The organism is Ensifer sp. (assembly GCF_031989085.1).
GTDB lineage: Bacteria > Pseudomonadota > Alphaproteobacteria > Rhizobiales > Rhizobiaceae > Ensifer.
The window spans coordinates 1-87,825 of the sequence record NZ_DALZXU010000014.1; the positions used below are offsets into that span (position 1 = coordinate 1).

At 63.2% G+C, this 87,825-nt stretch carries 77 protein-coding genes; 36 read left to right on the forward strand and 41 right to left on the reverse strand.

The window, feature by feature from the left end:
- Positions 1-192 precede the first annotated feature (192 nt).
- Positions 193-336, reverse strand: coding sequence for a LysR family transcriptional regulator (locus RTP54_RS29730; RefSeq protein WP_312367606.1), 144 nt, complete (start codon positions 334-336; stop codon positions 193-195).
- Positions 337-467: 131 nt separating this feature from the next.
- Here RTP54_RS29730 and RTP54_RS29735 point away from each other — a divergent pair, with 131 nt between their 5' ends.
- Positions 468-1,085 (forward strand): nitroreductase family protein, encoded by a 618-nt coding sequence (locus RTP54_RS29735; protein ID WP_312367608.1) that lies wholly within the window; start codon positions 468-470, stop codon positions 1,083-1,085.
- Positions 1,086-1,358: 273 nt separating this feature from the next.
- Here the strand turns inward: RTP54_RS29735 and RTP54_RS29740 are convergent, their stop codons facing one another.
- Positions 1,359-1,997: a TetR/AcrR family transcriptional regulator gene (locus RTP54_RS29740; RefSeq protein ID WP_312367610.1), complete on the reverse strand. Its 639-nt coding sequence runs from the start codon at positions 1,995-1,997 to the stop codon at positions 1,359-1,361.
- 277 nt (positions 1,998-2,274) lie between these two features.
- Here RTP54_RS29740 and RTP54_RS29745 point away from each other — a divergent pair, with 277 nt between their 5' ends.
- Both RTP54_RS29745 and RTP54_RS29750 read left to right on the forward strand, forming a co-directional pair.
- Positions 2,275-3,432 (forward strand): efflux RND transporter periplasmic adaptor subunit, encoded by a 1,158-nt coding sequence (locus tag RTP54_RS29745; RefSeq protein ID WP_312367612.1) that lies wholly within the window; start codon positions 2,275-2,277, stop codon positions 3,430-3,432.
- Complete coding sequence (locus tag RTP54_RS29750) at positions 3,429-6,527, forward strand: efflux RND transporter permease subunit (protein ID WP_312367614.1); 3,099 nt, start codon at positions 3,429-3,431, stop codon at positions 6,525-6,527. Before RTP54_RS29745 ends, RTP54_RS29750 begins: the two co-directional genes overlap by 4 nt.
- A gap of 10 nt (positions 6,528-6,537) precedes the next feature.
- Here RTP54_RS29750 and RTP54_RS29755 read toward each other — a convergent pair whose 3' ends face one another.
- The 3 genes from RTP54_RS29755 to RTP54_RS29765 are packed head-to-tail and all read right to left on the reverse strand — an operon-like array spanning position 6,538 to position 9,201.
- Positions 6,538-7,296: an ATP-binding cassette domain-containing protein gene (locus RTP54_RS29755; RefSeq protein ID WP_312367615.1), complete on the reverse strand. Its 759-nt coding sequence runs from the start codon at positions 7,294-7,296 to the stop codon at positions 6,538-6,540.
- Positions 7,293-8,261 carry an iron chelate uptake ABC transporter family permease subunit gene (locus RTP54_RS29760; protein ID WP_312367617.1) on the reverse strand — a complete coding sequence of 323 codons (969 nt, stop codon included), beginning with the start codon at positions 8,259-8,261 and terminating at the stop codon, positions 7,293-7,295. The genes RTP54_RS29755 and RTP54_RS29760 overlap by 4 nt, the downstream gene beginning before the upstream one ends.
- Positions 8,251-9,201 (reverse strand): ABC transporter permease, encoded by a 951-nt coding sequence (locus tag RTP54_RS29765; protein WP_312367619.1) that lies wholly within the window; start codon positions 9,199-9,201, stop codon positions 8,251-8,253. Before RTP54_RS29765 ends, RTP54_RS29760 begins: the two co-directional genes overlap by 11 nt.
- Before the next feature lie 375 nt (positions 9,202-9,576).
- Between RTP54_RS29765 and RTP54_RS29770 the strand changes: the two genes are divergently transcribed.
- Entirely contained in the window at positions 9,577-10,500 is a 924-nt protein-coding gene (locus tag RTP54_RS29770) for a siderophore ABC transporter substrate-binding protein (protein ID WP_312367621.1), read from the forward strand.
- Positions 10,501-10,620: 120 nt separating this feature from the next.
- Entirely contained in the window at positions 10,621-10,914 is a 294-nt protein-coding gene (locus tag RTP54_RS29775; protein ID WP_312367622.1) for a DUF2218 domain-containing protein, read from the forward strand.
- 77 nt (positions 10,915-10,991) lie between these two features.
- On the opposite strand, the gene RTP54_RS29780 is transcribed toward RTP54_RS29775, so the two are convergent.
- The 6 genes from RTP54_RS29780 to RTP54_RS29805 all read right to left on the reverse strand — a co-directional run bounded on the left by RTP54_RS29780 (position 10,992) and on the right by RTP54_RS29805 (position 20,774).
- Positions 10,992-12,761: a GNAT family N-acetyltransferase gene (locus RTP54_RS29780; protein WP_312367624.1), complete on the reverse strand. Its 1,770-nt coding sequence runs from the start codon at positions 12,759-12,761 to the stop codon at positions 10,992-10,994.
- A gap of 159 nt (positions 12,762-12,920) precedes the next feature.
- Positions 12,921-13,415, reverse strand: coding sequence for a hypothetical protein (locus RTP54_RS29785; RefSeq protein WP_112811974.1), 495 nt, complete (start codon positions 13,413-13,415; stop codon positions 12,921-12,923).
- Between the two features lie 169 nt (positions 13,416-13,584).
- A complete protein-coding gene (locus RTP54_RS29790; RefSeq protein WP_112811975.1) occupies positions 13,585-14,934 on the reverse strand; it encodes an HlyD family type I secretion periplasmic adaptor subunit in 1,350 nt (449 codons plus the stop codon).
- 2 nt (positions 14,935-14,936) lie between these two features.
- On the reverse strand, positions 14,937-17,432 hold the full coding sequence (locus tag RTP54_RS29795) for a type I secretion system permease/ATPase (RefSeq protein WP_312367627.1): 2,496 nt from the start codon (positions 17,430-17,432) through the stop codon (positions 14,937-14,939).
- Between the two features lie 32 nt (positions 17,433-17,464).
- Entirely contained in the window at positions 17,465-19,630 is a 2,166-nt protein-coding gene (locus RTP54_RS29800) for a hypothetical protein (protein WP_312367629.1), read from the reverse strand.
- 157 nt (positions 19,631-19,787) lie between these two features.
- Positions 19,788-20,774, reverse strand: a complete 987-nt coding sequence (locus RTP54_RS29805; protein ID WP_112811977.1) for a fibrinogen-binding protein — start codon at positions 20,772-20,774, stop codon at positions 19,788-19,790.
- A gap of 979 nt (positions 20,775-21,753) precedes the next feature.
- On the opposite strand from RTP54_RS29805, the gene RTP54_RS29810 reads away from it, so the two are divergent.
- The 6 genes from RTP54_RS29810 to RTP54_RS29835 all read left to right on the forward strand — a co-directional run bounded on the left by RTP54_RS29810 (position 21,754) and on the right by RTP54_RS29835 (position 28,733).
- A complete protein-coding gene (locus RTP54_RS29810) occupies positions 21,754-22,554 on the forward strand; it encodes a helix-turn-helix transcriptional regulator (protein WP_112811978.1) in 801 nt (266 codons plus the stop codon).
- Positions 22,555-23,199: 645 nt separating this feature from the next.
- Entirely contained in the window at positions 23,200-24,240 is a 1,041-nt protein-coding gene (locus tag RTP54_RS29815) for a UDP-glucuronic acid decarboxylase family protein (protein WP_312367631.1), read from the forward strand.
- A gap of 1 nt (position 24,241) precedes the next feature.
- On the forward strand, positions 24,242-25,225 hold the full coding sequence (gene galE / locus RTP54_RS29820; RefSeq protein WP_112833515.1) for a UDP-glucose 4-epimerase GalE: 984 nt from the start codon (positions 24,242-24,244) through the stop codon (positions 25,223-25,225).
- A gap of 44 nt (positions 25,226-25,269) precedes the next feature.
- Positions 25,270-27,171 (forward strand): glycosyltransferase family 2 protein, encoded by a 1,902-nt coding sequence (locus RTP54_RS29825; RefSeq protein WP_312367681.1) that lies wholly within the window; start codon positions 25,270-25,272, stop codon positions 27,169-27,171.
- A 67-nt stretch (positions 27,172-27,238) separates the two neighbouring features.
- On the forward strand, positions 27,239-27,763 hold the full coding sequence (locus RTP54_RS29830; RefSeq protein ID WP_112815994.1) for a DUF995 domain-containing protein: 525 nt from the start codon (positions 27,239-27,241) through the stop codon (positions 27,761-27,763).
- A gap of 1 nt (position 27,764) precedes the next feature.
- The gene (locus tag RTP54_RS29835; protein WP_312367633.1) at positions 27,765-28,733 is read left to right on the forward strand and encodes a glycosyl hydrolase; all 969 of its coding nucleotides are present in this window, start codon (positions 27,765-27,767) and stop codon (positions 28,731-28,733) included.
- Positions 28,734-28,836: 103 nt separating this feature from the next.
- On the opposite strand, the gene hppD is transcribed toward RTP54_RS29835, so the two are convergent.
- A complete protein-coding gene (gene hppD, locus RTP54_RS29840) occupies positions 28,837-29,949 on the reverse strand; it encodes a 4-hydroxyphenylpyruvate dioxygenase (protein WP_312367635.1) in 1,113 nt (370 codons plus the stop codon).
- 151 nt (positions 29,950-30,100) lie between these two features.
- Here hppD and RTP54_RS29845 point away from each other — a divergent pair, with 151 nt between their 5' ends.
- On the forward strand, positions 30,101-30,580 hold the full coding sequence (locus RTP54_RS29845) for an Lrp/AsnC family transcriptional regulator (RefSeq protein ID WP_077504887.1): 480 nt from the start codon (positions 30,101-30,103) through the stop codon (positions 30,578-30,580).
- Positions 30,581-30,583: 3 nt separating this feature from the next.
- Here RTP54_RS29845 and RTP54_RS29850 read toward each other — a convergent pair whose 3' ends face one another.
- Positions 30,584-31,051, reverse strand: coding sequence for a MarR family winged helix-turn-helix transcriptional regulator (locus RTP54_RS29850; protein ID WP_312367637.1), 468 nt, complete (start codon positions 31,049-31,051; stop codon positions 30,584-30,586).
- Between the two features lie 175 nt (positions 31,052-31,226).
- Between RTP54_RS29850 and hmgA the strand changes: the two genes are divergently transcribed.
- From hmgA to purU, 5 genes are all read left to right on the forward strand, one after another.
- Positions 31,227-32,594, forward strand: coding sequence for a homogentisate 1,2-dioxygenase (gene hmgA, locus RTP54_RS29855; RefSeq protein WP_312367639.1), 1,368 nt, complete (start codon positions 31,227-31,229; stop codon positions 32,592-32,594).
- Entirely contained in the window at positions 32,591-33,460 is an 870-nt protein-coding gene (locus RTP54_RS29860; RefSeq protein ID WP_312367682.1) for an MBL fold metallo-hydrolase, read from the forward strand. The genes hmgA and RTP54_RS29860 overlap by 4 nt, the downstream gene beginning before the upstream one ends.
- Before the next feature lie 12 nt (positions 33,461-33,472).
- Positions 33,473-34,489: a fumarylacetoacetate hydrolase family protein gene (locus RTP54_RS29865; RefSeq protein WP_112811985.1), complete on the forward strand. Its 1,017-nt coding sequence runs from the start codon at positions 33,473-33,475 to the stop codon at positions 34,487-34,489.
- Between the two features lie 33 nt (positions 34,490-34,522).
- Positions 34,523-35,161, forward strand: a complete 639-nt coding sequence (gene maiA, locus RTP54_RS29870; RefSeq protein WP_312367641.1) for a maleylacetoacetate isomerase — start codon at positions 34,523-34,525, stop codon at positions 35,159-35,161.
- Positions 35,162-35,326: 165 nt separating this feature from the next.
- Positions 35,327-36,211, forward strand: a complete 885-nt coding sequence (purU, locus tag RTP54_RS29875; RefSeq protein ID WP_112816000.1) for a formyltetrahydrofolate deformylase — start codon at positions 35,327-35,329, stop codon at positions 36,209-36,211.
- Positions 36,212-36,314: 103 nt separating this feature from the next.
- Here purU and RTP54_RS29880 read toward each other — a convergent pair whose 3' ends face one another.
- The 6 genes from RTP54_RS29880 to RTP54_RS29905 all read right to left on the reverse strand — a co-directional run bounded on the left by RTP54_RS29880 (position 36,315) and on the right by RTP54_RS29905 (position 44,226).
- Positions 36,315-37,496, reverse strand: coding sequence for an acetyl-CoA C-acyltransferase (locus RTP54_RS29880; RefSeq protein ID WP_312367643.1), 1,182 nt, complete (start codon positions 37,494-37,496; stop codon positions 36,315-36,317).
- A 128-nt stretch (positions 37,497-37,624) separates the two neighbouring features.
- A complete protein-coding gene (gene lpdA, locus RTP54_RS29885; protein WP_312367645.1) occupies positions 37,625-39,019 on the reverse strand; it encodes a dihydrolipoyl dehydrogenase in 1,395 nt (464 codons plus the stop codon).
- A gap of 7 nt (positions 39,020-39,026) precedes the next feature.
- The gene (locus tag RTP54_RS29890) at positions 39,027-40,316 is read right to left on the reverse strand and encodes a dihydrolipoamide acetyltransferase family protein (RefSeq protein ID WP_312367647.1); all 1,290 of its coding nucleotides are present in this window, start codon (positions 40,314-40,316) and stop codon (positions 39,027-39,029) included.
- A gap of 2 nt (positions 40,317-40,318) precedes the next feature.
- Positions 40,319-41,332: an alpha-ketoacid dehydrogenase subunit beta gene (locus RTP54_RS29895; protein WP_112816004.1), complete on the reverse strand. Its 1,014-nt coding sequence runs from the start codon at positions 41,330-41,332 to the stop codon at positions 40,319-40,321.
- A gap of 1 nt (position 41,333) precedes the next feature.
- The gene (locus tag RTP54_RS29900; protein ID WP_112816033.1) at positions 41,334-42,566 is read right to left on the reverse strand and encodes a 3-methyl-2-oxobutanoate dehydrogenase (2-methylpropanoyl-transferring) subunit alpha; all 1,233 of its coding nucleotides are present in this window, start codon (positions 42,564-42,566) and stop codon (positions 41,334-41,336) included.
- Positions 42,567-42,894: 328 nt separating this feature from the next.
- On the reverse strand, positions 42,895-44,226 hold the full coding sequence (locus tag RTP54_RS29905) for an FAD-binding oxidoreductase (protein WP_312367650.1): 1,332 nt from the start codon (positions 44,224-44,226) through the stop codon (positions 42,895-42,897).
- A 184-nt stretch (positions 44,227-44,410) separates the two neighbouring features.
- On the opposite strand from RTP54_RS29905, the gene RTP54_RS29910 reads away from it, so the two are divergent.
- The gene (locus tag RTP54_RS29910) at positions 44,411-44,803 is read left to right on the forward strand and encodes a winged helix-turn-helix domain-containing protein (protein WP_112816006.1); all 393 of its coding nucleotides are present in this window, start codon (positions 44,411-44,413) and stop codon (positions 44,801-44,803) included.
- Here the strand turns inward: RTP54_RS29910 and modC are convergent.
- From modC to modA, 3 genes are all read right to left on the reverse strand, one after another.
- Positions 44,778-45,851 carry a molybdenum ABC transporter ATP-binding protein gene (gene modC / locus RTP54_RS29915; RefSeq protein WP_112816007.1) on the reverse strand — a complete coding sequence of 358 codons (1,074 nt, stop codon included), beginning with the start codon at positions 45,849-45,851 and terminating at the stop codon, positions 44,778-44,780. The genes RTP54_RS29910 and modC overlap by 26 nt on opposite strands.
- Complete coding sequence (modB, locus tag RTP54_RS29920) at positions 45,848-46,549, reverse strand: molybdate ABC transporter permease subunit (RefSeq protein ID WP_112816008.1); 702 nt, start codon at positions 46,547-46,549, stop codon at positions 45,848-45,850. The genes modC and modB overlap by 4 nt, the downstream gene beginning before the upstream one ends.
- Before the next feature lie 100 nt (positions 46,550-46,649).
- Entirely contained in the window at positions 46,650-47,441 is a 792-nt protein-coding gene (modA, locus tag RTP54_RS29925) for a molybdate ABC transporter substrate-binding protein (RefSeq protein WP_409517235.1), read from the reverse strand.
- Between the two features lie 210 nt (positions 47,442-47,651).
- Here modA and ung point away from each other — a divergent pair, with 210 nt between their 5' ends.
- The 6 genes from ung (at position 47,652) to RTP54_RS29955 (ending at position 52,935) form a co-directional block, all read left to right on the forward strand.
- Positions 47,652-48,350, forward strand: coding sequence for a uracil-DNA glycosylase (gene ung, locus RTP54_RS29930; protein WP_112816009.1), 699 nt, complete (start codon positions 47,652-47,654; stop codon positions 48,348-48,350).
- A 157-nt stretch (positions 48,351-48,507) separates the two neighbouring features.
- A complete protein-coding gene (gene cobF / locus RTP54_RS29935; protein WP_312367653.1) occupies positions 48,508-49,278 on the forward strand; it encodes a precorrin-6A synthase (deacetylating) in 771 nt (256 codons plus the stop codon).
- A gap of 135 nt (positions 49,279-49,413) precedes the next feature.
- Positions 49,414-50,787: a precorrin-3B synthase gene (cobG, locus tag RTP54_RS29940; protein WP_312367655.1), complete on the forward strand. Its 1,374-nt coding sequence runs from the start codon at positions 49,414-49,416 to the stop codon at positions 50,785-50,787.
- A gap of 2 nt (positions 50,788-50,789) precedes the next feature.
- Positions 50,790-51,422, forward strand: a complete 633-nt coding sequence (locus RTP54_RS29945; RefSeq protein WP_112816012.1) for a precorrin-8X methylmutase — start codon at positions 50,790-50,792, stop codon at positions 51,420-51,422.
- Positions 51,419-52,174 (forward strand): precorrin-2 C(20)-methyltransferase, encoded by a 756-nt coding sequence (locus RTP54_RS29950; protein ID WP_112812000.1) that lies wholly within the window; start codon positions 51,419-51,421, stop codon positions 52,172-52,174. Before RTP54_RS29945 ends, RTP54_RS29950 begins: the two co-directional genes overlap by 4 nt.
- The gene (locus tag RTP54_RS29955) at positions 52,171-52,935 is read left to right on the forward strand and encodes a precorrin-3B C(17)-methyltransferase (RefSeq protein WP_312367656.1); all 765 of its coding nucleotides are present in this window, start codon (positions 52,171-52,173) and stop codon (positions 52,933-52,935) included. The genes RTP54_RS29950 and RTP54_RS29955 overlap by 4 nt, the downstream gene beginning before the upstream one ends.
- On the opposite strand, the gene RTP54_RS29960 is transcribed toward RTP54_RS29955, so the two are convergent.
- Positions 52,914-53,699: a cobalt-precorrin-6A reductase gene (locus RTP54_RS29960; protein WP_312367657.1), complete on the reverse strand. Its 786-nt coding sequence runs from the start codon at positions 53,697-53,699 to the stop codon at positions 52,914-52,916. The two genes, RTP54_RS29955 and RTP54_RS29960, sit on opposite strands and share 22 nt — an antisense overlap.
- Here RTP54_RS29960 and cbiE point away from each other — a divergent pair.
- Both cbiE and cobM read left to right on the forward strand, forming a co-directional pair.
- Entirely contained in the window at positions 53,668-54,909 is a 1,242-nt protein-coding gene (cbiE, locus tag RTP54_RS29965) for a precorrin-6y C5,15-methyltransferase (decarboxylating) subunit CbiE (protein WP_312367658.1), read from the forward strand. The two genes, RTP54_RS29960 and cbiE, sit on opposite strands and share 32 nt — an antisense overlap.
- A 90-nt stretch (positions 54,910-54,999) precedes the next feature.
- The gene (gene cobM / locus RTP54_RS29970) at positions 55,000-55,758 is read left to right on the forward strand and encodes a precorrin-4 C(11)-methyltransferase (protein WP_312367659.1); all 759 of its coding nucleotides are present in this window, start codon (positions 55,000-55,002) and stop codon (positions 55,756-55,758) included.
- A 2-nt stretch (positions 55,759-55,760) separates the two neighbouring features.
- Here the strand turns inward: cobM and mnhG are convergent, their stop codons facing one another.
- The 11 genes from mnhG to RTP54_RS30025 form a co-directional block, all read right to left on the reverse strand.
- On the reverse strand, positions 55,761-56,144 hold the full coding sequence (gene mnhG / locus RTP54_RS29975; RefSeq protein ID WP_112812004.1) for a monovalent cation/H(+) antiporter subunit G: 384 nt from the start codon (positions 56,142-56,144) through the stop codon (positions 55,761-55,763).
- Positions 56,141-56,422 carry a K+/H+ antiporter subunit F gene (locus tag RTP54_RS29980; RefSeq protein WP_112812005.1) on the reverse strand — a complete coding sequence of 94 codons (282 nt, stop codon included), beginning with the start codon at positions 56,420-56,422 and terminating at the stop codon, positions 56,141-56,143. Before RTP54_RS29980 ends, mnhG begins: the two co-directional genes overlap by 4 nt.
- On the reverse strand, positions 56,419-56,904 hold the full coding sequence (locus tag RTP54_RS29985; RefSeq protein ID WP_112812006.1) for a Na+/H+ antiporter subunit E: 486 nt from the start codon (positions 56,902-56,904) through the stop codon (positions 56,419-56,421). Before RTP54_RS29985 ends, RTP54_RS29980 begins: the two co-directional genes overlap by 4 nt.
- 3 nt (positions 56,905-56,907) lie before the next feature.
- A complete protein-coding gene (locus RTP54_RS29990) occupies positions 56,908-58,551 on the reverse strand; it encodes a monovalent cation/H+ antiporter subunit D (protein ID WP_162704221.1) in 1,644 nt (547 codons plus the stop codon).
- Positions 58,520-58,867 (reverse strand): Na+/H+ antiporter subunit C, encoded by a 348-nt coding sequence (locus RTP54_RS29995; RefSeq protein WP_112812008.1) that lies wholly within the window; start codon positions 58,865-58,867, stop codon positions 58,520-58,522. Before RTP54_RS29995 ends, RTP54_RS29990 begins: the two co-directional genes overlap by 32 nt.
- Positions 58,867-61,773 (reverse strand): monovalent cation/H+ antiporter subunit A, encoded by a 2,907-nt coding sequence (locus RTP54_RS30000; RefSeq protein WP_409517233.1) that lies wholly within the window; start codon positions 61,771-61,773, stop codon positions 58,867-58,869. Before RTP54_RS30000 ends, RTP54_RS29995 begins: the two co-directional genes overlap by 1 nt.
- Before the next feature lie 257 nt (positions 61,774-62,030).
- Entirely contained in the window at positions 62,031-64,700 is a 2,670-nt protein-coding gene (locus tag RTP54_RS30005) for an EAL domain-containing protein (protein ID WP_312367664.1), read from the reverse strand.
- Between the two features lie 103 nt (positions 64,701-64,803).
- Positions 64,804-64,992 (reverse strand): DUF3008 family protein, encoded by a 189-nt coding sequence (locus RTP54_RS30010; protein ID WP_112812011.1) that lies wholly within the window; start codon positions 64,990-64,992, stop codon positions 64,804-64,806.
- A 68-nt stretch (positions 64,993-65,060) separates the two neighbouring features.
- Positions 65,061-66,674 carry a cisplatin damage response ATP-dependent DNA ligase gene (locus RTP54_RS30015; protein ID WP_312367665.1) on the reverse strand — a complete coding sequence of 538 codons (1,614 nt, stop codon included), beginning with the start codon at positions 66,672-66,674 and terminating at the stop codon, positions 65,061-65,063.
- Between the two features lie 3 nt (positions 66,675-66,677).
- Positions 66,678-67,688, reverse strand: a complete 1,011-nt coding sequence (locus tag RTP54_RS30020; protein ID WP_312367667.1) for a ligase-associated DNA damage response exonuclease — start codon at positions 67,686-67,688, stop codon at positions 66,678-66,680.
- A gap of 91 nt (positions 67,689-67,779) precedes the next feature.
- The gene (locus tag RTP54_RS30025; RefSeq protein WP_112812014.1) at positions 67,780-68,733 is read right to left on the reverse strand and encodes a nucleoside hydrolase; all 954 of its coding nucleotides are present in this window, start codon (positions 68,731-68,733) and stop codon (positions 67,780-67,782) included.
- Between the two features lie 251 nt (positions 68,734-68,984).
- Between RTP54_RS30025 and RTP54_RS30030 the strand changes: the two genes are divergently transcribed.
- A complete protein-coding gene (locus tag RTP54_RS30030; protein ID WP_312367669.1) occupies positions 68,985-69,638 on the forward strand; it encodes a hypothetical protein in 654 nt (217 codons plus the stop codon).
- A gap of 91 nt (positions 69,639-69,729) precedes the next feature.
- Here the strand turns inward: RTP54_RS30030 and lysS are convergent, their stop codons facing one another.
- Positions 69,730-71,226 carry a lysine--tRNA ligase gene (lysS, locus tag RTP54_RS30035; protein WP_312367671.1) on the reverse strand — a complete coding sequence of 499 codons (1,497 nt, stop codon included), beginning with the start codon at positions 71,224-71,226 and terminating at the stop codon, positions 69,730-69,732.
- A gap of 10 nt (positions 71,227-71,236) precedes the next feature.
- Positions 71,237-72,694, reverse strand: coding sequence for a glutamate--tRNA ligase (gltX, locus tag RTP54_RS30040; protein WP_112812016.1), 1,458 nt, complete (start codon positions 72,692-72,694; stop codon positions 71,237-71,239).
- A gap of 256 nt (positions 72,695-72,950) precedes the next feature.
- Here gltX and RTP54_RS30045 point away from each other — a divergent pair, with 256 nt between their 5' ends.
- Both RTP54_RS30045 and RTP54_RS30050 read left to right on the forward strand, forming a co-directional pair.
- Positions 72,951-73,298, forward strand: a complete 348-nt coding sequence (locus RTP54_RS30045; protein WP_112812017.1) for an ArsR/SmtB family transcription factor — start codon at positions 72,951-72,953, stop codon at positions 73,296-73,298.
- A gap of 236 nt (positions 73,299-73,534) precedes the next feature.
- Positions 73,535-73,915, forward strand: a complete 381-nt coding sequence (locus tag RTP54_RS30050) for a VOC family protein (protein WP_112816022.1) — start codon at positions 73,535-73,537, stop codon at positions 73,913-73,915.
- 323 nt (positions 73,916-74,238) lie between these two features.
- On the opposite strand, the gene RTP54_RS30055 is transcribed toward RTP54_RS30050, so the two are convergent.
- From RTP54_RS30055 to RTP54_RS30065, 3 genes are all read right to left on the reverse strand, one after another.
- Entirely contained in the window at positions 74,239-74,994 is a 756-nt protein-coding gene (locus tag RTP54_RS30055) for a TerC family protein (protein WP_112812019.1), read from the reverse strand.
- Positions 74,995-75,108: 114 nt separating this feature from the next.
- Positions 75,109-75,948 (reverse strand): AraC family transcriptional regulator, encoded by an 840-nt coding sequence (locus RTP54_RS30060; protein ID WP_312367673.1) that lies wholly within the window; start codon positions 75,946-75,948, stop codon positions 75,109-75,111.
- Between the two features lie 110 nt (positions 75,949-76,058).
- A complete protein-coding gene (locus tag RTP54_RS30065; protein ID WP_312367685.1) occupies positions 76,059-76,715 on the reverse strand; it encodes a TetR/AcrR family transcriptional regulator in 657 nt (218 codons plus the stop codon).
- Positions 76,716-76,923: 208 nt separating this feature from the next.
- Here RTP54_RS30065 and RTP54_RS30070 point away from each other — a divergent pair, with 208 nt between their 5' ends.
- The 5 genes from RTP54_RS30070 (at position 76,924) to xylB (ending at position 83,692) form a co-directional block, all read left to right on the forward strand.
- On the forward strand, positions 76,924-78,141 hold the full coding sequence (locus RTP54_RS30070) for an HlyD family secretion protein (protein ID WP_112812022.1): 1,218 nt from the start codon (positions 76,924-76,926) through the stop codon (positions 78,139-78,141).
- A gap of 70 nt (positions 78,142-78,211) precedes the next feature.
- The gene (locus tag RTP54_RS30075) at positions 78,212-79,801 is read left to right on the forward strand and encodes a DHA2 family efflux MFS transporter permease subunit (RefSeq protein WP_112812023.1); all 1,590 of its coding nucleotides are present in this window, start codon (positions 78,212-78,214) and stop codon (positions 79,799-79,801) included.
- 121 nt (positions 79,802-79,922) lie between these two features.
- The gene (locus RTP54_RS30080; RefSeq protein ID WP_409517234.1) at positions 79,923-81,038 is read left to right on the forward strand and encodes a metallophosphoesterase; all 1,116 of its coding nucleotides are present in this window, start codon (positions 79,923-79,925) and stop codon (positions 81,036-81,038) included.
- An 88-nt stretch (positions 81,039-81,126) separates the two neighbouring features.
- The gene (locus tag RTP54_RS30085; protein WP_312367674.1) at positions 81,127-82,164 is read left to right on the forward strand and encodes a LacI family DNA-binding transcriptional regulator; all 1,038 of its coding nucleotides are present in this window, start codon (positions 81,127-81,129) and stop codon (positions 82,162-82,164) included.
- Between the two features lie 73 nt (positions 82,165-82,237).
- Positions 82,238-83,692: a xylulokinase gene (gene xylB, locus RTP54_RS30090; protein ID WP_312367675.1), complete on the forward strand. Its 1,455-nt coding sequence runs from the start codon at positions 82,238-82,240 to the stop codon at positions 83,690-83,692.
- A 38-nt stretch (positions 83,693-83,730) separates the two neighbouring features.
- On the opposite strand, the gene RTP54_RS30095 is transcribed toward xylB, so the two are convergent.
- A complete protein-coding gene (locus RTP54_RS30095; RefSeq protein WP_112812027.1) occupies positions 83,731-84,090 on the reverse strand; it encodes a nuclear transport factor 2 family protein in 360 nt (119 codons plus the stop codon).
- Positions 84,091-84,227: 137 nt separating this feature from the next.
- On the opposite strand from RTP54_RS30095, the gene xylA reads away from it, so the two are divergent.
- Together xylA and RTP54_RS30105 are read left to right on the forward strand one after the other, a co-directional pair.
- Positions 84,228-85,538 carry a xylose isomerase gene (gene xylA, locus RTP54_RS30100; RefSeq protein ID WP_312367677.1) on the forward strand — a complete coding sequence of 437 codons (1,311 nt, stop codon included), beginning with the start codon at positions 84,228-84,230 and terminating at the stop codon, positions 85,536-85,538.
- Positions 85,539-85,911: 373 nt separating this feature from the next.
- Entirely contained in the window at positions 85,912-87,423 is a 1,512-nt protein-coding gene (locus RTP54_RS30105) for a globin-coupled sensor protein (RefSeq protein WP_312367679.1), read from the forward strand.
- Here the strand turns inward: RTP54_RS30105 and RTP54_RS30110 are convergent.
- A partial coding sequence (locus tag RTP54_RS30110) for a hypothetical protein (protein WP_312367687.1) occupies positions 87,414-87,825 on the reverse strand: 412 nt, incomplete at its 5' end. The genes RTP54_RS30105 and RTP54_RS30110 overlap by 10 nt on opposite strands.

An 87,825-nucleotide genomic window follows, 5' to 3' on the forward strand; every position in this document is an offset into this window, starting at 1 on the left:
AAAATACATACCTAAAAGCCCGCTGGACAATAACGTCCGCGGGCTTTTTGCGTTTGCGGCTCGACATCAAACGTCGACGGCAGAAGCAGCAAACACGCCGGGCACAAAATCAAGAAAAACATGCATCTGCACCACCTGGCGAAAAAGATCCGCCCTCGTCGGTCAGTGACAGGCGTCTGGTGGTGCGGTGGATCAAACGGCAGGAGGGGGCTGCTCGAGTTCGGCGATGTTCTTGCTGGCCGTCGCCGGAGACAGAACGAGCCGCTGGCCAGCCACAGCAAAGCTTTGCAGTTCGGAGACGTTGCGGAACACCCCAAGCGCCGTCCATCTGTTCATTATTCTTCACCAAAAGTAAACAATATGCTGCGCAATCCGCGCATTACCGCCTCTCAGTAAATCGACTAGCTTCATCTCACAGCCAAGCGCGGGCCGTCCCGGCCGTGCGAGTGACCAAAGGAGATCAAGCCATGACCATGCACTTCGTCGACATGATCGAAAACCGGGTATCAACGAACGCCTTCGATTCGAAGAAGGACGTTCCGGCGGATCAGATCCAGCAACTGGTGCGGTTGGCGACGCATGCGCCGACGGCCTACAACCTGCAGAACTGGCGCTTCGTCGCCGTTCATTCGCAGGAGGCCAGGGCGCGGTTGCGGGCCGTTGCCAATGACCAGCCAAAGATCACCGACGCGGCAGTGACATTCATCATCGCCGGTTCGTTGCCCGACCACGCAGATGTGGCTCCAAGGTTGCGGCCCGCAGTCGAAGCAGGCTTCATGCCGCAACGCATGGCGGACGGATGGGTGGATGCCGTCAGGCAGGCCTATGAGCACCATCCCGGTCGGCAGCGGGACGAAGCCTTTCGGACTGCGACCTTTGCCGGTGCGACGCTGATGTTCGCCGCGCAGGCCTTCGGCCTCGCATCATGCCCGATGGGTGGTTTCGATCCGGATGGGGTCGCGCGGGCGTTCGGCCTTGCGCCGAACGAGATCCCGGTCATGCTGCTGGCTGTTGGACATGCCGCCGAGGGCAACTGGCCGGCAAAGCCGCGGCGCCCGGTGGCCGAAGTGCTCAGCCTTGTCTGAAGCAAGCATTTGTCATCAGGGACCGCTCCAACAATTTCGTCGACCCACGCGTATCCGTTCGAACGCGCGTGGGTCGATCGACGATCCCGGACCAGGCGGCACGATTGCGACCCCGCAACCAAACGGTGCTCGGTGGTCACGACTTCGAATGCAGGGGCTGATTCGTGAAAACGGCCCGGCCAGGTGCAATGCCAACAACCCCGCCACGGCGGAAAGATCCGCAGCTTTCTCCGCATGGAGCGGTGCTGCCGGGAATTTTCGGGACGGCAGGGGCTAGCCTATTTCCGCAGCGTCACTTGAGGCGGAAGCGGCGTTGCGCGGTGGACGGAGAAAACGGGTCAGCAACAGGTGCATCGTCGCGCCTTCCTGGTCCGGCTTGAAGCCGGGATCGACGGCGATCCGGCCAAAAATGCCGTCGATCAGCGCTGCAATCCACCGGGCGCCCGCTTCCGGATCGATCGCCGTGTCGATCTGTCCACGCGCGTGCGCAGCCCTGATCAGGGCGGAAAGGGCGGCGCGCATTTCCGCGTCATTGGCGGCAACCAGTGCGCCGATGCGCTCGTCGCGCATGGCCTCGGCGGCGATTTCCAGCGCAAGGCTGGAGTAGACCGGATCGGCCGCCAACCCCATCACAGCGTCCATGAATCCCAACAGGGCTGCAAAAAGGTCCGGCGCTTCATGAAGCTCGCGGAAAAAGTCCGCCGTTTCTTGACGCTCCTCCTCCACGATCGCGGCGATGATAGCGTGCTTGGTCGGAAAATAATGAAAGAGATTGCCCGGGCTCATTCCTGCCTCGGCGCAGATTTCCGCGGTCGACGTGCCGTGAAAACCCTTGCGGGCAAAACAGGCGATGGCAGCATCGAGGATCACCTGCCGCCTTGCAGCATGTTTCTCCGGGTCGATCTTGCGCATCGTGCTTCTCCCAAACCGCTTGGCTCTTTAATAGACTGATTGATCGATATGCGATGCCGGGAGATGCGGAGTCAAGAGAAGAGGGTGCTATCGGGCCCTTCGCCATGCTCCCGCAATGATTGCATGCGATTGCCACGCTCTTGACGCGTTCATCGGATGTAATTATTAGATTGACTACTCTAACAAACAAATAAACGTCGAATACAAACAGGGACCGCGACTGCGGCCAGCGTCCAATTGGTCCGCGCCGTGGTCCCGCCAGCGAAAGCCAACCAGAATGAGACGTTCTCCAATCCTGAACGCCGCCATCGTCGCCACCTTCGCGCTTGCCGCCACCGCGGGCCAGGTTCGCGCCAACGAGGCGGCCGCGTCGGTCGATACCGGTGCGGCGGCAAGCCGCACCGTTTCGACGCTTGTCACCGACAGGCAACCGCAGACATGGCTGCGCTCCTTTGCCGGCATCTTCGTGGCGCGCGAAGAGATCGCGGTCGGTACGACATTGACCGAGCAGCGGATCGCCGAAGTCAACGTCGAAATCGGCGACAGGGTGGCCGCTGGCCAGGTTCTCGCCCGGCTCGAAACCGAGATGCTGGAGAACCTGCTGCGGGAAGCCGAAGGCCGTGTCGCGCGCGCCAGCGCAGCGGTCGCCCAGCAGGAAGAAACGGTCCGGCAAGAACAAAAGAAGCTCGATCGTGCCCGCCAGCTGCGCCATCTGAAAGCAGAAACGTTTCTCGAAGAACGGGTCTCGGCCGTGGCCATTGCGCTGGAGGCGGTGAAGGTCGCACGCGCCGACGACGCCCAGGCGCAGGCGCTCCTGGCCGAGGCGCGCCGCAAGTTCGAGCGCGCGGTGATCGTTGCGCCGGCCGCCGGCATCGTTTCGGAGCGCCTGGCTCGCGCCGGTGCGCTCGCCGGTTCGGAGCCGCTGATGCGGCTGATCCGTGACGGCGAGATCGAGCTTGCTGCCGAAGTGCCCGAGAGCGAGCTTCCGCTCCTTGCCGTCGGCCAGAAGGTGAAGGTCAGGCTCTCCGGCCGCCCGGATACGATCGATGGCCATGTCAGGGTGATCAACCCGAAGATCGACAGCGAGACACGACTGGGCACGGTCAAGATCGCGCTGAACACGAACAGGCCGCCCTATGCAGGAACGTTCGGACGCGCGCAAATCGTTGTCGCCGAACGCGCAGCGATCATGATCGACGACTCAGCGCTGCTTTACGGCACGCCGGACGGAAAACCGTCGGTGTTCATCGTCGAGGACGGCGCGGTCAAGCGCAAGACGGTCGAGGCCGGCATGCGCCAGAATGGCAAGGTGGAGATCGTGTCGGGCCTCGGTGAAGGCGAGCGCGTGGTTGCCAAGGCTGGCGTGTCGCTGCGTGAAGGCGAAGCGGTTGCCACCAAGGATGTCGAACCCGTTCGGACAGGCGCCACGAAATGACCAGCAACATATCTGCCTGGGCGATCAGAAAGCCCGTCCCGACGATTGTGCTGTTCGTCGTTTTGACCCTCGTCGGCATCGCGTCGTTCATGCGGCTGCCGGTCAATGCCAATCCGAGCGTTTCGTTTCCCGTGGTCACGGTGACGATCACCCAGCCGAGCGCGCAGCCGGCGGAAATGGAAACGCAGGTGACCCGCCGGGTAGAAGGGGTGGCGGCCGGCCTGGTTGCCGTCAACCATATTCGCTCGACGGTCGCCAACGGCATCTCGACGACGACGGTCGAGTTCAAGATCGGCACCGATCCGGATCGCGCCGCCAACGACGTGCGTGAAGCCGTCGCTCAGATCCGCTCCGATCTGCCGCAATCGATCCAGGATCCGGTGGTGTCGCGCGTCGACGTCGACGGCAGCGCCATCGTCTATTACACGGTGCGCGCGCCGAACATGTCCGCGGTCGAGCTCTCCTGGTTCGTGGACGACACGTTAAACGGTGAGCTTCTGACGCTTCCCGGCGTCCAGAAGGTTCAGCGCCTCGGTGGCGTCAACCGCGAGGTTCGCGTTTCGCTCGATCCGGAACGCCTTCTGGCGCTCGGCGTCACCGCCGACCAGGTCAACACGGCGATGCGCGAACTCAACACCAACGTCCCGAGCGGGCGCGGCGAGATCGGTGGGCGGGAGCAGTCGATCCGCACGATCGGTAGCGCCACCTCCGTCGAAGAGCTTTCACGGCTGTCGATCCCGATTTCCGGCGGCCGCTGGGTCCAGCTTTCCGATCTGGCAAAGATCGAGGACACCTCGTCCGAACCTCGCAATTTTGCCCGGCTCGACGGCGAGCAGGTGGTCAGCTTCTCGATCTCGCGCAGCAAGGGGGCGAGCGACACGGTGGTTGCCGACCGCGTCGCGGCCCGTCTCGCCGAGATCCAGGCGCGCACGCCGGGTGTCGAGATCAAGGAAATGATCTCGCTGGTCGAATACACCAAGGACAGCTACGACGCGGCGGTGACGGCGCTGCTCGAAGGGGCGGGGCTCACCATCGTGGTCGTCTTCGCGTTTCTGCGGAACTGGCGTGCGACACTGATCTCGGCGCTGGCCATGCCCCTATCGATCCTGCCGACCTTCATGGTCATGGATCTTCTCGGCTTCACCTTGAACAGCATCAGTCTGCTGGCACTGACGCTTGTCATCGGCATCCTCGTCGACGACGCGATCGTCGAGATCGAGAATATCGAGCGGCACGTGGACATGGGCAAGCGGCCGTACCTGGCTGCGATCGATGCTGCCGATGCGATCGGCCTTGCTATCGTTGCCACGACACTGACGATCGTTGCGGTGTTCGCGCCCGTCAGCTTCATCGGCGGCGCCGTCGGGCAATATTTCAAACAGTTCGGCCTGACGGTCGCCATCGCCGTGCTGTTTTCGCTGGCGGTGGCGCGCCTGCTGACGCCGCTGATGGCCGCCTATCTGCTTCGCCCGCGGGCCGGGCATGGCCATGAGGCCAGGCGCTCGCGCATCGGCGATGTTTATGTCCGGATGCTCGGCTGGACGCTCGATCATCGCAAGACGGCGCTGTCCATCGTCGCTCTGATCTTTGTCGGTTCACTCGCGCTGCTGACGATGCTGCCCACCGGTTTCCTGCCGGCGGGCGACAGCAACCTCTCCACCCTGAAAGTCACGCTGCCGCCGGGAACCCGGCTCGAGGAAACGGCCCGGATCTCGGATGAGCTGAGCCGCAAGATCAAGGAGCGATCGGAGGTCGACAGCGTGCTTGCCACCGCCGACAATCTCAACCGCGTCGACCTGCTGATCAAGCTTCGCCCACGCAAGGAGCGCGAGATCAGCCGCAAGGAATTCGAGTTGTCCCTGCGCCCGTTGCTTGCGGAAACACCGGATATTCAGGCGACCTTCGCATCCGAACAGGGCGCCAAGGATCTGTCGATCTATCTGACCAGCGATGATGCCGAGGCTTTGACCCGCGCGGTGCGACAGCTGGAAAAGGAGATGCGGGCGATGCCGGGCCTCGTCAACGTGCAATCGACGGAGCCGCTGCTGTCGCCGGAGCTGCTGGTCAGACCACGCCTCGATGAGGCGGCGCGTCTCGGTGTCTCGGTGACGTCGATCGGAACTGTGGCGCGCATCGCCACCATGGGTGACAGCGAAAGCAATTCGGCGCGCTTCAATCTCGGCAACCGGCAAGTGCCGATCCGGGTGATGCTGGCTGAGACGGCCCGGGCCGATTTCGACACGCTGCGCAACCTTCGGGTCGGCACCAATTCGGGAAAGCTGGTGCCGCTGACGTCGGTTGCCGACATCTCCTTCGGCGCGGAGGAGGGCAGCGTCGAGCGTCTTAACCGCAAGCGCCTGATGGCAGTCGAGGCCAACCTCAACGGCATCACGCTCGGCACGGCATTCGATGCGGTCTCGGCGTTGCCCGCGATGACCGACATGCCGGCAGGCGTGTCACAGGCAAATTACGGCGAAGCTGAGTACATGTCGGAAATGTTCCGCAACTTCGCACTTGCCTTGCTCGCCGGCATCCTGATGGTCTCAGCGGTGCTGGTGCTGCTGTTCAAGGACTTTCTGCAGCCGATTACCATCCTGATCGCCCTGCCGTTGTCGATCGGGGGCGCGGCATTGGCGCTCATCCTCTTTGGCGCGGCGCTCGACCTCTCATCGACCATTGGCATCCTGATGCTGATGGGCATCGTCTGCAAGAACTCGATCCTGCTGGTCGATCATGCGATCGTCTGCCGCAACGAGGGGGCGGACCGGCGCACCGCGCTCCTGACTGCGGGTACCACCCGCGCGCGGCCGATCATCATGACGACGATCGCCATGGTTGCCGGCATGGTGCCGGCGGCGATCGGCGTCGGCGCGGATGCAGCCTTCCGCGCACCGATGGCGATTGCCGTCATCGGCGGATTGATCACCTCGACGATGCTGAGCCTCGTCTTCGTGCCGGTGATGTTCACGGTGATGGATGATGTCAGCATTCGCCTCGGGCGCCGCCTGAAGCGCCTGTCATCGGTGACCGACGAGGACAAGGCAACGGATGCCGCGCGCAGCGGCAACCCGGTCCTGTCCGGAACATCCCACTGATGGGACGCGACTATTCGAAATAGTTGACAAGCCGCGTGTCGCCAACGGCGTGCACGCGGCAGTCGACGTCGAAGATCGCCTGCAGGCGCGACGGCTCGATCATGTCGCTAGGTACGCCCTCGAAGGCAAGCCTGCCATCGCGCATGGCGACGATATGGTCGGAATAGGCGGAGGCGAAGTTGATGTCGTGCAGCACGACCACGACCGTCTTTCCGAAATCGTCGGCCAGCCGCCGCAGCAGCTTCATTGTTTCCACCGCATGCTTCATGTCGAGATTGTTGAGCGGCTCGTCGAACAGCATGTAGTCGGTGTCCTGGCAGAGCACCATGGCGATGAAGGCGCGCTGGCGCTGGCCGCCCGAGAGTTCGTCGAGGAACCGATGCTCGAAGGCCTTGAGGCCGACATAGGCGATCGAACGCTCCACATGTTCGACGTCGTCGGCCGTCAGGCGCCCTTTCGAATAGGGATAGCGGCCGAAGGCAACGAGATCGCGCACCGTGAGGCGCGCGGTGATGTGGTTGTCCTGGCGCATGATCGACAGGCGGCGGGCAAGGATGTCGCCGGCGGTGCGGCTGACATCGAGGCCGTCGACCAGCACCTGCCCTTTATCCATCGGCATCAGGCGGCTGACGATCGACAGCAGCGTCGATTTGCCGGCGCCGTTCGGTCCGATGATTGAGGTCAGGCCCCTGGCCGGCAGCGTCATCGACACCCGGTCGACGACCGCATTGCTGCCGTAGGATTTGGTGACGTCGCGAATTTCGATCATCGGGCGGAGCCTCGAACAAGCAGGAAGATGAATACAAGCCCGCCAACGAACTCAATGACGATGCTCAGCGCGGTGTTGAAGGCAAAGAGCCGCTCGAGGATCACCTGGCCGCCGACGAGCGTGACGATCGCAAGGCACACGGCGATCGGCAGCACGAAGCGATGGCTTGCCGTTGGAGTGATCTGCCAGGCGAGGCTTGCGACCAGCAGGCCGAAGAACGTCACCGGTCCGACCAGCGCGGTCGAGACCGAGACGAGGACGGCGATGAGCACGAGCAGGATGGTGACCGTGCGGTGATGATCGACACCGAGCCCGATGGCACTTTCGCGCCCGAGAGACAGCACGTCGAAGGTCGGAAACAGCCGCCAGAGGACGAAGGTGACGCCGGCAACGGCAACCGCCGAGATGCCGAGAAGGTCGACGTTGACCGTGTTGAAGCTGGCAAACAACCGGTCCTGCAGCACAATGAACTCGTTGGGATCGAGGATCCGCTGCAGGAAGGACGAAAGGCTGCGGAACAGGCCGCCGAGGATGATGCCGACCAGCATCAGCAGGTGCAGGCTGCGGGTGGCTCCGGAAAACAGCGCCCGGAACAGAAGGACGGAAAAACCGACCATGGCTGCCGTCTCGATGAGGAACTGAAGCCGCGGGTCGGCGGCGGTGGCGCCGGCCGCTCCGAGGAAAAACACCATGACGGTCTGCAGCAGCGCGTACATGGCATCGAAGCCGATGATCGATGGCGTCAGGATGCGGTTGCCGGAGATCGTCTGGAAAAGGATGGTCGATACGGCGATCGCATAGGCGACCAGGATCATGCCCGCGAGCTTGGTGCCACGGAAGGAGAGGATGAAGGCCCAGCTTCCCTTGGCGCCGAGCGTCATGAACGCCAGCATCGAGACGAGTGCGAGGATTGCCGTTACGAGCAGCATGCCGGCGGGCGGGATCCGTTTGATATCAGCCTGCATGGGCGCGCCTCGACAGCAGCAGATAGAGGAAGACGACGCTGCCGATGACGCCCATGACGGTTCCGACCGGGATCTCGTAGGGCGCGATGATTATCCGGCCGAGTATGTCGCAGGCGAGCACCAGCCCGGCGCCGGTCGCGGCGATCAGCGGCAGGGTGCGCCGGAGATTGTCGCCGACGACAAGGCTGATGACATTCGGCACCACCAGGCCCAGGAACGGCACCATGCCGACGGTGGCGACCACCGTGGCCGTGACCATCGAAACGATGCAAAGCCCTAGCGTCACCACCTTGTTGTAGTCGAGCCCTACATTGCGGGCGATGTCCTCGCCCATACCGATGACGGTGAAGCGGGCGGCCGTGACATAGGCGATCAGCGTCAGGGCAAAGGCAATCCACAAAAGCTCGTAGCGCCCACGAAGCACGCCGGAGAAGTCGCCAGACATCCACGTCCCCATCGACTGCATCATGTCGTAGCGATAGGCGACGAACGTCGTGACCGCGCTGATGACGCCGCCGAGCATGATGCCGACGAGCGGCACCATCAGTGCCGAGCGTAGCGGAATCTGTCGCAGGATCTTGAGGAACAGCGCCGTACCGGCAAGTGCGGTGAGTGCGGCGATCGCCATCTTCCCGGCGACCGGCAGCGCCGGCGCGAAGATCATCGTCATCAGCATGCCGAGCGCGGCCGATTCGGCGGTGCCAGCGGTCGACGGCTCGACGAAGCGGTTGCGCGCCAGCATCTGCATGATCGTGCCGCCGACGGCGAGACCGGTTCCCGCCAGCATCAGCGCCAGCGTGCGCGGCACCCGACTTTCGACGATCAGCAGCCAGCCGCGCCCGCCACCGTCGGGGCCGGATGCGAGGCTTCCGACACCGGTCATGACGCTGACGACGGCAAGCAGCAGGATGACGGGCAAGGCAAAAAGGAAAGGTTTCATCGATCGCTCTTAACGCGCCGGCGTTTTGGTGAAGGACAGCGCTATTGCCGCCGGGTTGCCGTTCATTCTTCCGTCGCCTCCGAGCAACTTGAGACAGGTTTCATTTGCGCGCTTCCGGCGCCGCCAGGACGCGCGTACGCGCGTGCGACTGATGCTGAGCTTCCTTCATATATATGAGGTCTGTAGTCAAGTTTCGTCGTGCCCTGGATGGCTGTCCAGCTATGCAGGGCACGTCGCATGAAGCGCTCGCCAGTCTGCAAGGTGTTGCCGGTACCTGACCGTGGCCGGACAGCCGCTTCGGCATGACCGGACACCGGCTTGTTGCCCTCATCGGAAAATCGCGCTAGGAGGACTTAAAACATGAGGAAATAAGTCATGAATGTATCTCTATTTTCTAATGCTCTCCGTGGCGCCGCCATTGCGGCGGTCCTGGCTCTCGCGCCTGGCGCGAGCGCTGAAACGTTGAAGATCGAGCACAGCAGCGGCACGACGGACGTCGAAAAGAATCCGAAGACCGTGCTGGTTTATGACTTCGGCATGCTCGAAACCCTGGATATGCTGGGCATTGCCGTGGCGGGCGTTCCCGGTTCGGCCATTCCGCCGTCCCTCGCAAAATACAAGGACGATAGCTATCCGAAGGTCGGCACGCTGTTCGAGCCGGACTACGAGGCCGTCAATGCGGCCGAGCCTGACCTGATCATCGTCGGCGGACGCTCACAGTCGAAATATGCCGATCTGGCCAAGCTTGCGCCGACCATCGACCTGACCAACGATGACAAGGACCTGATCGGCAGCGTCAAGAAGAATGCCGCGATTCTCGGCCAGATCTTCGGCAAGGAGGCTGAAATCAAGGCAGCTTCCGATAAGCTCGACGCCTCGATCGTCAAGCTGCAGGACGTCGCCAAGGGCTCCGGCAAGGGCCTCATCCTGCTGACGACGGGCGGCAAGATCAGCGCCTACGGCAAGGGTTCGCGTTTTGGCGAGATCCATGACGTCTTCGGCGTCGAGGCGGCCGATCCGAAACTCGATGTCGCAACCCACGGCCAGGCTGTTTCCTACGAATACATCCTCGAGACCAATCCGGACTGGATCTTCGTTGTCGACCGTGATGCGGCGATCGGTCAGGAGGGGCAGCCGGCGGCAGCGCTCCTCGACAACGAACTTGTTCGCCAGACAAAGGCCTGGAAGAGCGAGCAGGTCGTCTATCTCGATTCTGCCAAGCTCTACCTGACGAGCTCGGGCATCAAGTCCGAGCAGGATATCGTCGACCAGCTCACGCAAGCGCTGAGCAAGAAATAAACCGAACTTCGCACAAAGGGCGGCAGGAGCGATCGTGCCGCCCTTTTTCGTGGGCCTTGCGGCCGCATTTCCAGCGGTCGCGCCGCGGCCCTATCGTTCCCATGCCATGTGGAGAAGACCATGTTGATGGCCACAAGCAGTTTTACAACCGAGCGCGCCTCGCAATACCTGCAACAGTTGTCCAAGCATTTCGCGCACAAGACGACCGTCGAATACACCGAGACGGATTCCGTTGCCGCGATCGGGGCGAGCACCGCACGCATGACGGCGCGTGGTGACCAGCTCTCATTCGTTGCGGAATCGCCCGATGAAGAGGCGCTGGCGGAATGCAAGGACGTGATCGAGCGCCACCTCGTCCGCTTCGCGTTTCGCGAAGAGCTGAAGGCGCTCGACTGGACAGAAACTGCCGCGTGAGCCGTCGGCCAGTCGGCGATCCCTGCCGTTCCGGGTACTCGAGCGGAAGCCCTGAAGCCGGATCGCAGGTGCTGCCGTCAGTGCTTGCTGCGAGAGCCGGTGTCGCCCCGCCTGCTCGTGCGGGCCTGCAAATGCGCCGATATGCCCGAAGGCAGGGATGGCTGAAGCAGGGGCGGCACGGTTGGCAGGCAAACGGATACGTCGAGTGGCCGTTTCGGTAACACCAGCACGGCCGGTGGTGGTGCGATCGAGACCATGCCCTGCTCCGGTTCGGCAACCTCGTCCGGCTCCAGGCTTCGCATGGCGGCTGTCAGGCGTGTCGCCGCCTCCTGCGCCTTCACCTTGCAGCGCATATGATCCGGATCGTCGGACAGGATGTCTTCGAAGCTGGTGAAGATCGCGAGGGCCTCTTCAAGGCGCCCGGTTGCGCAGAGTGTCACGCCGAGTTTGTAGCGCACGAGACTGACGAGAGGATGGCGGGCGAGAAGCGCCTCGAAGGTCTCTGCCGCCTCACCGTAGTGTCCCTGCGCCATCTGGCTATCGCCGAGCCGATGCTGGATCTTGCCGGCACCCGGCATCGTGGCAAGCAATCCCTTGTAGAGATATTCGGCCTCGTCATGTTCGCCCTTGTCGTCAAAAAGCTGGGCAAGGCTATAACGTGCACGCGCATGGGTCGGCACGGTGTGGATGACTTGCCGGTAGCCCGGCTCCGCCTTGTCCAGCTGACCTTTGCGGTGCAATTCCACGGCACGATCATAGACATGCTCGATGCTGCGCGGGTTGAGGCAATTGTGCAGGTTGCGACCTGACAGCGTCGTGACGCGCATGCTGCGAATGCGCCGCTCCTCGACGCCGAAGGAATATTTGTAGGCCTCGTTGCCGCGCAGAAAATCGTAGACCCGATACCCCTGGGCGATCGCATCGCGGATGGCAAATCCGTGCAGCAGCAGCCCCGGGGAGGGGGTGGTCCATTCCTCGTCGCGGCCGGTAATGTAGAACAGAATTGTCTTCTTCTGCCGGTCGAGCAGATTGGCGAGCACACCGAGCGGCCGACCCTGAAACCACAGGACTGGAACGTCGAGCGCGCCCTGGTTGAAGGCGTCGAGCAGCATTTCCCGCGTCAAGGCGATCAGCCGGTCGATCTTGTTGCCCTTGCGTGCGGCCCATTTGATCCGCCACAGCCGGAACAGCGTATCGAGGTCCCGCTCGATCGTCTCGGGCGTCGCGTGGGTGATGCTATAGTCGGGCGACGACTCGACCATGCGCATGAAGCGTCGAAGCTTCTGCCGGGTCTGCGCGCTCATGTGGGTCGCGAGATAGTCCTCCCAGCATGCCGGCAGGTTTACATAGGGGCAGATCGTATTGTCGATGTTATCGGGATTGCCGTGCTCGGTGCTGGCCTGGACGAACTGGTCTTTCGGAAAGCCCGCGAGCAGGCGGTCGAGCCTCGATGAGGCGGTGTAGAAATAGTCGAAGGTGACGGTCGTCCAGTTCTCGCGGCCGATATGGGCGGCGAAAGCATCGGCTGCCGCGTCCTCGAGGCCGGGCCGACACAGAAAGCCGGTGTAGTCGGCGCCGTAATTGCCGGCCATGCGGATCTCGTCACAGAAGAGCCCGGTCTTTTCGTCCTGGTAGGTCGACACCTTCAAGGGCAGGAAGGCGCAATAATGCGCATCGCCGTCCTGTCTGAGTGCGAGAATGAACCAGCGGTGGCGATGCGACAGGTATTTTTGCAGCCACTCCCAGGACAGAAACAGATGCGCTTCCGGATCTTCGAGATAAAGAAGATCCCAATTTTCGCGAATTCTCGAAAAATCATCAATAGTATCAAGAATATCTATTTTCATAACGCCCTCATACGCAACAGATACAATATTATGTTTTACGAAAAGGAGTTCTGTGTATTTCTGTAAATATATTATGATGTGTAATTTTAATAATTCATTGTTGTTCGTAGGTAGTACGCACTCTATGCTTGATGGCAAGCCATCTCGACCTCTGCGCCGCTAGATCAAACGTTCATCGAAATTCGGCCGCGAGCGGATGAAGGTCCAAAGACTCTTGCTGATTTCGGTAATCTCCTGGATGGCGGCTTCGAGCCGCTCCAGCTCGCGCGCATCGAGCTGCTCGACCTTGCCGTAGCGAATGTCCTTGTCGCCCTCCACCAGCCGCATCAGCTGCGTGCTGGAGATTTCGCCCTGTTCGTCGAAGGAATAGATGCAGTGATTGTACTTGTTGCGCATCTTCGACTGCTGTTTCAGCCGGTCCATCAGCGACAGCACGTCGTCGCGCGTGTCCGTGGGCGTGGCCGGCAGCTTGGCCAGCCGCTCGGTCAGGTCGATGCGGGCGCGCGTCGTGTTCAGCGTCAGGAAAACCACGATCGCCTTTTCCTTGTCGACACTCAGCAGGTGGGCGATGACGTAGATCAGAAGGCTTTCGGTATTGGTCCAGACATAGTTGAGGCGACCGACAAGCAGTAGCACCTCGTGTATCGCGGCCATCAAACGTCTCCCCTGTCCGCCATCGGCGGCTTGTTGGCATCGCTGCAGCGGGCCATTGTGAAGGAAGTGCCCCCCACTTCAAAGCGGTGGCGGATGGCCGGGCCATCGTCACCACCCGCTGCTCCTTCCTGTTTCGTCCTGTCGCCATCGCCCGTCTCCCCGGATCGCCTCAGGTTTCCTTGAAGGCACGGGACATGCTGTCGGTGATCGGCTTGGTCAGGTATTCGAAGAACGTGCGCTCCGAGGTGGTGATCAGAACCTCGGCCGGCATGCCGGGCACCGGGTGGAAGCCGTGGATGCGGTGGATCTCGCTCACCGGAACCTCGACGCGCACGATATAGACATCGCGCTGCTGGCCGCCGCTCACCTCTTCGACGGAATCGGCCGACACGTAGAAGACCTTGCCGCTGAGGACGGGTGTGGTGCGGCGGTTGAGCGCCGACAGCCGGATCGTGGCATCTTCACCCACCCGCAACTGGTCGATCGAGGTGCGCAGCACTTGCGCCTCGATGATCAGCGGCACGTTGGCCGGCAGGATTTCCATGATCGGCTTGCCGGTGGCGATCACGCCGCCGGCGGTATGGAAGTAGCTGCGCACCACGGTGCCGTCGACCGGCGAGCGGATGGTGGCGCGGCCAAGCACTTCGCTTGCCTCGCGCAATTGTTCGCGCACCCCATCGAGATCGGCCTCGGCCGCTTCAAGCCCGTCGAGGGCTGCCTGCTTGTTGGCGTTGACGGCGATGACCGCTTCTTGGCGATAGCGGTCGATCTGCGACAGGCTCTCCTTGACCTCGGCGTCGAGCCGGCCGATCTCGCCCATGGCGTCGGCCGCTGCGCGGTCGAGCGCCATCAGTTCGGATTTCTTGATCAGACCGCCTTCAGCAAGCTTGCTCTTGGCCGCGCGCTCCTCGTTGAGGATATCGAGCTGCTTGTTGAACGATTCCTGCTGGCGTTCGTAGCCCTTGGCGCGGAATTCCAGTGACTTGATGTTCTGGTCGATGAGGTTCAACTGGTCGTCGAGCTTGATCTTCTTGCTATGGAAGTTGACGTTCTGGCTCTCGATGATCGCGTGGATATCCGGGTCGCTTGCCTCTTGCTTGACGATGTCGGGGATCTTGAACGTGTCGCTGCCCATCGCTTCGGCACGCAGCCGCGCGACAACCGCCTCGAGACGCAGGCGCTTCAGGTTCAGCGCGCGCTCGTTGGCCCGCGACGGCGTTTGGTCCAGCTTGACCAGGATATCTCCGGTCTTGACCTTGTCGCCTTCGGCCACAAGCATCTGCTCGATGATCCCGCCTTCCAGATGCTGGATGATCTTGTTGTTGCCATTGGCGACGAAGCTGCCCTGCGCGATGATCGCCGCGGCGAGGGGCGCCGCGAAGGCCCAGTAGCCGAAACCGCCGAAGGAGGCGAGGATCAGGGCAAGCCCGGCCATGCTGTGCAGCTTGATCGATCGCGGCACCTCCGAATACCACTCGACGGCATGTTCTTCGGCTGCGTTCTTCTTTTCGCGGCTCATGGTCATTCTCCGGCGATACGGGGTGCGGACTTTTCGTCCTTGGGCTTGGCGCCGATGGCTGCCAGCACGTCGTTGCGCGCTCCGAACATGGCAACGGTTCCTTCGTTCAGAACCATGATCTTGTCGACGCATTGCAACAGCGCCGGGCGCTGTGTGATGGTGACGGTGGTGATGCCCTGCTTCTTGGCGTGCACCAGCGCCCGGGCAAGGGCCGCCTCGCCATTGCTGTCGAGATTGGAATTGGGTTCGTCCAGAACAACGAATTTGGGATTGCCGAAGAAGGCGCGCGCCAGAGCGATACGCTGTTTCTGGCCACCGGAAAGCGGTGCGCCGTCAGCCGCAACGATCGTCTCGTAGCCCTGCGGGAACGAGGCGATCAGTTCGTGTACGTCGGCAAGCACGGCGGCCTCGAAGATGGCGCTGTCCTCGACGTCGTCGCGCATGCGCGAGATGTTGGCCTTGATCGTGCCTGGAAAGAGCTGCACGTCCTGCGGCAGATAGCCGATGCTTTCGCCGAACTGGCGCTGGTCCCAGTTTCTCAGGTCCATGAGGTCGAGGCGGACATTGCCGGAGGTCGGCACGATCGATCCGACGAGCATCTTGCCGAGCGTCGTCTTGCCCGAGCCGGAATTGCCGATGACCGCCAGCGATTCCCCCTTGCTCAGCGAGAAGGAGATACCGTTGAGGATCACCCGCTTCTGCGGCGGCGGCACGAACAGGATGCGCTCGACGTCGAGGCGCCCTTCCGGGTTGGGCAGCCGCAGGCGCGGGAAGTTCAAGGGAGAGTTGACCAGCAACTGCTTGATCCGGCCATAGGCAGCGCGGGAATGATTGAGCTGGTTCCAACCCTCGATCGCGCCTTCGACCGGAGCAAGCGCGCGGCCCGAAATGATCGAGGCGGCGATCACCATGCCGCCGGTCAGGTGTCCGTCCATCGACAGGTGCGCGCCCCAGCCGAGCAGGGCGACCTGGGTGAACATGCGCACCGCTTTGGATGCGCCGGTAAAGATGATGCTGCGATCCTGCGCATAGACCTGCGATTTCAGCGATCCGGCGATTTCTCGGCCCCACATCTTCACGGCCTCCGGGATCATCGCCAATGCGTTGATGATCTGCGAATTGCGCGACATCGAATCCAGGTGGAAGTTGGCGCGGCTGAGGAAGGCGTTTGCCTCGCCGAACGGCTGTGCCGTTGCCTTCTGGTTGAGATAGGCGATGAAGAACAGCACGACGCAGCACATGATGACGATCAGGCCGAGCTGCGGCTGGATGATGTAGACCACGACCACGAAGAACGGCATCAGCGGCGCATCGAGGAAGGAAATCAGCGTGCCGGAGACGATGAAGGCCCGCAACTGCTGCAGGTCGCTCAATACCTGATAGTCGCGGCCGTTGCCGTGCAGCGATGCACGCGCGGCGGCACTCAGGATCGGCGCGCCGAGCTGAACCTCCATTTCGACAGCCGTGCGCATCAGGATGAAGCGACGGATGGAATCGAGCACGACCTGCAGGATGATGGCGCCGAGCACGGCGATGGTCAGCATCACCAGCGTATCCTGCGAGCGGCTGGTCAGGACGCGGTCGGAGATCTGGAACAGATAGATCGGAATGGCGAGAACCAGCACGTTGATCGCGATGGTAAAGGCGATGACGATCATCATGTTGCGGCGAACGACCGCCATGCCCGTGCGCAGGCTGGCGGCAAAATTGACCGGCCCCATGCGCTTGTGGAAGGTCTGCTTGCCCCCATCGCCGCCGCCGCCACCACCGCCGCCATCCGTCGGGGTGCCGTTGCCGCCGCCGCCGTCACGGGCAGTCGGGCGACGATCGTTCTCTTTCAGCGGGCCGTTGTCGTTGTCGATCGTCTGCGGCAGCGGGCGACCCGGCCGGCTCTTCATTTCCTCGGCCGGGTCGACGTCGTTGCCACGACGCGCGATGGTTTCGGGTTGTGCCGGTTCGGGCCGCACCTCGACCGGCTGCACGATGACGGCTTCCACGGGCAGCACGGTGGCGGCTTCGGCCGGCAGCACCTTGACGGGTGCGATCTCTTCGATCGGCCGTTCAGCAACCGTGGTCTCTACCGGCACTGCTTCGGGGGCCACGTGCTCCAGCGGCGCGCTTTGCCGGCTCTGCCAGAGCGCGCCCTGGCGCTTCGGACCGAAGTGATAGCTGGTTTGTGCCTTCTCGTCGTGGCGGACCGGATTTGCCAGCGACTGTGTGACGGCAAGAAATTCGGCATCGGAATCGTCGTGACCGGCGTAGTGCGTGGTGTCGGCGACTTTCTCTCGGTCCGTGATCGCCTCCTGCCCGGCCATATCCGCGTCCCGTGTCGTGCGGATATCAAGGCCGACCTTGCGCAAGCCCTCGACGGCCTCGTTGATCGCGGCAATGCATCGGTTGGTCAACGCCGCTTCGAGTTCGTCGACCACTTCCGGAACCGGCTCTTCCTGTGCAGGCGTTCTGCCAAAACCGCCACGCCACTTCGAAAGATCGTTCATGCGTTTCCCCCATTGGGTTTTTATGGTTCTTGTTACGTCAGCACCGTGTGCATCACGTCGTTCCACTGGCCGTTCGACCAGGACATGTCATGGCCGGCGTCGATTACTGTTTCGGTCGGATGGGAAGGCGCGTCGTCGTCGCCGATGAAGGCGATGACTTCGTTGGCGAGACGGTCGCCCTTGGGCGTCACGTCATGGTTGTTGGTATCGTGATCGACGAGCCCGGCCTGGATCAGGATGGCATCGGAATAGACCTGGCCGCCGACATAGGTCGTGTGGCCGAAAGTGTCGTAATCGATGATCTGGGCACTGTTGATGACGGCGTTTGCGCCGGTGTGAATGGTAATATCGGCGCCCTGATTGTCGGCGAGGATCTTGCTGGCGACGTAACTGACGGAATCGGCATCGCCCAGGATGCTAACCTGCTTGATGACGTTGACGTCGAAGAGGTTGCCGGTGATGTAGAGAACGTTCAGGCCCGCATAGCCCTGGAAATTGAGGTCGTGCGAAAAGCCCGTAGGCAGTTCGTTGACACGATCGTTGATGTTGTCGACGGCCTTCTGGATGTAATCCGGCATGGCTTCGAAGCGATCGTTCGATCCGACATTCTGGATCGATGCCTGGTTCCAGATGAGGTTCCCGCTCGCATTCACGGTCATGCCGTTGCCGGCGGCGATGCCGCTGATATGGTCGTTGTCGTAGAACACCGCGACCTGGGTGATCATGTTGACGTCAAGCACCTTGCCGCCGACGATCACCAGATCGTACTGATCGCCAAGGCCGAGGAACGAAGCGAGATTGATCGCCACGTTGCCGCCGGTCAGCGCCGTTGTCTGGACGCCACTGGTGGTCACGGTCACCGTGTCGTTGTCGTTCAGGAAATTGTACTGCTCGACCCAGTGGACGAATGAGACGTCACCCTCGATCGTGCTGACCCGCCAGGCGTTCGGGAAGATCGAGGATTTCGCCGCGTCGCCATCGCCGTCGGAAGACGAGGAGTGAAAGGTCTCGCGACCGAAATTGGCGATGTTCATCGCCACAGTGCGCGAGGCGGCCTCAGCCGAGTTTTCGCTCAAGACCCGGTCCAGCCTGTCGTTGTCGGCATAGGCGTAGGATTGGGAGATGACGTCAATCTGGTGGTAGCTGCCCATCACGGCCGTGACCGGCGCGATAATGCCGGTTTCGACGATGCTGACGATATTGGCGACGATGTTGGCGCCGGCTTCGACGTAGACGGAGTTGCCGCTCTTGCTGTCTTGCTCCTGCAAGGGGCCGTCGCTGCCCTTGGGCTCTGCGACCGGTTGTGCCAGGCCGCGATCGGGCAAGAAGTCGGCGAGAACCGGCGCTTCGTCGACACGGCTGCCGTTGACATAGACGCCCTCGATGCTGTCGGCGGACAAGGCAAAATTGCCTTGGTCATCGATTGGCAGGGTGTCGGGAGATACGGTTTCGGGAAGAACGATGACGTCATCGGAAGAAACCGGTTCGACCGCCTGCGTGGCTGGCGTGGCTGCTGCTGGATCCTGTGCCGCATTCTCGACGAGGTCGCTTGTGGCAACCGGATCCGGTGCCGGCGGCTGCCGGGTCGCCGCAGCGTAATCGGACACTTCGGCGGCAATCTTCGACAGCCCCTCGAACGTATCGACGCGGGTGTAATGCGCAAAGGGGGTGGCTTCGGTCGCTTCCTCGGCGAATTCGGCGAGCTTGTAGGTGACATAGCTCGTGTCGCGCAGGACAAGGTCGGAATCGGTCGTGTTCAACGTGTCGTCGTCGCGCACCATATTGGCCTGCACGACATGGGCGATCACGGAACCGGGCCCGTCATGGACGACCAGCTTGTCCTCGACAGGTGCGCTCAACGGTTGTGCGGAACCGGCAAACAGCTTCACCGCCGCGGCATGGCCGAACTGGGCGACGGCATCGGCAAAATGATCGCCGAAACCGCGGATCCGTCCGAACAGGTCGACGTCGGCGATATCGTTGGCGGGCGCCCGGTAAAGCACCTCGGGATCGTAGTCGGTCAACTGGAAGGGGGACGTGAAATCGGCCGACCTGGTTTCGCCGTCTTCGACCTGGTGCGCCGCTTCCTTGATCTCGCCGCCCTCGAGCAGCTTCTGCCTCAGCCGTGCTTCATCGATATCGGCATCGAACATGCCGATGAAATGGGCAACAATCTCGTTGATCTTTTCCGAATGCATTGTGCCGATCCTTCCCTTTTTTCCGCATCAAAGGGAGACTTCGGTGGGCCTGGGCGGTCATGCCCAGGTAAAAGAAACGAACCGATCCGAAATCAAGTTTCCGCGACTGCACCGGCCGTGCGGGGCCGGTGCAGGCTTTGCTCTTGACGTCGATCGATCAGCCGTCGCTGTCGTGCCCAACATCGGTGGTGTGCGAATTGCCGCCGATGACGCTCACATCGACCGCATTGCTGACCAGGTTTGCGCCCTGGACGATTTCCTGATGGAAGCCGGAATTTGCCAGGATTGCAGACGAGTCCGATGTGGTCGTGCCATGAATGCCTTCGCCGGATCTCAGGTCCCAATCCGACTTGGTGTCGAAATTCAGGCCGTCGCCGCCATCCGAGTGCCCGCCATCGGCGCGCAGGTCGTTGTTTGCGTCAGCGTTGTTCATCTTGAAGTCGTAGGCGGAGTCCTGATCGGCAAGATTGTTGGCCTGGACTACGCTGAAGCCGGTGTTGTTGCCAGCGCCCCCGAGCGCGCCGTTCAGGATGTTGTCGACGTTCAGGTTGAACGAGAAGTCGTCGCCGAGATTGAAGGTGAGGTCACCGCCGGCGATGCCGAGATTGTCGAAATCCTTGACGTCCTTGAGCGTGGCGAAATCGTCGTCCGATTTGCTGATGATGTCGTTGTCGGAGGACGAATAGTTGTTGCGGTTGTCGCCGTTCTCGTTGGCTTCGGTCTTGATGTCCGTATCGACATCCGTCTTGGTGATAACCTTGCTGTCGTAATCCCACGAATAGGAGTTATCGCGGTTGTCGCCATTTTCCTTCTGGTCGATATCGGTGTCGACCCGGCTGTTGTCCTTGTAATTGTAGTCGTAATCGTAGTCGGTCGAGCTGTCGGTGTAGTTGTTGCGGTTGTCGCCGTTTTCGTTGGCTTCCGTCTTGATGTCGGTGTCGACATCCGTCTTGATGTGGGTGTCGTTGTCCTGCGAACTGTCGGTGTAGTTGTTGCGATCGTTGCCGTTGGCAATGCCAACGTTGCTTGTCGAGCCGTCGTCAACGTTGAGGTCATTGGCGGCACTGGTTGCCAGCCCATCGGCGAGAGCGCCGACTTTGAGATCATCATCGGCCTTGATGCTATCGTCGAGAAGTGCGGACATTTGGTTCTCCTCCTGAGAAGGAGCCAGCACCGAAACCCCTACATCTATATGGGGTTTTTATCCGGAGCTGGCTCTTTTTGAAGTTCAGATGATGGTCCCGCGGGATATTCATCTGTCGGGTTTCGATATATTTCAGTGTTATTTTAAATATGTCATGGTGGCAGGTTAAATCCTGCGCTCAATCATTACGTGTGATATTGGCGTTGTTTTAATACTGAAGTACGCTTTGTTACGCTTACGCATTCACACGGTCCCCGGGCCAGAACGCACACACAGTTTCCAGGCACGGATCGCACGAAACTCAAGTGCGATAGGGGGAGTGTGGCGCTGAACAGGTTGAGGCGATAGACATCAATTGGAGCTAGTAAGCCCTTTTCTGGGCGGATTATTCGCAGTTTTGGCAGGTTTTTCCGAAGGTAAGATTTTGTTAATCTTTGGAAAAACCCAGATGCCAGGCTGCTTGTTCGAGCTGCGAACTTTGCCTGCAAGAGCCAGCGGGCTCTTGCCACGCCGGCCGTGCAATGGGATGCTTACTCCCAGAAGGTAGCTATTAGGAAGTATTGTTAGGTATTCTGGCGATGGGCAGCGCGACGCCAAGCTAGTTGTCGGGTGCACACAGCGTCCCGGATAGGCGTCCGGATCAAGGTCAGGCCGAAAATATGCGGCCTGTAGCGGGCTGAGGAGAGCGGGGTTAGGCCTCGCTCGGCGCTTTGAATACGGTCTTGTTATACATTTGATTAAGGAATAGCCCAAAGATGGTTCTAATTAGAACGATTTAAGGGGAATTCTGGAGGGGCTCTAATCCTTTTGGGTTGTTCCACCCCTTCTGGCTTTGAGATACATTAGCTAGTGCGAATTTTCTGTCTGTGGGGAAGGTTCGCGCTTTTAATGGTCATGAATACATTTGCTGAGGTGGGCGTAACTCCGAGTCAGGCTGGCGCACCCATAAAAATAAATGGGAAAACCCGAGGAGGGCGTAATGCATCCTGAAGGCCATAACGTGGGCGATTTTGAAGATAACAACAAGTCTTTGTCTCAAAAGAAAAAGATTGTCATGCTTGCCAAGATCGATCTGTTCGCCGAGTGCCTGATGCAGGCGGTCGGTGCCCGGTTCCCTGGACATGACGTCGTTAGTCTATCCGACCCCGACAATTTGCTCGACGGTAATCTCGTCGATGTCAGTTTGATCATGCTGTACCGCATGTCCGCAAAGACATTCCCAACAATCCTGCGGACGATTCACGAATTTCATCCCAAGGCCTCGATCGGGCTGGTTGTGGATCACGCCGAAGAGCTCGACCCGTCGATCGCCGGGTTCGTCGAAGAGCGGCTGATCCATGGCGTCCTTCCTCTCAATCTGCATCTCGATGTCTGCCTTGCGGCGATCGATCTGCTGATGAAGGGCGGCGAGCATTTTCCGGCGGCACTGTTACGGCGACTGTCGGTGGACCCCTTCGAGCAGAGCAAGCCTTACGGCCGCCAGGCCGAGGCGCCCGATGCCGCTGCATACGCCAATGGCGGAAAGCGCCGGCGCGAGGCCAGTCTGGGCGGGCTGACAACCCGCGAAGTGCAGATCCTCGATCTGATCTGCATGGGCACCCAGAACAAGATCATCGCCGATCGCCTCGGGCTGTCGGAAAACACCGTGAAGGTTCATGTTCGCAACATTTACAAGAAGATGAACGTGCGAAACCGGACCGAAGCTGCATCGCGATATTTTACCACCGATGCGGATTCCGACCACGCGGCAGGAGCATTTTCGCCGCGCTGGAAGAATTGACCCGGCGAGGGGCTGGCTGCCATTTGCAAGTGCTCGCCGCCGGCCGTCAGGCTTGAGCGGCGGCGGTCTGGTGCGTCCAGTGGTTTCGGGCGCTTCTGATCAGTGCTGCATGTCCGGAGACGGCTTGCCTTGGCGCAAGTTGCTAGCGTTGAAGCGTCTGTCGCCCGCCATGTCTGACGCGCGGCGCTGAACGGGATTTACGTCGATGCGCACCTCGGGTGTGGTGCTGGATGTCGGTGGCTGTCGCCGCCGACAGGCGGCTTTCTGTCGCTCTCGATCCGGCTGGTTTGCCAGGGTGCCAGTATTGGCGACGGCTTTGTAGGTGATATTTCGGTAATGTCACCTTGTAATTAACTATGTCTAATCTTTGTTTTGTAGTTCGCCGTCATTTGTTTTGAGTGCTAATTGTTATTATCAATATCCAGAAGTGGTACACGAGTTTATATTGACTACTAATTAATTATTTGCTAATCAGTAGTGCATATTTCCTGAAGAAGAATTCGTGGTTCTTCTTGTTTATATTTTTCAAATGTCGGGTTGTGTTTTGAATTCTTGATAAAGAAGATTTTTTTATTTTAGTTTTTCAATCATGGCTCGTCTCCAATCACCAGATGCAATGGTGTGTATAATAATTGGAGGTGTGTAATGCGTAAGGTTGGTCGTGGTGACCTGGCGGTTGTCGGCAGCCGGGATTTTCTGAAGAAAGTATCGGGCATTCCCAAGCGCATACTGGTGACCGGCGGCGGCGGATTTCTCGGGTCACATCTTTGCGAAAGACTTCTTTCTCTGGGGCACAGCGTTGTTTGCCTCGACAACTTCTCGACCGGTCGGCGAGAAAACCTTTCCCACCTGATGGAGATGAGCCGCTTCCACATCGTCGAGCACGACGTGCGCAAGCCCTTTCTCTTCGACGTGGATGTGATCTTCAATTTTGCCTCACCCGCGTCGCCGCCGGATTACCAGGCCGATCCGGTGGGAACATTGATGACCAATGTGCTCGGCGCCATGAACGTGCTGGAAAACGCTCGCGCCACCGGCGCGACTGTGGTGCAGTCCTCGACCTCGGAAGTATACGGCGATCCCCTGCACAGTCCGCAGCGCGAAAACTACTTCGGCAACGTCAATCCCATCGGGCCGCGCGCCTGCTACGATGAGGGCAAGCGCTCCGCCGAAACGCTGTTCTTCGATTATCACCGCACCTATGGGGTGAAGATCAAGGTCGCCCGGATCTTCAACACCTATGGTCCGCGCATGCGCCCGGACGATGGTCGGGTCATTTCGAACTTCGTGGTGCAGGCGCTGCTCGGCAAGGACCTGACGATATATGGCGACGGTCAGCAGACGCGCTCCTTCTGCTATGTCGACGATCTGATCGAGGGGTTCCTGCGGCTGTCGATTGCGGACGATCGCTGCATCGGACCGATCAATCTCGGAAATCCCGGCGAGTTCACGGTTCTGGAGCTTGCGGAGATGATCCGTGCGATGACCGGCTCGCGGTCACGGATCGTGCATCGCGCAGCGGCCGTCGACGATCCGCGCCAACGGCGGCCGGATATTTCCCAGGCGATGACCGAGCTTGGCTGGGCGCCAAGGGTCGCGCTTCGCGAAGGGCTGCAACGCGCCATCACCTACTTCGATCATCGCCTCGGCACGCCCAATCTCGCCGTGGCGGGAGAGGCGGTATGATATGTCGCGCGTCGTTCTCGTCACCGGCGGAGCTGGCTTCATAGGCAGCCACACCTGCAAGCGCCTGGCTCAGGCCGGCATCCTTCCCGTTGTCTACGATAATCTTTCAACGGGGCATCGCACCAATGTCCGCTGGGGACCGCTGGTCGAGGCGGGTCTTGAAGACACAGGCCGGATCGTCGAGGCGATCCGGACCTTCAGGCCGGAATGCCTGATCCATTTCGCTGCATCCGCCTATGTCGGAGAATCCGTCGAGGATCCCGGAAAATACTACCGGAACAATGTCGCCGGCAGCGTTTCGTTGCTGGAGGCGTGCCGCGAGGCGGGGCTCGACCGCATCGTCTTTTCCAGCACCTGCGCCACCTACGGCGTGCCGCCGAACCTGCCGATCACCGAGGACACGGTCCAGCTTCCGGTCAATCCCTATGGACGCACGAAGCTGATGATCGAGTTGATGCTGGCGGATTACGCGCGGGCATACGGCTTGCGCTCCGTCGCACTTCGTTACTTCAATGCCGCCGGTGCCGATCCCGAGGGGCAGTTGACCGAGCGGCACGATCCCGAAACCCATCTGATCCCGAGGGCATTGATGGCCGCGGCCGGCCTGGTCGATCGCCTCGATGTCTTCGGCGACGATTACGACACGCCAGACGGCACATGCATCCGCGACTACATCCACGTGATGGATCTGGCCGAGGCCCATGTCGCCGCCGTCACCTATCTCGGCAACGGCGGCGCGCCGCTCAAGGCCAATCTGGGCTCGGGCCATGGCACCTCCGTTCGCCAGGTGATCGACGCTGTCCACCAGGTAACCCGCAGGCGCGTTCCCGTGCAGCTGCTGGCAAGGCGGGCCGGCGATCCGCCGGTGCTCTACGCCGACACCGCCCGTGCCCGCCAGATCCTCGGGTTCCGGCCGGCGCTGTCCGACATCGCAACCATCATCAGGACGGCAGCCCCCGGCTTCGGGCTGGAGGTGCGGTCATGATCGGCAAAACGCGCGCCCCCTCGTCGCCCACCAGCAGCGCCGCAATGCCAGGCGCCCCGGAGACCCGGCTGGTCTCGCTGTTTTCGACCCGCATGAGAATGGTCAACGGCCTGGGCATCCTGTCCTGGCTTTCGGCGTTCCTCTATTTCTGGGCATGGTGGCTCGATCCGGCCCACGTCATCCATTGGCCGTCCTACGTCATGATCACGATCGTGATGGGCTGGATCACGCTTTTGCCGGCCTATTTCATCTTCATCTTCGCAGGCGCCAAGGTGGCAGCGAAAACCGATCGGGGCATCCCCGAAGGCCGGGTCGCCATGGTCGTGACCAAGGCGCCGTCGGAACCCTTTGCCGTCGTGCGCAAGACGCTGTTTGCGATGCTCGACCAGATCGGCTGCGACTACGACGTGTGGCTTGCGGACGAGGATCCGACGCCCGAAACGATCGACTGGTGCGCAGCCCAGGGCGTGTTCATTTCGACGCGCAAGGGTGTCGCGGACTACCACCGCGCCATGTGGCCGCGACGGACCCGCTGCAAGGAGGGGAACCTTGCCTATTTCTACGATCACTACGGTTATGATCGCTACGATTTCGTCGCGCAGTTCGATGCCGATCACGTGCCCGAGCCGACCTACCTGGTCGAAGTGCTGCGGCCGTTCAACGACCCTGATGTCGGCTACGTCTCGGCGCCGAGCATCTGCGATGCCAATGCGAAACGCAGCTGGTCCGCACGCGGTCGGCTTCATGCCGAGGCCAGCCTGCACGGCTCGTTGCAGGCCGGCTACAACAACGGCTGGGCGCCGCTTTGCATTGGCTCGCACTATGCGGTGCGCACCAGGGCGCTGAGGGAAGTCGGCGGACTAGGGCCGGAGCTTGCCGAAGATCATTCGACGACGCTTCTGATGAACGCCGGCGGCTGGAAGGGCGTGCACGCGCTTCACGCGATCGCGCATGGCGACGGTCCCGCTACCTTTGCCGATCTCGTCATCCAGGAGTTCCAATGGTCACGCAGCCTGGTGACGATCCTGCTCAAGTATTCGCCGATTTACGTGCCACGGTTGCCGATGCGGCTGAAGCTGCAGTTCGTGTTCTCGCAGCTCTGGTATCCGCTGTTCTCGCTGTTCATGGCGCTGATGTTCGCGCTGCCGATCATGGCGCTGGCTATGGGGCGCAGCTTCGTTGCCGCCACCTATCCGGATTTCGTGCTGCACTTCGCGCCGCTGTCGCTTATTCTGATCGGGCTTGCCTATTTCTGGCGCTCGACCGGCACTTTCCGCCCCTATGATGCCCGCGTGCTGAGCTGGGAGGGCATGCTGTTTCTCTTCGCCCGCTGGCCGTGGTCGCTGCTCGGGTGCCTGGCGGCCGTGCGCGATCACGTCAGTGGCTCCTTCGTCGATTTCCGCATTACGCCCAAGGGCACGGGGCCGGCGGCACCGCTGCCGCTGCGCGTGATGATGCCCTATCTCGTGCTGGCGCTCGCTTCCGCGCTTGCGCTGTGGCTTGTCACCGACGCCGGGACGGCGCGGGGCTTCTACATCTTCGCCGGCATCAACGCGCTCACCTACGCCGGGCTTGCCGCAACCATCCATGTCCAGCATGCGCGCGAAAACCGGTTGGCCCTGGTGCCGCGCACGGCGATGACAGCGCTGACCGGCTGCTGCCTCGTGGTCATCTCGGTCCTGTCGGGACAGTCGGCCGTGCGCCACGGTGCAGAGGCGACCGAAGCGCTGTCGCAGGGGCTCGGCTTCGTCGGATTGACCGAAGCGAAGTTTTCGGTCGCCGGTGCCGGGCAGGGTGGCTCGGACCTCAGGGTCGTAAGGTTCCAGTTGAAATGGAAAGGGTTTTCGTCGTCCGGGACAAACGGACAGCGGAAAGGCTCCGGCGTGCCGGAGGTGAAGGAGACGAGGGTGGCAACCAAGGTCGGGCGCCTTCAGGCATCGCTGTAACCGCAGCGCTGTCAGCCCCGCCACGGCATCGACCCTCAAGCGAGGAGAAAAAGAGATGAAACGGTCCATGAATGTATTGCTTCTGCCGCTTCTGCTGCCTCTCGCAGCCTTTGCGGCCTACACCGGCGCCCAGCCTGCGAGGGCAAAAATGGAGATCAAGCCGGTCCCCTTGAGCGCCTACGAGGTCTATTCGCTCTACCGCAATAAGACCTGGCAATGGCCCACGGGCGGCGCCCGCTTTACCGCGCATGATCGCAAGCTGGTCGCCTTCGTCGACGACAAGGGCAAGCGCTCGTTCGCCGAGGGCAACTGGTATGTCAGCGATCTCGGCATGTTGTGCATGCAGGCACGATGGACGGCGGCCGACGGCTCCGGTCCGGCGCGCACCTGCTTCGGCCACAGCCGGATCGGAGACACGATCTACCAGCGGCGCGTGCCGAACGGCGAGTGGTATGTCTTCAAGCATGCCAAACCGAAACCTGATGACGAATACGGGAAACTCGTCGCTTCCGACGGGATCACGGAAAAGGCGTTGCGCTTGAAAGATCAGTTCCTGGTCAAGAAAAGCAGCCGCAACGCCACTGGAGGATGACATGAAACGCAAACTGGCATTCGCCCTCTGCACGGCACTTGCCCTTCATCTGGGGACTGGCGCCGCTCCGGTCTCGGCGCTGGCACAGGAGAAAGCCGATCTTGTTACCAACGCCAAGGCAGGTCAGGAACAGACGCTCGCCGACAAGCGCCCGGTCATCCACCCCGGAGGACCGCGGTTCGGAGCCTATGACCCGCATGGCGATTTCGGCGACCAGACCGATGTCGCAACCGAGCATCTGTTCCTGCCATGGGAAGACGTCGACCTGGAATCGCTGCGCATGGCTGACGCCTATGCGCTGCAGCGCAAGCGCAAGCTGCTCGTCACCATCGAGCCCTGGTCGTGGTCGCTCGACTGGAAATTGTCCCCGACGCAGTTGCGCGATCGCATGCTCAGAGGCGAATACGATGCCAACATGGAGGCGATCGCCGACATGCTGGCGGAAATGAAGAGCCCGGTGATCGTGCGGTGGGGCCAGGAAATGGAAGACACATCCGGACGCTTCTCCTGGGCCGGGTGGGCGCCGAAGGATTATGTCCAGGCCTACAAGCATGCGATGGATATCGTGCGCAAGCGCGTGCCCAACGTGCAGCTCATGTGGTCGCCCAAGGGGCTCCCAAACCTTGGCGAATACTATCCCGGCGACGATTATGTCGACCTGGTCGGTCTTTCCGTCTTCGGTCTCGAGCCATATGATGCCATCGAATATGGCGGGCCGCACACCTTCAAACAGGCTCTGAAACCCGGCTACGATCTCGTCGCCAAATACCACAAACCGATCTGGGTCGCGGAAATGGGGTGGCAGGGCAGCACGACCTACATGCAGCCATGGATCGACGCTGCGACGCAGCCCGACCCGGATTTCCCGAACCTTGCCGAAGTGGTCTACTTCAACGATCGGGATGTGCATGACTGGCCGCACGATCTCGGCCGGCCGAACTGGCGCGTGGTCACCGACGCCACCAACTGAACCGGGTGTGACGGTGCCCCAATGAAAAAAGCCCCTCGCCGTCGGCGAGAGGCTTTTGTCTGGTCGAAGCGCCCACCGCGGTCACGCGGAGACGCTGGCCGGGCTACTCGGCCGCCTGCGGCCCGAGCTCGCCGCGACGGATCTGGTCGGCCTCGATCGATTCGAACAGGGCGCGGAAATTGCCTTCGCCGAAGCCTTCGTCGCCCTTGCGCTGGATGAACTCGAAGAAGATCGGCCCGATGACCGTCTTGGAGAAGATCTGCAGCAGGATCTTGGTCATGCCGCCGTTCACCACGCCTTCGCCGTCGATCAGGATGCCATGCTTCTTCATCCGCTCGATCGGCTCGTCATGGCCGTGCACGCGGTCGTGCGACATGGCGTAGTAGGTTTCCGGCGGGCCGGGCATGAACTTCAGGCCGTTTTCCGACAGCTTGTCGGTGGCGTCGTAGATGCCATCGCTGCCAACCGCGATGTGCTGGATGCCTTCGCCCTTGTACTTGCGCAGATATTCCTCGATCTGGCTCGTATCGTCCTTGGATTCGTTCAAGGGAATGCGGATCTTGCCGCAGGGCGAGGTGATTGCGCGGCTGACGAGACCGGTGATGCGGCCGTCAATGTCGAAGAAGTGGATCTGGGTGAAGTTGAACAGTTCGCGGTAGAAGGCCCACCACTTGTCCATGTTGCCGCGATAGACGTTGTGCGTCAGGTGGTCGAGATAATAGAAACCGACACCTTCCGGCTTGGGGTTGCGTTCGCCGGTCCATTCGAATTCGGCATCGTAGGCCGATCCCTTGGCGCCGTAGGTCTCGACGAAATAGAGCAGCGATCCGCCGATGCCGACGATCGCCGGGACATCGAGACACTTGTCGGTGCCGGTGTAGGGGATGGCGCCCTTGGAGACCGCTTGGTCGAAAGCGTGCCTGGCGTCGACGACGCGCCAGGCCATCGACGGGGCGCAGGGCCCGTGCTCATCGACGAAGCGCATGGCATGCGAGCCCGGTTCGGCATTCAAGATGTAATTGATGTCGCCCTGTCGCCAGACCGTGATGTTCTTGCTTCTGTGCCTCGCGACAGGGCTGTAGCCCATGCGGGTAAAAAGCTCGACGAGCTTTTCCGGCTCCGGATGGGCGAATTCTACGAACTCGAAGCCATCCGTACCGGCCGGGTTCTCCACCGTGATCGTTGCGGGCGGGGCGTCATGGGGAAAAGGACCCATCGGAAGTCTCCTCTTTTAAGTTCTCCAGATCGCTCTGGCCTCCAAACTTTGCTGGAGTATGACGCAAATCCGATGCATGATGCTTGTATTCTTGCGTGTTTTGCGCAGGATGCCGCACGAAACGTGCGAAATGCTTTATAAGGATGCATGAATGGAGCAGCTTGACGGGTTTGATCTCAAGATCCTCAGCGAACTGCAGCGCGACGGGCATCTGACCAACAACGAGTTATCGGAGCGCATCGCGCTTTCGCCCTCGCAATGCTCGCGCCGGCGCACCCGGCTGGAAGCGGAGGGCTTCATTACCGGCTATCAGGCACAGATCGACCGGCAGAAGCTGGGTCTCGACCTGATGGTGGTGATTTCGGTGACGCTCGCAACCCACAACCGCGACAACGCCAAGCGTTTCGGCAAGCTGATCTCCAGCCTGCCGGAGGTGCTGGAGGCCTACGCGCTGACCGGCGAAATGGATTATCACCTGCGGGTGGTGACACCAGACCTCGCCGGCCTTTCTCGCTTCGTCAACGATGTGTTGTTGCCGCATGACAGCGTGCAGCACGTCAAGACTTCGATCGTGCTCGATACGCTGAAGAGTTTTCAGGGCGTGCCGATCCCCGAGCGGATGAAGGGCTGAGGCCTACGGGCGGGCAACGTGCTTTCCGGCCGTGTCGATCGCCCGCTCGACCGCGTCGAGGCCGACACTGAGGGCCTGCAGGCCGTCCGCGCCGATCAGGTCTTCGAGCTGCTTCTGGTAGGCGCTCGCGAGATCCGTGAGGTCGCCATAGGCGATCCGGCCGGCCTTCGTCAGCTCCAGATGTTCCAGCCGGCGGTCGGTCTCGTCCTCGCTGCGCTTCAACCAGCGCCGATCCTCGAGCGCGGCGACCGCGCGGCTGACCTTGGTCTTGTGCATGGCCGAATGGGCGCCGACCTCCGTTGCCGTCATCGCGCCGGTCGAGCTTCCGAGCGCCGCCAGCGTGCGCCACTCCGGGCGCGTCAGCTGATAGCGCGCCTTGTATTCGGCGGCAAAGCGCACCGCGACAAACTCGGCTGCGCGGTTCAGTCTGTAGGGCAGGAACGCATTGAGCTCGAAGCCATCGGCGGCCATGTGTGGCATCCTTGATAGTTACAAAATCGATAGTTACGATTGCAACTAATAGGCCGGCAGCGCGCCACCGTCCATGGAGAGCCGTGGCAATGCCGAGACATATTGGACGTGCCTTGGCCATCCGGGATCGGTCGTGATCGGCGGTGGGCAGGCACCTGAGGAGGAGGTTCAGGCCATGTTGGACAAGGCGCAGAAGCAGGCAGGCACCGGGGCATCCGCCCACCAGACGCTTGATTACATGCCGGGTTTCGGCAACGATTTCGAGACCGAAAGCTTGCCTGGCGCCCTGCCGCAGGGCCAGAACAGTCCGCAGAAATGCGCCTATGGCCTTTATGCCGAACAGCTGTCTGGCTCGCCGTTTACAGCGCCACGCGGTACCAACGAGCGCTCATGGCTCTACCGCATTCGCCCGAGCGTGCGCCATACCGGGCGCTTCCGGAAGATCGACTATCCGCACTGGAAGACCGCGCCGCACGTGGCCGATCATTCGCTGGCGCTCGGGCAGCTGCGCTGGGGGCCGTTGCCGGAGCCTTCGGAAAAGCTCAACTTCCTCGATGGCATTCGTACCATGACGACGGCCGGTGATGCCTTGACGCAGGGCGGTATGGCGGCGCACGCCTATGCCTTCAACGCCGACATGGTCGACGACTATTTCTTCAACGCCGACGGCGAGCTTCTGATCGTGCCGGAAATGGGCGCCATCCAGGTGTTCACCGAACTCGGCAAGATGGACGTCGAGCCCTCGGAGATCTGCCTTGTGCCGCGCGGCACGATGTTCAAGGTGACGCGTCTCGGCGAGGAAAAGGTCTGGCGCGGCTATATCTGCGAAAACTACGGCGCCAAGTTCACGCTGCCGGACCGGGGCCCGATCGGCGCCAATTGCCTGGCCAACCCGCGCGACTTCAAGACGCCGGTTGCCGCCTACGAGGAAAAGGAAACGCCTTGCCGCGTGCACGTGAAGTGGTGCGGCGCTTTCCACGTCACCGACATCGGCCACTCGCCGCTCGACGTCATTGCCTGGCACGGCAACTACGCGCCCTACAAATACGATCTGAGGACCTTTTCGCCCGTCGGCGCGATCCTGTTCGACCATCCCGACCCGTCGATCTTCACGGTGCTGACCGCACCATCAGGAGAGGAGGGCACGGCGAATGTCGACTTCGTCATCTTCCCGCCGCGCTGGCTGGTGGCCGAGCACAGCTTCCGGCCACCCTGGTATCATCGCAACATCATGAGCGAATTCATGGGGCTGATCTATGGCCGCTATGACGCCAAGGAGGAGGGGTTCGTGCCCGGCGGCATGAGCCTTCACAACATGATGCTGGCGCATGGACCCGATGCAACCGGCTTCGAAAAGGCGACAAATAGTGAGTTGAAACCGGTGAAGCTCGACCATACGATGGCCTTCATGTTCGAGACCCGCTTCCCGCAGCAGCTGACCCGCTTCGCCGCCGAACTGGAGACGTTGCAGGACAATTATATCGACTGCTGGACCGATCTGAAAAAGCGCTTCAACGGCACGCCGGAAGGCGATTGGTCTTGAGGGCACGGCTGGTTCTGCTCGGCAGTAAGGGTGGCCCGGCGATCCGTCCGGGCGGCCCTTCGCCAACCGCTTCGCTGCTTGAAATCGGCGACCGCACCATCGTCGTCGACTGCGGCCTCGGTGTGACCCGCGGCCTGACCGACGCGGGCGTCAGCCTGAAGGCGCTGCACCTCGTCTTCATCACCCATCTCCATTCCGATCATGTGCTCGAACTCGGACCGCTGATCCATACGGCCTGGACCGCAGGTCTTGCCACCACGGTTACCGTCTTCGGTCCGCCGGGCACGCGCGATTACTGGCAGGGCTTCCTGCAGGCGATGCGGTTCGACATCGATATCCGCATCGTCGACGAGGGCCGGCCCGATCTGCGCCAGCTCGTCGACATCGTCGAGTTTCAGCAAGGCGAGGTTCTGCGCGAAGGTGGCCTGACGGTATCCGCCTTGCGGGTCGATCATCCCCCGGTTACCGAGTGTTTTGCGCTGCGTTTCGATCATGCGGGGGCAAGTGTCGTGTTTTCCGCCGATACGGCCTATTTCCCGCCGCTTGCCGATTTCGCGCGCGGTGCCGACATTCTCGTGCACGAGGCGATGCTCGCCGAAGGCGTCGACCGGCTGGTGGCGCGCACCGGCAATGGTGCGCGACTGAAGGAGCACCTGCTGGCCAGCCACAGTTTTGCCGGGGATGCGGGCAGGATTGCGACGGCCGCCGGCGTCGGGCGACTGTTGCTCAATCATCTTATTCCGGCCGACGACCCCGCGATCGGCGCGGCGGATTGGGTGGCGGCCACGCGCAAAAGCTGGGCAGGTGCCTTGACGATCGCGTCCGACGGCCTTGTTGTGGAAATCGCGGACGATTCGTCTGCGTAGAGGGAGGATTGCATGAAACTGGCGACACTCAAGGATGGCTCGCGTGATGGAAAACTCGCGGTCGTCTCCCGCGATCTCACCCGCTGCTCGGAAGTCGGGCATATCGCCCGCACGCTGCAGGCCGCACTCGACGACTGGGCCCACACCGGCCCGCGGCTCGAGCGCGTGGCCGAAGGCATCGAGACCGGCGCGCAGCCAACGATCCGCTTCCATGAGCACGACGCGCTTTCGCCGCTGCCGCGCGCTTACCAATGGGCCGATGGTTCGGCCTACGTCAATCACGTCGAGCTGGTACGAAAAGCCCGCAACGCCGAGATGCCGGCGAGCTTCTGGACCGACCCGCTGATCTATCAGGGCGGCTCCGACAGCTTCATTGCGCCGCGCGACCCGATCCTGATGGCGGACGAAAGCTGGGGCGTGGACATGGAGGGCGAAATCGCCGTCGTCGTCGACGATGTCGCCATGGGCGCGACGCTGGAGGAGGCACGCGCCGCAATCCGGCTGGTGATGCTCGTCAACGACGTGTCGCTGCGCGGCCTGATCCCGGCCGAGCTCGCCAAGGGCTTCGGCTTCTACCAATCGAAGCCATCGTCGGCCTTCTCGCCCGTTGCGGTGACGCCGGACGAACTGGGCGAGGCCTGGGACGGCGGCAAGCTGCACCTGCCGCTTCACGTCGACCTCAACGGCAAGCCGTTCGGCCGGGCAAACGCCGGCGTCGACATGACCTTCGATTTCGGCCAGCTGATTGCGCACGCCGCCAAGACCCGGCCGCTTGCCGCGGGCACGATCATCGGCTCGGGCACGGTCTCCAACAAGCTGAACGGCGGCCCCGGCAAGCCGGTCTCCGAAGGCGGCGCCGGCTACTCCTGCATCGCCGAGCTGCGCATGATCGAGACGATCGTCGGCGGCGCGCCGAAGACGCATTTCCTGCGCTTCGGCGACGCTGTGCGCATCGAGATGAAGGACAAGGCCGGCCATTCGATCTTCGGAGCGATCGAGCAGTCGGTCGGGCCTTACGAAAAGGCTTAAAGCCAAGGCGCAAGCGGCATGAGGGAGCAGGACGTGAACGAGGCCGTACTTTTCGACTATTGGCGGTCTTCGGCCAGCTACCGCGTCCGCATCGCGCTCAACAGCCTTGGCGAGCCTTACCGCTCGGTGCCGGTGGACCTGCTGGCCAAGGCTCATCGCCAGGCCGAGCACCTCGACCGCAATCCGCAGGGGCTCTTGCCCGTGCTCGACATCGATGGCGAGCGTTTCACGCAATCGCTCGCCATCATCGAATATCTGGCGGAAACGCGGGAGAAGACGGGTTTCCTTCCTGCTGACGCCGCCGGCCGTCAGCGCGTGCGCGCGCTTGCCTACGCGATCGCCATGGACATTCATCCCGTCTGCAATCTCGGCGTCGTGTCCTACGTGATGGCCAGTGCGGCCGATGGCGAGGCCGCGCGCCGCGACTGGATGCGCAAATTCATCGGCGAGGGGTTGATCGCCTTCGAGCGCCTGCTCAACCACCCGTCGACGGGCAGGTTCTGTCACGGCGATACGCCAGGCATGGCCGATTTCTGCCTGGTGCCGCAGGTCTATAATGCCCGCCGTTGGGAGGTCGATCTTTCCGCCTGCCCGACGCTCGTCGCCATCGATCAGCGCTGCGCCGAGGTCGAGGCTTTTGCCCGCGCCCATCCCGACCGCACGCCCCGCTAGAGTTCAAAGCCCCCCGTTGCAGCGCGCTCGCGCGATCGGCTGGCCGGTTCCGTCCAGCCGATGTCGCGAATGGATCGACAGCCGGTCGAAGGCCGCGCTAGTTTTCGCCGTGACTGGCCGTATAAGGGGGGCCGGAAAAACCTCTGGAGCGAGAGACAGATACCGATGAAAAGCTATGTGCTGACCGTCACCTGCAAGTCCACCCGCGGCATCGTTGCCGCCATCACCGGTTATCTCGCGGAAAAAGGCTGTTACATCACCGACAGTTCGCAGTTCGACGATCTGCAGACCGGTCTGTTCTTCATGCGGCTGACCTTCATCAGCCAGGAGGGCGTAAAGATCGAGGAATTGCGGGAGGGCTTCGCGCCCGTCATCAAGCGCTTCGACATGACCTGCGAGATCCGTGACAGCGAAGAGCGCATGAAGGTGGTGCTGATGGTGTCGCGTTTCGGCCATTGCCTCAACGACCTGCTCTACCGCTGGAAGATCGGTGCGCTGCCGATCGACATCGTCGCTGTCATCTCCAATCACTTCGATTACCAGAAGGTGGTCGTCAACCACGACATCCCCTTCCATCACATCAAGGTCACCAAGGACAACAAGCCGCAGGCGGAAGCCCGCATGCTGGAGATCGTCGAGCAGACGGATGCCGATCTGGTCGTACTCGCGCGCTACATGCAGGTTCTGTCCGACCAGCTCTGCAAGAAGATGTCGGGCCGGATCATCAACATCCACCACTCCTTCCTGCCGTCGTTCAAGGGCGCCAACCCCTACAAGCAGGCCTATGAGCGCGGCGTGAAGCTGATCGGTGCGACGGCGCACTACGTCACCGAGGATCTCGACGAGGGTCCGATCATCGAGCAGGACATCGCTCGCATAACCCATGCCCAGAGCGCCGAGGACTACGTGTCGATCGGCCGCGACGTGGAAAGCCAGGTGCTCGCGCGCGCCGTGCACGCCCATATCCACCACCGCTGCTTCATCAACGGCAACCGCGTCGTCGTCTTCCCGGCGAGCCCTGGCTCCTACGCGTCCGAGCGCATGGGCTAAGGGGCGCGGCAACAGCCACTCGCGAAATTGAAAAGCGCCGTCGGTCGAACCGGCGGCGCTTTTCACATGTTGGCGCGGGACGGGGGTGGATCCCGCCCTTTCGTTACTGCAACAGCTCCAGCCCGACTGCCGTCGCCTCGCCGCCGCCGATGCAGAGCGAGGCAATGCCGCGCTTGACGCCCTTGGCGCGCATGGCGTGCAGCAGCGTCACGACGATGCGGGCGCCGGATGCGCCGATCGGGTGGCCGAGTGCGCAGGCGCCGCCGTTGATGTTGACGATATCGTCGGACAGACCGAGGTCGCGGATCGCTGCCATCGCCACCACGGCAAAGGCCTCGTTGATCTCGTAGAGCCCGACGCTGCCCTTCTCCCAGGCAAGCTTCGCCATCAGCTTGTCGATCGCGCCGATCGGCGCGGTGGTAAACCAGGCCGGTTCCTGGGCATGGCCGGCATGGCCGGCAACGATGGCAAGCGGCGTCAGCCCGCGCTTTTCCGCCTCGCTTGCCCGCATCAGGATCAGCGCCGCCGCCCCGTCCGATATCGACGAGGAGTTGGCGGCCGTCACGCTACCGCCGTCGCGGAAGGCGGCTTTCAGCTTCGGGATCTTTGCCGGATCGGATTTGGTCGGCTGCTCGTCGCGATCGAGATTGGCGCTCTGCCGCTTGCCGGCGCCGCTGACCGCCACCAGTTCGTCGGCAAAGGAGCCATCCTCAGCTGCGCGGGTTGCGCGTCCCAGCGAGCGCAGCGCGAAATCATCCTGATCGGTGCGCGAGAACTGGTAGTGTTCGGCGGTGTCCTCGGCATAGGTGCCCATCAGCCGGCCGGAATAGGCGTCTTCGAGACCGTCGAGGAACATATGGTCCTTGACCTCGCCATGCCCCAGGCGGAAACCGCCGCGCGCCTTCGGCAGAAGATAGGGGGCATTGGTCATCGACTCCATGCCGCCGACGGCCAACACCGTGGCGCTGCCGGAAAGCAGGGCATCGTGGCCGAGCATCAGCGCCTTCATGCCGGAGCCGCAGACCTTGGAGATGGTCGTCGATGGCGTCTCCTTGCCGAGGCCCGCGCCAAGGGCTGCCTGGCGCGCCGGGTTCTGGCCGACGCCGGCCGGAAGCACATTGCCCATCAGCACCTCGTCGACGGTATCGAGGCCAGCACGGTCGAGCGCGGCCCTGAGCGCTATGGCGCCGATTTCCGGCGCGGCGAGATCCTTGAGGCCGCCTTGAAATGCGCCCATCGGGGTGCGGGCCGCCGAAACGATGACGATCGGGTCAGGTCTGCTCATTTCTTTCTCCCATTCGGTAAAAGGCAATGTTGGCGCGGGGCGATCTCCGCATGTCCTTCTCCCCCATACGGGGAGAAGGTGGCTGGCAGGCCGGATGAGGCGTGTTGCGCCCGGGCCTGCCAGCGACGTCAGATATGCAGCGCGTGCCCCAGCGCCTTGAGTGCGGCTTCCTGGAATGCTTCCGACTGGGTCGGATGGGCGTGGATCGTGCCGGCGATGTCTTCGAGCCGCGCACCCATCTCGATCGCGAGACCGAAGCTTGCCGAAAGCTCGGACACCCCATGGCCGACGGCCTGGATGCCAAGAACGAGATGGTTGTCGGCGCGCGCGACGACGCGCACGAAACCGTCTTCCGACAGCGTCGTCATGGCGCGGCCGTTTGCCTGGAAGGGAAACTGGCCGATCTTGATCTCGATGCCGCTCGCACGGGCCTCGTCCGGCGAAAGGCCAGCGGTGACGATCTCGGGATCGGTGAAGCAGACGGCGGGAATGCAGCGCTTGTCCCAAGCGCGCTTGTTGCCGGCGACGATTTCGGCGACCATTTCGCCCTGCGCCATGGCACGGTGCGCCAGCATCGGCTCGCCGGTGACGTCGCCGATCGCATAGATGCCGCGCATCGAGGTGCGGCACTGGTCGTCGATGCGGATGAATTTTCCGGCACGATCGAGATCGATCTCCTCGAGCCCGAAACCGTCGGTGACCGGTCGGCGACCGACCGTAACCAGCACCTTTTCGGCCGGCACCTCGATCGGGCGGCCGTTGTGTTCTGCAAGCAGGCTCTTTCCGTTGGCGGAAAGCCCCTTGGCGACGGTCTGGGTAAACACCTCGATGCCGAGTTCGCCAAGGCGCTTGGCGATCGGCTTCGACAGGTCGGCGTCATATTGCGGCAGGATGCGTGCCTGCGCCTCGAGCACCGTCACATGGGCGCCGAGCTTTGCAAAGGCAGTGCCGAGCTCGAGCCCGATGTAGCCGCCGCCGATGACGGCGACGCTCGCCGGCACGCTTTTGAGCGACAGCGCCTCGGTCGACGAAATGATCGAACCGCCGAAGGGCATGTCCGAAAGCTCGATCGGAGCGGAGCCGGTGGCGATCACGATCGCTTCGGCGCGGATGCGCTGCAGGCCGGTCTCGGTCTCGACGTCGACTGTCTTGCCGTCGACGAAACGGGCAACGCCGATGACTGCCTTGACGCCGGCTTTCTTCAGAAGGCCGGTGACGCCGCCGTTCAGGCGTCCGACGATGCCATCCTTCCAGGCGACGGTGCGGGCGAGATCGATCGTCGGGTTGGCGAGCGACAGGCCGAGCGGGCTGCGGCCCGACGCAGCCGAGCGCAGCTTATGAAATTCGTCGGCGGCGTGGATCAGCGCCTTCGACGGGATGCAGCCGACATTGAGGCAGGTGCCGCCGGCTTTCGCCTTCTCGACGATGACGGTGTCGACGCCGAGCTGGCCGGCGCGGATGGCGCAGATATAGCCGCCGGGGCCAGCGCCGATGACGAGCAGCTTGCAGGAGATTTCCTTCATGTTCGCCTCAAGCCTCCACGAAAATGAGCGCAGGCGTTTCGAGCAGCGTCTTCAGCCGCTGCACGAAGGTGGCCGCATCCCAGCCGTCGATGACACGATGATCGAAGCTCGACGACAGGTTCATGATCTTGCGCGGCACGAACTGCGTGCCGTCCCAGACCGGGCGGACTGCCAGCTTGTTGACGCCGACGATCGCCACCTCCGGATGGTTGATGACGGGGGTCGAGACGATGCCACCGAGCGCGCCGAGCGAGGAGATGGTGATGGTCGATCCGGTGAGCTCGTCGCGGGTCGCCGTCCCGGTGCGGGCCGCTTCCGCCAGCCGGTTGAGCTCGACGGCGCAATCCCAGATGCCGCGCGCTTCGGCATGGCGCACCACCGGCACGGTCAGGCCCGCCGGCGTCTGCGTGGCGATGCCGATGTGCACGGCATGGTGACGGCTGATGATGCCGGCGCCGTCGTCGAAGGTGGAATTGACACCCGGCAGATCGGCAATAGCTCTCACCAGTGCGCGCATCAGATAGGGCAGGATCGTCAGCTTCGGCTGATCGGGCTTGCGATCACGGTTCATCATGGTGCGCAGGTCTTCAAGCGCCGTCATGTCGACCTCCTCCACATAGGTGATGTGGGGGATGCGCGAGGTCGACAGCGTCATCTTCTCGGCGATGCGGCGGCGAAGGCCGGTCACCTTGATCTCGTCGACGGCTGTCTTGCGCGCAAGTCCCGCCGGCGCTGCAGCCGGTTGCGCGCCGCGGGCAAGAAACTGGTCGAGATCGTCGTGGCTGATACGGCCGGCAGGACCACTGCCGGTGACCTGGCGCAGGTCGACGCCACTGTCTCGGGCGCGTTGCCGCACGGCCGGTGAGGCCAGTGCCTTTTCCAGACGTTCAGGGGAGACGTGCACGCCATTGGCGGCGGGCGCCGGCGTCTTCAACTCCACTTTTGCTGGCTGCGCCGGTTTTGCGACCGGCGCTGCGGTCTCGGCTTTCACTGCCGGTTTCTCTTCGGCCTTGGCGACTGGCTTTTCGTCCAGCGCAGGCGTTGCTTCACCTTCGCCGGCGATTTCGATGCGCACCAGCGGCGCCTTGACCGCGACGGTGTCACCGATCTCGGCGCCGAGCCAGAGCACCGTGCCGTTGACCGGCGAGGGGATTTCCACCGTCGCCTTGTCGGTCATCACGGCGGCGAGGATCATGTCCTCGCGCACGGGATCGCCAGGCTTAACATGCCATTCGACCAGCTCCGCCTCGGCCACGCCTTCGCCGACATCCGGCATCTTGATTACGAATTCGCCCATGCTCAGGCCTCCATCACTTCGACGAGCGCGCGTCCGACGCGCGCGGGGCCGGGGAAATAGTCCCACTCCTGGGCATGCGGGTAGGGCGTGTCCCAGCCTGCGACGCGCACGACGGGCGCCTCGAGATGGTAGAAGCAGTGCTCCTGGACGAGGGAGGCGATTTCGCCGCCGAAGCCCGAGGTCAGCGTTGCCTCATGCACGACGACGCAGCGCCCGGTTTTTTCGACCGATTGCACGATGGCGTCGAGATCGAGCGGCAGCAGGCTGCGAAGGTCGATCACCTCTGCGTCGATGCCGGTCTCTTCGGCAGCAGCCAGCGCCACATGTACCATGGTACCATAGGCAACGACCGTGACGGCCGAGCCCTTGCGGCGCACTTCCGCCTTGCCGATCGGGATGGTGTAGTGACCCTCCGGCACTTCGCCGAGATCGTGTTTCGACCACGGGATGACGGGCCGGTCGTGATGGCCGTCGAAGGGGCCGTTGTAGAGCCGCTTGGGCTCCAGGAACATCACCGGATCCGGGTCTTCGATCGAGGCGATCAGCAGGCCCTTGGCGTCATAGGGATTGGACGGCACGACGACCTTGAGGCCGCAGACATGGGTGAACAGCGCTTCCGGGCTCTGGCTGTGGGTCTGGCCACCGAAGATGCCGCCGCCGGTCGGCATGCGCAGCACGATCGGGCAGGTGAAGTCGCCGTTGGAGCGATAGCGGATGCGGGCGGCTTCCTGGGTGATCTGGTCGTAGGCCGGGTACATGTAGTCGGCAAACTGGATCTCGACGCAAGGCTTCAGCCCGTAGGCGGCCATGCCGATCGCCGTGCCGACGATGCCGCTTTCGCTGATCGGCGCGTCGAAACAGCGGGTCTTGCCGTATTTCGCCTGGAGCCCCTGCGTGCAGCGGAAAACGCCGCCGAAATAGCCGACATCCTCGCCGAAGACGACGACATCGTCGTCGCGCCCCATGGAGACGTCCATGGCGCTGCGCACGGCCTCGATCATTGTCATTCTGGCCATATCAGTATCCTGCCTTCTGCCGCTGGCGGCGAATATGCGGCGGCATTTCGGCATAGACACCTTCGAAGATGTCGCGCACCGAGGGCTTGCCGCCGGCGTGCAAGGTGCCGTGGCCTTCGGCCTGCTTCTGTGCCTGGATCACCGCATCGACGATCTCGGCCTCCGCCTGGGTGTGGCGCTCTTCCGACCAGGCGCCGCGCAGGATCAGGTGTTTCTTCAATCTCAGGACGGGATCGCCGAGTGGCCAGGCCTCCGATTCCGTCTTCGGCCGATAGGCGCTCGGATCGTCGGAGGTGGAGTGCGCGCCGACGCGGTAGGTGACGTATTCGATCACCGTCGGGCCGAGATTGCGCCGGGCGCGTTCCGCCGCCCATTTGGCAACGGCGTAGACGGCGAGATAATCGTTGCCGTCGACCCGCAAGGCGGGAATGCCGAAGCCGAGGCCGCGGGCGGCAAATGTGCCGGAGCCGCCGCGGGCGATGCCCTGGAAGGTCGAGATCGCCCACTGGTTGTTGACGATGTTGAGAATGACCGGCGCCTTGTAGGTGGAGGCGAAGACGAGAGCGGAATGGAAGTCCGATTCCGCCGTCGAGCCGTCGCCGATCCAGGCGGCGGCGATCTTGGTGTCGTTCTTGATGGCAGACGCCATCGCCCAGCCGACCGCCTGCACATATTGCGTGGCGAGGTTGCCGGAGATGGTGAAGAAGCCATGCTCCTTGGAGGAATACATGATGGGCAGCTGCCGGCCGCGCAGCGGATCGCTTTCGTTCGAGAAGATCTGGTTCATCATCTCGACCATCGGATATTCGTCGGCGATCAGAAGCCCGGCCTGGCGGTAGGTCGGGAAGTTCATGTCGCCCTTCACCAGCGCCTTGCGGAAGGCGCAGCTGACGGCCTCCTCGCCCAGATGCTGCATGTAGAACGAGGTCTTGCCCTGGCGCTGCGCCATCACCATGCGCGCATCGAAGGCGCGCAGCGTCATCATGTGCTTGAGGCCGGCCAGCAGTTCGTCATCGGACAGAAGTCCGGCCCAGGGGCCGACGGCTTCACCATCGCGGTTGAGCACGCGGATGATCGAGTAGGCAAGGTCGCGGATCTCTTCGGGCGCGACGTCGATTTCGGGGCGCGGCACGGAGCCGGCCTTCGGGATCTTGACGTTGGAGAAGTCCGGCTGGCCGCCCGGGCGGACAGCCGGTTCGGGGACATGCAGGCTCAGTCGATCGGGGTCGCTCATGCGGTTTCCGGCCTCCCACCGGCGTGCGCGATGCGCACCAATCAGCATGGGGAAAACGGGTTGTCGCCAAATGGCAAAAGCGGGCGGGACCACCTTGAGGCTCCTCCGCCCCGGTTCGTCACGCCTCCTCCTCACCCCGTTCTCCCGACGGGAATATGCACAGACTGACACGAGTTCAGGGGCTTATGAAGGCCCTTTGGCCGCTCGCGATGCTTGCAGCGGAAGAAAGACAGAATCCTGCGGTGGCGATGGCGGCAGCTGCTGTCGGTGCGATTCCCGCCCGGCCTGCCGCGTAATTTTCTTGCGTGACGGCCTGCCGCTCGACCGGTCAGACCGGCGGGGCGACGGTGATCGGCGTGCCGTCTGTGAAACGCGACAGGCGAAAGGGCATGGGATCGACGATCGGGTGCTCGCCGGTCACGAGGTCGGCGACGAGATGCCCGGCGCCAGGGCCGATGCCGAAGCCATGGCCGGAAAAACCGGTCGCGACGATCAGTCCGGGCACGCTTTCGACCGTTGAAATCACCGGTACGGCATCGGGCGTCACGTCGATCAGACCCGCCCAGACCTGCTGCACCCGCGCGCCGCGAAGGGAGGGCAAGGCTTTCCTCGCTTCATCGAGAGCCCGCAGCGCCGAGTGCTGGTCCGGCTGCGGATCCAGCACCCGGTGGCGCTCGAATGCGCCCGGACGGTCGAGCGCAACAGCGCCGATCTCGAACAATTCGCGCCAGCTCTGGGCACTGAGGCCGACCTGGACGGCTTCGCCTTCGGCCTTTCGCGCCGGCTGGAAATCCCGGAAGAAGGCGAAGCTGTCGGGCACCAGGGGATGCAGGTTCGCGCCACCGTCGGCAATGGTGTAGCCGCCGTCAAGCCGCTTGCGGTAGGCATAGGTGCCCGTTGCACCGGCACCCTCCGGACCACCCGAAACCGCACTGGTTCTGAGCACGGTGTTGCGCACCTTCAGTTGCGGCAGACGGATCCCAAGCCCCTTGAGGAAGAGCCGGGACCAGGCGCCACCGGCGACGACCACGCTTGCGGTTTCGATCCGGCCCTTTTCGGTGACGACGGCGCTGATGCGCCCGGCCTTTTTCTCGATGCCGCGCACCGCGCAGCCCGAAAGGATACGGGCGCCCGCCCGCCGTGCTCCGGCAACGATCGCGGGGACTGCCTTTTGCGGTTCGGCCCGTCCGTCGCTCGGCGTGTAGAGCGCGCCCTTGTAGCGGATGCCTGCGCCCGGCATCAGCGCTTCCGTTTCTTCCGCTCCGATTTGACGGCTGTCGACACCATAGGGCCGCGCCATCGCCAGCCAGGCATCGCGGTTGGCGATATCGGTCTCGTTCTCGGAAATATAGAGGATGCCGCTGCGGTGGAAGCCGGTCTCGCCGCCGATGCGGGCATCGAGCGTATCCCAGAGTTTCAGCGCCTCGATCGCCAGCGGTATTTCCCGCTCGTCACGGCCCATGACACGCACCCAGCCCCAGTTGCGGCTCGATTGTTCGCCTCCCGGCACGCCCTTTTCGGAGAGCACCACGTCGATGCCGCGTTCTGCGAGAAACAGAGCGGTGCTGACGCCGATGATGCCGCCGCCGATGATGACGACATCGGCTTTCGTGGGCAGGTTCTGATCGGTTTCGACAATATCGAGGGTGGGGCCGGGCATGGGGACAGGGCTTTCAGGCGAGGTTTGCGAACACGCCATCGGTGCATGTCGTCCCCTTGAGATCAAGGCCCGGATTCTTGCTTTCTGATCAGCCCTACGCCCGCCGGCAACGGGCAAGGGGAAATCGGTTCGGCCCGCAGCCGTCAGCCTTTCGATTTGGCGCGCAAGCTTCTATGGTTCGCGCATGAACGACCGTCCCGACGACCTCCGTCCCATCCTGCGTATCGATTTTCCGCCCGAGGACCGGCTGGGGCGCGGCAAGATCATGCTTCTGGAGCACATCCGCGAGACGGGATCGATCTCGGCCGCTGGCCGAGCGATGGACATGTCCTACCGCCGGGCCTGGCTGCTGGTCGATGCCTTGAACCGGATGTTCAAGGAGCCGTCGGTCGAGAGCCAGCGCGGCGGCAAACAGGGCGGCGGCGCGGCGCTGACGCCGTTCGGCGAGACGCTGATCCGCCGCTATCGCGAGATGGAGGCGAAGGCGAGGGCGGCGATTGCCGAGGATCTCGCCTGGCTGGACGATGCGCGTGCTCCCGACCAGGCGCCGATCAGCGATCGATCGCCACGGACTTGATGATGACGTGCACGGGCTTGCCGGGTGCGAGCTGAAGCGCATCGCGCGAAAAAGTGGTGATGCGCGAGGCGATCGTCGCGCCGCCGCAATCGACCCGGATGTCGAGGCTGCCGTTTTCGCCATCCGTCAGATCGATGATCCGTCCTGCCAGCACGTTGAGGGCGCTGATGCCTTCAGGGCGAACCGTCGCCAGCATGACGTCGCGCGCGGCAATATGCAGCCGCAAGCCATGGCCGTCTGCGACGTCGATCTTCGGCACCCGCAGGAGACAGTCGCCGACGCGCACCGTCGTCAGGTCATGGGTGCTGTCGTGCATCTCGACCACGCCTTCGAGCAGCACGCCCGCTTCGCGCCGACCGGTGGCGACCGTCGCTGCCGGCGCGCTCAGCACGTCGGCGGCAGCGCCCGATGCCTTCACCCGGCCATCCTCCAGCACCACGACGCGCTGGGCGAGACGAGCGACTTCGCTGACGGAATGGCTGACATAGACGATCGGAATGCCGGCATCGTCGCGCAGGCGTTCGAGATAGGGCAGGATCTCGGCCTTGCGTGCCTCGTCGAGGGCGGCGAGCGGTTCGTCCATCAACAGCAGTCGCGGGGCGGCCAGCAGTGCGCGGCCGATGGCGACGCGTTGGCGTTCGCCGCCCGATAGCGCCGACGGATTGCGCTCCAGCAAATGGCCGATGCCGAGCATCTCGACGACGCGTCCCGTGTCGGCTGCCTTGCCCGATTTGCCGGCGAACCAACGGCCATAGGCAAGGTTGCTGGCAACGCTTAAGTGCGGAAACAGGCGGGCTTCCTGGAAGACGTAACCGAAGCGGCGACGATGCACCGATGTGAAGATCCGCCGCTCGCTGTCGGCTATGATGTCGCCGTCGAGGACCACGCGACCGCTCTCGGGCTTCAGGAGGCCGGCGATGATGTTGATCAGCGAGGTCTTGCCCGAGCCCGAGCGGCCGAACAGCGCGGTGACGCCGCCATCCGACGTGAAGGCGGCATCGACGGTAAAATCGCCGAGCCGGTGGCGTGCTTCGACGACAAGGCTCATGCGGCAATCGTCCGCTTGGCGGCAGCGTTAGCCAGCAGTTCCGAGAGCATCAATGCCGCCATGGAGATGATGACCGAGATAATCGTCAGGCGCATGGCGCCGGCGTCGCCGCCCGGCACCTGGGTAAAGGTGTAGATCGCGGCCGACAGTGTCTGCGTTTCACCGGGAATGTTGGAGACGAAGGTGATCGTCGCGCCGAATTCGCCCATCGCCTTGGCAAAGGCGAGGACCATGCCGGCGATGATGCCCGGCAGGATCAGCGGCAGGGTGACGGTGAAGAACACCCAGAGGGGGCCGGCGCCGAGCGTTGTGGCCGCGTCCTCGAGCTTGCGATCGACCGACTCGATCGACAGCCGGATGCTGCGCACCATCAGAGGAAAGGCCATGACTGCGCAGGCAAGGGCGGCACCGGTCCAGCGGAAGGAAAACACCAGGCCGAAATTCTCGGCCAGAAAGGCGCCGATCGGTCCGCGCCGACCAAACAGCAGCAGCAGCAGGAAGCCGGTCACGACCGGCGGCAGGATCAGCGGCATGTGCACGAGGCCGTTCAGCGCCGTCTTGCCCCAGAAGCGGCCACGCGCGAGCAGCATGGCGACGCCTAGCGCAAAGGGCAGGCTCGCGACCATCGCGACGGTTGCCACGCGCAGGCTCAAAAGGATCGCCGTCCACTCCGCGTCGCTCAACTCCAGCCAATCCAATGTCGTGCCACCCCCGGTCGAAATATCGAGCGCCGCGCGATGTGCGCGGCGCTCGGGAACGATAGATGCTTCGCCTGCTTCTGCACAGGCGAGGCAGCGGTTATTTCAGGATGGTGAAGCCCTGCTTTTCGAAGAGCGGCGCTGCCTTGTCCGACTTGATGAAGTCGACATAGGCGGCCGCGTCGGCGCTCTTGCTCTCCGCGGTGATCGCGATCGGATAGATGATCGGCGGGTGGCTGTCTTCCGGGAAGGTGCCCACGACCTTGACGCCCGGATCGGCCGCAGCGTCGGTCTGGTAGACGATGCCGTAGGGCGCTTCGCCGCGCGAAACGAGCAGCAATGCGGCGCGCACGCTTTCTGCGCCGGCAACCTTCTGTTCGACGCTCGACCAGACGCCGAGCTTTTCAAGGGCGGCCTTGCCGTATTTGCCGGCCGGCACGGAATCAACAGCGCCCATTGCCAGGCGGCCATCGCCGATCAGCGTTGCCAGGTCAAAGCCCTGCTTGATCTCGACCGGCTGCGCGTCGGTCTTGCCCGAGACCAGAACGATGCGGTTGCCGAGCAGGTTGGCGCGGGTGTCGTCCTTGATCAGCTTCTTCTCCGCCAGATAATCCATCCAGGCGAGGTCGGCAGAAATGAAGACATCGGCCGGTGCGCCCTGTTCCACCTGCTTGGCAAGAGCGGAGCTTGCCGCATAGGACACGGTCGTTTCCTTGCCGCTTTCCTTCTGCCACTCGGCGTTGATGGCATCGAGCGCGTTTTTCAGGCTCGCGGCGGCAAAGACGGTGACCTTGTCTTCGGCCATCGCGGCGCCGGGCGCGTATGTCGCGCCGGCAAAGGCGACGCCAAGGGCCAGCACCAGTCCCTTTAGCCATTGTCTGCGTTGCATCATCATTCTTGCCTCCATCAAGTTCGTGATATTTTTCAGGATATAACGATATCTCCTCCTGATTAGCGTTGTATCCATTGAAATACAATGCTGTTGGACGGCGCTAGTAAAAGCCGTGAAACAAGCGGCCCGTCACGCAATTGGTGCTTGCGGCGACGGGCGATCGGCCTAAGTTCCGAGGCGTCCAAGCGCATGAAACGAACCGGAGGCGGCATGGAAACGGCAGTCAAGCTCGAAGAGAGCTGGAAGGCGGCACTGGAGCCGGAATTTTCGAGCCCCTATATGGGCGATCTCAAGCAGTTTCTTGTCAGTGCGCGAAACGAAGGACGGCAGATCTTTCCGCGAGGATCGGAGTATTTCCGTGCCCTCGATCTGACGCCGCTCGACAAGGTGCGCGTCGTCATCCTCGGTCAGGATCCATACCACGGCGACGGCCAGGCGCACGGGCTCTGCTTCAGCGTCCTGCCCGGCGTTCGCACGCCGCCATCGCTCGTCAACATCTACAAGGAACTGAAGAGCGACCTCGGCATTGCGCCGGCCCGCCACGGCTTTCTCGAAAGCTGGGCCAAGCAAGGCGTGTTGCTCCTCAACAGCGTGCTGACGGTCGAGCGCGGGCAGGCGGCCTCCCATCAGGGGCGCGGCTGGGAGCGCTTCACCGACGCGATCATCCGCGCCGTCAACGAGGCGGATCACCCGGTGGTGTTCCTGCTCTGGGGTTCCTACGCGCAGAAGAAGGCGGCCTTCGTCGATCGCTCGCGCCATCTGGTGCTGCGGGCGCCGCACCCCTCGCCGCTCTCGGCCCATTCCGGCTTTCTCGGTTGCCGTCATTTCTCCCAGGCCAATGAATTCCTGGTCTCCAAGGGTTTCGAGCCGATCGACTGGACGCTGCCCGAAAATCCCGAAGCGTCCTAGTTGCCCGCGCGGCGCCATGGCGCCCGCAGCCGGGATGCTGTCGCGGGTGGATCTTGCCTCTCGACCGCCGATCCGCCAAAGACAAGGGCAGGTAGGCCGGCGCGCCGGTTCGAGCGCGCGACGCGCTGCAACACTTTGGTAAACGGCAGGGGCGCCCGTGCGAAAACTTCTGATCATCGGCATCGGCTCCGGCAATCCCGAGCACATGACCATACAGGCGATCAACGCGCTCAACCGCGCCGACGTGCTGTTCATCCCGACAAAGGGCGAGACAAAGACCGAGCTTGCCGAGGTGCGCCGCGAAATCTGCGCGCGCTACGTCACGCGCGAAGGCAACCGCACGGTCGAATTCACCGTGCCGGTCCGCCGCACCGAAGGTGTCAGCTACGACGGCAGCGTCGACGACTGGCACGCCCGCATCGCTGAAATCTACGAGCGCCTGATCGGCAGCGAACTCGGCGAAGACGGCATCGGCGCGTTTCTCGTCTGGGGCGATCCGATGCTCTACGACAGCACCATCCGCATCGTCGAGCGGGTGAAGGCGCGCGGCAAGGTCGTCTTCGACTATGACGTTCTTCCGGGGATCACCAGCTTGCAGGCGCTCTGCGCCAGTCACCGCATTCCCTTGAACCTCGTCGGCAAGCCGGTCGAGATCACCACGGGGCGCCGTCTTGCGGAAAGCTTTCCCGCACGCAGCCAGACCTCGGTCGTGATGCTCGACGGCGAGCAGGCGTTCCGCCGGATCGAGGATCCCGATGCCGAGATCTATTGGGGCGCCTATCTCGGCACGCCGGACGAGATCGTCATTTCCGGTCGTCTTGCCGACGTGAAAGACGAGATCCTGGCGACACGGGCCGAGGCGCGGGCGCGCATGGGGTGGATCATGGATATCTACCTTCTGCGCAAGGGCGCCGATTTCGACGAATAGGCCGTGAGCCCTTGCTGTCGTCCCGGCTTTTCCTGTCGCCTTTGATCTCTCTCAACGTCGGTCACTGTGTTATAGCGTCAGGTGAAGACGAAGCCCTCCTGCGAGGGTGATGCCAGGAGCGACCGAAACCCTCAGATGACCCTTTGCGCCGTGCCGAAACCGCCGACGACTGACGCTGCCGCCTCGATGCGTCGTGGTGCCTGCCCGTCGCTTGCAGCCCCGATGTTGACCGGCGATGGCCTGCTGGTGCGCCTGCGGCCGCTCGATAGCAGTCTGACGCTTGCGCAGTTCTGTGCCATCGCTGAAGCGGCGAACCGTTTTGGCAACGGCATCCTGGAAATTACCGCGCGCGGCAACCTGCAGGTTCGCGGGCTGACAGCGTCGACGGTTCCCGGCCTTGCCGAGGCGATCGGCGCAGCGGAAATCGCGGTTCCGGATGGCCTGGCGATCGAGACGCCGCCGCTTGCCGGCTTCGCCCCGGAAGAGATCGCCGATCCCAGGCCCCTTGCCGCTGCCTTGCGGGAGGCGATCGCGGCGCGACGAGCGCTCCTGACACTGGCGCCGAAGCTCACCATCATCGTTGATGGCGAGGGCCGGTTCCATCTCGGCGATACCGTCGCCGATCTTCGCTTGCAGGCTTTCCGGTGTGGTGAAGATTTCCGGTGGACCCTCTGCCTTGCCGGCACGGCGGCGACGGCGAAGCCCGTCTCGTCGCTTCGAACCGGGGCTGTCGTGCCGGTCGTTATCCGTATTCTCGAGGCCCTGAGCACCATCGGGCCGGCGGCGCGCGGCCGGGACCTCGATATCGAAGCGGTGCGCGCGCTCTGTTCGCCCGACGGCGAGGATATCGGGGTCGCTCCGGCTCCGGCGCCGATGGTTTCGGCGGTCGGCGTGCATCATCTCGCCTCTGGCAGCACCGTTCTCGGCCTCGGGCTTGCCTATGCCCAGATCGACGCCGCCAGCCTCGCCGCCTTTTTGCGACAGGCAGGCGAGCTTGGGGCCCGCGAAATCCGGCTTTCGCCCGGGCACGGCTTTTTCCTGCTGGGACTTGAGGGGGAGGCGGCCGCGATCGTCCAGCGCCTGGCGCTTTCGCATGGCTTGCGGATCGCAGCCGACGACCCGCGAAACCACATTGCCACCTGCGCCGGCAGTACCGGTTGCGCATCCGCCTGGATGGACACAAAGGCGATGGCGCGGCTATGGGTGGAAACGGTGCCGGATCTCCTCGACGGATCGCTGACGCTGCATCTGTCCGGTTGTCTCAAGGGCTGCGCCCGACCGAAGGCGTCGGCGCTGACGCTGGTGGGTGCGCCATCAGGATATGCGCTTGTCGTAAATGGGGCGGCGAAGGACGGCGCGAATGCCTACACCGATGAAAATGGAATGAAATCCGCGCTGGAACGGCTGGCCGGCCTGCTGCGGCAAAACAAAGACGCTGGCGAATCGGCGCGGTCCTGTCTTACACGGCTGGGTGCCGCGCGCGTCTCGGCTGCGTTCGAACAGGGATAGAAATGCCTGAGTATGATTACATCCGGGATGGCAACGCCATCTATGAGCGTTCCTTCGCCATCATCAGGGCAGAAGCCGACCTTTCCGCCTTTTCCGAGGAGGAGGCCGATCTCGCGGTGCGCATGGTGCATGCCTGCGGCCTGGTCGAGGCGTCGAAGCAGTTCGTGTTCTCTCCCGACTTCGTCGCTGCCGCCCGCGGCGCGCTGCAAAACGGCGCACCGATTCTTTGCGATGCGGAGATGGTGGCGCGCGGTGTCACGCGTGCGCGCCTTCCTGCCGGCAACGAGGTGATCTGCACGCTGCGCGATCCGCGCACGCCGGAGCTAGCCGCCGAGATCGGCAATACGCGCTCGGCCGCGGCGCTGAAGCTCTGGGCCGAGCACATGGCCGGCTCGGTCGTTGCCATCGGCAACGCGCCGACGGCGCTGTTCTATCTCCTGGAAATGCTGCGCGACGGCGCGCCGAAGCCGGCGGCGATCATCGGCATGCCGGTCGGCTTCGTCGGCGCGGCGGAATCGAAGGATGCGCTCGCCGAAAACTCCTATGGGGTGCCTTTCGCCATCGTGCGCGGTCGCCTCGGCGGTAGCGCCATGACGGCAGCAGCCCTCAATTCGCTCGCGAGGCCGGGCCTGTGAGCGGGCCGGGTTTGGGCCGGTTGATCGGCGTCGGCACAGGCCCCGGCGATCCGGAGTTGCTGACGGTCAAGGCGGTCAAGGCGCTGGGCGAGGCTGATGTGCTTGCCTATTTCGCCAAGGCGGGACGCAGCGGCAACGGCCGCGCCGTCGTCGAGGGCCTGTTGAAGCCTGGTCTTGTCGAGCTGCCGCTCTACTATCCCGTCACCACCGAGATCGATAAGGACGACGGCGCCTACAAGAGCCAGATCACCGATTTCTACAACGCCTCCGCCGAGGCGGTGGCCGAACACCTTGGCGCCGGCCGCACTGTCGCGGTTCTGAGCGAAGGTGATCCGCTGTTCTACGGCTCCTACATGCACCTGCATGTGCGGCTTGCAGGGCGCTTCCCGGTCGACGTCATTCCGGGCATCACCGCCATGTCCGGCTGCTGGTCGCTCGCCGGCCTGCCGCTGGTGCAGGGCGACGACGTCTTGTCGGTGCTGCCTGGCACCATGGCGGAAGGCGAGCTCGCACGTCGCCTTGCCGATACTGAGGCAGCCGTGATCATGAAGGTCGGGCGCAACCTGCCGAAGATCCGCCGGGCGCTTGCCGCCTCCGGCCGGCTCGACCGCGCCGTCTATGTCGAGCGCGGCACGATGAAGAACGCGGCGATGACCGCACTTGCCGAAAAGCCTGACGACGAGGCACCGTACTTTTCGCTCGTGCTTGTTCCCGGATGGGACGATAGGCCCGGATGGAAGGACAAGCCATGAGCGGCACGCTCTATGTGGTCGGCACCGGCCCCGGCAGTCCCGCGCAGATGACGCCGGAGACGGCCGAGGCCGTCTCGCAGGCGCAGGAATTCTTCGGCTATTTCCCTTATCTCGACCGCCTGAACCTCAGGCCCGACCAGCTCCGCATCGCCTCCGACAATCGCGAGGAACTCGACCGCGCCCAGGCGGCGCTGACGCGCGCTGCGGCCGGCGCCAGGGTCTGCATGGTCTCGGGCGGCGATCCCGGCGTGTTTGCGATGGCGGCTGCCGTCTGCGAGGCGATCGACAAGGGGCCGGCGGAGTGGAAGACGGTCGATCTGGTGGTGACGCCGGGCGTGACCGCCATGCTTGCGGTCGCCGCACGCATCGGCGCGCCACTCGGCCATGATTTCTGCGCCATCTCGCTGTCCGACAACCTGAAGCCCTGGGATGTCATCACCAAGCGGTTGAAGCTCGTGGCGGAAGCCGGTTTGGTGATCGCGCTCTACAATCCGATCAGCAAGGCGCGGCCCTGGCAACTCGGCGAAGCATTCGAGATCCTGCGTGGCGTGCTGCCGGCGTCGGTACCGGTGATCTTCGGTCGCGCCGCAGGCCGGCCGGACGAGCGCATCGCCGTGATGCCGCTCGGTGAGGCCGACGCCAACCGCGCCGACATGGCGACCTGCGTCATCATCGGTTCTCCGGAAACGCGCATCGTCGAACGCGAGGGAAAGCCGGACCTGGTCTACACGCCGCGCTTCTACGCCGGAGACAACCAGTGATCGATGCGTTCGAGCGCGGTTTCGCAATCGCTGACCGACGGTACGTCGGCGGGCTTGCGGCGCTCGACCATGATCACCGTGATCCCGAGTTTGCGGGCAGCGGCAATCTTTCCATAGGTCGCGGCTCCGCCGCTGTTCTTGCCGACGATCACGTCGATACGATGCGCCTTCAGCAGGTCGATCTCGTCCGTTTCAGCGAAGGGGCCGGTGGCAAGGATCGCCGTCGCATCGGGCAGTTTCAAGGGCGGCGTCACCGGATCGACGCTGCGGATGACGTAGCTGTGCTGCGGGGCTGCCTCGAAATGAAAGGCTTCCTGCCGGCCGATGGCGAGAAAGACGCGGCGCGGCATTTCGCCAAGCGCGGTCACCGCCTCGGCGACGCTGCCGACACCGGTCCAGTTGTCGCCGGGTTCCGCCTGCCACTCCGGGCGTCGAAGGGCGAGAAGGCGTACGTGCGCGGCCATTGCCGCGGCGGCAGCGTTGTGCGAAATCCGGGCGGCGAAGGGATGCGTCGCGTCGACGACCAGCGCAACCTTTTCCGCAATGAGGAAGTCCGCAAGTCCCTCGGCTCCGCCAAAACCACCGACCCGGGTCTCGACCGGTTGCGGGCGCGGGTCGGCCGTGCGGCCGGCAAGCGAGATCACGGTGTTGTAACGCGTGTCGCCGGCAAGGCCGGATGCCAGTTCGCGGGCCTCGGTTGTCCCGCCCAAAATGAGAATGCGAGGTTTTTCCATGGCTGAGGTGTCGAACAGCGATCCGGCCATCGTCTCCCCCTGGTTGACCATCATCGGCATAGGCGAGGATGGTGTAGCCGGTCTCGGCGACGAGGCCAAGCGGCTGATAGCGGCTGCGCCTGTCGTCTATGGCGGCGCTCGCCACATGGAGTTGACCCAATCGCTGATCAAGGGCGAGGGCCGCGTGTGGCAGAGCCCCTTCGGCCGGTCGGTCGAGGAGATCGTTGCACGCCGTGGCACGCCTGTCGTCGTGCTCGCCTCGGGCGACCCGTTCTTCTTCGGCGTCGGCGCCACGCTTGCACGCCGCGTTGTTGCGGCGGAGATCCGCACCCTTCCGGCCCCTTCCTCCTTCAGCCTTGCCGCCTCGCGGCTCGGCTGGGCGCTGCAGGAGGCGACGCTCGTTTCACTCCATGGCCGGCCGCTCGATCTGGTGCGCCCGCATCTTCAGCCGGGCAACCGGGTGCTGGCGCTGACCTCTGACGGGACCGGACCGAAGGCGCTCGCCGAGCTGTTGACGGAAAGCGGGTTTGGTCAGTCGCGGCTGACGGTTCTGGAGGCGCTGGGCGGTGCCGGCGAACGGGTGACCACGCAGATCGCCTCGCTCTTCATGCTCGGTGTCGTGCACCCGCTCAACGTCTGCGCCATCGAGGTGGCCGCCGACCGGGGCGGCCGCGTGCTGCCGCTATCTGCCGGGCGCGACGATCTGCTGTTCGAGCACGATGGGCAGATCACCAAGCGGGAGGTGCGGGCGCTGACGCTGTCGGCGCTTTCGCCGCGCAAGGGCGAGCTGCTCTGGGATATCGGTGCCGGCTCCGGCTCGATTGGTATCGAATGGATGCTCGCCGATCCGGCCATGCGGGCGATCGCCATCGAGGCTTCGCCCGAGCGCGCGGTCCGCGTCGGCCGCAATGCCGAGGCCTTCGGCGTGCCCGGCCTGATGGTCGTTCAGGGCAAGGCGCCGGCGGCACTCACAGGTCTTTCGCGCCCCGACGCGATCTTCATCGGCGGCGGCGGCAGCGAGCCGGGCGTCATGGATGCGGCGGTCGCTGCACTCGGCGAGGGTGGCCGGCTGGTCGCCAATGCCGTGACGACAGAGATGGAAGCGGTGCTGCTGCAACGCCACGCCAAGCTCGGCGGATCGCTCATCCGCATCGATATTGCCCGGGCGCTGCCGATCGGCGGCATGACGGGCTGGCGGCCGGCGATGCCGGTCACGCAATGGTCGTGGACGAAGAGCTAGCGCTGTTCTGCGTTCGGACTTGCAAGGGACAGAAGATTGGCGCGGTTGACGCATTTGCGTGAACGGCACCTGGAAAGTGCGGAGAAACACATGACGGTACATTTCATCGGCGCTGGCCCTGGGGCTGCGGATCTGATCACGGTTCGCGGTCGCGACCTGATCGGGCGTTGCCCGGTCTGCCTCTACGCCGGATCGATCGTCTCGCCGGAACTCCTGCAATATTGCCCGCCCGGCGCGCGCATCGTCGATACCGCGCCGATGTCGCTGGACGAGATCGAGGCCGAATATCTGCGCGCTCATGAAGCTGGCGAGGACGTGGCTCGCCTGCATTCCGGCGATCTCTCCGTCTGGAGCGCGGTTGCCGAGCAGATCCGTCGGCTGGAGAAACACGGCATCGGCTACACCATGACGCCGGGCGTTCCGTCCTTCGCGGCCGCTGCCGCAGCACTCGGCCGCGAATTGACCATTCCGGCCGTCGCCCAGAGCCTGGTGCTGACGCGCGTTTCCGGTCGCGCCTCGCCGATGCCGAACACCGAAACGCTGGCCGGCTTCGGCGCCACCGGCGCAACACTTGCCATCCATCTGGCCATCCATGCCCTCGATAAGGTGGTCGAGGAACTGACGCCGCTCTATGGCGCCGAATGCCCCGTCGCCATCGTCGTCAAGGCGTCTTGGCCCGATGAGCGGATCGTGCGCGGCACGCTCGGCACGATCGCCGGAAAGGTTGCCGACGAGCCTATCGAGCGCACGGCGCTGATCTTTGTCGGTCCGGGGCTCGAAGCTGCGGATTTCCGCGAAAGCTCGCTTTACGATCCCGCCTATCAGCGGCGGTTCAGAGGGCGCGAGTAGCCTTATTCCTTGCCGTCTTCCGGCGTCTCGACAGGAAGCGGCTTCTGCTTCAGCGGCACGCCACGGCGTTCCTCGACGCGGTCACGGTAAAGTGCGGCCTGGCCGAGCAGCATCAGTGTGACCGGCGTGGTCATGATGACGAAGACGATGATCAGGACTTCGTGGAACACCCAACGGTTCTGCAGCACGGCAAAGCAGACCATGGAGGCCGTGCAGATCAGGATGACGCCGCCACTGGTGGCGAGCGTCGGGGCATGCAGGCGAGTGTAAAAGTCCGGCAGCCGCAGCAGGCCCAGCGAGCCGACAAGGGCGATAGCGGCACCGAGAAGAACGAGCCCGCAGACAATGACGGCGGCCCAGGTCGGAAGGTCGGTCAGATGGCTCATTCGATCACCTCCCCGCGCATCAGGAACTTGCCGAAGGCGATCGACGAGACGAAGCCGATCAGCGCCACGATCAACGCGGATTCGAAATAGATGCTGTTGGCGGTGCGGATACCGAAGGTCAGCAGCATCAGCATGGCGTTGATATAGAGCGTATCCAGGCCGAGAATGCGGTCCTGGGCGCGCGGTCCCTTGATCATACGGTAGAGCGCAAACGCCATGGCAAGCCCGATCATGATCTGGGCTGCGAGAATCGACCAGATGATGGCGAGTACCGTCATGCGAACATCTCCTTCAAACCGGCCTCATAGCGCTTCACCGTGTTGATCCAGACCTCTTCGTTCTCCATGTCGAGCACGTGGAAAAGCAGCGATTTCCGGCCGCGATCATATTCGAGCCAGGCCGTTCCGGGGGTCGCGGTCATGATGCAGGCGAGAAGCGCCAGCGCGTTCTCATCCTCGATGTCGATATCGACCGTCAGGAAGCCGGAATTTGGCGCACGGCGGCCGGCGCGCAGGATGACGAGGGCGACCGCTATATTCGAGCGGATGACGTCGACGAACACGCTGGCACCGAAGCGCAGCATCAGCAGGATGCGGCGCGGATGCGAGCGGGCCGGCGTCAGCTTCAGGGTCACCCAGGCGAGCGACACGCCGAGGATCGTGCCCATGACGATGGTGCCGGGAGCGACCGACTGGTTCAGCAGCATCCAGATGATGAGGAGGCCGAGCGACAGAAGCGGATAGGGGAACCAGGTGCGCATCGGCTACTGCCCTCCCATGCGCGGTGCCGTCAGCACGCGCTCCGTATAGCCCGATGGGTTGAGCAGCGAATCCGCGGTTGCCTGCATGTAGCGCATCGTCGGGCCCGCCTGCAGGCTCAGGAAGATGCAGGCGCCGAGCAGCACCACCACCGGCGCGATCTCGATGACGAAGACCCGCGGCACGGTGTTTTCGATCGAGGCCCAGAAGGTGCGGATGCCAACGCGGTTCATCGCGATCATGGCGGAAAGGCCCGACAGGATCAGCAGGGTGACGTAGGTCCAGTCGGCGGCCGAAAGCGCCGGGCTCGGCTCGGCGCCGGAGAGGCCGAAGAGACCGCTGAGGATCGCGAACTTGGCAACGAAACCGGAAAGCGGCGGCAGGCCGGCGAGCAGAAGGGCGCAGAGGCAGAAGCAGAGGCCGAGCACCGCCATGGTGCCGGGGATGGCAGCGCCCGCTTCATCGACTTCCTCATCCTCGTCGGCGTCACCATAGGCCTCCATCGTCACCGCCAGAACGTCGGCACCGGCGTCGCGGCCGCGCTCAACCAGTTCGATCAGCAGGAAGAAGGCCGAGATCGTCAGCGTCGAGCTGACGAGGTAGAACAGCGCGCCGGCAATCATGCTCGAATGCCCAAGGCCGATCGCCGCCAGCAACGTGCCCGAGGAGACGAGGACCGAATAGGCCGCAAGCCGACCCATGGCCTGGGAGGCGAGCACGCCGATCGCGCCGAAGGCGATCGTCAGCATTCCGCCGATCACCAGCAGCGTCTGGCCGAAGCCCGCTGAAACGCCGGCATTGGCACCGAAGACGAGCAGCGACAGGCGCAGGATGACGTAGATGCCGACCTTGGTCAGCACGGCGAAGACGGCTGCTACCGGCGGCGTTGCCGCGGAATAGGCGGTCGGTAGCCAGAAACTCAAGGGCCACATGCCGGCCTTGACCAGGAAGGCGACGCCAAGGATGCCGGCGCCGACTTCGACCATCTGCCGGTTTTCCGGCGAGATCGTCGCAAGCTTGATGGCCAGGTCGGCCATGTTGAGCGTGCCGGTCGCGCCATAGATCAGGCTGACGCCGATCAGGAACAGCGACGACGCCGCAAGGTTGATGGCGACGTAGTGCAGCCCGGCCTTGACGCGCAGCGGACCGGAACCGTGCAGCAGGAGGCCATAGGATGCCGCCAGCATGATCTCGAAGAAGACGAAGAGATTGAACAGGTCGCCGGTCAGGAACGCGCCATTGAGGCCGGCGATCAGAAGCTGGAACAGCGAGTGGAAGTGATGGCCGGCGGTGTGCCAGCGGGCGATGGAATAGACCTGGGCTGCGAGCGCCAGTCCGCTCGTCAGGCACAGCATGAGCGCCGACAGCCGGTCGAGCACCAGCACGATGCCGAAGGGTGCCGGCCAGTTGCCGAGCTGGTAGACGCTGGTGCCGGCGAGAAAGCCCTCGGTCGATGCGCTCGCGCGCATCAGCGCCATGGAAAGCAGGAATAGGACGAGCGTCGAGACGAAGCCCATGACGCCCTTGGCCATGCGGTTGCGTTCGTCGATCGGGATCATCGCCGCGCCCACCATCAACGGTATGAGGATGGGCAGGATGATGAGGTGGTGCAGCCAATCAGTCACTGCGCTGCTCCCTTCCGTCGACATGGTCGGTGCCGGTGAAGCCGCGCGAGGCGAGCAGCACGACGAGGAAGAGCGCCGTCATGGCAAAGCCGATGACGATGGCGGTCAGCACCAGTGCCTGCGGCACCGGATCGGTATAGCGCGATAGATCGCCGACGCCGCCGGGCTCGAGAATGGGAGGCGCGTTTACGCGCAGCCGGCCCATGCCGAAGATGAAGAGATTGACGGCATAGGAGAGCAGCGACAGGCCGATGATCACCTGATAGGTGCGCGGCCGGAGCAGCAGGTACACGCCTGAGGCGGTGAGCACGCCGATGGCGGCAGACAGGATGAGCTCCATTATTTCGCCTCCTTCGCGGCGCGAAGGGCGCGGGCATGGGCACGCGGCGCGCGGATGGACTGGTGCGCGAGCGCAATCAGGATGAGCACCGTCGCTCCGACCACCAGCGAGAAGACGCCGAGATCGAAGAAGATCGCGCTTGCGAGCGGGATCTTCCCGATGATCGGCAAGGTGAGGTACTGCGCGTGCGACGTCAGGAACGGATAGCCGAACAGCCATGAGCCGATGCCCGTTGCCGCAGCAACGAGGATGCCGATGCTCATCCAGCGCAGCGGGTGGATGCGCAGACGTTCCTCGACCCAGCGGGTGCCGCCGGACATGTACTGCAGGATGAAGCCGATCGACATGGCGATACCGGCGGCAAAGCCGCCGCCCGGCAGGTCATGGCCGCGCAGGAAGAAATAGGCCGCCAGCATGCCGCTGACCGGGAACATCCAGCGCATGATCACCGATGGCACGAACAGATATTCGGCGACGCTGTCGCCCTTGGCGCGGTCGGGGTGATCGTCGTCGAAGGCGTTCTGGACCTGCTGCTGTTCCGGCGCCTCCAGGCTGTCGGCCTGCGGGCGGAAGCGCAGCAGCAGCGCGAACACGGTCAGCGCCACGATCGCGAGCACCGCGATTTCACCGAGCGTGTCGAAGCCGCGGAAGTCGACGAGGATGACATTGACGACGTTGGTGCCGCCGCCTTCCTTGTAGGCGCGCTCGAGGAAATAGCTGGCGATCGTTTCCGGCATCGGCCGGGTCATCACCGTATAGGCGATCAGCGCCACGCCGCCACCGGCCACGATCGCCAGCACGAAGTCGCGCAGGCGCCGCAGACGGACGCGTAGCGACAGGAGTTCGGATTCCTGCGTATCCTCGATGCGCTTTGGCAGCCAGCGCAGGCCGAGCAGGATCAGGACCGTGGTGACGATCTCGACGAGCAACTGGGTAACGGCAAGGTCGGGCGCCGACAGCCAGACGAAGGTGATGCAGGTGACGAGACCGGCGCCGCCCAGAAGCACCAGCGCTGCCAGCCGGTGGAATTTCGCCTGATAGGCGGCCCCGACAGCGCAGGCGATGCCGATCGCCCAGAGAAGCGCGAAGGCCGGATCGATGCCACGCACCACAAGTGCCGGCAGTCGGTAGTGATTGAGCAAGAGCGGCAAGGCGCCGGCGAGGATCGCGACGAAGACGAGGAAGCGCATCTGCGGCTGCAGCCGACGGGTGCCGAGCCGCTGTTCGAGCCAGCGCGCCCATTTCCACGAGAGCGTCACCAGCACGCGCTCGAAGATGCGCTGGCCGTGCAGCAGGCGGAAGACCGGCGGGCCTTCGGTGCTGGTCGCGAGATAGTTGCGCATCAGGAAATAGAGACCGATGCCGCCGAGAAGCGCCACGAAGCTCATGATCAGCGGCAGGTTCCAGCCATGCCAGACCGAAAGGCTGTATTGCGGCGTGCTGGCACCGAGGACCGATACGACGGCGGTGTGCAGGAACGGGCCGATGGTGATCGCAGGGATGATGCCGACGACGAGGCAGGCGAGCACCAGAAACTCGATCGGCGCGCGCATCCAGCGCGGCGGCTCGTGCGGGATCTTCGGCATGTCGCTCGGTGTCTTGCCGAAGAAGACGCTGTGAATGAAGCGCAATGAGTAGGTGACGGCAAACATGCCCGCAAGCGTCGCGACATAGGGCGTGATCGTATCGAGCAGATTGGCCTGATGCGTCTCGATCGCCTCTGCGAAGAACATTTCCTTGGAGATGAAGCCGTTCAACAACGGCACGCCCGCCATGGCGGCGCTTGCGACCATGGCCAGCATGGCGGTGCCGGGCATGTAGCGTATCAATCCGCCGAGCTTGCGCATGTCGCGGGTGCCGGTTTCATGGTCGATGATGCCGGCCGCCATGAACAGCGATGCCTTGAAGGTGGCGTGATTGACGATGTGGAAGACCGCGGCGACGGCAGCCAGCGGGCTGCCGAGGCTGAGCAGCACCGTGATCAAACCGAGGTGGCTGATGGTCGAATAGGCGAGCAGCCCCTTCAGGTCCTGCTGGAAGATGGCGAAATAGGCGCCGAGAAGCAGCGTCGTCAGCCCGGCGAGGCCGACGATCCAGAACCAAGCTTCGGTGCCGGCCATGACCGGCCAGAATCGCACGAGCAGGAACACGCCTGCCTTCACCATCGTCGCCGAATGCAGATAGGCCGAAACGGGGGTGGGCGCCGCCATGGCGTGCGGCAGCCAGAAATGGAACGGAAACTGGGCGCTCTTGGTCAAGGCTCCAAGAAGAATGAGGACCAGGGTTGCCAGATAGAGCGGGTGTTCGCGGATCATGTCGCCGGAGGCGAGCACGACGTCGAGGTCATAGCTGCCGACGATCCGGCCCATGATCAACAGGCCGACGAGCATGCAGAGCCCGCCCATGCCGGTCATCGTCAGCGCCATGCGCGCGCCGTCGCGGGCGTGGGCGTTATGGTGCCAATAGCCGATGAGCAGGAAGGAGACGATGCTTGTCAGCTCCCAGAAGACCGCAAGCAGGATCAGATTGCCGGAAAGCACGACGCCGAGCATCGACCCCATGAAGGCAAGGAACAGGGAGAAGAAGCGCGGGACCGGATCCTCGGCCGCCATGTAATAGCGGGCGTAGAGCACGACGAGCACGCCGATCGCCGTCACCAGCACCGTGAACAGCCAGGCAAAGCCGTCCATCCTCAAGGTGAAATTGAGACCGAGCTCCGGTATCCAGGCCAGTTCGTAGCGCAGGACCCCGCCTGATGTCACGAAAGGATAGAGACAGGCTGCAACCAGGAAGCAGAGAAGCGCGATCGCGCCTGCGAACCAGGCCGTTGCGCCGCGTTGATCGGGCGGAAAGAAGATTGCAATGAGGCTTCCCGCGAACGGGGCTAGGATGAAGACAGAAAGCAATTTCCCCGCGTATTCGATCGTACCGTTCCCTTCTCTTGGGCATCATGGAAATTGGGTGCCGAAGCCCCTTGAGGACCATCGCCGATGCAACGGTCGCAGACGACGCCGTCATGATCCGCATAGCGGTGACAGCCGTATGTTTTTATGACGATTTTACCGGGGGCTGCCAAGCCTCGAAGACCGGAAAAATGTGAGAATGCGTCATTTTCGACCACCCCGGCCACGCGTCGAGCTGCGGCGGGTGGGTCGCGGCGATGTCAGGCCGCCTGCCACCTGCGCTCGAAGATGAAGGTGGCGAGATCGTTGGCGCTCATCGGTCGGGCAAAGGCGTAGCCCTGGAGGCCGTGACAACCGAGCTCTTGCAGAATGCGGGCATGCTGGCGCGTCTCCACGCCCTCGGCGATCACTTCGATGCCGAGCGACGTGCCGATGTCGATGATCGATTCGACAAGGCGTTTTTCCGCAGGCGAATCCAGGATTGGCAGAATGAGCTGCCGATCGATCTTCAGGCGACGCGGCGTCAGTTTCAGCAGGCTGAGGATCGAGGCATAGCCGGTGCCGAAATCGTCGATCTCGATGTCGATGCCGAGTTCCTTGATGCGCCGAATGTTCGACAGCACCGTGACGTCGCTTTCGTCGAAGGAGATCGATTCCAGGAGTTCGAAGGACAGGCGACCCGGCGGGATCTGCAACTGCTCGAGACGGTCGATCAGCCCCTCGTCGTGAAGGCGGGCATAGGACAGGTTGACCGAGACCTTCGGGATATGGATGCCATTGGCTTGCCAGCGGTAGATCTGGAACAGCGCCTGCTCCAGGATCAGCTGGTCGATGGAGGCGACCACGTTGATGTCCTCGGCGGTCTTGAGGAAGGTGTGCGGCCCGAGCAGACCCTTGGTCGGATGATCCCAGCGCGCCAGCGCCTCGACGCCGATGACTTCGAGGGTCCGGGGGCAGAACTGCGGCTGGAAATGCGCGATGAATTCCTTGTGCTCCAGGCCGCGAAGGATCTCGTCGGCGGTCTGCTTGGTCTTGAAAACGGCGGTCTTAAGGTCGCCCGTGAAGGTTTCATGCCGGTTGCGGCCGCGGCGCTTGGCTTCGTAGAGGGCGATATCGGCATTGACGAGGATCTGCGCCAGGTCGTCGGCAGGCGCAGACTGCGCTGCAATGCCGATGCTGACGCCGATGCGGCACTCCTGATCCTTGTAGCGAACCGGAACGCTCATCGCCTCGATGATCGAGGACGCGAGCCGCGCGTCGGGCTCGGCACTGTCCTCCGGGCGGACGATGACGAATTCGTCGCCACCGATGCGGGCGACGAAGTCCCTCTCCTTGGCGTTGGCGCGCAGCAAGGCGGCCGCATGGCGCAGGATCTCGTCGCCGGCGGCATGTCCGAGCGTATCGTTGATCTGCTTGAAGCGGTCGAGGTCCATATGGAAGATGCTGAGCCTTGCTTGCTCGTCGAAGTGGTGGCTCCTGTCCGCCAGCACCTGATCGAGAAAACGCCGGTTGGGCAAGCCGGTCAGCGGGTCGTGCAGGGCGTTGAATTCCATGCGATGGCGGGCCGCTTCCAGCTCGGCGCTGTGCGCCTCTGCCTGGCGCTTGGCTTCCGACAGCGTCGCGCGGGTCGTGATGTCGGCGGTGACGTCCCAGTTGACGCCGACGAGCTTCCTGCGGCCGTCGGCACCGCTATAGACGGAGCCGACCGCACGAATATGGCGAAGGGTGCCGTCAGGCAATTGCACCCGAAACTCGGAATTGTAGGCGGCGTCGGCAAGAAGCGCTTGCGCGAACTCCTGTTCGGCTCGGGCGACATCGTCCGGATGCAGGGTGGTCTTCCAATCGTCATAGGTTTTGCGAAGCGAGCCGCTTTTGCCGTAGAGCTCCTTCATCCGCTCGTCCCAAAGCAGCTTGCCGCTCTCGATATCGAGTTCCCAGATGCCGATCTGCGACGTATCGAGCGCGATCTTCAGGCGATGCGACAGCTCCTGCAATTGCGCCTTGCTCTGCCTGAGGGCGCGAATGTTGTTTTGCCGCTCGCTCATCAATCGGCCGGTCAACAGCATCGGCAGGACGATCATCAGGCCGCCGGCGATAATCAGTGCGCGGATAAGCCAGGCGTTGCGCGCCGTCTGCGGCCAGCCGCCCTTGGGCACGGCAGCGATATGCCACGAGCCGCCGGGCAAAAGGACCGTCATCTCCACCGGGGCGTTATCGAATATCCTGGCATCGCCGAAGAAGGCGGCACCACCGCTGCCGGTGCCATCGCGCCCGGTAATCGCGATGTCGATGCCCAGCTTGGATGAGCGTAGGCCGCTGTCGTTGTAGAGACGATCGACGTCGATGACGGCCGACACGATCCCCCAGAAGCGATTGCTGCCGCCGCCGGCGTCGATCGAGACGGGAAACCGGCCGATCAGCCCGCGGCCGCCCTGCACCAGATCGACCGGACCGGCGAGCACCATCTTGCCCGTGTCCCTGACCTTGAACACGGCGGCGCGTTGCGCGTCGTTCTTGCGGTAGTCGAGACCGATCGCCTTCTCGTTGCCCTGCAGCGGATAGGCCATGCGCACGACCAGGTTGGGGGCTGCGGCGATGCTGCGCAGCTGCGAGCGCTCGGTGAAGATGCTGCGGGAAAGGGCGGAGAAGCGCTCCTGGCTCATGGCCGGTTCGGTCACGATGGTGCCGATCAGACCGCGCACGAGCTGGATATTGCCGTTGATGCCGGCTTCGAGCTTGGAGCGGATCGGGTTGAGTTCGCTGGCAACCTGCGAGCGCACGCGCGCTTCCGAGACCACCTGGTTCTGATTGTCTGCAAGGATGCCCGCCACAAGAACGACGAAGGTGGCGATGATCGCGGGAAGGTAATTCGGCGTCAGAACCCCGGAAAGTTTCTTTCTTCCGAGATGGAGGGCATGTCTGGCAGGCACAAGATCACCCCGGCGGCGTCAAAAGGATTGCGAACAACCGGGATGATCCCAAACTGGTGTTAATATTTGTTGTTTTAGTTTCGGCTTTTATGTTCGGCTATGCTCATTTATCCGTCGTCCGCTCGGGCAGTTTCTTGCGCTTGGTTGCGGCGAGATCTTCAAGTTCGCCTTCCGTCATGGATTTTTCCATCTCGCGCGAGGCGCCCTTGAGTTCGGATTTCTTCATGTCTCCGCGTTTGGCGGCAAGCGCTGCGCCGGCCGCCTTCTGCTGTGCCTTGGATTTTGCCGGCATGTCGCATCTCCTTGCGTGCGTTCGAGTTAATCAAACGCCAGCCGGGCCCGACGGTTCCCGGTTTTCGATCACGATTTGCTCTCGATCATCGCCTGCAGGGTTTCGAGCCGGTCGGCCTCGTGGGGGAGCTTGTCCTGCCGCAGCCTGGCAATGCGGGGAAAGCGCATGGCGACGCCGGACTTGTGCCGCGTCGAGCGGTTGAGGCCCTCGAAGGCGACCTCGACGACGAAGCCGAAGGCCGGCTCTGCCCTGACCGCCCGGACCGGGCCGAAACGTTCGGTGGTATTGTCCCTGACGAAGCGGTCGAGAATTTCGAGCTCGGCATCGGTGAAGCCGAAATAGGCCTTTCCCACCGGCACCAGCGTTTCCTTGCCGTCGATCTCGGTCCAGACGCCGAAGGTGAAATCGGAGTAGTAGCTGGAGCGCTTGCCGTGGCCGCGCTGGGCATACATCAGCACGGCGTCGACATTGAACGGCGCGCGCTTCCACTTGAACCATGGCCCCTTGGCGCGACCGGCCGTATAGGGCGAATCCAGCCGCTTCAGCATGATGCCCTCGATGACGGGATCGGGCGGATCGGACCGCATCTGGTCGAGCTCTTCCCAGGAGGAAAACGGCACGAGCGGCGACAGGTCGAAATGCTGCGGCGAGGCGCTCGCCACCAGTTCGCTCAAAAGCGCCCGCCTTGCCAGGAAGTGTTCCCCTCGCACATCGACTTCATCGGAAAAGAGCACGTCATAGGCGCGGATGAAGGCAGGGTATTCGTCGAGCATCTTGCGGCTGACGGTCTTGCGGTTGAGCCGTTGTTGCAGGTCGGAAAAGGTCCGGGTGGCGCGGTTAGTGCGAGCCGTGCCGCCGACCAGCAGTTCGCCGTCGATGATGCCGGAGAAATCGGCCGCCTCCAGCACGTCGGGAAAGGCGCCGGAGATTTCGTCGCCGCTGCGCGAATAGAGCCTTTTGGTGCCGCCGATATTGGCAAGCTGCACGCGGATGCCGTCCCATTTCCATTCGGCGGCAAAATCCTTGGGGTCAAGCCCATCGAGGTCGCCTTCGCCGACCGGCGTTGCCAGCATCACCGAATGGAAGACGGCGGGTGTCGACAGAACCGGCCTCTCCGCCTCACCGGTAAGCCAGCGGAAGAGCGGGAGATAGGGCGGCGCCAGCCCATGCCAGAGGGTCTCGATCTCGGTGACATCCTTGCCACCCATTTCGGCCAGTGCCTGTTTGGCGAGCTTGGCGGAGACGCCGATGCGCAGGCCGCCGGTCACCAGTTTCAGGAAGGCGAAGCGCGCCGGGGTGTCGAGCCGGTCGAGCATGTCGCGAACGACGCCACGCACATGGGCGCGGCCGGTCGTCTGCAGCTTGTCGATGGCGTCGCCAAGCGGAATGTCGTCTGGCACCACGCCTTCGGGCGGCTCCCAGACCAGTGATACGGTCTCGGCGAGGTCCCCGACGTAATCGTAGGAATAGCGAAACAGCACCTCGTCCATGCGCTCGAGCAGCAAGTCGCGGATCATCGCCGGCTTGACGGTGGCGAGCGACAGGGTGCCGGCGATCGCCGCCAGCGCATAGCCGCGGTCCGGATCGGGCGCGGATCGGAAGTAGTCCGCCAGAAGCCGGATCTTGGCGTTGCGCTGCGGGGTCAGCACGAGGCGGTCGAGCAGTTCGGCGAAGGCCTTCATTGCTCATTCCCCCTCGTCGTCGTAGCCGACGAGATGCAACGGTCGCGCAGCGATACCCTGAAGCTCGCACCAGCGCACCAGCGCCTCTTCGCGCCCGTGCGTGACCCAGACCTGCGCCGGGCCGATCTCGCGGATCGTCTGCGTCAGCTCCGGCCAGTCGCAATGGTCGGAGATGACCAGCGGCAGCTCCACGCCGCGCTGCTTGGCCCGCTGCCGGATCATCATCCATCCCGAGGCGAAGATGGCCAGCGGATCGACGAAGCGCCGGGCCCAGCGGTCGGCAAAGGCAGAGGGCGGCCCGATGACGATGGTGCCGGCAAAATCCTGCTTCTCGTCGGCGGCGAGCGTCGCCGGTCGCAATTCGCCAAGGTCGATGCCTTCGCCGCGATAGTAATCGCAGAGCCGCTGCAGGGCGCCGTGAATAAAGATCGGCGCATCATAGCCCTGCTCGCGCAGAAGGGCGATCACGCGCTGCGCTTTGCCGAGCGCATAGGCGCCGACCACATGGGTGCGCTCGGGGAACTGTTTGAGCGATGCCAGAAGCCGCTGCATCTCGGTGCGGTCGTCGGGATGGTGGAAGACCGGCAGGCCGAAGGTGGCTTCGGTGATGAAAACGTCGCAGGCGACCGGCTCGAAGGGGAGGCAGGTCGGGTCTCGCCGTCGCTTGTAGTCGCCCGAGACGACGATGCGCGTGCCCCGGGCCTCGACCGCGATCTGCGCCGAGCCGAGAACATGGCCGGCCGGGTGGAAACGCACGGTCACACCGTTGACGTCGATCGTCTCGCCGAGCGTCGCGGCCTGGCTCGTGCCGCAAAAGTCTTCGCCGTAGCGGATGCGCATGATGTCGAGGGTTTCGCGGGTGGCGAGTACCTGGCCGTGGCCGGAGCGTGCATGGTCGGAATGGCCGTGGGTGATCAGCGCGCGGTCGACCGGTTGCACCGGGTCGATGTAGAAATCCCCGATCTCGCAATAGAGACCTTTCGGGGCGGGATAGAGCAGGGCGTCCGGTTTCATGCCCTTAGAGATAGCTGGCGGAAAGGGATCCGCCAGCCGTCGCCGCAAAGTTTTTCGAACGGTCGGTGTGGCCGATCCATCCGAGACGGCTTCAGCCGTTCAGCGCCAGCGTGTCGCCGATCAGCTTCAGCGTTCCGGCCGCGTCGATATCGACGCAGGCCTTCTGGCTCGGCAGCTGGTCCCACGGGCTCGGCGGGAACAGCCGGCTGTCGGGCTTCTGGATCGTCTGGCCGTCGGCAATGCCGCCACAGACGACGCGGATGACGCCACTGCGCACCTTGAACAGATCCGGCGCCACGACATAGGCGCAGGCGCAGCTGTCATGCACCACCATGCCGTCGGGCACGTGCTGTTCGTAGAAGGTGATGTAGAATTGCGAGATGTCCGAAAGCAGCTTTGCCGGTGCGCCGCCGCGCGCGGCGATGTCGGCGAGCATCGACTTGGTCATCACCGTCTTGGTGGTGACGTCGAGACCGACGACGGTGACCGGCCAGGGTGCCGTCATGACGACGTCGGCAGCCTCGGGATCGCCATGGATGTTGGCTTCGGCAGCCGGCGTGATGTTGCCGTTGACGTCGAAGGCGCCGCCCATGATCACCACTTCGCGCACCAGCGGCGCAAAGTCGGGATCCTCGCGCAGCGCCAGCGCCAGGTTGGTCATGCGACCGACGGCAACCAGCGTCACTTCGCCGGGATTGGCGCGAACGGTGTCGATGATGAAGCGGTGGGCGGCACGCGGATCGACCGGCAGGTCGATCGTCTCGGGCACGTCGATGTTGCCGAGGCCGTCGTCGCCGTGGATGAAGGTCGGCCAGCCGACATGCGGCCGGTCCGGATTGAAGGTCTTGTCGAGACCCTTTGCCACCGGCGCCTGGATGCCCCACTCGCGCTTCAGGAACAGCGCATTGCGGGTCGTCGTTTCGACCGAGGCGTTGCCGAAGACCGTGGTGATGCCGATGAGATCGATATCCGGATGGCGGTGAAGGAAGAGGAGGGCCATCGCATCGTCGATGCCCGGATCCGTATCAAAGATAACCTTGTGCATGTGTCCTTCTTTTCTTTTTCTTGCGTTTGACGGGTCGCAATGGAGGCAAGATGCCTGCGAAAGTCAATCGTGGATCGATCAGAGCCGCATTTCCCCGACCGCAAGCGGGAAAAGGCCCTGGCTCACTCTGTGTTGTTTTCGATCACAAGCCGGCTGCGGCCGCTTAAACTTTCCGAAAGGTCGCGCGCCTATCCTTGGCAGGCGCCTTCGGGCCTTGTTTCAGTTCCTGTTGTGACAGTGGAGCCACTCTCTTGAAGGCTATTCTCGGCAAGTTGCGCCCGTCCAAGCGGTTGCTCGTCATTCTTGTCGCGGCCTTCGGGGTGTCGGCGGCTTCAGGTGCAGCGGCCGTCTATGTCGGCCGCGACGCGCTGATGGAGCGCATGTCCAAGCCCGCCACCTCCGGTCTCGAATGCACGCTCGTGCGAACAATCAAGCTCGGTCATCACGGCCAACGCTGGGTTCGCATGCATATCAAGACCGATCGGGCCGATGGCGAAGCGCGCATGCGCACGGCATTGCGCGTCGTCGGTGCGCTCTCCAAGTCAGAGAAGGCCGATCTCTACCAGGTCGTCGTTCTGGATGCCGCCGGGCCGGAATTGCGGGCCGAGGTCCGTGGCGCCGCGATCGGGGCGCAGGTGCTGTTCGCACCGGGCCCGCAAAGCGTTCCGGGCATGGATCAACCGTTTCGGGCGTCCTACAATAAAGGCACGGCAAACTCCGCCGGTTTCTTTCACGGCAGCACGGTCGATCTTTCCGTTGGCGACATCCGCGACATGATGGCCGGCATGGAAGATCGTTCGCCCTGCGTCGACCCCAATGCCGTTGCCGAGGCCGGCGAGGTCGTGACCGAGGCCGCAGCGGCGGAGCCGAAAGCCGAAAGCGCCGAGGCGCCGGCCGGCCACTGACGGATTGTTTGCGCAATCGAATGACATAGCCAACGAAAAAAGCCCGCCGCAATCGCGCCGGGCTTTTTGTTTCATGCCATCGCGGCGCTGATCAATCGGCCTTGTTGCGGCGCGCCGGGAACAGGATGATGTCGCGGATCGATGGCGCGTTGGTGAGCAGCATGATCAGGCGGTCGACGCCGATGCCGAGGCCACCTGCCGGCGGCATGCCCTGGTCGATGGCATCAAGGAACTCGTCGTCGAGCTGCTTGGCCTTTTCGCCGCGCGCATGCGCCTGCTCCAGCTGCTCGACCATGCGGGCGCGCTGCTCTTCCGGATCGTTGAGCTCGGAAAACGCGTTGCCGAGTTCCCAGGTGTTGCAATAGGTCTCGAAACGCTCGACGAGGCGCGGTTCGCCCGGAACTTCCTTGGCAAAGGGCGAGATGTCCTTCGGGAAATGGGTGACGTGCGACGGCTGGATCAGCGTCGGCTCGACCTTCTCTTCGAAGACGAAGGCGAGGCACTCGCCCCAGGTCCAGTCCTTCTCGACTTCGAAACCGGCTGCCTTGGCGGCAACGCGGGCTTCCTCGTCGGTCTTCATCGCCAGGAAGTCGATGCCGGTCGCTTCCTTGACGGCATCCGGCATCGGCACGCGACGGAACGGACCCTTGAAGGAGATTTCCTTGTCGCCGAACATGAATTCGGTCGAGCCGTGGATCGACAGAGCGAGCTTCTCAAACAGCCGCTCGACGAGGTCCATGATGTCCTCGTAGTCGGCATAGGCCCAGTAGCACTCCATCATGGTGAACTCGGGATTATGCCGCGTCGACACGCCTTCGTTGCGGAAGTTGCGGTTGATCTCGAACACCTTGTCGGTCAGGCCCGATACCAGCGTGCGCTTCAGGTACAGTTCCGGCGCGATGCGCAGGTACATGTCGAGCTTCAGCGTGTTGTGGTGGGTCTTGAACGGTTCGGCCGTGGCGCCACCGTAGACCGAATGCAGCATCGGGGTTTCGACTTCCATGAAGCCGTCGTCTTCCATGAAGCGGCGGATGCCCGAGACGATCCTGCTGCGCTGCTGGAAGCGGAGCTTGGATTCCTCGTTGGTCATGATGTCGAGGTGGCGCTTGCGGTAGCGCAGCTCGATGTCGGAGAGGCCATGCCACTTCTCGGGCATCGGCAGCAGCGACTTCGTCAGCATTGTGATCGCCTGGGCGTTGATCGTCAGCTCGCCGCGCTTGGTGCGGCGTACGACGCCGGTGACGCCGATGATGTCGCCGATGTCGATCATCGGCAGCAGTGCACGCGCGTCTTCCGGCGTGGTGTCCTTGTGGCTGAAGATCTGGATCTTGCCGGAGGCGTCATGGATGTCCATGAACATGCCGGAGTTGCGCGACGAGTAGACGCGACCGGCGACCGTGACGACGTCCTGCGTCTCGGTGTCGAGCTCGAGGCTTTCGTATTTCGCTGCCAGTTCGGCATTGGTCATCGTGCGGTGGAAATGCGCCGGATAGACGTCGCCGATCTGTTCGCGCAGCAGCTTCAGCTTCTGCGCGCGCACTTCCGTCACGTCGGAGGAGAGGGCTGTTGTCTCGGTCTTGTCGTTCATCGTCCTGTCCTTACTTTCCGCTGCCGGCCATCGAGGCGGCGACCTGGCCCGCAACCTTCAAGCGCTGGCGCACGACCGAGCGGCCGAGCAGTTCCATGCTGTCGAAGAGCGGCAGGGAGCGCGACGAGCCGGAAACCGCGACGAACAGCGGCGCCAGCACGACCTTGAGCTTCTTGCCCATGCGGTCGGCGATGGCGCGCAGTTCCGCCTCGATCGTTTCCTTGTTCCATTCGAGGATCTTTTCCAGGTCCGGCTGGACCGTGTTGAAGATCTCGACCAGTTCTTCCGGGCTCGACTTGATCTTGGCGAAGGCCGAGGGTTCGAGACCGAGGTCGGACTTCAACAGGAAGTCGGCAAGAGCCGGCAATTCGCCGAGCTTGGAGATGCGCGACTGCGACAGCTTCAGGCCCTGCTTCAGGCGATCGTTTTCCGACGCCCAGGCGAGAACCCGGCCGAGGAATTCGTCGTCGCTCAGCTTCTCGCGGATCCAGCGGCCGTTCAGCCAGTCGAGCTTCTGGATGTCGAAGATCGCGCCGGACTTCGACAGGTTGTCCGGGTCGAACTTTTCGGCAAGCTCGGCCATCGTCATCAGCTCTTCGCCTTCGGCGATCTGGATGAAGAACAGGCCGAGGAAGTTCATCAACGCTTCCGGCAGATAGCCGAGCGCCGAATAATAGGAGATCGAGGTCGGGTTCTTGCGCTTCGACAGCTTCGACTTGTCGGCATTGCGCATCAGCGACAGGTGCATGAACACCGGCGGCGTCAGGCCGAGATACTGATAGATCAGGATGTGCTTGGGAACCGAGGCCAGCCACTCCTCGCCGCGCGCGACGTGGGTGATCTTCATCAGATAGTCGTCGACGACGTTTGCCATGTGGTAGGTCGGCATGCCGTCGGCCTTGAGCAGGACCTGCATGTCGACCGAATCCCACGGGATTTCGACGTCGCCGTAGACGCCGTCGGTGAACTTGCAGGAACCCTCGGTCGGGATCTTCATGCGCACGACATGCGGCTCGCCGGCATCGACGCGGCTCGTCACTTCCTCGGCGGAAAGCGTCAGGCAGTGGCCATCATATTTCGGCTGCTTGCCGGCGGCTCGCTGCGCTTCGCGCATCTGCTCCAGCCGCTCGGGCGTGCAGAAACAGCGGAACCCGTGGCCGTTCTTTTCGATCTGGCGCACGTAGTCGAGATAGATGTCCTTGCGGTCGCTCTGGCGGTAGGGCCCATAGGGGCCGCCGACATCGGGGCCTTCCGACCATTCCAGCCCGCACCATTTCAGCGCATCCAGCACCTTCTGCTCGAACTCCGGCGTCGAGCGCGTGGCATCGGTATCCTCGATCCGGAGGATGAAGGTGCCACCGTGCTTCTTTGCGAAGAGATAGTTGAACAGTGCGATATAGGCGGTGCCGACATGCGGCTCGCCGGTGGGGGAGGGTGCGATGCGTACCCGAACTGCTGAATCTGCCATGGTCTTTGCCCGTTTTACGTGCTTCTCGCCCCTTGCCGGAAGACAAGTCCGGCCGCCGGGCGCGCATTTTATGGGAAGGAAAGGCCCGTAGGGGTGCCGCACCAGCGGTATCGGCGGGCTATTCCAGTCGGCTCGCGTGAGACCATAGAACATGGAGCATGTCAACGGAAAGTGGATCACGCGGGTTTTTGTTGACACCGCCGGTGGCGGGTAATATTGAACCGAGAGGTTATTTAACTAAAGGGTTTTTTAGGAAATGCATGAAGATCGCCTGTCGACCACGCTCTCAGCCCTTGCCGACCCCACGCGCAGGGCGATCCTTGCCCGGCTTTCGCTCGGCGAGGCCTCGGTCGGCGAACTGGCGGAGCCGTTCGAGATGAGCCTGCCGGCCGTGTCCAAGCACCTGAAGGTCCTCGAGCGCGCCGGCCTGATCAGCCGCGGCCGCGAGGCGCAATGGCGTCCCTGCCGGCTCGAAGCCGCGCCCTTGCGCGACATCAACAGCTGGCTCGACAGCTACCGGCGCTTCTGGGAAGAGAAGTTCGACCGCCTCGACGTCTATCTGCAGGAGCTGCAGAAGGGGGATCCGGAGGCGGAGAAGAACTGATCGCTGGGATCTTGCCGGCGTCCGGCGCCCGCGCTAGACATTTCCCCGTCGAAAAAGGCAGGACCGGATATGGTAAGCCCGGTCCCTTCGAAAGGCTTTCCTGGCCTTTGCGAAGCTCTGCTCGAACCTGATCGTTCGAACCCGCGGCGTGGTTCCGATGCATCCGCATCGGTCCGCGGCGGGGTGTATCCGGATCAGACGCAGTCCGCCGCGTTTCTCAAACACGGAGACTGCACATGCGACTGAACCATCTCGATCTTCACAGCCCCGTCGTTGCCGAAACAGCGACGTTCTTCATCGACCATCTCGGCTTCGCACTGGTCGAAAGGCGCGGCAAGGATGCCTTCTACCGCCTGACCGACGGTGCCGGCATGGTGCTGGTGATCAGCCCGCCGATCGCAAGGCAGGGCGGTGGCGACCAGGTCACTCTTGGCGCCCAGACCTATCATGTCGGCTTCCTGCTGCCCGAGAGGTTGCAGGTCGAGGAGGCCTACCGGCGCATCCTGCCGACCGGTATGCGTATGAGCGAGCCGGAAGAGCGGCATGGCGCATACGTCTTCTACGTCGTCATCCCCGGCAACATCCTGGTGGAAATCGGCCACCGCCCCGATGCCTGACGCCTGACGCCAGGGTGGCAAGGGGAACGATCGTCCGTCTCGGACGTTTTTCAACTGGGAGGCGCGCGCTGTGCCAATCGGACATGACGGAGGTGGAGAACGCGGGAATTTTTCCGATTTCTTCCCGCGGCCAACGAAACGGCAGTCGAGCTCCCTTACCTGTCCGGCGCGCGGTCTCGCCAACGCCCCGCAGCAAGCTGGCCTGCATCCCCGGGTTTCCCGGGGATGCAGGCCTTTTTCGTCAATTCGACAAACAAGACGCCCGCAAGCAAAAAGGCGGAGCATCGCGCTCCGCCTTTTCATCGATTGGAAACGGCAGCCGGTCAGTGCGGCTTGCCGGCGTTCTTCTTTCGCAGTCGCGCGTTGCGCGCCACCATGTTGAGAACCTCGACCAGGGCTGAAAACGCCATGGCCGCGTAGATGTAGCCCTTCGGCACATGCAGGCCCATGCCTTCGGCAATCAGCGTCGTGCCGATCATCAGGAGGAAGGCGAGGGCCAGCATGACGATCGTCGGGTTCTTCTCGATGAAGTTGGCAAGCGGGTTGGCGGCAAGCAGCATCACTGCGACCGCCGCCAGAACGGCGATGACCATGATCGGCAGGTGCGGCGTCATGCCGACCGCGGTGATGATGCTGTCGACGGAGAAGACCAGATCGAGCAGCAGGATCTGGCCGATCGCCGCGCCGAAGCTGTTGATTGCCGAAGAGGCGATGAAATCCTCGCCGTGGTCGCTCGGATCGACGCTGTGATGAATTTCCTTGGTCGCCTTCCAGACCAGGAACAGGCCGCCGGCAATCAGGATCAGGTCCTTCCAGGAGAAACCATGCCCGAAAACCTCGAAGACCGGCGTGGTCAGCTTGACGATCCAGGCGACGGTGCCGAGCAGCGCGAGCCGCATGACGAGCGCCAGGCCGATACCGATGCGGCGGGCCTTTTCGCGGTGTTCCGGCGGCAGCTTGTTGGTCAGGATGGAAATGAAGATCAGGTTATCGATGCCGAGAACCACCTCCATGACAACCAGTGTTATGAGGGCGACCCAGGCGGTCGGGTCCTGGGCTAGCAGCATTAAATCCTGCATCGGCGATCTTTCCTTGTGTCGGTGGCGCGTCGTCGCGCAAGAATCGCGGCAGTATTTAAGCAACACAGCGAAGGTGACAAGCGCCGCCGGCCGTTTGCGGCGGCGCTTTACCGTTTATGGTCGGATCGGAATCCACATTTCCACAACGCCCATGCCCGAATGCGGGTCGAAACGATCGTCGTAGCGCTCGATCAGGTCGGGCGTTTCGCCGTGCTGCAACCCGGATTTCGGCAACCAGGTGCCGAAGATATGCTGTGCGGTTGTCGCGATCGACGATATGTGGCCGCGATGCAGGAAAACGGCGTAGCGCTGCTTCGGCAGCCTGATCGTCGAGAATCCGGCGGGAAGTGCCGCTGTGTCGTCGACTTCGGCCGCCGCCATGTAGCGGAACGTGCCGGCGTCGCTGTTGCTCTCACTGCAGACGCCATAGGCAACCTTGCCCTTCTGGCCGGAAATGCTGCCGAAATGGGCGTTGAAGCGCTGCCACAGAGAGGGAATGCCTTCGGTGCGGCCATAGGCATAGGTGTCGGCAAGACCGGCCAGAACCAAAGGCGGGCTGTCTTCGAAGCGGGGCGGGTCCAGTTTGAGTGTGCGGGTGTCGTCCATTCTGATTGGCTCCGTCAGTGTGATGTTGCTGAGGTGCCCTTGCTTGCGCACGGTCTCCGGCGTCACGCCGAATTGCTCGCGAAAGGCACGGGTGAAAGCCTCGTGCGAGCCGTAACCTGCCTCGAGGGCCACCGCGAGAATGTTGGAGGAACCGTCGGCAAGGCTCTGCGCGGCACCGCTCAGACGCCGTGCGCGGATATAGGCGCTGATGGAGTGCCCCGTCGCTAGCCCGAAGACACGCGACAGGTGAAACCGCGAGAGGCCGGCAGCCCCGGCGATCTCCTCCAGCGATATATCGTTCGCGAAATGGCTCTCGATGAACCAGATCGCCCTTCCGACAGCACTCATCTTCACTCCCGTGGCAGACACCCATGCTCATAGGGTCTTGCCGCAAGGCGCGCTTGATCGCAATTGCTGGATTGAGGACGTGACGGTGCGGACGCGCCGCCGGGCCGGGCTCAGTCTACCCGTGTTTTTGGCCCGTATGCGGACATGAACACTCTGACGGCTGCGGCAACGGTGCCCTCGATCTGTTCGCGCGGCGGTGCGGTGCACATGCCGCCAAACAGCCGGTGCTTGAAGAGGCCGGCCTGGGCCATCTCGATGAACTGCCGGGCGGCCATTTCGGTATTCTCGATGTCGAGCGTGCCGGCCGGAACCTGACGGTCGAGATAGGCCTTGAGCACGGTGTAGCCGTTTTCGGGCGCTTCGCTGAAGAAACGTTCGGCCAGATGCGGCATGCGGTCGATGACGCCGATGACCATGCGCATCGACCTTATCGTCTCTTCCGCCGTCATGCTGGTGGTCAGCGTCACGCCGAAATCGAAGAGCGATTCCTCGACGTCGTCATGATCGTTGAGCGCATGCTTGGCGGTCTGGACCACGCGGGTCTTGCCCTGGATGATCAGCGCCTTGAACAGGTCTTCCTTGTTCTCGAAATAGACGTAGAGCGTGCCCTTCGAGACGCCGGCCTCGCGGGTGATGTCGTTCATGCTGGCGGCGTCGAAGCCCTGGTTCATGAAGGCGCGCCGGGCGCCCTCGAGGATCTGCTCGCGCTTGGCAGGGTCTTCACCCGCCGCATGGCGTCCGCCGCCGGGACAAAGCTGGTCGTCCATGCCGTTGTCGGGCTGGATGGTGTCTTTCTGTCCGGTCTGTGCTGGTTCCATGATCGCCGTCTGTACCCGTCCCGTTCGCATTAAATTACGTTCATCGAACCGCGTGGTTCGATTCCCTCTTGATATGCGACGTCAAAGCGACTAAGTCAAGCTTCGATCGAACCGAACGGTTCAGTTCAATCACCACTCTTTAACCAGGCCGGTACCCATGTCCGCATCAAAAACGTCCAGCGCCGCTCGCGTTCGCCCTGTCGGCGAGGATTTTGAAGTTCCGCAGACCCCTGAGGCCGCGCCCGAAGCCAAGGCCGCGACGGCCGAGGCGCCTGCCGCCGTGCAGGAGCCTGCTGTCGACGCCGCTGCAAAAAAGAAGAAGCGCAGCCCGATCCTGCCGGTTCTCGGCCTTGCGGCGATCGCGGCTGCCGGATGGTACGGCTATGACTGGTGGACCAATGGTCGCTTCATGGTCTCGACCGACGATGCCTATATCGAAGGCGATATCGCCACGATTTCTCCCAAGGTCTCGGGCTATGTCGCCAAGGTCGACGTCGTCGCCAACCAGCAGGTGAAGGCCGGCGACCCGCTGGTCACGCTCGACGACGGCGACTATCGCATCGCCGCCGAGCAGACCGAGGCCCAGATTGCCACGCAGAAGCTGGCGCTCAGCCGCTTCGATGCGCAGATCGCCGGTGCCAAGGCGAGCCTTGCGCAGGCGGAAGCCCAGAAAAACGCTCTCGAAGCAACGGTGCGCGGCGCCGAACTTGCGCAGAAGCGCGCAAGCGACCTCCAGTCCAAGGACGTCGGCACCGTTGCCTCGCGCGACAATGCCGATGTGGCGCTGGATCAGGCCCGGGCCAACCTTGCCGGCTCCGATGCCAATATCGCGACAGCCAACGCCAACATCACGGTCCTGCAGGCGCAGCGCGCCGAAGCGGAAAGCCAGATCCGTTCGCTCGAGCTTGCCCGCGACAAGGCCAACCGAGACCTCGGTTTCACCGTCCTGAAGGCACCCTATGACGGGGTGATCGGCAACGTCGCAGTCCAGGTCGGCGATCTCGTCTCCGCCGGCCAGCGTCTGGCGGCGCTCGTGCCGGTCGACCAGCTCTACATCGACGCCAACTTCAAGGAGACCCAGATCGCGCATCTGGTTCCCGGCTCGAAGGTGAAGGTCCATATCGACGCCTATGACGCGCACGCGGTCGAAGGCACTGTTGCCTCGATCTCGCCGGCATCCGGCTCGGTGTTCTCGCTGCTTCCGGCTGAAAACGCCACCGGCAACTTCACCAAGGTGATCCAGCGCGTTCCGGTGCGCATCACGCTGCCGGCCGATGTGCTGGCGGAAGGCCATTTGCGAGCCGGCTTGAGCGTCGTCGTCGATGTCGACACACGCACGGCGCCGGCCGACACCAAGGTCGCCGCCACGAAGTAATCGGGCCCGACGCGCCGGCGTGTTCGATCGAACGCGCCGTCCGCGCCTTCATACGCAGGGAGTGGCTCAGATGGCCGCAACGGCAACAGCAGGCTCGGTGGCGGCAGCCGCACCGAAGGCCGAGGAACATATGGATCCGAGAAGGCTGATCGCCTTCTTCGCCATGGTCGTCGGCATGTTCATGGCGATCCTCGACATCCAGATCGTCTCGGCTTCGCTTGCCGAAATCCAGGCGGGCCTGTCGGCCGGCTCGGACGAGATCGGCTGGGTGCAGACCTCTTATCTCATCGCCGAAGTCATCATGATCCCGCTGTCGGGCACGCTGGCGCGCATCGTGTCGACCCGCGTGCTGTTTTCGGTGTCGGCCGCCGGCTTCACCGCGGCCAGCGCGCTGGCTGCGACCGCCACCAACATCGACCAGATGATCGTCTACCGGGCGATCCAGGGCTTTATCGGCGGCGGCATGATCCCGTCGGTCTTCGCCGCCGCCTTCACCATCTTCCCGCCCTCCAAGCGCAACATCGTCTCGCCGATCATCGGCCTGATCGCCACGCTGGCGCCGACCATCGGTCCGACGGTCGGCGGATATCTCAGCCACGCCTTCTCCTGGCACTGGCTGTTCCTCGTCAACGTCATCCCCGGCATCATCGTCGCGACGCTGACCTGGACCTTCATCGACTTCGACAAGCCGGAATTGAGCCTCTTCAAGAAGTTCGACTGGTGGGGGCTCGCCTCGATGGCGATCTTCCTTGGCTCGCTCGAATATGTGCTGGAAGAAGGCAACGCCAACGACTGGTTCAACGACGATCACATCGTCATGGGCGCCGTCGCTGCCGTCATCGCCGCGGTGATCTTCTTCTACCGCGCCTTCAAGGTGGAATTCCCGGTGGTTGACCTCAGGGCCTTTGCCAACCGCAACTTCGCCTTCGGTTCGATGTTCTCCTTCGTCATGGGCATCGGGCTCTACGGCCTCACCTATCTCTACCCGCTCTATCTCGGGCGTATCCGCGGATACGATTCGCTGATGATCGGCGAGACCATGTTCGTCTCGGGTCTGGCGATGTTCGTCACCGCGCCGGTCGCCGGCTTCCTGTCGGGCAAGCTCGATCCGCGCGTGCTGATGACCATCGGCTTTGCCAGCTTTGCCAGCGGCACCTGGATCATGGGTCACCTGACGGCCGACTGGGACTTCTACGAGCTGTTCATTCCGCAGATCCTGCGCGGCGTCGGGCTGATGCTGTGCATGGTGCCGATCAACAACATCGCGCTCGGCACCATGCCGCCGGCGCGCATGCGCGGCGCATCGGGCCTGTTCAACCTGACGCGCAACCTCGGCGGCGCCGTGGGCCTCGCGGTGATCAACACCATCCTGACCCAGCGCCAGGACCTGCACTATGCCCGGCTCTCCGAGCATATCCAGTGGGGCAACCCGGAGGCGATGGAACAGTTCAACAACATGGCGGCCAAGTTCAACGCCCATGGGCTCGACGGGGCGACGATCGCCATCAAGCAGCTTGCGGCGATGGCGCAGAAGCAGGCGACGATCCTGTCCTTCAGCGACGTCTTCGTCATCCTGACGGTGCTGTTCCTGTCGCTGATCCTGGGGGTGATGATGATCAAGAAGCCGGAGGGTGTAGGGCCGAGCGGCGGCGGACATTAGCGCCGGCGCCAAGGCCTAGCCGCACGGTTTACGCGATCGCCGCGTTGCGGCACAATCCGGCCGGAAGCAATCTCCGGCCGGCCCTCCGTTGGCACACGGCCGGGTGCAAACGGGGGCGTTCATGCAGGCATACCGGCGTTTCGGCATCTCGCGGCGTTCCTTCCTTGCCGGTACCGCCGGCATGGGGGCGGCCCTTTTGGCGCCGCAGGCAAGGTCAGCCGCCCGCCCGCCCATCGATGCCACTTTCCTGTTTTCCAACGACGTCCACGCCTGCCTCGTCTCGACCGAAGGCCTCGCGCCGAACTGCGCTGCGGAAGGCAAGACCGACGACAACCTGCTGCGCCACGTGGCAGTGCTCAATGCTCTCCCGGCAATGAATTGGCCCGAAACCGTCGGCGGCCAGCCGAGCGGGCTTGGCAGCACGGGCAGGCGGATCGGCAAACCGCTCGGCCTGGTGCTGGGCGGCGACCTGACCGACGACGGTGGCGGGCAGGTGCGCCAGCCGCGCGAGGGGCGGCAGCTGCAGCAGTTTTCCAGCCGCTATCAGGAGGGGCCGGGCGCCGATCGCGTGCACTTTCCCGTCTATCTCGGGCTCGGCAATCACGATCTCGACCAGGACGGCCCGCCGCCGCATGTGGACTGGTATCGCCGCGAACTGCGCGACTATGTCGAGCTCAATCATCGCCAGACGGTGTTTTACAAGCCGCCGGTGCCGGTGACCAATTACGATCCGATGTCGGACTGCTATTCGTGGGATTGGGGTGGGCTGCATCTCATCCAGCTCCAGCGTTTCGGCGGCGATATCAGCAAGGGTGCGGTCGATGCGCTTCCCTGGTTGAAGCAGGATCTGGCGAACTACGCCGCTGATGGCCGCTCGGTGATCCTGTTCCAGCATTACGGCTGGGACGCGTTTTCAACCGAAGTCTGGGATGCGTCGGCCAAGACGTTCGACGATCACGGCGACGGCCCGCCGCATTGGTGGAGCCTGCAGCAGCGTCAGGCGCTGGTCGACGCCATCAAGGGCTACACCGTTATCGGCCTGTTTCATGGGCACCAGCACGAAACGGCGATGATCTACAGCCGTGATGGTCTCGACCTGTTCAAGCCGAAGGCCGCCTATATGGGCGGTTTCGCGCTCGTGCGCATCACCGACGGCTTCATGGACGTGGTGCTGGGCGAGGCCGGAAAAGGTCACGGCGAGGTCGTTTTCACGCAAGGCTTCAGCAAGCGTTTTTAGCCAGCGAAAACAGCGTTCCGCTGTCCTCTTCGTATTTTTGATTTACGTACATCAAAAATTCCTCTAAGGCAGTTTGCGGGAGGAAATGATGCGTCCTACAGTTCACGACATTGCTGCGGAAGCAGGCGTCAGCCTTGCCACCGTCGACCGGGTTTTGAACAATCGCCCGGGGGTGAGGTCGGTTACGCGCGACAAGGTCGAGCGCGCGATCGCGACGCTCGGTTACGTCAGGGACGTGGCGGCGGCCAACCTAGCAAAGAGCCGCAGCTATCCGCTGATCTTCATCTTGCCGGAGGGTGAGAACGCCTTCATGCGTGGGCTGGAGGCGGAAATCGAAGCCGCGAGAGCCCGCTCCGCCGTCGAGCGCACCGACATTACGATCGTGTCGGTTCCCGCCTTCGACGCGGCGGCCCTGGCCAATGCGCTTGATGACGCCCGCAGCCACGGACCGGCGGGCGTCGCCGTCGTCGCCGTCGAGGCGCCGGAAGTGGTGGCCGCCGTCGCGCGGCTGCGCGAGGACGGCATTGCCGTCGTCACGCTCGTTTCCGACCTGACCGGTTCGCAGCGCGACCATTTTGCCGGTGTCGACAACCTGGCCGCCGGGCGCACGGCGGGCAGCCTGATGCGCCGTTTTCTCGGCAGTCGCGAAGGACCTGTTGCCATCGTCGCCGGCTCGATGCGGGTGCGCGACCACAGGGATCGTCTCGAAGGTTTCACGGCTGCCGTCAACGAGGGCGACACCGGGCGCGTTCTGCTGCCGGTGGTCGAGGGTCACGACGATCCGGGCGAGGTCGAGGCGCTGGTCGACGACCTGCTGGTCGCGCATGCGAACCTTGCCGGCATCTACAGCCTCGGTGCCGGCAACCGCGGCCTGATCGCGGCGCTCGAAAAGGCCGGGCGCCAATCCGGCATCTGCGCGATCGCGCATGAGCTGACGCCCTACAGCCGTGCCGCGCTCGTCTCCGGCACGATCGATGCGCTGCTCAACCAGGATGCCGGTCACGAGGTCAGGAGCGCCATTCGCGTGCTCAAGGCCCAGGCCGATGGCCTGTCGATGATCGAGGCGCAGGAGCGCATCCGCATCGAGATTTTCCTCAGGGACAACCTGCCGGTCGACCCGGCGTGACGTTCTGAATTCGTACCGTACCTGCCGAAGGGCCGTCTTGCGCCTTTCCTGACACCACACAATGGAGGCCTGAATGTATCTCGGACTGGATCTCGGCACGTCGGGCGTCAAGGCGATGCTGATCGACGACGGCCAGCGCATCGTCGGCTCGGCCTCCGGCGCGCTCGATGTTTCGCGGCCGCATCCCGGCTGGTCGGAGCAGGATCCTGCCGATTGGGTACGCGCCACCGAGGAGGCGATATCGGGCCTGAAGGCGGCGCATCCGGCAGCGCTTGCGGCGGTGCGGGGCATCGGCCTCTCCGGCCAGATGCATGGCGCCACGCTGCTCGATGCCGACGACAAGGTGTTGCGCCCCTGCATCTTGTGGAATGACACCCGCAGCTTTCGCGAGGCGGCCGCCCTCGACGCCGACCCGCAGTTCCGAGCCGTCACCGGCAATATCGTTTTCCCGGGGTTTACGGCGCCGAAGCTCGTCTGGGTGCGGGAAAACGAGCCCGAAATTTTCGCCAGGGTGCGCCGGGTGCTTCTGCCGAAGGATTATCTGCGTCTGTGGCTGACCGGCGAGCATATCTCGGAGATGTCGGATTCGGCCGGGACCGCCTGGCTCGATACCGGCAAGCGCCGCTGGTCTGAGAGCCTGCTTTCGGCCACCGGCATGGACGAACGGCAGATGCCGGCGCTTGTCGAAGGTACCCAACAGGCAGGAATGTTGCGGTCGGACCTTGCCGCGCGCTTTGGCATTTCCGGCACTGTCGTGGTTGCCGGCGGCGCCGGCGACAACGCGGCGTCGGCCTGCGGCATGGGGACCGTTGGTGAAGGCCAGGCCTTCGTTTCGCTCGGGACGTCGGGTGTGCTTTTTGCCGCCAATGCGAGCTACCTGCCCAATCCGGCGAGCGCCGTTCACGCATTCTGCCATGCGCTGCCGGACACGTGGCATCAGATGGGCGTGATCCTGTCGGCGACCGACGCGCTCAACTGGTATTCGGGCATCGCCGGGCGCAGTGCCGCCGACCTCAGCGCCGAGCTCGGCGAGACGCTGAACGCGCCCAGCGGCGTCACCTTTCTTCCGTATCTCTCCGGCGAGCGCACGCCGCACAATGATGCCGCCATCCGTGGCGCCTTTGCCGGGCTCGGCCACGAGAGCAGCCGCGTGGTGCTGACGCAGGCGGTGATGGAAGGCGTTTCCTTCGCCATCCGCGACAGCCTGGAGGCTCTGCGTGCGGCCGGCACGACGCTGTCGCGGGTGACCGCGATCGGTGGCGGCTCGCGGTCGCGCTACTGGCTGAAGTCGATCGCCACCGCACTCGATCTGCCCGTGGACCTGCCTGCTGACGGCGATTTCGGCGCTGCCTTCGGCGCCGCGCGCCTTGGTCTGATTGCAGCCACCGGTGCCGATCCGGTTGCGACCTGCACTGCGCCAACGACAGCAGAAACGATCGCTCCGGATGCTGGCCTGGTGGCAGCCTACGAAGACGCCTACCAGCGCTATCGCCGTCTCTATCCGGCTATCAAGGGCGCGACGACGTGACGGCGCCGCGCCCTTCCATGGCTGATTCCGGCCGAGCGTTATTGCGCCGGGACCTTGTCGATGAAGCCGGTGACCTGCTTCAGCCGGCCGTTCTCGATCACGCCGACATCGGTGCCTTCGATGACGGAATCGACGCCTTCGGGGCCCAGTGCCCAGGAGAAGCGGATCGTGTCGGCAAAGCCGTCCGGCGTGCCCTTCAGCGTGAAGACGAAGCCCGGGAACTGGCCCTTGACGCCAGCGATCAGGCCGCCGATGCCCTCATGGCCGTCACCCTGCATGATCGGGTCTCGATAGGCGACGTCGGCGGTAAAGGCTTTTTCGATCAGCGCGTTGCGGCTGCCGGCCTCGGCGTTCCAGGCGGCGATATAGGCTGCGGCGATCTGGTTGAAGTCGTTCATCTGAATGTTCCTTCCGTTGGCGTTTCGATGCCCCAGTTCTCGCCCGCCGAGGGAATGAAACCAATTACCTTCCACGTAATGGCCAGAGGTTTCGCCATGGCGACGCCGGCACACCATCTTTCAAGAGGAGCTACACCGTGAGCACGGGATTTTTCGGAGATATCGCCAAGATCAAGTATGAGGGACCGGAGAGCGCCAATCCGCTCGCCTTCCGCCACTACAACAAGGACGAGGTCGTCTTCGGCAAGCGCATGGAAGATCACCTGCGCTTTGCGGTCGCCTATTGGCACACCTTCGTCTGGCCGGGCGGCGACCCCTTTGGCGGCCAGACCTTCGAGCGCCCCTGGTTCAAGGACACGATGGACGCGGCCAAGCTGAAGGCGGATGTCGCTTTCGAATTCTTCCAGCTGCTCGGCGTTCCCTATTACTGCTTCCACGATGCCGATGTGCGGCCGGAGGGGCGCAATTTCGTCGAGAACACCAAGAACCTCAACGAGATCGTCGATTACTTCGCAAAGAAGCAGGCCGATACCGGCGTCAAGCTGCTCTGGGGAACGGCCAATCTGTTTTCCAACCGCCGCTACATGTCGGGTGCGGCCACCAACCCGGACCCGGATGTTTTTGCCTTTGCGGCAGCGACCGTGAAGACGTGCCTCGACGCCACTCAACGCCTCGGCGGCGAGAACTACGTGCTCTGGGGTGGGCGCGAAGGCTATGAGACCCTGCTCAACACCGACCTTTCGCGTGAGCTCGACCAGCTTGGCCGCTTCGTCAACCTGGTGGTCGAATACAAGCACAAGATCGGCTTCAAGGGCGCGATCCTGATCGAGCCGAAGCCGCAGGAACCGACCAAGCACCAGTACGACTACGATGTTGCCACCGTCTACGGCTTCCTCAAGAAGTACGGCCTGGAAAAGGAAGTTCAGGTCAACATCGAACAGGGCCACGCGATCCTCGCCGGCCACTCCTTCGAGCACGAGCTGGCGCTTGCCAATGCGCTCGGGATCTTCGGTTCGATCGACATGAACCGCAACGACTACCAGTCGGGCTGGGACACCGACCAGTTCCCCAACAACGTGCCGGAAATGGCGCTCGCTTACTATCAGGTCCTGGCCGGTGGTGGTTTCAAGTCCGGCGGCACCAACTTCGACGCCAAGCTGCGCCGCCAGTCGCTCGATCCGGAAGACCTCTTGATCGCCCATATCGGTGGCATGGACTGCTGCGCCCGTGGCCTCAAGGCGGCAGCGCGGATGATCGAAGACAAGGCCCTGTCGGCGCCGCTCGATCAGCGTTACGCCGGCTGGCAGGTGCCTGAAGCCAAGAAGATGCTCGATGGCGGCTTCTCGCTGGAAGAGATCGAAGCCTGGGTCTTGAAGTCCGACCTCAACCCTGAGCCGAAGTCCGGCAAGCAGGAACTGCTGGAGAACGTGGTCAACCGCTACGTCTGATGCGCTACGGCGCTAGAGCGTTCGCGTCAACGGAGGCGGAGGGAAACCTTCGCCTCCTTTTTTACAGAACCCGCCCGACGGGGCGGGCGTATCAGAAATCAATCGCACTTTCTGGTTGTTGTTTTCCGTGCGGGCAATGCGATGCTCTCCCGGTCGATTCGAGCTTTCTGCGACCTTCAACGTCATGCGTACCGCGCTTCTGACGGCAGCTATCCACGTGTTCATCTGTCAATCTTGAATAGCATAACTCGTCATATACAATTTACAGTTATTTCTACTTTATAACATGATAAATTTCCGAATCAGGGTGCACCGCGCCTGATGAGGGCGGCCACTCTACACGCGACGATCGCGGCCAGGGGGAGGCAACCGAATGACGCAATTCGATGCAAAGACCAAACTGCTGAACGAGCGCCTGCACTTCGTCGATCTCGACGACAGTCAGCGCTCGGCACTTGCCAGTTCATTGCCAGTCATCTCCGCATCGCTCGATGCGGCACTCAACACGTTCTATTCAAAAGCCAAGGCCAATCCTGAAACCGCGCGGTTTTTCTCCAGCGAGGCCCATATCCAGAGCGCCAAGGCAAGGCAGGCAAGGCACTGGGAGCTGATCGCGTCGGCCAAGTTCGACGCCCAATATGTCGACGCTGTCACCACCATCGGCAAGACGCATGCGCGCCTCGGGCTGGAGCCGCGCTGGTACATCGGTGGTTACGCGCTGATCCTGGAGTCGATCCTCAAAGGGGTCATCGAAAGCCATCTCAAGGGCTTCCTCCATCGCAACAAGGCCAAGGAGATCGGCACTGATGTGGCGGCGGTGGTCAAGGCGGCGATGGTCGACATGGATTACGCCATTTCCGTCTATCTCGAAGCGCTGCAAGAGGCACGCGAGCGCTCGGAGGCGGAACGCGAGGTTCTGAGCGGCCAGCAGGAAGAGGCGCTCGGCGCGCTTGAAAACTGTCTGCGCCGGGTGGCCGACGGCGATCTGACTGCGGTGATCGCCAGCGAGCTTGCGCCGCAATTTGCAAGCCTTCGCTCCAATTTCAACGCAGCACTCGGCAAGCTCGACCAGGCCTTCGGCGCGATCGTCGGGGCAGCGGACGAGACGTCGAACAATGCCGGCGAACTGGTGTCGGCCACCGACGACATGGCGCGGCGCACCGAGCAGCAGGCGGCATCGCTGGAGGAAACGGCGGCGGCACTCGAGCAAATCACCACGATCTCGAAGGAAGCGGCATCGCGGGCCGAGGAGGCACGACGCGTGGTCGGTACCGCCACCGAAGAGGCGCGAAAATCGGGCGCCGTCGTCGAGCAGGCGGTCAGCGCGATGAGCGCCATCGAGGAATCGTCGCGCCGGATCACCCAGATCATCGGGGTGATCGACCAGATCTCGTTTCAGACCAACCTTCTGGCGCTCAATGCCGGCGTCGAGGCGGCAAGAGCAGGGGAGGCCGGCAAGGGGTTTGCCGTCGTCGCCCAGGAGGTACGGGAACTGGCGCAGAAGTCGGCGGAGGCAGCGCGCGAGATCAAGCAGCTAATCGACAAGTCGTTCGAGGACGTGCTTCTCGGCGTGTCGCTGGTCAATCGGACGGGGGAGGCGCTGCATCATATCGGCGACCAGGTCATTCATATCAACGGACATATCGATGCGATCGCGGGCTCGGCTCGCGAGCAGTCCGCGGGCATCGCCGAAATCAACACGGCCGTAACCAACATGGATCAGATGACGCAGCAGAATGCGGCCATGGTCGAAGAGACAAGTGCCGCGACCCATACGCTCATGCAGGTGAGTACCACGCTGAAGGGGCTGGTCGATCAATTCACCGTATCGTCGGCGCGCCAGGCAAAGCAGGGCTTTGCCTCCGGAAACCGGCGCTACGGATGATCGTCACAATCAGCGGCGGATGCGGAGAAGGGACGCCATGATGGCGTCCCTTTTTCGTTGGCGCCGCAACGGTTGCCCAGAGCCCGGCGGTACGGTGGCTGTCTTGCCGCCTGTCCGGGAAGCGCCTTGAACGGATCTGCAAAAACCCTCCGAAGCTCGGTTGCCCCATGCAAAAAATCTGCTAGTTTCGGCGCCTGCAACGTTTCAGGTTCTTCAGTCGAAGCGAAAATGAAGCCAGGTTCCGCTTCTTCCTGTCGTTGGTGAAAAAAGCCGGTTCCGCCGGCAGTCGTACCATCAGGAGGATGTTCGCGTTGAAAACGATCAAGGGCCCCGGTCTGTTTCTGGCGCAGTTTGCGGGGGATGCGGCGCCGTTCAACTCGTTTGCGTCGATTGTGAAATGGG

What these genes read in the sequence shown, in the direction of transcription:
- RTP54_RS29730 (WP_312367606.1), bottom strand. Translation starts at nt 336, where the DNA reads ATGAACAGATGGACGGCGCTTGGGGTGTTCCGCAACGTCTCCGAACTG.
- RTP54_RS29735 (WP_312367608.1), top strand. Translation starts at nt 468, where the DNA reads ATGACCATGCACTTCGTCGACATGATCGAAAACCGGGTATCAACGAAC.
- RTP54_RS29740 (WP_312367610.1), bottom strand. Translation starts at nt 1,997, where the DNA reads ATGCGCAAGATCGACCCGGAGAAACATGCTGCAAGGCGGCAGGTGATC.
- RTP54_RS29745 (WP_312367612.1), top strand. Translation starts at nt 2,275, where the DNA reads ATGAGACGTTCTCCAATCCTGAACGCCGCCATCGTCGCCACCTTCGCG.
- RTP54_RS29750 (WP_312367614.1), top strand. Translation starts at nt 3,429, where the DNA reads ATGACCAGCAACATATCTGCCTGGGCGATCAGAAAGCCCGTCCCGACG.
- RTP54_RS29755 (WP_312367615.1), bottom strand. Translation starts at nt 7,296, where the DNA reads ATGATCGAAATTCGCGACGTCACCAAATCCTACGGCAGCAATGCGGTC.
- RTP54_RS29760 (WP_312367617.1), bottom strand. Translation starts at nt 8,261, where the DNA reads ATGCAGGCTGATATCAAACGGATCCCGCCCGCCGGCATGCTGCTCGTA.
- RTP54_RS29765 (WP_312367619.1), bottom strand. Translation starts at nt 9,201, where the DNA reads ATGAAACCTTTCCTTTTTGCCTTGCCCGTCATCCTGCTGCTTGCCGTC.
- RTP54_RS29770 (WP_312367621.1), top strand. Translation starts at nt 9,577, where the DNA reads ATGAATGTATCTCTATTTTCTAATGCTCTCCGTGGCGCCGCCATTGCG.
- RTP54_RS29775 (WP_312367622.1), top strand. Translation starts at nt 10,621, where the DNA reads ATGTTGATGGCCACAAGCAGTTTTACAACCGAGCGCGCCTCGCAATAC.
- RTP54_RS29780 (WP_312367624.1), bottom strand. Translation starts at nt 12,761, where the DNA reads ATGAAAATAGATATTCTTGATACTATTGATGATTTTTCGAGAATTCGC.
- RTP54_RS29785 (WP_112811974.1), bottom strand. Translation starts at nt 13,415, where the DNA reads ATGGCCGCGATACACGAGGTGCTACTGCTTGTCGGTCGCCTCAACTAT.
- RTP54_RS29790 (WP_112811975.1), bottom strand. Translation starts at nt 14,934, where the DNA reads ATGAGCCGCGAAAAGAAGAACGCAGCCGAAGAACATGCCGTCGAGTGG.
- RTP54_RS29795 (WP_312367627.1), bottom strand. Translation starts at nt 17,432, where the DNA reads ATGAACGATCTTTCGAAGTGGCGTGGCGGTTTTGGCAGAACGCCTGCA.
- RTP54_RS29800 (WP_312367629.1), bottom strand. Translation starts at nt 19,630, where the DNA reads ATGCATTCGGAAAAGATCAACGAGATTGTTGCCCATTTCATCGGCATG.
- RTP54_RS29805 (WP_112811977.1), bottom strand. Translation starts at nt 20,774, where the DNA reads ATGTCCGCACTTCTCGACGATAGCATCAAGGCCGATGATGATCTCAAA.
- RTP54_RS29810 (WP_112811978.1), top strand. Translation starts at nt 21,754, where the DNA reads ATGCATCCTGAAGGCCATAACGTGGGCGATTTTGAAGATAACAACAAG.
- RTP54_RS29815 (WP_312367631.1), top strand. Translation starts at nt 23,200, where the DNA reads ATGCGTAAGGTTGGTCGTGGTGACCTGGCGGTTGTCGGCAGCCGGGAT.
- galE (WP_112833515.1), top strand. Translation starts at nt 24,242, where the DNA reads ATGTCGCGCGTCGTTCTCGTCACCGGCGGAGCTGGCTTCATAGGCAGC.
- RTP54_RS29825 (WP_312367681.1), top strand. Translation starts at nt 25,270, where the DNA reads ATGCCAGGCGCCCCGGAGACCCGGCTGGTCTCGCTGTTTTCGACCCGC.
- RTP54_RS29830 (WP_112815994.1), top strand. Translation starts at nt 27,239, where the DNA reads ATGAATGTATTGCTTCTGCCGCTTCTGCTGCCTCTCGCAGCCTTTGCG.
- RTP54_RS29835 (WP_312367633.1), top strand. Translation starts at nt 27,765, where the DNA reads ATGAAACGCAAACTGGCATTCGCCCTCTGCACGGCACTTGCCCTTCAT.
- hppD (WP_312367635.1), bottom strand. Translation starts at nt 29,949, where the DNA reads ATGGGTCCTTTTCCCCATGACGCCCCGCCCGCAACGATCACGGTGGAG.
- RTP54_RS29845 (WP_077504887.1), top strand. Translation starts at nt 30,101, where the DNA reads ATGGAGCAGCTTGACGGGTTTGATCTCAAGATCCTCAGCGAACTGCAG.
- RTP54_RS29850 (WP_312367637.1), bottom strand. Translation starts at nt 31,051, where the DNA reads ATGGCCGCCGATGGCTTCGAGCTCAATGCGTTCCTGCCCTACAGACTG.
- hmgA (WP_312367639.1), top strand. Translation starts at nt 31,227, where the DNA reads ATGTTGGACAAGGCGCAGAAGCAGGCAGGCACCGGGGCATCCGCCCAC.
- RTP54_RS29865 (WP_112811985.1), top strand. Translation starts at nt 33,473, where the DNA reads ATGAAACTGGCGACACTCAAGGATGGCTCGCGTGATGGAAAACTCGCG.
- purU (WP_112816000.1), top strand. Translation starts at nt 35,327, where the DNA reads ATGAAAAGCTATGTGCTGACCGTCACCTGCAAGTCCACCCGCGGCATC.
- RTP54_RS29880 (WP_312367643.1), bottom strand. Translation starts at nt 37,496, where the DNA reads ATGAGCAGACCTGACCCGATCGTCATCGTTTCGGCGGCCCGCACCCCG.
- lpdA (WP_312367645.1), bottom strand. Translation starts at nt 39,019, where the DNA reads ATGAAGGAAATCTCCTGCAAGCTGCTCGTCATCGGCGCTGGCCCCGGC.
- RTP54_RS29890 (WP_312367647.1), bottom strand. Translation starts at nt 40,316, where the DNA reads ATGGGCGAATTCGTAATCAAGATGCCGGATGTCGGCGAAGGCGTGGCC.
- RTP54_RS29895 (WP_112816004.1), bottom strand. Translation starts at nt 41,332, where the DNA reads ATGGCCAGAATGACAATGATCGAGGCCGTGCGCAGCGCCATGGACGTC.
- RTP54_RS29900 (WP_112816033.1), bottom strand. Translation starts at nt 42,566, where the DNA reads ATGAGCGACCCCGATCGACTGAGCCTGCATGTCCCCGAACCGGCTGTC.
- RTP54_RS29905 (WP_312367650.1), bottom strand. Translation starts at nt 44,226, where the DNA reads ATGCCCGGCCCCACCCTCGATATTGTCGAAACCGATCAGAACCTGCCC.
- RTP54_RS29910 (WP_112816006.1), top strand. Translation starts at nt 44,411, where the DNA reads ATGAACGACCGTCCCGACGACCTCCGTCCCATCCTGCGTATCGATTTT.
- modC (WP_112816007.1), bottom strand. Translation starts at nt 45,851, where the DNA reads ATGAGCCTTGTCGTCGAAGCACGCCACCGGCTCGGCGATTTTACCGTC.
- modA (WP_409517235.1), bottom strand. Translation starts at nt 47,441, where the DNA reads ATGATGCAACGCAGACAATGGCTAAAGGGACTGGTGCTGGCCCTTGGC.
- ung (WP_112816009.1), top strand. Translation starts at nt 47,652, where the DNA reads ATGGAAACGGCAGTCAAGCTCGAAGAGAGCTGGAAGGCGGCACTGGAG.
- cobG (WP_312367655.1), top strand. Translation starts at nt 49,414, where the DNA reads ATGACCCTTTGCGCCGTGCCGAAACCGCCGACGACTGACGCTGCCGCC.
- RTP54_RS29945 (WP_112816012.1), top strand. Translation starts at nt 50,790, where the DNA reads ATGCCTGAGTATGATTACATCCGGGATGGCAACGCCATCTATGAGCGT.
- RTP54_RS29955 (WP_312367656.1), top strand. Translation starts at nt 52,171, where the DNA reads ATGAGCGGCACGCTCTATGTGGTCGGCACCGGCCCCGGCAGTCCCGCG.
- cbiE (WP_312367658.1), top strand. Translation starts at nt 53,668, where the DNA reads ATGGCTGAGGTGTCGAACAGCGATCCGGCCATCGTCTCCCCCTGGTTG.
- RTP54_RS29960 (WP_312367657.1), bottom strand. Translation starts at nt 53,699, where the DNA reads ATGGCCGGATCGCTGTTCGACACCTCAGCCATGGAAAAACCTCGCATT.
- cobM (WP_312367659.1), top strand. Translation starts at nt 55,000, where the DNA reads ATGACGGTACATTTCATCGGCGCTGGCCCTGGGGCTGCGGATCTGATC.
- mnhG (WP_112812004.1), bottom strand. Translation starts at nt 56,144, where the DNA reads ATGAGCCATCTGACCGACCTTCCGACCTGGGCCGCCGTCATTGTCTGC.
- RTP54_RS29980 (WP_112812005.1), bottom strand. Translation starts at nt 56,422, where the DNA reads ATGACGGTACTCGCCATCATCTGGTCGATTCTCGCAGCCCAGATCATG.
- RTP54_RS29985 (WP_112812006.1), bottom strand. Translation starts at nt 56,904, where the DNA reads ATGCGCACCTGGTTCCCCTATCCGCTTCTGTCGCTCGGCCTCCTCATC.
- RTP54_RS29990 (WP_162704221.1), bottom strand. Translation starts at nt 58,551, where the DNA reads ATGTCGACGGAAGGGAGCAGCGCAGTGACTGATTGGCTGCACCACCTC.
- RTP54_RS29995 (WP_112812008.1), bottom strand. Translation starts at nt 58,867, where the DNA reads ATGGAGCTCATCCTGTCTGCCGCCATCGGCGTGCTCACCGCCTCAGGC.
- RTP54_RS30010 (WP_112812011.1), bottom strand. Translation starts at nt 64,992, where the DNA reads ATGCCGGCAAAATCCAAGGCACAGCAGAAGGCGGCCGGCGCAGCGCTT.
- RTP54_RS30015 (WP_312367665.1), bottom strand. Translation starts at nt 66,674, where the DNA reads ATGAAGGCCTTCGCCGAACTGCTCGACCGCCTCGTGCTGACCCCGCAG.
- RTP54_RS30020 (WP_312367667.1), bottom strand. Translation starts at nt 67,688, where the DNA reads ATGAAACCGGACGCCCTGCTCTATCCCGCCCCGAAAGGTCTCTATTGC.
- RTP54_RS30025 (WP_112812014.1), bottom strand. Translation starts at nt 68,733, where the DNA reads ATGCACAAGGTTATCTTTGATACGGATCCGGGCATCGACGATGCGATG.
- lysS (WP_312367671.1), bottom strand. Translation starts at nt 71,226, where the DNA reads ATGAACGACAAGACCGAGACAACAGCCCTCTCCTCCGACGTGACGGAA.
- gltX (WP_112812016.1), bottom strand. Translation starts at nt 72,694, where the DNA reads ATGGCAGATTCAGCAGTTCGGGTACGCATCGCACCCTCCCCCACCGGC.
- RTP54_RS30045 (WP_112812017.1), top strand. Translation starts at nt 72,951, where the DNA reads ATGCATGAAGATCGCCTGTCGACCACGCTCTCAGCCCTTGCCGACCCC.
- RTP54_RS30050 (WP_112816022.1), top strand. Translation starts at nt 73,535, where the DNA reads ATGCGACTGAACCATCTCGATCTTCACAGCCCCGTCGTTGCCGAAACA.
- RTP54_RS30055 (WP_112812019.1), bottom strand. Translation starts at nt 74,994, where the DNA reads ATGCAGGATTTAATGCTGCTAGCCCAGGACCCGACCGCCTGGGTCGCC.
- RTP54_RS30060 (WP_312367673.1), bottom strand. Translation starts at nt 75,948, where the DNA reads ATGAGTGCTGTCGGAAGGGCGATCTGGTTCATCGAGAGCCATTTCGCG.
- RTP54_RS30065 (WP_312367685.1), bottom strand. Translation starts at nt 76,715, where the DNA reads ATGGACGACCAGCTTTGTCCCGGCGGCGGACGCCATGCGGCGGGTGAA.
- RTP54_RS30070 (WP_112812022.1), top strand. Translation starts at nt 76,924, where the DNA reads ATGTCCGCATCAAAAACGTCCAGCGCCGCTCGCGTTCGCCCTGTCGGC.
- RTP54_RS30075 (WP_112812023.1), top strand. Translation starts at nt 78,212, where the DNA reads ATGGCCGCAACGGCAACAGCAGGCTCGGTGGCGGCAGCCGCACCGAAG.
- RTP54_RS30080 (WP_409517234.1), top strand. Translation starts at nt 79,923, where the DNA reads ATGCAGGCATACCGGCGTTTCGGCATCTCGCGGCGTTCCTTCCTTGCC.
- RTP54_RS30085 (WP_312367674.1), top strand. Translation starts at nt 81,127, where the DNA reads ATGCGTCCTACAGTTCACGACATTGCTGCGGAAGCAGGCGTCAGCCTT.
- xylB (WP_312367675.1), top strand. Translation starts at nt 82,238, where the DNA reads ATGTATCTCGGACTGGATCTCGGCACGTCGGGCGTCAAGGCGATGCTG.
- RTP54_RS30095 (WP_112812027.1), bottom strand. Translation starts at nt 84,090, where the DNA reads ATGAACGACTTCAACCAGATCGCCGCAGCCTATATCGCCGCCTGGAAC.
- RTP54_RS30105 (WP_312367679.1), top strand. Translation starts at nt 85,912, where the DNA reads ATGACGCAATTCGATGCAAAGACCAAACTGCTGAACGAGCGCCTGCAC.